We start from the raw sequence: 115343 nt of genomic DNA, 5'->3' as shown, positions 1-115343 counted from the left end.
AAGGAGCAGGATGTACCGCTTGTAATGATTAATGCTTATTACGAAGAGCTGGAGGTTCCTTTCTTCTGCTTGGATGACGTGCAGTCTAGTTATCTCGCAACTCGGGAGCTCATTACGAAGGGTCATTCCCAGATCGGTATCATTGCCAAAATGGACGATCTACAGGGGAAATATAGAATGAAGGGATTTATTAAAGCTTTAGGGGAGGCAAAACTAAGGTTTCAACAGGAGCATGTGCTCTCCTTCGATACTGCCACTAAAGCCGACCTGTCCGCTAACCTGGAAGTGTATCTGAACGACAATCGAGATGATGTGACGGCGATTGTCTGCTACAACGACGAGGTGGGGCTTGAAGTCGTAAATGTTTGCCGAAAGCTAGGCATCTCTATCCCAGATGATTTATCAATTATTGGTCAAGACAATTCCTATATCGCGAAAAATGCCAATATACAGCTGACGACGCTGACGCACCCGCAAGAGCAGATGGGGCGCGATGCCGCAGATTGGGTTATTAAATCGTTACAGGGTAAAAAGGATCTGCCGACCAAAACCTATTACCAGCCTGAACTTATTACAGGAGAAACGATTAAAGAGATTGAAGTAGAATAGTTGAATATCCTGAACGCACGTCGTATAACATGGACTGCCATTGTTAAACACACAAAGTTTAACAGTGGCGGTCCATCATTCTAATATTATAACCTTCTTAGGTTTATAATTTGTGTATTTGAGAAAACAGTAAGCTGGTCCATCATAAACTTAGTGGAATAGGAAAAATTATTTTCAATCCAGTAGTAGATCAAGCCAAGCGTAGCATTGGTTTGATATCGCAGGAACATATCATAATTTACCTCGCCAATTGGAGATTGCATCTCCATCTTAATGTCCTCCGAAAATAAAGCGAAAAATAATTGTTCTAGCCTCGTCTTAAACTCCACATGACCATGATACAACGCATAAAATACCCGTTTTTTACTTTCTATATATTCAAAGATTAACACCGTTGTCGGAGCTTGCTTATTTACATTAATCGTTTCACTCACATGGAATGGCAGCATAATAGCCGACTTCAAGCCTTCCAATACATCGCATAGAATTTCTTCTAGTAGTTCTTCTTTATTAGAATAATACGTATAGAAGGTCGATCGATTTAGTTCGGCATATTGCGCAATCATCGAAACGGTAATTTCCTGATCAGTAAATTGCTCCATTAGTATAATATATGCTTTCTTGAGAGCGGCTTTAGTCTTTTTTATCCTTCTATCTATTTTATAGCTCACGTAATCGGCCCCTCCTCTCATGGTGTACAAATAAAAATAAACATCACTTTTACTTTAAGTGTTGGTTAAACCTCATTTCAAGCCCTGTTGTCCATTTAATTTTTGAATACTATGCTAACCTAAAGGTGTTCATTGTTTAGACACATTATTCTATACACCTTTGAGGAGGTTTTCGAGATGAGACTAGAGAACAAAGTAGCCGTTGTAACTGGCGCTGCATCAGGTATTGGTTATGGTATTGTTGAGAAGTTTGTCAACGAAGGCGCAACGGTAGTCGCTGGGGATATTACAGATAGCATTTTTGAGCTTGAAAAAACCTTTGGTGACAAGGTAAAGGCTGTTAAGGTCGATGTATCCAAAGAAGCAGAAGTAAAAAGCTTAATTGAAACGGCTGTAAATACATTTGGCAAGCTGGATATTCTATGTAATAATGCTGGAATTCTTGGTGCTTATGCCAACATTGAAGAGTATACAGAGGAACAGTGGAATCGTGTCATGGCTATTAACATCAACGGTCCATTCTTCGGTATGAAGCATGCCGTTCCTTATATGAGACAAAATGGTGGCGGTTCCATCGTCAATACGGTATCCATTTCATCTCGTCATGCAACGCCTGGTTCTCCAGCCTATGTAACATCAAAAGGCGCGATGCTCATGCTGACTCGTCAGGCTGGTCACGATTATGCTCGTGAAAACATCCGCGTTAATGGAATCTCTCCGGGTGTAGTCAATACGGGTATTCTAAAAGACGTAGACGATGATATGCTAAAAGTATATTCGGAGGCTATTCCGATGCGTCGTATTGGTGAGCCTTCCGAGCTTGCAAATGTCGTTTGCTTCTTAGCTTCAGACGAGGCATCCTACGTTACAGGTCAAACCTATATTGTCGATGGCGGTAAAGATACGATCTAAGTAGTTACATTAAACGGCTTTAATCCTTGTTCTATTGGGATTAAAGCCGTTTTTATAATGTTATCCAATTCGTCATTCCCTGCAAACCTTAGTTTGTCTTAATTGTTAACACTTCATAGCCTAATTTTTCGACTGTTTCTTTCAGCTGATCAGCGGTTACCTTTGAATCATCAAAGTCGACTTTAGCTTTACTCGCGTTGAATAGACACTTAACATCGTCCACTCCACTCATTTTGCTGAGAGCCCCTTCAATCTTTTTAATACAGGATGGACAAGTTAACGCTTCAAGCTGCATAACTGCTTTTTTCATTTTAATCTCCTCCTTTAGGCTGTATTATTTACCGTACAGCAGCAATTGATCTAAATCATAAATTTTAATGCTATTTTTAGGCAGCAGTTCAATTACATTCTCCTGCTCAAGATGAGCAAGCTTTCGGCTAATCGTTTCTGGTGTCGTCCCTAGGTAGGATGCCAAATCCTTCTTTGAGATAGGCAACTTAATGATTGGGCTGTTCCCACTATTGCTATCTAAACAATTTAATAGAAACGATATAATTCTGGATTCCACACTTTCCGTAAAGACCTGTGCCGTTTGTTTTTCAGATTCCTTCAGCCTCGAAGTCATCTCTGCAATAATCTTTAATGAAATTTGCGGAAACTCTATTAGGTATTCCAACAAATCCGCTTGATTAAATAAGCAAATAGATGTATTTTGCATCGCCTCGGCGTAATTCTCATGTACTTCTCCTGGCCTGAATATCGCCAATTCCCCTGTAAAGTCACCGGGATTCAGTATACGAACAAGCTGCTCCTTGCCTGTATCAGATAGTCTGTAAACTCTTACTTTTCCGGTGTGAATGATATATAGCACATCATCCTTGTCACCAGCACGGAATAGCATCTCGCCCTTTTTAATTTGCTTGGTTTGTGCAGATCCTACGATGCGGTCCATGTCCTGATCCTCTAAGTGATTAAAGATTGGTACTAATCGAATACAATCCCTATAGTTATGTCCAGATTGTCCAGCATCCTTTCCCATACAGGTGAACCCTCCTTCAGGTTGAGCATATGTTCTAACGGTTTACGTACGCAATACGGCTTAATAAATATCTTCTTTGTTGTGTATAGTTGCATTTTTTTGCCTAGTATCGTTCAAAATTTCCGTAAACTCATTATACCTTACTTCCATCCCAGCAATGCAGTTACCGATTGTGGCTAGTTCCTCTCCTACTTTTACTTGCTTTGAAGCTGATTAATCTCATCGCGTTCAATATAACAACAAGAACGCTGCCTTCATGTATGAACATACCGCTAGCCAAATGCACATGCCCGCCAAGAACACCGACCAGAAGGATCACTACAACTGCTAAAGCAATCGCTATATTTTGACGCATGTTACGTATCGCTTTCTTAGATAACACATAGGCATGAGCATATTGTGAAAACTTATCCGCCATGAGCACCACATCAGCAGTCTCCATAGATATATCCGTCCCACCCTCACCCATCGCGATTCCTATATTTGCTGCAGCAATCGCGGGGGCATCATTGACTCCATCACCAGCCATGGCGACAATAGCACCCTCTTCTTTCAGCTTATTTACATAAGCAACCTTATCGCTCGGCAGCAGCTCGGCATAAAACTCATCAATACCCAGCTGATTAGCGACAGCTTTTGCCGTATGACGGTTATCGCCAGTGAGCATTATGATTCGCTTCACGCCATTGGTTCTCATCGTTGCTAATGCCTCATGCGCATCATCTCGGATTTGATCTGCTATCGATATGATGGCTTCAAGCACGCCATTCATCGCTACAAATACCGCGGTGTTTCCTAACAATTCCCGGCTGATTGCATACTGGCCTGCATGCGCATCGATGTCAATTTGCCGCGCATCCATAAGCTTTCTATTCCCCGCTACGATATGATGCTTGTTAACCGTGGCGACTATGCCATGTCCTTTAATGGCTTCACTATCCGTAAGCTGATACGAGCTAAGATCTACACCACGATTCACCGCAGTCTTGACGATCGTCTGACCTAGATGATGCTCCGAGACCGTTTCCGCTTTCGCTACGTATGCTAAAACTTCTATAGCTGACTTAGCACCGAAAGTATGAACATCGGTTACTTCAGGCTTGCCTTTCGTTAGCGTTCCGGTTTTATCAAATACTAATGTATCGACCTTCGCCAACCTCTCCATTACTTCTCCACCCTTAATCAGCACACCGTTTTTGGCACCATTGCCGATACCAGCCACGTTAGATACAGGAGCGCCAATAACAAGTGCCCCGGGGCACGCAATAACTAAAAAGGTGATGGCCAGATGTAGGTCGCTTGTCAGAATATAAACTAGTATCGCTAATAGTGTGACGGCAGGGGTATAATAGTTCGAAAAACGATCTAAGAAGCGTTCCGTCTTCGATTGTGAATCCTGCGCTTCCTCTATAAGCTCAATAATTTTGGCAAATGTCGTGTCATCGCCTACCTTTTCGGCTATCAGTTCGATATAACCCGTATCAAGAATAGTTCCGCTAAATACACGATCACCATCCGATTTGTAGACTGGAACGGATTCACCAGTAACTGCCGCCTCATTAATGGAGGCTCGACCCTTCACTATAACTCCATCGACTGGAATTTTCCCACCTGGCAGAACAACAATCAGATCTCCTACCTTCACATCCTCGACACCGATAAGCTTACGAGAGCCATCGTCATGTAATAATAGAGCTTCTTGCGGTGCCATATCGATGAGCTGCTTTAAGGATGAGCGCGTTTTTTGCAGCGTACGATTCTCTAAATAAGCACCAAACAAAAATAGAAAGGTTACAATCGAGGACTCCACGTATTCGCGAATGAAAAGCGCACCGACTACAGCAATCGTAACAAGCAATTCTATGCTAAAGGTACGCAGTCTGACGGCTTGCCATGCTTTCATTGCAACGGGAGCAACCCCGATGACAGTAGCAGCAATGAGAAATCCATTACTCCAGTCCGTCTGCTGCTGCATGACCATGAGCATGAAGCCCACCGCAATAAGCAACCCTGACAGAAGTGTGAGCTTGTTTGTGTAACGGTTAATGGCCTTCATCATTCTGCTTCCCTCCTCTATTCTGTTCGCCTCTTGGTTGTCTCTATCTTATCGAATGATTAAGAAAATAAAATTGACGCCGGTCAAGAAATAATAAAAACTTACGTTGCTAGCAACAAAAAGAGCGCTACCGCATAGGTAAGCGCCCTATTTATTTCCTTAAACGTTGTATACCTTTGATCTGATCATGATACACCCTTAGCTCTGTACATTGCTCGATCTGCTTCTTTAATCAGCATCTCTAGGTCCGTATGTGAAACCTCTGTCGTGTGGTACCATCCAATACTTGCAGAAACATTAATGACATGATGATTACATATCATTGGTCTTTCCAATGCAGATTGAATTTGCTCTGAAAGCTTTTCTAGCTGAGGATGGTCAATATCTGCACATAAAATTACAAATTCATCTCCACCTAGACGACAAAGTAAATCTGTGTCTCGCAGTACACCGTCTAATCTTGAGACGATGTTCACTAGTAACTGATCTCCAGCCTCATGCCCATAGGTATCATTTATTTCTTTAAAGTCATTCATGTCAATGAATAACGCGGCTATAGAATCGACATGTTCATGCTTTAGCTGATCAAACCTATCCTTAAGCTGTAAACGATTAGCCGCTCCAGTTAGCGCATCATGATACGCTAATTGCTGCAGCTTGGCATTCGCTTCTCTCAATTTACGTATAGCGACGATGATAAAGGTCGCAATGAACACGGCAAACAGAACCAAATAAACAAGATCTTCTCTGCCGACATTCGGAAAAATATGCTCATGAAGATGAAAAAAAGCGTAAAGAGTGAGTATGATCGAAGCAATGCCTGCTAGCACTACGACTCGTATGCTTTGATAGATTGCACTTAGAGGAAGAGCTAACCACATGAATAAATAATTGACTAAATACGGTGAATCGCTAAGTAAATAATAAAAGTAAATATACATACAGCTTATCGTTACATACATTGTAATCTTCGGTTTTATCTTCTTGTAGATCAAAAGTATTAGAACGCTACCAAATACGATAAAAAGAAAAGCGGGAGGAAATACACTCTCCAGTCCTTCAATGAAAATATTAATGATGACTTGTATACTATAAAAGGCGCATATAAGTATGAACAATGCTTTATTTCGATGCATTAATTCCCTATCAATCATTAGATACTCTTCCTCTTTCATTTATAATAGGCCTAAGGTTCGTACTGTATCAGCATACTATATGTAATATTATCCATTTACTATATTATAGCTTATGTTATCTTCCTATACCTTGTAAAATAATCAAATATTCGTTAACATTTCCACAGTCATTCAACGCCTATTATCAACTGCTCACCAAGCCATATGAAATGAAAAAAGCCAGCCTTGATGGCTGACCTTATTTATACCATGAGACATTTGTTGAGCTCAGCTGAAAGCTCTGTTGAATGGCTGGTATGGCTACTGTAATCATCGTTGTATTTAACGGATTAAGGATAATGCCTAATGCTACAGCTAGTATAATAAACTTGTTGTTTTTTTCCACAGTCATTTTGGTGTCTCCTCTAGATGGTGTAATCCTTAATTCTAATACAATGAGATACTAAGTTGACGCTTTTTGAGAATCAAGTACGAACATCGTTGCGTCCTGACCCATGAATAGATTACTTCCCTTATAGAACGTTTCAGATTGAATATCGCTATATCCGATCTTAGTCATCATTTTTGTAAGCTCTGCTTGATCAAAGCCGTTATGAACGAGGTCCGACATGACATTTTCGTTTTTGTTAAAGTCTACGATGATTACATGCCCTCCTTCATTCAGAACATCGAATAGTCTAGCTAGTACGACTTCAACGTCAGGAATATGAAGCAAAACCTGTGCCATGAAAATATAATCTGCTTTTACATTAGCCAGAGCATCTTGCTCAAAGTCAAAGCATAGCGTATCCGCATTCTGGATGTTTAAATCAGCTATTTTTTGTTTCACTTGCTCAATCATGTTTAGTGATGTATCTAGAAAAAGCACGGAATGAAATTCATCTAACAAGTTCATTCCTACAAGACCGGTTCCACATCCGAAATCAATCGCTTTCTTGTCCTTGGCATCCTTGACGTAACCACGAATAGCGTCTGAGGCTAGTTTAGCGATCTGAATTCTTTCTGGAGTGTCATACATTTGCGCAATCATTTCAAATTTATCTGTGTTTGCCACTATGATTTTCATCCTCTCTACTATGTAATCTCGAAGTAAGCTCGAGTTAAAAAAGCAGAGAAGGCATCTTCTCCGCTTCGCGTTCAATATGTCCAGCTGCTTATTCATCAAGCTTAGCTCCCACTTGCTTCACCATCGTCATTGAATTTATCTAACATAGAAATCGTCTCAATTAAATGATTGTTGAAAATTTGTCGCGCGATGTCCAGTAGATCAATAATCATGGGATCTCGTAATGAATAGAGCACACGGTTTCCGTCTTTTTTACTGAATACTATATTTTTACTTCTCAATATGCTTAATTGCTGCGAAACAGCTGAGCCTTCAGAGCCTATCAATGTTTGAAGCTCATTTACATTTTTTTCTCCCTCAGCAAGCAGCTCCAATATTCTTATACGTAAAGGATGAGCAAGTGCTTTGAAGAAATCGGCTTTAAACTTTTGTAACTCTAAATTCATCATCTTCTCCTTTTACTGCTTTTCTATCTTCGTTTAAGCTCAGTTTACTTAGAGCAACGTTTATAGCATCGACCGTATGTGCATAAAATTGACTTTCTCCAATTTCATCATATAATCCTGTTTTTTTCAAGACTTCTCTCGGTTGATCCTGTAAACCTGATACTAGCACCATTCCTCCGCTCGATTTAATCGATTGTACGATATGCGAGAGACTAGTTTCACCGCTCGTGTCCATATAAGGCACCTTACTTAAACGTAAAATTAGTATCTTTGTGTTAGGGTGAACAACCTCTTGTATTGCTTTTTCGAATACCTGTGCAGAACCAAAAAACAGCGGTCCATCGATGTTGCAAATGTTGATCTGCGCATAATCATCCTCTTCTTCACTTAAGCTCTGCGTTGTTACCAGACGATGATTCGTATCTGATGCTTCTGGAATTACTTTAGATACAACATGCAGCTCACTCATTCTTTTAACAAAGATCATCATTGAGAGTAATAGACCAACACCAACAGCGGTCGTCAAATCAACGAATATCGTTAATAAAAATATAATTACAAGGATGATGGCATCCCATGTCTTAGTTTTTAATATTTGAGCAAATTTCTTCATTTCACTCATATTCCACGCGACGACCATAAGAATCGGTGCCATACTAGCTAAAGGGATATTTGATGCATAGGGTGCTAACAATAGCAGAACAACTAACACAACTAAACCTTGAACAATACCAGATACAGGTGATGCTGCCCCACTCTTAACATTCGTTGCCGTACGAGCAACGGCTCCTGTCGCAGGTATGCCTCCGAATAAGGGCGAGACTATATTAGCAATACCTTGACCCATTAATTCACGGTTACTGTTATGCTTTGACCCTGTTAATTCATCTGCTACTACAGCAGACAATAATGACTCTATACTGCCTAGCATAGCTATCACTAATGCAGGGCCAATGAGCAGCTTAATCCGTTCCCACGTGATCTCAGGAAACTGTAGGCTTGGTAATTGATGTGGAATTTCGCCGTAGGATGAGCCTATCGTAGCTAATTGATCAGGAAAGAATATTGCTGCTACGATACTCGATCCGATCAACCCGACAAGCGCTCCCGGAATTTTAGGCAAAAATTTATTCGTTACGATAATAAGAATGAGACCGATAACAGCTATAAGGACACTGTACATATTTATAGTATCCAAATGAATGAAGATATCCTTCATCTTGTCTATAAAATACTCATGATTCTCCAGACCAGTAAGTCCTAAAAAGTTACTGATTTGTCCTGAAAAGATCGTAACGGCAATTCCTGTTGTAAAGCCGATCGTGACGGGCCGCGGAATAAATCTGATCAGCCCTCCTAGTCTAAATAACCCCATAAGAAACAAAATTATGCCTGCTAGAAATCCTGCAATCAACAGATTCTCATACCCATAGCTAATAACGATCCCTAATAAAATTGGAATAAATGCACCCGTAGGTCCTGCAATTTGATATTTCGAACCACCAAAAATGGATACTAAAATACCTGCAATAATGGAAGTATAGATACCATACTCTGGCTTCACACCTGATGCGATTGCAAAAGCCATTCCTAGCGGAATGGCAATAACCCCAACAATACACCCTGAAATCAAATCCCTACGAAGCTTTTCCATCGAGTAATCATTGAATCTCCCCAATTTTAACAATCCAACTCATCTCCATGCATCCGTATATTTGTATATTTGATTTTTTGAATATACAAATATAATAAACCCTTTATCTATAATGTCAAATGAAAATAATGTTAGCTTGTCTCGGTAATAAATAAGGCGTCATCGTTACAAAATATAGACAACCACATAGATTGGAGTGTTGAATATGGGAAGAAATAATAACCAGGGACATAGTAAAAACAAGAGTTCTTTGCCTCAAACACCAAGTAATCAAAAAATTGCTCCAAACGAAGTGCAGGAAGAGTTTGCTCAAGAGATCGCAGATCTTACAAAATCAACTCAGAAGAGATCAAAGAAGAAATAAAGTGAGCGTCATCTAGCTGGAAATATATAAGAGCACGACCTTTGTGGTAGTGCTCTTATACATAGTTAGGTATATTAACTCTCCATTAGTCCCTTAAAACGATCGCGATAGAACCAAACTAAAATTCCTTCCAATACCGTGACCAGTATCGCTAATGCTAGTAAGTCGGAATCTACAAATAGATGAAAGGCTAGTATATTTACGATGATGCTTGCCAAGACGATTAAAGTTAGTGGTACAAAGCGGCGTATGATTAATAAGACTCCAGCTATGATCTCTACTCCTTTTTCCAACGCTAAGAAGTAACCCTCACCTAAAAACTCCATTGCAGCTGGACTAGTTGGAGCAAATGCTTCAAACCCAAATAACACAACGTATCCATTTAAGCCTGCCCCTAGGAAAATAATTCCAAGCAGTAATTCGGCTATGCGAATCCATACATTCATTGATATCCCCCCAAGCTAGCAAAGTGATTAGATCAACGCTCACTTTATTTTACACTAGGTAAATCTAATTATGGGGATATTTGCATATTTTATTGAAAATGAAAATGCCAGCAGGGAATCGTATCACCAGCTGGCATTTTCATTATGATATTAGTAATACATTACAGGCTGCTTAAGTGGCTCCAGAGCCCGCGACTGGTCAACATAGATAAATGCATCATATCGGCTTGGAAGTATGGAGGGTACATAATTTCCACGCTCATAATGTGGATGATAAACCACACCAATTGCCCGGTGTCCAAGCGGCTGGTGAAGTACCTTACTTTCTTCATCAAATATGATCACTTTATCATGATCCCCAGCTTGGTGCAGCAAAGCCTCCCAGCTGCCAGATATCGCTTGTGGAACCTTCATAACTTCAATGTCACCACCCCACTTATCAGCAGCGATGACCGTTCCTTGATACGTCCCAAAGCCTACTGCGTATACCTGCTCCTGACCAAACTTCTCTCGAACCAGTTGTCCAACATTGACCATTCCATCAGCTGCCATATCCGTAGCTCTAGCATCACCGATATGTGTGTTGTGCTCCCATACGATAGCCTTCGCATGCGGACCGTGAAACGCCTTAATTCGAGATAATGCCTCGACCATATGTCGATCGCGGATGTTCCACGAATCAGGGCCGCCGCGTACCATCGATTGATAATAGCGCTCAGCGTTTACCGCAACTAACGCGTTGATCTCATCGTTTAACGATAACTCATCCTGAGGCCCGCTTGCTTTTCTCTTCTCCTGAAGCGTAAGCAACAAATCAACGACTTCCTCCTCACAGCCCTCCGATAGAAAGCTAGCGGAAACTCCGTAGGCCTGTGGTTCACGTCCATGCGGCTCGAAGCATTCGAAGGCTTTCTGTGCTATTGCCAAATCAGGAGAATCGATTTCTGTTAGATGACGTATAATTTCTTCCATCGACTCCCATAGACTATAGACGTCAATGCCGTAAAATCCAATTTGGTCTTTATCTTTCTTATTTTTATTATATTCATGAAGCCACTGGGTTAAATCGACTACCTCTTCATTAGCCCACATCCATGTCGGCCATCTATTAAAATCCTTCAGTGCTTCCCGTGCATTCAAAGGCGCATCTGCTTTATGCTTGATGTATTGGTTCAATGTAAAGCAAGACGGCCAATCTCCTTCAACCGCAATAAAGGAAAATCCCTTCTCCTGTATAAGTCTTTTCGTAATTTCTGCTCTCAGTGTATAAAACTCGGAGGTCCCATGCGAAGCCTCACCCAGCAATACGATCTCGCGATCGCCAATAGCCTGAACGATCTTATCTAAATCATCCATCGTCTTCATTGGAGTAGACGTTCTTTGAATTTCAAGTATGATGTCTTCGTCCTGCATATGTATGCTCCCTCTGAATAGTTGTATGTTGGTTGACAGTATTCTAATGAACCTTTGTATCATTTTGATTACTGCTATTCTTTCCTGAAATGGATCATCTATTCCGATAATGCCACTGACATTCCTATTAAAATCAACCCGTTATAGCTGTAACTGTGATATGATGACGATTGCTGATTTATATCTACAATTACATCGTAAGTGGAGGCATCTATGACAACACACACAAAGCAATCGGTACAAATCATTACAGCAGATCCAAGTGGGATTGGTCTGTTTGGGCTAGCAATCGTCACGCTAGTAGCATCCTCACAAAAGCTTGGGCTGACAACAGGGCTCAGCTTTGTTATCCCTTGGGCGATATTCCTTGGAGCACTAGCACAGATTTTTGCAGCGATTCAAGACGCTAAGCACAATAATACGTTCGGTATGACCGCCTTCGCTGCCTATGGTTTCTTCTGGCTCGGCGTCGCTAGCAGCTGGTTAATGAAGCTCGGTGCTTTTGGGCCGCTACTCTCTGCAGATATCGACGGAAAGCAGCTTGGATTTGCATTTCTAGGTTATCTAATCTTTACTCTATTCATGACAATTGGCGCTATGGAAACACATAAAGTACTATTTATTATATTCGTCCTTATTGATTTTCTATTTATCGGCTTAACGTTGGACGCTTTCGGTATCGCACCTCATGTCTTCCATACCCTTGCCGCATATGCTGAACTGGGCATTGCGTTGATGTCCCTATACGGCTGTGGTGCATCGGTATTAAATGTTCACTTTGGGCGCAAGTTCCTTCCGCTTGGTAAGCCTTTTGGTATTTTCAAATAAATCTCATGACAAAAACACCAGCCCCCTTATTTGCATATAAGGGGGCTGGCGCATTTAATATACTTTTAACATTTGAATATACACGCAGTATTAATACGTGTTGTATACATTTTCGCATTCTTCTGCCGTTGGTTCATAGAAACAATGCTTCTTCCATCGTCCTGCAAACGGCTGACCATACCAAGTTGGCGGGCATGGTCCAGGAGCATCATATGATCCTGGACGGAAATACCACAAAGAGAATTTGGCAGGCCAGCTCCGCTCCCCATTTACGGCCCGCTGCGCTAAACGTCGTTCCCGCTCTCTTGCACCTTGATAGAACATACCATGCTGCAGTGCCTCGAACGCATGTGGCTGGTAGATCATTTGAGGAATGGTGCGAATATCTTTAAAGTCAGAGCAATCTACTCTTATTCGGTTAATGCCCACTGTTCCAACATGGAGCATTCCCTGTTCTCCCTCGGCCTCAGCCTCCGCTCGAAGCAACCTCGCCAACATGCTTATATCTTGACTCCTGGCTTTTACCACTGCCATAGGATCATCACCTCATTACACTTGTTGACACATTATATTGTAGTAAGTGGAGATGTGATACTCTGACAGACAGCTTTATCGTGTAAACAAGCATGATGCTTTCATAAGTGTCTATAGTGGTTTAGTATTCCTTTATGTGAAGTACTCAATCTTTGCTTGAGGAAAGTAATGATTGATGTATCTGCCAAGCGTTTCTTTAATATCCTGCTGCTCTTGGTCTGTATATACATATTTCCCGATGCCGTATCGTCCCCATTTCCACTTTCTCTTCGTTTCATCGAGCTCCAGCTTGGTCATCGGATAGTTCTTTTCAATCACATTCTTCGCAGGCTTCGTAAATCGATGCTGAATTAACTCGAAGGTGAGGTCTTTCTTGCTAGCCTCGGAAAGATTGGCTTCTAGTCTTTCAAACATGTCTTTATAGCCTTCTTTCCAGCCCTCATGTAGATAAATTGGAGCGATAATGAAGCCTAATGGATATCCAGCATCCCCCACCTTCCTAGCCGCCTCCATTCTCTCCAATTGTCTGGACGTTCCCGGTTCAAAATTTTTAATAATATATTCGTCATTCATACTAAAGCGAAATCGGGTTCGACCATTATGCTTAGCATCAAGCAAATGATCCACATGCTCGAATTTAGTGACAAACCGCAATCTGCCGTATTCAGACTCACCAAAAAACTCAATAGCCTTCTTTAGAGAATGCGTTAAGTGGTCAATGCCTACGATATCCGATGTACAGGACGCTTCAAACCTTGTAATCTCCGGAGCTCTTTCCTTCATATATTGATTTGCCGCATCAAAAATATCATCGAGATTAACATAGGTGCGGATATACGGCTTACTGCCCATCGTCGTTTGTAAGTAGCAATAATGACAATGTCCCATACACCCCGTTGCAAATGGAATTGCATACTCTGCAGAGGGCTTCGACGTATCGAACTTTATCGTTTTCCTAACCCCAACGACTAGCGTAGACTTCGCAATTCTATACTTTTGAAAATCATTGTCTCCGGGTAGGTTTCTTATTTGGTTATGAGACGTTGTCTCCCTAATTTCAATGCCCATAGATTCAAATTTATGAATCAATTCTTTGCCTAAAGGATATTCCAGCGCTCTTGGCTCGACATAAACTAACTGAGGAACGAAAGGCTTAACCATATAAACCCTCCACGTCAGTGTATCCAAAAGCCTCCCTATAGGCTTCTTCTGCTTCACTCGCTGTTTGATATACTGCAACCTCTTCGTTTAATGGATAATACGTTTCGTACATAAATAGCGAAAGGCTACCGGGAGAGTTAGGATCCATCACCACCGCCGCCTCTTGAACATTAGCCACACCTTGAACATGAGGGTTCCGTATAATGACATACACGACTTGCCCTGGCTGAAATTGGTTTGACATAATACCAGCACCATCCTTAAGTTTTCGTTAGTATGACGTGAAATGATGCAAAATATGCTAAAAATAAAAAAGAAGGCTACCCCGTCCTGCTCCATCTGAAGCCTTAGGGTAACCTTCTCTATAAGTATAGCTTTGCTTTTAATATGGGTCTGCTTCGTGGCTTTTCTTAACCGCGTCCTTTACAGCTTGATTCGCATCAATTGTACCTTGACCGTATTTCGAAATACCTGATTCACGGCCTGGAACGTTACCTTCTTTTTTCATATGTTCAATCTCTTTCATTTTCTGTGCAATACCTTCCTTCACACGTCGCCCATAATCTTGATCGGCTTGCGTGAAGTGTTCAATCATCGCCTCTTGAATACGTGGGTCGCACACCGCCAGCGCTTCAGATAGGTTTTTAATCAATTCCTCGCGCTCCCACTCTTCAAATTCACGATATGTATTCCCTGCCTGACCGTAGTTGTTCGGACGATCAATCGGTGCACTCATCGTTGCCGCTTGATACATTGGGTGATGTGGAGCACGACCTTCGGTGCTAGCTTCCTTAAAGCCACCGATCATCGACGGTTCATAATTAATATGAGGATTCTCTCCTGACTCTTTCGGGTCACGGACATCCATTTGGCCGCGCTGCTGGTTCGTATGAACGGGCACCTTCGGTGCATTTACAGGCAGCTTCAGATAGTTTGCGCCAACACGATAGCGCTGCGTGTCGGAGTAAGAGAAGGTACGACCCTGCAGCATTTTGTCGTCGGAGAAGTCCATACCATCAACAAGAACTCCTGTACCGAATGCAGCTTGCTCAATTTCCGCATGATAATCTACTGGATTGCGATCAAGCACCATGCGACCTACCGGCAGCCATGGAAACTTATCCTCCGGCCAAAGCTTCGTATCATCAAGCGGGTCAAAATCAAGCTCCGGATGATAGTCATCCTCCATCATTTGCACGAAAAGCTCCCATTCTGGATAATCCCCTCGTTCAATTGCTTCATATAAGTCTTGTGTAGCATGGCCAACATTTTTCGCCTGTATCGCTTCGGCTTCTTCTTGCGTTAAATTGCGAATCCCTTGCCTAGGCTCCCAGTGGTACTTAACGAGAACCGCTTCGCCCTTATCGTTAACCCACTTGTAGGTGTTTACACCAGAACCCTGCATATGACGATAGGTTGCAGGAATCCCCCATGGTGAGAAGAGAATTGTAATCATATGAGTCGCTTCTGGTGAACGAGAAACGAAGTCGAACATCCGCTGTGGATTAGGCACGTTCGAGGCAGGGTCAGCCTTAAAGGCGTGAATCATATCAGGGAATTTCATCGCATCGCGAATGAAGAAAATCTTCAAATTATTCCCTACGAGATCCCAGTTACCATCCTCGGTATACATCTTCACAGCAAAGCCGCGTGGATCCCTTGCTGTTTCTGGTGAATCCTTAGCCCCTGCTACCGTTGAGAACCTTACCATTAGCGGTGTTCGCTTTCCAGCACCAGAAAATACCTTTGCCCTTGTATATTTCTCCACCGGCTCATCTCCGACCTTGCCGTAGGCTTCAAAATATCCAAATGCCCCTGTTCCACGAGCATGAACGACTCGCTCAGGAATTTCCTCCCGATCAAAGTGCGATATTTTTTCGATAAAGTGGTAATTTTCTAATGTCGCTGGACCTCGGTTTCCGACGGTCTTAATGTTCTGATTATCCATTACGGGGTGACCTTGACGCGTCGTTAATGTTTCACGTTGAACATTATCATGTTGAGAATCATTAGTCATTGAGCTGCCTCCTCCAAAATTTTCATCTATATGTTGTCCGAATTTAACAACTTTATACAAATATGGAATGGCATAAGTTTGAAGATTAAAATATCATTTAAATAAATTTAAGTAGATATGGAAACTTTTCTCTGACATTCTTTGTATAGGTAGATGAGGAGGGATGAAGTTGAGCGATAGCATCTTAATACAACGACTTAAGGAAAACGATGACTCCGCAATAGAAGAGCTCATTACTATATACGGTCAATACATTGCTGCAGTTGTTTATAGAGTTGGCGGATTATCACTACATGCTGAGGATGTTGAAGAAGTCGTATCCGATGTTTTTTATGCCGTGTGGAAAAGCAGGCATAAGATTCTACAAACTGAGTCTTTAAAGCCGTACTTGGCACAAATCGCGCGGAATATGACCCGAAATAAATGGAGACATGTGAAACATGATCAGCCGCTCGATGATCAGCTTGCAATGGCAAATAACTTCCCTACAACTGACGATGCGCTGATTCAGAAAGAAAATATCGCAACGATTAAGAAATTGATCGCTACATTGAAGCCACCAGATAACGATATCCTCTATGCGTATTATATCTGGAATTATAAACTTGAGGATATTGCTCTGATGTATAATCTTCCTTTGTCTACGGTGAAATCGAAGATTTATAGAGGCAGGAGAACAATCGTCGAATGTTTTGAAGGAGGAGGTAATAGTTATGGAGAATTCCGGTTACAACACAAGGACTCCTGAGATTAATCTAGACAGGGTAAAGCGTTTAACCATGAGTAAAATTCAACGAGAAAAGAAGCGTCATGTATTTTCGTTCAAGAGCAGGTTCAGTAAAGCTGCCTGCGCGGTTGTAGCTGCCTTTGTCATTACAACAGGCAGTGTGGCATACGCAATGAAAGCAGAAGATATAAAAATTATCATTAGCAAAATTACAGGCATCCAACAAGCAAAAGTTCTTACGGTGGGAAAGATGATTTCGAACAAGGACTATCAGTTGAAAGTCCATGAAATCGTGACCGATTCAAGTTTGGGTTATATTGTTATTTCCGTAGAGGCGTTAAGTGAGTCCAGTAAAGAAAGCTTCGAGAGCTATCGATATAGTAACTATGAAACCCCAACTGTTGGTAGTGCCAAAGGTATCTCGGAATTAGAAGATTATAGAGAACCATACATCAGATATTATAAAATATACCTCTTAGGCAGATCTAAACTCAACCAATACGAACACGATGGCATTCTTCAATTTTCACTTAGAGGAATAGACACCCCCATTGAAGTTTCACTGTCACCTACTATAGATCGTATTGATATGGATATTACGGAAGATACAACGAATGGATATCAGTATCAGTTCAAAAAGCTTTATCTATCAGAGCTTGGACTGTCATTCGAAGCGATAGATACAAAAACGAATGTGATGGAATATGATTATAAAATCGAGTTGCTGTTCAATGACGGAACGAAGGAGTTGTTACTGCAAAAAAAGAACGAGGTATCCGATCACGGAAACCTGCTAGGAGGCTGGTCAGGTAATAGTGGGCCTGATACGAATGGTAACTACTATGCGGATAGGTTTATTCCTTTTTCCAAGACTATTCCGCTAGATACGATAAACAAAGTGATTATTAATGATATCGAATTTGATATCGATAGACCGCAAGAAACGGATCATAACTAAGAGGTTTGATAGACAGGAATAGCTGTAGGTAGCAACGAAAAGGAGTGATTAGATACGTCTGATCGCTCCTCTAATGATTACACTTAACGATGAACAACATTTATTTGTGATAAATACTGACGCGGTGTACCGTAGTAGAGCACTTGACGATACTGAGGATAGTTTGACACGTAATGGATAAAAATCGGTGCATCACGAAGAAGTGGATAACGTGCGTAGAATGGTCGGTCTCCATAGACAATGCCACTTATTGCAGTATCCATTTCTTTCATGAAAATTTTAAACCGTATACCCGCTGCGGAAGAGCTATATTCCCCTCCGTCTACATATGCTGTTCCTGCTAATGTTAAATGACCATTTACATCCTTCTTCCACTCTGCCAGCACTTCATCACGCATTTGAGGATTAACAGCCCGCATATTGTACATATACCCTATATCTAAAAATAGTTGGCCCGTAATATCGGAATGCGTTAGCGTATATTTCCTTCCCTCGACTGGCTGAGTGAAAGTGGCTGGTGCCAGAAGATTCACGGTTAATTTATGTGGGTCGAACTCGGACATGATCATTCCTCCACCATTCTTTATTTATGGATTACCTTGTCATAATTTATGTGGGTAAATACCTTTATGGTTGGATTCATGCCCATGCACTCTATTCTATACCCAATCCTCGAAGTGATCCGTTACGAATTCAATCTCGCTCTCATAATGAGCCAAGTGTCCTTCATCAATCATTTTTTGAAAGGCAAGATTTCCTTCTGCTGCACCTTCTTTCAATGTTTCACACATCGTAGTCAGTCGTTGTATAATCCACTGTCGCAGCTCATGAGGAACGGGTATTCCATACGCTTCAAAAAATAAATGAACTCGACGACGGCGCTCTGTTGCATGTAGATTCTTATGATACTTTACTGTTTTATCCGAAGAATGGTCAGGTGCGAAGCTCGCCAGCGGAACCGATGTGTAAAGGGTATAGGCAATGTCCCACATCCGTGGACCAGGCCCAGCCATGTCAAAGTCAATCAGCGCTACGGGACTCCCTTGTTGAAAGACCACATTATACAACGCAGCGTCATTATGACATATCACCTCATGCTCACGTTCATTGACATAACTAAGCTGCCATTTCCCCTTCGTTAAGAGCGTAGATCCTTCAGTCGCATCATGAAAACGGCGCAACAGACGAGCTAATTCTACAAGTGTGTCATCCGACCACATGTAGAATTCAAGCTCGGGGTAATCGCTCCCTGAGACTTCTCCAGCAATGAATGTTAAAATTTCACGACCAGAGTCGTCGTTGCCGAGAAATCTTGGTGCACCCTCAAAGCCTTGCTGCTCTAGATGCTTAAGCAACCCATGCACAGACGGGCTCCAATAACCAGTAGGTCGAATTACCGTATTTTCCTTTCGGATAATGTGATTAACATTGCCGCCCATTAACACTTCTTCCTCAGTCACTAAGCCTCGCCCCCCTCTCCTATTTGTTTAGCTACTCTTCAATGCTTGCTAGCCTATGATTACATCAATCACTAGAACTCCTATCCAGATTAAAAAAGATGCGCCGCATATAATAATTTCTAGAAAATGAATCTGGAATAGTTTATACTGCCCCTGCTCGGTCTGGCGAATCCCGAGGAAATCACAATGCTGATTGATATATATAAACGCACAGGCAAATATTAATCCTGATAAGATGAAAGCGGCAGATGGTAAACTCATGACATACATAGGATTACCGCTGGTCTCCAAACTCAGCACAAATCCGAACTCCTTAGACATTAGAAACGTCAGCACAATGATAACAAACAAGATCAGCCCCAAGCTGAAAGGATGCTCTCTATAATCAATCAGACGCAGAAAATTCTGTAGCTTATCACTTTTAGGCTGAAATTTCTCTTTTTTAATATCCTCATTTTCATCTTTCATAATATAAACAAACGATATTCCAACCATTCCTAAGAACATGATGGGCTGAAGCAAGCTTGTTGCTAGTCCAAAATCAAAGATAGCTATAATCACGAGAACAACAAAGAGAATAACAACTAGTTTGTTTCCCACTTTCTCTCGTTTCTCCCACAACCTATTAATGAAATGTTGATTGTTTTCCCTTCTTGCTTGGTCAGTCATTATATTATTTTCACTGTGGGCAGCATGCTTTCTATTAAGCTGGATGATCATATAAGCGATAATCGACAAGCATAACCCGATAATCAAAAAGATAAAGGCTTCCCTCGGGTAAGTATCATAGTCATCATATGTATCCACGATCCAAAGACCATCCAAAACAACGAGAAAGATACCAATTATAAATATGTAAGGAGCTGCTTTGTAAATGATTAGTCCTCCACTCCCTTTTCAAGTTTGTATGATCTTGACTTAAGTCAATGCGCGTTAACATTCCCCTAGTTACAATATTATCATGACTGAAGGATGAAGGTTATTCTAGTGTGTTCCAAGGTTATTGTATTAGATCAGCTATTGAGCTGGTTGATTCTCTTCTTAATTCTGCTTAGTGATTCCGGAGTCATGCCAAGATAACTGGCCAGTTGATGCTGGGGTACACGGTCGATGAGAGTTGGACGTTTCAATTGCAGCAATCTGAAGCGTTCTTCGGGCGATGCAGCAATAAATGCAGCGAATTCCTCTTGTATCTTAGCAAAGTCTGCCTCAATCATCTTGCGGGTCATCGACTCCAACTGAGGATGCTTGTTATACATGTCCTTTTCCGTATTCAAGTCGCCAACGACCATCACCGAATCTTCCACGCATATGAATGTGTAGTTAGAAATCTTATCTGGTTTGTGATCAAAAACAGCGATCGCCTGCTCTTCAGTATAGAAATTGGAGGTGACCTCCCGTCCCTCTACATCAATCGAATACTGTCTTACGCATCCTTTCAGGACAAAATAACAAGCTGTCGGTGAATCGCCTTGTTGAAAAAGAACGGTCCCTTTTTTGAATTCTTCTATATAAATCTCATCCACAATGGCTTGCTGTTCATCCTTGTTTAGGGAAGTGAGTTCAGTTAGATATTTGTAGAAAATGTTTTTCAGTGAAATTTTTCTTCAGCTCCTTCTCTACCGTTTTCACCATTATCTTCCTACATGGAGCCTTTTGTAAAGGATCAATACAGTGGATCACAATAGATTATTATTGTTTGTTTACGATGAAAAATTAATAATAGGAGGCTATATTCATGAAAGCTATGGTACAACATTCATATGGTTCACCGGAAGTGATTGTCCTTCAAGAAATCGCAAAGCCATCGCCTGGAAGTAAGGAAATACTCATCCGTCTGCGAGCAGCCGCAGTAGGGCCATCGGACTGTGCTTTTCGTAAGGGAGATCCGTTCATGATTAAATTAATATACGGACTATCCAAACCGAAATTTGCAATTGGAGGTTGTGAATTTGCCGGAGTGGTCGAAGCGATCGGCTCAGAAGTAAAGCATATTGAAGCTGGGGATCGTGTATTGGGTATGAGCGTTAAAAACTTCGGAGCTTATGCTGAATATATCTGTCTTTCTGAAGATAGCCCTCTTGCGGTTATACCAGACAACATCACCTTTGAAGAAGCCGTAGGCATTTGTGACGGAGGGGCCACCGCATTAACGTTTCTAAGAGACAAGGCAAAGCTGCGGAAAGGACAAAAGGTGCTAATTAACGGTGCCTCGGGGGCGGTCGGCATCTACGCCGTGCAATTAGCCAAATACTACGGCGCCGAAGTTACTGGTGTTTGCTCTGCAGGTAACGTAGGTCTGGTCAGAAATGCAGGAGCAGATTTCACTATTGATTATACCCAGGAGGATTTCACGAGGATGGATAAAACCTATGATGTCATTTTTGATGCTGTAGGAAAACGCTCCTTCTCCGCATGCAAACCTGTACTTGCAAGCAAAGGAATATATCTGACGACCGAGCCCAAGCTTTCTATCGTATTGCAGATGCTGTGGACTTCTTTGTTTAAAGGAAAAAAGGCTGTTTTTGCAACAGCCGGTCTAATGCAAAACAAAGCGAATTTGACGTTTCTCATGGAGCTTGCAAGCAATGGAACGCTAAACGCAGTAATCGATCGTCGATATCCATTGGAGCACCTGCCTGACGCCCACCAATATGTTGAGACTGAACGTAAAAAGGGTAATGTCATTATTACAATCTAAGGTAGGACCAAGAAAATCCTACTAGATGAGACCTTTGATACCGTTGATTGACATGCATTTACTTCTGCAAATTAAATTCCTATGATACTCTATTATAATCAGTGCCGAACCTTGCACTAACACTAACATGAGAGAGGGGAAACTAGCATTGGAAAGTAGAAGAGCGTCAGGCATGTCCATGTCCATATGGGCAAAGCTTGGCATGGTTACAGCGATCGTAGCTGCTATGCTTACGTTTGGAGGGGGAGACGCATCGGCTGCTGCAAAATCGGTAGACGGCTATAAAGCAGCTTGGTCAATTTCATCCGGCAAGTCGGATTACGATGCAACAATATCGATTGTCGAGGCTAACGGGGATGGATCTCTCCTCTATGCTAAGCATGAGATGAATCAAAGAGATGTTCTTGAATTCGGAATGGTAGGTCCATCCGGAAAAGTACTGTGGAAGCGAAATGACCTTCATGCCTACACCTATGAGATCACGGACAATGCGATCCTTGCATCGGTTTATACCGATGGTCAGGACCATCGAAGTGAAACGATTATTACGATTGATAAGAAAACAGGAAAAACGAAGAGCAAATTTCTTCTAAACTCAATTGGAGTTGAATATCTAGAGAGGTTTTCCCTAGACAATGAACGATTGTACGTAAGCGACAAGAACAAATTAATAGCGGTCAAGCATGGTGGAAAGAAGGCATGGGAGCTGGTAACCCACCAAGAGCTTTATAAGCAAACGAATATTCCGATTGGCTATCACGAACCTGTCATTATCAATGACGATATGATCTTGACCTGGACGACCTGCAGCATGTCACAAATGTGCTCCTGGCTGGATGAGGAGTCCTATCAACTGACTGCTTTATCACCACAAACTGGAAAAACAATTTGGTCAGTTCCCGAGAGAATAAGCGCCGACTACGTTACAATTGATCGAAAGAATGGGCAAATTGTAATGAATACCTTCGATGATCAGACCGTTGCCTACCGGCTTAGCGACGGTAAAAAGCTATGGAGTTATCAGGTTAAGAAAGACTCAAGCTTTTATTCAGGGCAAGACTTTGGCATTACAGATCCTGATGGAAAGACTTATCTGAATGTCATTTATGAAAACAACGGAGTGTATAGCACGGGACGTTTCATTGCGCTGAATGCAGACGGTTCTGTCGCATGGGAATCAAAATTTAACACGGGTTCGATTGTAAATCTTAGGGGAATTAGCCAGGACGGAAAGGTGTTGTACTTTGAAGGCGGCAATATTCAATCAAAGATATACCGCGTCGACCGACATACTGGTAAGAGATTATCCGAAGGAACATACCATCTGGAATATGCAATCGATAATGGACATGTTTTGCTAGAGCGCTTAAAGGATGGAGCCACTCGTGCAACAGTGCTAACTAGCAACGGTGCAAAGATCGGCAGTGTAAGCTATCAGAACAACGATGAGCTCGTCATCGGACCGGATTACACCGTTTATCATGTTTCTCTACGCAAAATCACCGCATATACGCCGCAGAAGAAGGCGGTCTCTGTAGCTGTAAATGGACAATTCCCTACCATGCCACAAGCAGCTGTCGTGCGTAACGGTTATACGTACGTACCTGTGCGAGGCATTCTAGAGCAAAGCGGCGCGACCGTACGATGGGACGGAGCAGCGCGAAAGGTGACTGTGAAGAAGACAAATCTGACAGTGGAATTGCGGATTGATAGCGCGAAGGCTATCGTAAACGGTAAAACCGTGCAGCTTGAAGCACCTGCAATTATGATCGGTAATTCGACGATGCTTCCGTTGCGCTTCCTTGTAGAGACGCTGGACGGAACCGTCACTTGGGACAACGCTTCAAAAACAGTTTGGATCAATATGGAGTCATAAGATAAACTAAACACCCATTACTAAGAAAAGAAGGTCCATCTTTGAGATAGACCTTCTTTCTGTTTACTCCTTGCGCTCTAGTGTAATCTTGAATACATCACCCGCTTCGCCGCCGAAGACGATTAAGCCGTTCTCTGGCAAAACGGCGGTATGGCTACCGCTAATCGTTGAAACATGTAGTGGCATTCCACTCGCATCGTAGATGACGAAACCACTTGATTCTGGGTAATCAACCGTAATCGTGCGGCCGCCAACTCCTTCATCAATGTGGAACCACCGTGCGTGGCCTGATGTCGGAATCGTTGCAATGGACGTTTTTCCTTTGTAGAGCGGCATAATGGCACGCTCACTAATGTAGGTCCAACCGCCCGCTTGCAAGTACTCAACACCCTCCTCTTCGTAGAAGTCCAGATCAAAGGCATCACGTCCATTCATTACAGGAATTTCTACAATGTTCTCCGCATGGTTATCATCTGTAATCAAGGCTGCGTTCGCATAGCTGCCTGCCTCGTCAAGCTGAATCGTTTTAGATAAAACTTGAAGCGATAAATAGAACAATGAATTAATCTTCTCATTTACGGTATAGTACGTTTTTCCATTACGCTCTTTCCACGCCAGCTTCGTACTATCGTCCAGCTTGTTGTCCTCTAACCTCTGCAGCTCGTAGTAATCAATAGACGCATGACCGATACCTGGAAACTCTATTATGCTCCGAACACGAACGTAGGTGTGTCCGTTGCTCTGCTCGTCAAAGCTGATCATCGTGCGTCCATCCTCTCCCGTAAAGGCTTGATCGCCGGTATACACGTAGCTCTGCTCCGGTATAAAGCCACCGAGCATATCCGGAAGCTTCATTTCACTGTCCTCGATTGCAATGTTGAGCGTGGCATCTACTCTTCCATATAAGCCAGCGTAGGCTTTCAGATGATCAGGCATCTGTTGCTTAACGGGAGTATCGAAGGCTGTGAGCGGTTGTATACTTGAAATCTCACCCACTTCCTTTAGATAAGTCAACAACATATTGGATGCTGCGGCCGTGTTAAACATCGATGATCCACCCGCTGTCAGGAGTGCAATAGAAACGTTTTTCTCGGGCAAAGCAATGTAAGCCGAATGATATAAAGTCGTATCACCGCCTTTGGTCACTGCCTGTATGCCGTATGCATCAAAAGGAGCCAGATCAACTGAATCCCAACCGAGCCCATAGCCAAAGACGTTCGAGCTGCCTTCCACCCAAACCCCATTACGGTATTCTGGCTTCTGCATAGCGAGCGCTGATGCTTTTGACAGGAGATCAGGTCGTTGACCCGTCAATACCTCCGAGAATAGAGTCACTTCTTCGGCTGTCGAGTAAATGCCTCCAGTTCCGAGAACGTTCGCATTTTCAACTGGCAATACTCCTTCGATGCCTGGTAGACGGATTGGGTAGATTTGACTGCGGTCAAACCTATCTAATGGTGTTTTCGTCGAGGTTAGCCCGAGTGGTCTACTAACATATGTTGCTAGAAACTCACTGTAGCTCATTCCACTAACCCGCTCCACCAAAATCTCCAGCAACTGAAATCCGTCGTTGGCATAGACGGAATATTCACCCGGCTCCGACTTCAATCGTTGGCCACGCAAATTTTCGAGCAAGGTATCTCGGTTCTCCGTACTGTTGTCTGCAAACAGCATGCTATTTCTATAATGGCTTCCATAAAGTCCTGCCGAGTGGTTCATAAGCATGCGTGGTGTAATTTGCTTGTACCTTTCATCGGCCATTGTGAAATCTGGAATGTATTCTGTTAGCTTTGCATCTATATCCACCTTGCCAGCGTCCACCAGCATCATCGTTGCAGCAGTCACGTACATTTTACTGACTGACCCAATAGCAAACATGACGCTACTTGCAATGGGTACCTTGCTACCCGTTTCATCAAGTCCAAGTCCTCCCGACAGCACAACTTCCCCATCCTTGCGAATCGCGTATTGTACGCCGCTTGCGCCATAACCATCGATAAGTGTCTCCGCGATGAGTCGTGCTTCTGTCGCAGTCCACTCTAGTGTCGTCGTGCCTTTTTCATTCAATGACGATGCGGGCTGATTGTCCTTTGCTCTCGAGTCCCCTGTTGCGTGGACTCTTGCCATCTCGCCCTGTTCGGCTCTAGCCGCACCCTCGGACATCGGTGCCACAAGCAGCAATGCTGCCACCAACGCAACACCAGTTCGTTTCCAACTTTTCATCGTTCTCTCCCTCTTTCTATAGGTCATTCTGGAATGACTTTATCATAAGGGAAATGGAGCATAGATAATGTCAAATTGACCCGAAACGAAAAAAACAATCCCCGAAATGCATTACGTACGGGAATTGTTAGTGTCGGGAAATGGCAGGACGACCATGTTTTCGAACAGATTCGCTTTAGTTTCAATTGTCATATGCCCGCCATATTTTTCGCAGATTCGCTTAATATTGGTTAGCCCGAAGCCATGAAATTCCGGGTTCGCTTTTTTGCTTTGCAAATCGTTTACCTCTCGCTCCACGTGATTACGAATCCGAATAAAAAGCGCAGACTCGCTGGAACGGATGTTCACAACCATTTGCCGGTCATCTGCTAGTTTTATCTTTTTTGATGCCTCAATGGCATTATCCAGCAAATTGCCTAGCACGACGCATAAGTCATAACGCTCGATAGGAAGCTCACGATCGAAAAGACGAAGCTCAGTACTCATCTTAATACCGTTAGCCTGCCCAATGTTTAAAGCGTTGGTCAATAAGGCGTCGATGGCGAGATTACCCGTATTGATACGGTCATATGCATCTTCAACCTTGTTTAGCGTGACGCGGATATGCTCGCTCGCTTCAGCTGTTTTCCCTTGCTTCATGCATTCATCGATAAATAATAGCTGCTGGTTCGTATCATGAATGATGCTTTTAATCTTCTTAAAGCTGTGCACCGTCTTTTCATAATTGGCTTCTTGATAGTCCATCTGATGCTGGAGCTGTGCATTTTGATGCATAAGCTGAAACCTAGCCATAATCGTATCAAGAATATATACGACCAAAATGTTCAATACAATAAGGCCAATAACAGCTAGATAGTAATGCAGATTCTTTTCGCTGTACATCGTTAGCACATTCACCTGATAGGTACTAATCAGCGGTACGCTAAGGAACAGAATATGATAGCGTAAACTCAATGGATAGTTTCTACGTTTAGCCAACATTCGAATAACCTGTACCACTGCAAACATTAGGATATAGCTTAGCAATAATCTTGTGCCAAACAACAGTTGATCGCCTTCATTGGCGGTGTATGTATACTTAGGTATATCAGTTAGTGATGGATCAAGTACATATACGCTAATGGAGTGGACGAGCGTTAGCAGCACAATATAGAGCACGGAAAACACGACTCTCATTCGCAGCTCTGATTCAAATCCGAGTGACAGACAAAAAATCGCCGCCATCATTAGCAAATTAAAGCCAAGCAAAGGTAGCGGCACATTCAGAAACAGTACATTAGCAATAAGGAATGCCAAGATATACAGCCACTTCGTCGGTTTGCTTTTCTCTTTACCGAAGACGGAGTTAAAATAAAAGTTAACCTGCACGGTCATGACTAACGGAATAGCTACATTTAATAGCACAATAAATGGATCCATGTTCATTCCGCCCTCATCACCATAAATTTTGTACAGACGTCCTTGACTTCCTTGATCTTAGATCGACCAATTGGCAGCTCTAAACCGTTAGTCAAGACCACGTTGCTTCCCGAAAATTTATGTACGTGAAGCAAATTAATTAAAATTGAACGGTGTATCTGAAGAAATTTACTATTCTTTAATGCCGCCGCATAGTGTGAGATCAATCCTCGTCCATGATAGACAGCATGTACCGTCGTGAATTTCAGCTGGCTTTTTACCGTTAAGCTTTTGGCCGCTTCAATAGCAATAATATCGTCGGTCTGCAGTACAATGTCCTCGTAGGCTGATTTAATAATCAATATGTTCTGGTCTCGCTCTTCAAAGTACTGGAACAGCTTCAGCATCTTGCTCTCGAATACTTCCGGTTCCATGGGTTTCATCAAGTATTGGAATGTAATCACATCAAAGCTATCCATCATGTACTCGGCATAGCTCGTCAAAAATACGATCTGTTCGTGGTGCCGCTTCATTTTACGAAGAGTGCGCGCCGTGTCAATGCCGTTTATGCCTTTCATTTCAATGTCTAGGATGAGAATATGAAAAGGAGCTTCCTCCCTCTCGTAATGTGCAATCAATTGCTCGCCGGAAGCAAACTCTGCAACCTCGAACTCGTTTCCACTTTTGACTGATAGTGTGACCAGCATACTTCTGATCTTGTCTCTCTCCTTCTCATCGTCATCGCATATCGCAATTCTGTACATAATCTCCTCCTTCCCCAAACAAAAAAGCTGCCCATCCGAGAGCGTGGGCAACTTCTAATGGACGGTTATTCAACAGTAAAACTTTAATAGGCACATCTTCACCTATTATTGGGGTATTGTCAATATATTTACAGTCATCTATGTTCATTGTTTTTTGAGTTACTTTTTTGTTCTCCTTACCTTAAAGAATTGCTATGATAGACTATAGGTAGATCATGGAACAGTACGCTTGTTAAAGCTAGATACGATTAGAAAGGATAGTGTTACGATGAGTATGGTTGAGTATAAAGGCAAGGTGAAAAATATTCAGGATACACCTTTTGGCTATACGTTATCGGTCATCGGGGGAAAGTGGAAGATGGTCATTATATATCTTTTAGCCGAAAATCAGCCCGTTCGCTTTAATGAACTAAAAAGGCAAATCGGAGCGATTACATATAAGATGCTGAGCTCTCAGCTCAAAGAGCTGGAAAAAGACGAGATGGTTAGACGGGTTGAATACCCTAATATCCCACCAAAGGTTGAGTATTATCTCACAGAAAAGGCTGAATCCTTATTACCTGTATTGGAAGGGCTGTGCGAATGGGGAGTAAAGAACCAAAAGCAGTCTTGATCCGAAACTATACAGAAAAATGGTTCTAATCGCTACCTAGCATGCTGATTAGAACCATGAGTAATGACGATTAATAAATATTCCTTAGCAACTCCATAACTGCCTCTACACACACTATCCTATGCCTCTATAGATGAAACCGTTGAAATTTTACACACGTAAAGCTTCAACGGTTTTTTTGTTGTAGCAAAAGTCTGAATCTGTATATTCATCATCATATTTACAAATGATACTCACAAGATTGTCGGAATTGATGAAAGGTTGATGGAATTGGTAAAGGTATGTGTGATCGGTAGCTGTGCAATGGACTTAGTCGTAACCTCGACGAAACGACCACAGGCTGGAGAAACGGTGCTTGGAGATAAATTTTCAATCGTACCTGGCGGCAAAGGTGCCAATCAAGCCATCGCTGCTGCAAGACTAGGTGCACAAGTAACGATGATCGGTTGCGTCGGAACTGACTTCTATGGCGATACGATTTTAGAGAACTTTAAACAAAATGCTGTAGATATCTCTTATATTGAACGATCCTCTGAAGTTGATAGTGGAACGGCCCATATTATATTAGCCGAAGGTGATAACAGTATTATCGTTGTGAAGGGCGCTAATGACAACGTAACGACTGCACTAATTGATAAATCATTGGAGCCAATAAAAACTGCACATATCGTCTTAATACAACAGGAAATCCCAGAAGAAACGGTCGATTATGTTAGTGATATTTGCGCTAAGTACAAGGTCCCACTATTACTGAATCCTGCACCCGCTCGCAGCATATCCCAAAAAATCATTGAGCAGGCTCAGTATCTTACACCTAATGAGCATGAGTGTGCTATTTTATTTCCTCGAATTAATACAAGCCAAGCATTACAGCTATATCCAAACAAGCTCTTTATAACCGAAGGTAGTAAGGGCGTTCGTTACTTTAATGGAGAGCAAGAAGTGCTTGTACCTACCTATAAAGTTAACGCGGTGGACACAACAGGTGCTGGCGACACATTTAATGCAGCCTTAGCCGTATCCTTAGCTGAAGGTAATCCTATCGACTCTGCGTTGAAGTTTGCTAATCGTGCTGCGTCACTATCTGTAACGAAATTCGGTGCTCAAGGTGGCATGCCTTCACGAGCGGAAGTAGAGGAGAAGCTTTAAAAATGAAGAAGCATGGCATATTGAATAGTCACATTTCCAAGATATTAGCAGACTTAGGACATACGGATAGGATCGTGATTGCAGATATTGGCTTACCTATTCCTGAGCATGTAGAAAAGATTGATTTGGCCCTTCGTTTTGGCCTGCCAAGCTATGAAGAAGTTGTGAAAGTAATACTCGAAGATATGGTCATTGAAAAGGTTATTCTCGCCAAAGAGCTTGCTGATCAAAATCGTCCGGTTTCTCAATTTATGCTTAAGCAATGTAATGACATTGAAGTTGTTGAGGTTAGCCACGAGGAGTTTAAACAATTAACGCATGATGTAAAGGTGATCATTCGAACAGGTGAAGCAACACCGTATGCAAATTGCATCCTACAAGCCGGTGTGAATTTTGGACAATAAGGAGGCTCACACACAATGTACATTAAAATGAATGATATTTATAAGTCATTCGGTGCGAATCGTGTTCTAACTGGCGTTGATTTTGAACTGAAAGATGGGGAAGTTCATGCGTTAATGGGGGAAAACGGAGCCGGTAAGTCTACCTTGATGAATATTTTGATTGGGTTACATAAGCGCGATCAAGGAACCATCATCATCGATGGAAAAGAAACGTACTTTGACAATCCACGAGAAGCGGAAAAGTTTGGAATCGCCTTTATTCATCAGGAATTAAATATATGGCGTGATATGTCTGTACTCGATAACCTGTTTATTGGTAAAGAGCTATCTACGGGAATAGGCTTACTTGATATGAAGGAAATGAGCAAAAAAGCATCCGAGCAGTTTAAGAAGCTTTCAGTCACGATTCCGTTACACCAAGAAGCTGGCTTATGCTCTGTAGGCGAAAAGCAAATGATTGAGATTGCTAAAGCACTTATGACCAATGCCAAGGTAATCGTCATGGACGAGCCTACAGCCGCATTAACAGAGCGTGAAATTCAAAAGCTCTTCGAGGTGATCGCATCCCTTAAAAAGGATGGGGTGTCTATCGTTTATATTTCACATCGCATGGAGGAAATTTTTACGATTTGTGATCGGATTACCGTTATGCGAGATGGAAAAACCGTAGATACAAAGCCGATTTCCGAAACAAACTTTGATGATGTGGTCCGAAAAATGGTCGGGCGTGAATTAACAGATCGATTCCCTTCTCATGAAGCAAAACCAGGCGACATCGTGCTAGAGGTTAAGCAGGCTTCAAAAAAAGGGCAGTTTACTGATGTTAATTTCAAGGTGCGTGCCGGTGAGATTGTTGGCTTCTCTGGCTTAATGGGCTCAGGACGAACGGAAATCATGAGAACCTTGTTTGGGTTAGATTCCTTAGATCAGGGCGAGATATGGGTTAAGGGAAAGAAAACCGTTATTCACAACCCCAATGATGCGATGAAGGCTGGGATTGGCTTCGTTACGGAGGATCGAAAGGATGAAGGCTTAGTGCTCGATTTCTCCGTGAAGGACAATATGGTCCTAACCAACCTCTATAGCTTTGCTCCGAAAGGGCTCATTAATAATAAGAAGGAGCAAGAATTTGTTGAGCTGCTTATTAAACGTCTGCATATAAAAACCCAATCCTCATCTACGATTGTGCGAAATTTATCAGGAGGAAATCAGCAAAAGGTCGTTATAGCCAAATGGATCGGTATCGGACTTAGCGTGCTCATCTTAGATGAACCAACGCGTGGTGTTGACGTTGGTGCAAAGAGAGAGATTTACCAGCTAATGAATGAATTAGCTGAACGAGGAGTCGCGATTATTATGGTTTCCTCTGAATTACCTGAGGTGCTTGGGATGAGTGACCGAATCTATGTTGTTCATGAGGGCAAAATTAGTGGCGAACTCTCGAAAGAAGAGGCAACACAGGAACAGATTATGACGCTAGCTACAGGAGGACAGTAATGAGATGACAACAAAGGATGAAGGTTTACTTAAAGGGTTTGGAATCGGTAACATCACGCAAAAGCTTGGTCCGCTACTGGGGTTAATTATATTAATCGTTATCGTAACCATCTTAAATCCGAGCTTTATTGAGCCACTCAATATCCTAAACCTACTTAGACAAGTATCGATAAACGCATTAATTGCATTTGGGATGACCTTCGTCATATTAACAGGTGGGATTGATCTATCTGTCGGCTCTATTCTTGCCCTATCTAGTGCTGTGATGGCTAATTTTATGGTCTCAGGTTGGGATCCGATTATCGCCATCATATTGGGTTGCTTATTAGGCGGGATTCTAGGTGCAATTAACGGATTATTAATTACGAAAGGACGAATGGCTCCCTTTATCGCAACGTTAGCGACAATGACCATCTTTAGAGGATTAACACTCGTATACACCAACGGGAATCCTATAACAGGGCTCGGAAATCAAGCAGCATTTCAATTTCTAGGACGTGGTTATCTCTTTGGCATTCCGGTACCTGCTATTACGATGCTCATCGTGTTTGCTATATTGTGGATCATTCTTCATAAGACACCATTTGGCCGTAAAACGTACGCTATTGGTGGAAATGAAAAAGCGTCCATTATTTCTGGTATTAAAGTAGACCGAATTAAGATCATGATCTATGCATTAATCGGATTACTATCAGCTTTGGCCGGTGCAATCTTAACATCAAGGCTTAACTCCGCACAGCCGACAGCTGGTACCTCATATGAGCTAGATGCGATTGCAGCAGTCGTATTAGGGGGGACAAGCCTAACGGGAGGACGTGGTCGAATTGTTGGTACACTCATTGGTGCTTTAATTATAGCCATATTAAATAACGGTCTAAATTTACTTGGCGTATCATCTTTTTATCAGATGGTCGTTAAGGGGATTGTTATTGCCATTGCCGTTTTACTAGATCGTAAAAAAGCCTAGACCAATACAAAAAGGAGTAACTTATCATGAGAAAAATAACAACGATTGTATTACTAGTAACATTAATGCTGCTATCAGCTTGTACAACGGATGCACCGGAATGGTCCAAGTCAGATGGTGGAGGGAACGCAACAGGGGAGCAAAATATTAAGCTGGGATTATCAATCTCTACGCTTAATAATCCATTCTTTGTCGCTGTTAAGGATGGGGTTATGGCTGAAGCTAAAAATCAAGGTGTTGAAGTCATCGTCATCGACGCTCAAAACGACTCTGCTAAGCAAAGTAATGATGTTGAGGATTTAATGCAGCAAGGCGTAACAGCTTTACTTATTAATCCCGTTGATTCCGCTGCTATATCCACTGCGGTCCAATCAGCAAATGGGTTAAACATACCTGTCGTTACACTCGATCGCTCTGCAGACAACGGTGAAGTCGCTACGCTTGTCGCTTCAGATAATGTTGCCGGTGGTTCGATGGCCGCTGAATATATTGTAGAAAAAGTTGGAGAAGGTGCGAAGGTAATTGAGCTGGAAGGCTCACCTGGTGCTTCAGCAACTCGGGAAAGAGGAAAAGGGTTCCACGAAATTGCAGACACTCAGCTAGATGTTATTGCTAAACAAACCGCAAACTTCGATCGATCCAACGGATTGACGGTAATGGAAAACTTATTGCAGGGTAATCCTGGTGTTCAAGCCGTTTTTGCACATAATGATGAGATGGCACTCGGCGCTATTGAAGCGATTCAAAGCTCTGGAAAGAACATTCCCATTATAGGCTTTGATGGAAACGATGACGCATTGAAGTCAATTGAAGAAGGTAAGCTAACAGGAACGATTGCTCAACAGCCAGCTTTAATTGGCCAGCTAGCTGTGCAAGCAGCTAAGGATGTTATCGATGGTAAAGAGGTAGAAAAGCTTATTGCTGCGCCTCTTAAATTAGTAACAAAAGAATAAGACTGGCCAGACTTAAGCCGTTGAGATTTTACACGCGTAAAATTTCAACGGCTTTCCTACATAAAGGAGGTTTGACCATCATGCATCCTTCATCTTGCATCTTTCTTCTTTCTTCTTTCTTCTTTCTTCTTTCTTCTTTCTTCTTTCTTCTTCAAAAGTAACAGTAATCAATTTATGAAAGTGATGTGTTTTGCAGCTCTCTCAACAGTCGAGGGATAAAACATAACGGATAAATCAAAAGAAATAAGTTCGGAGTCCACCACATAGGATCGAAATCCAAGCGGATGGACCAGAAGGAAATAGCCATCAAGCCTGAACTGAATGTTAAAACCAGAGAAATAATAGACCACACAACCCAAGAGGATTGCCCCTTTTTTAACAAGTAAAAGCTATAAAACCCTGTCATTGATATGAAGATATCTATTGCAAAAAAAGACCAGTTCCAGGAAACCAGCAGGGGGTTCGAATAGTCCTGATATAAATATTCAGGTGGAATTAATTTCAATGCGGTTATGCCCCAATACAGTATGAACCCAACATCGGTAATTAAGAACAATGCCATTAATGCTTTTTTCCACGTATCCATCATAAGCCTCCAATTTTCACTTTCCTCAATAGCGGTCACTCAGACTCTGCACTCAGACCTTTCAAAAACACTTCGCCCATTGCCCGTACACCTTCAACGAGCGAGTTGTCTGTATGTGTCAAAAAGTCTGGGTCAAACAAAGAAAATGATGCACCTTTCATCATTTGAACAACTGTAGCAATATGTACATTGCGAAATTCACCAGTATCGATGCCTGCGGCTATAATTGCTGCAATCGCTCCCCACTCCTCATGTAGTAATTGCTCGATCTTTTTCCATTCATCGGGGAAAAACCGTTTCAGGTCTGCCATTAGACGTCGGTCATTGAAATGTATCCCCTTCGGAAGGAGGGTCAATGCTAGTTCAAGCTTTTGTGCATTAGTTAAGCTTTTATTTTGATAGATCGCTTGTTGTGACTCCTTGATTTCAGTGACAACCTCATCAACCATTACACTAATCAGCTGCTCCTTCGATTCAAAATATTCATAGAATGTCCGTTTACTCGTTCCAAGCTCTGCAGCTAAATCAGCCATTGTGAATTTAAGTCCTTGTCGGTTGATTAACTCTTGAGCAGTTCGCAATATGCGCTCACGCATAACTTCACCTCATTTCTTCTCAATAAAATTATACTAGTGGTACCAATGTGGTTTTTCTGGTACCAACAGCGAGTGACGAAGACCCCATGTATACCCATTGATATGAGTTAACAAAGGTTACTGGAGTTTCTCCTGTATGAATTTACATTTTTACCCTCCTATCGTGTAGTATATCACTCGCTATAGCTATTTTACAATCAACCTTATCATTGCAAATGTTGTAATTTCAAAAAAATATTTTGACTTTGATAGCAGTACAGGAGATAGAGAATATCTTCATCACATCCTCAATCTCCTGTACATAATACGATTAACATTTCCCAAATCCCTCTTCACAAGTAATATCCAACCGGAGAAGGTCATACAGGTTTTGTTTGGATTCATCTAACTTTTTTTGAGCGGCTTCAATTTCCGCGATTTTTGATTGGATCAGGCTCACATGTTCATTCTTCGTCATCCCGTCTTTAGCAATCATGGATCGGATATCCTGTATCGAGAAACCAACTGCTAAACAATGTTTTACAACACTTAGATGATGAATGATGTCTGACGCATACACCCGATAATTATTTTGATCCCTCAATACATATTCATCGGTAATAATGCCTATTTGCTCATAATACCGGATCGTTGAAATCGGAAGATCAGTACTTTTTGCTACTTCACTTATCCTCACCTCATGCCCCCCTTTTTAGTGCTTGCTATAAAGTACACTTTATAGTTTACCATCTTTAACGTAATGGTGAGCAACATCATTTCCGAATTTAATCTTAAAAGGAGAGAAATAGGCATGAGCAATCTTACAAGCAATAAACAGAAAACAAACGACTTTAACAACATTGTACTGGAACGTCGTTCCGTTAAGGTTTACGACCCCGAAGTTAAGATCAGTCGAGAGGAAATGACAGAAATTTTAGCTAAAGCTACCCGCGCACCTTCTGCCATTAACATGCAGCCTTGGCGTTTCCTTGTGATTGACAGTCCCGAAGGCAAAGAAAAGCTTGCACAACTGGCATCCTTCAATCAGACACAAGTCTTGACTTCTTCTGCTGTTATTGCAGTTTTTTACGACGCCAACAACATTGAATATATGGACGAAATTTTTAGTAAGGCAGTAGATCTCGGCTACATGCCTCAGGAAGTTAAGGAACTTCAGCTGCAGCAAGCAAGACCTTATTATGCAAGCCTGACTCCAGCCGCCTTGCGCGATATAAACATGCTGGATTCCGGTCTTGTGTCTATGCAACTGATGCTTGTAGCTCGTGCCCACGGCTATGACACGAATCCAATGGCGGGATATGACAAGGATCGAATTGCAGAGGTCTTTCAACTGGACAAGGAAAGATTCCAGCCGGTCATGCTGCTTTCGATTGGTAAAGCAAGCAAACAAGGTTATCCCTCCTACCGATTACCAGTAGATACGATTACTACTTGGGCATGATCAACTCATTAGCAACGCGAAGCCCTTATGGCTTCGCAGCTTTTGCTTAATCGTTCAGTAGACGTCCATGATCATTCCATTGACCATACATTTTGTTTTCTCTCGTATATGTTAGGAACTTATTTAGTCTGCTTTCGAACAGCTCTGGTTGATTCTTTACGCTTTGTATGTTGTCGATCCTAACTCTCTTATAGAGATCTGGCAATGCGATGAAATGATCATATACTTGCTTTTCCTCCATGATCCGTTGCTCTATAGCTTTATCTATTTTGAAGGAACTAGGGTCCATATCTGGGAGAACCATTCTCCCTTCGCTTCTCATAAGCCCCAACTTTTCTAGACGACGGACACGCTCTTTATTTAATTCAGTCCATGAGCTTTTCTTACTTCTTGGAGATAGTCTTTGAGCCAGCTCTGTATTAGTAATTTTCTTTTTGATGCCATCAATCCATCCAAAGCACAGAGCTTCTTCGACTGCGTCCAAATATAACACCCTATCAGGGCTAGGCGCCATACTAACCAAAACCCAGCAAGATCTTTCAGTGTGACAATTGTTCTGTAGCCAAGTCCTTAGCTCGTCTCTCGTTTTTACTGGAATGACCTTCACATCTTCCATAAATGAAATAGCTCATCCTTTCTAGAAAAAATGGAAAAAGGGCCTTAATTCAAGGCCACTTTTTCTAATGTATTATGATTTGCTCGAAATGACTTTATCAAGAAACTGATCTGCATCACTGTTAAACTTCCAGGAAACCCCGAACTTATCAACCAGCATCCCAAAGCACGAAGACCAAGGGACATTCGATAACGGCATGATTACATGGCCCCCTACAGACAAGCGATTAAAGTACATCTCCAGTTTCTGTTTATCCTCATTCATTACACTAATCCATACATTATTTCCTTTCATCAACTCACCAGTTACACTCTTCATAGAAGAAAGCACATCCGACATCATGATTTTCCCGCCATCGAATTCGATTGAAGACTCCATGATCATAGCTAGCTCATTTTCTGGCAATGGATAATTAGGATCCTGTGGGATATCTCCAAATTTCACTTTTTTAATTGCATTTGCTTGCAAAGCCTCTCCGTAAAATTCAATCGCTTGTTCTGCGACACCATCAAAATTTAAATAGATTATAGCGGACATGATTAAAACCTCCTTCTTGTTATACATGTAGTATAATTTAGAAAAGGTGACACCTATATGGCACCATTTATTATACTCATAAAAAAGAGGTAGAAATTGATATGAACAAGGTCGAGAGACTCATTTCAATTATTATGATATTGCTAAAAAAAGAGCTTGTTTCTACTAGCGAATTCACACAACTATTCAATGTGTCTAAACGAACGATCCTTCGCGATATGGAAACGTTGAGTTTATCGAACATTCCCATTTACTCTGTTAGCGGGGTGAATGGCGGCTACGGCATAATGAAGGAATATAAGGTTGATAAGCGTCTATTAAGCAACTCCGATTTAGAGAATATATTAACGGCACTCGGCGGATTGGAACAAATTCTTCTTACCGAAGAGGTCGAGCAAACGATAAAAAAAATAGAGGCAATGGTCAGCCCATTGTCTCTACAACGTTCCATACAACTGTCATTTTATGATTGGCAGGGTCGGTCCGAGGTACTTGAAACCTTAAAAATATGTCAAGAATCGATCGTTAAGAAAAGGATCGTTTCGTTCAATTATACCGATAAAAACGGGGCTCCAACGAATAGAATGGTCGAGCCGTATGAGCTTCATTTTAGCGAATCAAGCTGGTACTTAAAAGGCTTCTGTTTACATCGACAGGGATATCGAACCTTCAAATTATCTCGAATTGAACGAATCGCCATGGGTGAAAGAACGTTTCAGCCTAGAGACGATTGGTCAGAACAAGGACATGAAGCAAGTTATCTCCCGCAGCTCGTCGCGGTTACTGCATGGATATCGCCTAGCATCAAGGATCAAATCATCGAAAGATATGGTCGAAAGAGCATTGAGGAGCATAGCTCTGAATTAATAAAAGCGACCATCGATGTCCCTCAAAATGATACGGGCTTTCAATTTTTAGCAGGCTTCGGCACTCAGCTAAAAATTGTAGAGCCTAAAGCCTATGTTGAGGATTTTCGGCGCTATTTGGTACAAATGATGGAGAACTATTCTTGATAAAGGTATTGCTACGCTAATTGATAATCCGCCTGCCCTTGATCTAAGAGGATATCTTTCCAGCTTGCAGCGCCTCATGCAAACGTCTAATATCCTTGACTGGCGGACGGCCAAACATCCGTGAGTATTCGCGACTAAAATGTGACGGACTTTCATAGCCGACCTGGAACGCAGCGTCAGCCACCTCCATTGCTGTCGAATAGAGCATACGGCGAGCTTCCTGCAGCCTAAGCTGCTTCTGATACTGAATCGGGCTCATTGCCGTTACTTCCTTGAAGTAAGAGTACAAGGACGAGGCGCTCATACTGGCCTCCTCGGCTAGTTCATGAATACGCAAGGGCATCGCGTAGTCACGGTTAATCCGCTGAATCACCTTTGCAATTCGTTGGGCATGGCTGCCTATCAAAGCAAATTGTCTGAGCGCAGCCCCCTGCTCGTTTTGCAGAACCCGATAAACAATCTCCCGAATTAAGTATGGGGCTAGCACAGGAATATCTTCTGGAGTATCGAGCAATCGAACAAGCCGTAGTATGGCATCTTGAAGCGTATCGTTCAATCGATCAATATACAATCCACGCCCAAATTCACCCTTAGTCCTCTCGACTGTATTAGTGGCATAGATCAACTCATTCATCTCAACTATTTGATTCATATCGAGCTGCAATTGAAGACTTAAGTACGGCATTTCCGGCGTAGCCTCTACAATCTGTCCCGTAATAGGCAAATGTACGGAGGCTGTCAAATAGCAGCTTGGGTCATACCGATAGCTCTCTTTCCCTAGCATGACAACCTTAGCGCCTTGGGCTATAACGCACAATGAGGGTTCATATACCGAATAGACCGGCTCCGATGCCTCAGAAGAACGAATGAAACGCAAGCCGGGAATTAACGTCTCGTGTGTGCCGTCTTGTTTCGTGAACCGCTCAATCACTTCTGCCAGCTCTCTCTCTCGTTTCACAGACCTTTCATACATTCCTTGCGCCTCCCTATTCATTTAATGAATAAATAAATTTTATTGTCTTTTGGAGGATTAGGCAAGTATTGTGTACTTTCCGGCTACCTCCCTGCCTTCGAACCGGTTCATAATGGAGTTGCAGTTATAAAAGCCATACACCATTCGAACATTGAGGGAGAGAATAACATGAACACTGAATATGCAAATTCACATCCTTATGTCGGCATGTGGGTTACCGCGGACGGCTATATCCGGCATGAGCTGCTGCCAAAGGGGCGGTACGATGAAGCTAGGGGCAACCGCAAGAGTGCTTACCAAGGCAAATATACTATTGAAGGCAATCATATCGAATATGTGGATGATACAGGCTTTACGGCTGACGGGGATTTTATTGATGGGGTGCTGTACCATGCAGGTATGGTGCTTTACTTAGAAAGTAAAGAAGGGGGCGAGCAATAATGTCTACACTTAAAGGTAAAGTTGTTGTCATTACAGGAGCAAGCAGTGGGATCGGAGAAGCGACAGCAAGGCTGCTCGCAGAAAAGGGGGCTCTTGTCGTCATCGGTGCTAGACGCTTAGATCGACTAGAGAAACTGGCATCCGCTATACAAGCAACGGGAGGTTCCGTTGTTTATCAACAGCTCGACGTAACGGAGCTTGAGCAAATGAAGACGATTGTCACTTTAGCACAGAGTCATTTTGGTCGAGTCGATGTCATCATAAATAATGCTGGTGTCATGCCGCTCTCACCGCTAGAAGCATTAAAAATCAATGAATGGAACCGCATGATCGACGTCAATATCCGCGGCGTTCTCCACGGTATTGCTGCAGGACTACCGATTATGAAAGAGCAAGGGTTCGGTCAATTTGTCAATGTCGCTTCAATCGGTGCCTATGAGGTGTCACCGACCGCATCGATTTATTGCGCTACCAAATTCGCCGTCCGAGCGATTACCGAAGGATTACGGCAAGAGGTCGGAAGCCACATTCGTGCAACTCTTGTGTCGCCGGGCGTTACGGAGTCCGAGCTTGCCGATAGCATCACGGATGATGGAGCAAGGCAACTCATGAAGGAATATCGCCGCGTTGCGCTTCCAGCCTCCGCCATCGCTCGTTCTATAGCATATGCCATCGAGCAACCTGATGGAGTTGATGTGAACGAGCTCGTTATTAGACCATCCTCGCAGCTTGCTTAAACCGGCAGCACAATCAGCTCAATCATAAGATAAGGTAAAAGGCTTAAGCATTTATACTTTTATCGTCATTCGATCATGCTTCTCCAGTCATGGTGCAGATTCTGGTAGAAATTTGATAGCGTTATTTGAAGAGTCTTGTCTGATGTGCCTTGAAACTTTGTATTCTTTAAAGCCTCTGTATATGCGTATTGGTAAATGAAGAATCTTGATATTTCAAACCAGCACCTATCGCTCTATCCATACAAATATGAGCTATCCAGATGATGGACACTAAAAGTAGATACTCGTTTTTGAAATATAAGTACCCCAATGCTAAAAGCAGAGGAAAAATAAACGTGTGTCCGAGATTATAAACAATAGCACCTACTTTTTTACCCATCGCATAGCCGAGCATGGTGAGATCAGGAACGAACAAAAGAACAAAAAATAACCAAATCGGAAAGTCCAAACTCATATAAATAAATATTAAAAATGCAAAGGCTATGGCATATTCAACATGAACAATTTTTTTATTTGTCATCATGATTCTCTCCTTATTTGAAAAACCTTAATTTTTTTACACTCCTCCTCCTTTTCAGTGAAATTATATCATTGGAGTAAAGTCCAGGGTCAACCGCTTTATTTTAATGATTTTTAGCACAAAAAAGAGAGATTAATAACGATTCTCTCTTCACCATTTCATGCTATGTTTGCGAAGCCTTATAAAACACGTCACCATGCATATGCTGAATTCTATCCCAATTGACGGGATTAGTTGTGTCTGGAGAGCGGTGCTCCAGAATGGCTTGGTATAGAGCTGTCTTCTCTTCCAAATGTTCAACGTGCCGTTTGGCTTCCTCGAGCTTAGCGAGCGCAGCTTCCTTATGCTCCATCATAAGTGTGTAGCGTTGCGCAATGGTAGAATCCCCCTTGAGACATAAATCGTTGTACATTTTAATGACATCAATCGGCATCCCAGATTGCTTGAGACATTTAATACCATGCAACCAGTTGATCGATTCTTGGTCGAACAATCGAATATTATGTTCATTACGCTGTACGCTGGGCACCAGGCCTTTATCCGTATAAAACCGCACGGCATGCTCAGTGAGCCCTGTGATCTGAGCGGCTTCTTTGACCGTATGCATGTGGCATCCTCCTCGGGAAAAAAAAGTATTGTAGCCTCTTGCCTTCGTGTAACACGAAGGTACTAAGCTTATTGTAATGCAACTAAGCCGTAATCGGAATTGCCTCTTTAGTTCCCAATTTCCGAGATAGCATAGTTGCAACTATCCATATGATCAATAGGAGGAATTTCAATGCAAACTGTAACATTGAACAATGGCGTGAAGATGCCAATACTAGGCTTCGGTGTCTACCAAATTCCCGATGCAAAAGAGTGCGAGAACGCGGTATATGAAGCACTGTCGGTCGGTTACCGACTTATCGATACCGCTGCTGGTTATCTGAACGAAGAAGCGGTCGGACGTGCAATCAAGCGTAGCGGTATACCCCGTGAAGAGCTGTTTATTACGACCAAGATTTGGGTTCAGGATGCTGGCTACGAGAGTACCAAGCTTGCCTTTGCCAAGTCCCTGAAGAAGCTGCAGCTCGACTATCTCGATCTGTACCTCATCCACCAGCCATTCGGCGATTACTACGGCACCTGGCGCGCGATGGAAGAGCTGTACCGTGAAGGAAAAATCAAGGCCATCGGAGTCAGCAACTTTATGCCAGATCGTTTAATGGACCTCATCATGCATAATGAAATCACACCTGTCGTTAACCAAATTGAAACGCACCCGTTCTACCAGCAGACAGAGAGCACTGTTTTTTTGAAAGAGCAAGGCGTGCAACACCAATCCTGGGCGCCGTTCGCTGAAGGACAAGGCAATATGTTTAGCAACGAATTGTTGACCACCATCGCAGAAAAACACAATAAATCTGTCGCTCAAATCGTGCTGCGCTGGCTTGTTCAGCGAGAAATTGTTGTCATTCCAAAATCGGTACGCAAAGAGCGAATCATCGAGAATTTCGATATTTTTGACTTTCACCTAAGTGTGGAAGATATGGAGAGAATTTCGAGCCTCGATACGGGGGAGAGTCTCTTCTTATCGTACCGAGATCCGGAGGTTGCCAAGATGATGAGCAACTGGAGAGTCGAGCTATAAACGTATCCCAAGTGAACAACGTGTCATGCATCGACCGCTTCCCTATATTGAACAGGGAAGCGGTCGATGAGTTTCATTATTGACTCCATGCCCTGAGTGGCCACTCAGCCTAGGAGCTGCTGCATGGATGCATTTGTTAAGCTTTATGAGCGACAGCGCTTATTTCAACTAATTGCTCAGGAAACGCTAGCGCTGACACACCGATGAGACTGCCTGCGGGCCGGTGCTGACCCATATATTCTCTAAATAACGTGATGCAAGGCTCGAAATGCTCCTTCACGTCCGTCAGGTAAATCTCTACATAAGCGAGGTTTGACTTCGTGACCCCGAATCCAGCAAGTACACGATCTAGATTTTCAAGTGTCTGTCTGGTCTGCGCCTCGATATCCCCCGCACCGACAAAATTACTCTGCATATCGTGGGAAAATTGACCTGAAACATAAATCGTGTCATTAATCGAATATCCTTGCGATATGCCACTCCCTTCCTCCCATGCAACACCGTGGTCATACGTTTTTGCTACGCTCATTTTATGTTCTCCTTTCGTTTAACGTATGGTTAGTATAAATGGGTGGCAAATAAAAAAGTAGTACGCACTTTAATGATAGGTACTACCATAAAGGATAGTGACAGCAAAGCATATGGTATGGCTGAATACAAGGGTAAAGTGAAGCGGCTTCAAGACACTCCCTTCGGTAATACACTGCCCGTCATTGCCAGAAAGCGGAAAATAATTATTTATTTAACTCCTAGCTTAAGGAGCTGGAACGGGATGGGATGACCGAACGAAAACAATATCCTCAAATCCCCCCAAAAGTTGAGTACCGACTTACTGATAAAGCAAAAACCCTGCTCATAAAGTTATATTAGCCAATCGCCGTATTTCATCACTTAGCCTTTGGTTGACCGGATACACTTCTTCTATGAAATCTAAAATGCGAAGCGCTGACTCGGGAACATGATCGTATCCCTGTATCATCTCTCCTATGATTTCTGCAAAACGAGGGAATCTCTTCTCTACCCGCCTTTCATTACCGAACGGGTCGGGAAAATAATCCACTTCTTGTTCCAGCAGATGGAGCACTGATAGAATTCTGTCTACCGCGTACCCTTGAACAAACCTCGTCGCGGATAGGCGCTCTCCCCTTGCATAGCGACCGAGCCCCACATATAGATTGGTCAAAGCTTCGTTCAATGAAAAGTCCAAGGAATCCTTTCTTAGACTGGGGATCGGGTTGGACGGTTTGGCTATTCCCGTATTGCCATACGTCGGATCCTTCCATATGACCCGGCTTTCCGTATAGGAGGCGTTCTCTAGCTCCCATTCCTCGAATACAGCATACTCGCAGAAAATACCGTCCTCAAACAGCACTTTGTACCCCACATCGGAATTTTTAAACGAGAAGGCAAGCGGATGTATATCTGCGAGCCAATCCAAACGGTCGATATATCTTTTCTTCTCACCCGGTTTCACAATGATAAAGAAATCCAAATCCGAATATTCATCCAACCGTTCTGTCTCGACCCCCACGGAACCGACGCCTAATAGCAATAGAGCGCCACCCTTGCGTTCGAGTGACTTGCCAATCTCACCTAGCCGCTGTAACAGCAATTCAGTCTTCAACAATTCGAAACCTCCCCTAGTTTTGAAATAAAAAAGGGTCCAACCCACACTTCTCAGCGAGGTTGAACCCAAAGGTTACATTGCCTTTATTATCCTGTTTTGAAATTAACACGTAATCTTGTTGCTGTCAATCTTAAGAATTTGCCCTATTTGTGATAAGGTTCACCATATCTCTCTTAGGGCGAATGTTCATGGATCAATACAACATGGGCTTATTCAGATGACAGCATAATCTTCTCTAGTTCAAGAGGTTCAATATACACTCCATCCTTGTAAGCCCTCATATTACCGCCAGATATCTCATCGATAAGAGCAACCTGCCCGTCCTTAACGCGACCAAATTCTAGCTTAATATCATAAAGCTCAATACCTTTCTTAAAGAGCTCATCCTTCACGATCTGGCAAATTTGCTTCGTCAGGTTCTCAAGTGTAGCATACTCCTCTGCTGACAATATACCAAGCATCTCCAGAGCAGACATACTAATGGGTGGGTCCTGACGCTGATCGTCCTTCAACGTTACTTCCACAAAAGCATCCAATGCTTGTCCTTCCTGTGCATACAAGCCATAACGACGAAGGAAGCTGCCCACCGCGCGATAACGACATATTACCTCAAGTCCTTTTCCGAATACCGTAGCAGGCAACACAGTCATAGTTGCTTCCTTAATATCAGCATCTATGTAGTGAGTCGGAATATTGGCTGCTTTCAATTTCTCGAAGAAGAACTTTGTTAAGCTTAATCCTGCACGCCCAGCACCTTCCATCACTAGGCCTACTGTGTTTGCACCAGGATCGAATACACCATTCTCTCCGGTCACATTATCCTTAAAATTCAGTAAGTAATTCCCATTGTCTAACTCATAGACATCCTTTGTCTTACCTGTATAAATAAGATTCACAATATAGGACCCCTTTTACAAATATATTAGATTCACCGAATACCCCATATTATACCATAATGTATACCAACTCTGAGAAGCCCTTCTGATGTTGTTATCTATTTCTCACCTAACACTTTACCATACTTACCGCCGCCACCATGTACAATGTTTAATTGTCCTAATCTTGCCCTATGAATCAATTCCACTAATTTTTCTGGTACTACTTCTAGAAGCTGTTCCTTTGTTACATGGTGTAAAATGTTCATCTCCGTTCCAAACACTTGTAATAGTCGCTTCATGGTTTTAGGACCTAAACCCGGTATGAAATCAAGCGGTACCTGATGGACATACGGTGGTCTGTTAACAGGAGTTACGTCTTCGTCTGATAATTCTTTAATGCGAGTCGATACACCTTTAATGAAATCTGTGCTTCCACACTCTGAGCATACCTCCATTTCCATATTTACCTGCTCACCACAATGGAAACAAATTGATTCATAATACTTACCAAGCAATGGATTTAAACCATAATTCGCATGAATCAAGCGTCCTTCTTCATGTCGAAGCGCTTTTTGAAGCTCATGAAAGCTTGACTCCTCCATTAAAAACTTTCCGTATTCACGCCCCATCTTACCTAGCGAATGTGCATCGGAGTTTGTTAAGAACGGATATGGATGAAGTTCATGTATACGCTCGACCATTTGAGTATCTGAACTTAGGCCCAGCTCAATTCCATCAATAAGTTGTGCATCAAATACTTCTGTTAAGCTCCGTTGAACGCCTTTCCCATATAAACTTTTAAACGGTGTAAATACATGTGCGGGAATAAACAATCCACCATATTCAAGTACCCTTTGTTGCAGAATTCGACCTTCTACATAAATACGCTGCGTACTCAGTGAAATATTTTTAACATGCTGACTCATCCATTGAGAAAAACCCTTCATTTTCTCTACTGTTGGAAAGTAGGTCAAAACATGAATTGGTCCATGACAGTTTGTGTCATATACTTCAATTTCAGAGCCTAATATTAAGGTCGTATTTTGAAATTGTAGTCCCCCTTCTGCTAGCTCCTAGGTTGACTAACTGTTCAATTTCTAATAATACTTCAGGTACATGACAGTCAATGATCCCTATCATATCAAGCCCTTTTTGGTTATTTGCATATTGAAGAATAGCATGCAGAGTTAAGTTTCTACTTCCCGTTATTTTCACTGGTTTTCCACTTGCCGTTCGTCCAATATGAATGTGTAAATCGACAAAAAACTCCTTCAAGCTCCTGCCCCCTCCCTTAAAATTTTTATGTAATTATACTTTTTACATATTATTAGAGCCTATTGGCACTTATCAGATATACATTATTCCATCCGTAAAGGGATTAACGGCGGAAGAATACGCAAGGAGCTTTCCGCCTGCGGCAGTCTGCTCCCAACGAATTCGAGCTGTTATTGACAGTCTATTTATTTTTTCTTGCGCTTCGCTGGTGGAATACTTTGCGGATTATTGAAGACGTTTTTCGGATCATATTTCGCTTTAACTCTCCTTAGTCTAGCGTAATTCTCTCCGTAATAAACCGGCCCTGAACATTTTATCCCCTGATCCGGAACGTTTATATAGGAACCAACAATATATGGCTGCATCTTCTTCCTAGTATTTCTAGCTAATGCAATGTTCTTCGCTGCGTGTGATGGTTTTACCCATGAGCTGTTCCATTCTACATAGAATTGAGGTTTACGCCAGTAGAATGCAGTGTCTTTGGATGCAAGACACCTTATGGCACCACCCCAGTTAAGGAAATAGAATCCAGCTGGAGTCCCTCCCTCCGCATTTTCCAGAAATTCACGCATCGCTTTAAAGGCTTTATCCGGAAATGGTCGTTTGCCGAAACCGCTAGAGAACTGATTGCTGAACTTTTGGGTAGTCACGGGGTCGGGGGCCAGCATAAATTTGGTAGCTTGCAAGTATGGAAGTTCTCGTATAACTTGTGTGCTAGTGTTTCCGACACTAACGATAGGCTTTAACAGCTTGAGGGCATTCTTCTTGGACCCAAGATAAATCCCAAGCATGCTGACATTTCCACCTTTTTTAGGACCAACAGTTAACTCACTGCCCAGCTTGGTGCTAGTGAAAGGTGCCCAACGCTGCCATGCTTTAACGACCTTCTCGAACTGGTTCCAGGGCCAGGTGATTTGGAATACGGTAGCCCTAACCGGAGCACGTCTCACCTTAAACTTATATTTGGTATATACGCCAAAGTTACCGCCCCCGCCGCCGCGAGAAGCCCATAACAGATCGGAGTTACGTTCTCTGCTTGCACGTAGGATTCTTCCTTTTGCATCTACCATTTCAAGCTCGACTAGATTATCACTAATTAAGCCAATTGTACGTTGGAGCGGCCCGATCCCGCCTCCAGCTGTAATACCGCCAATCCCGACTGAAGGGCTGTCGCCGAATGGGGCCATATATCCTTGTCTAGCGAGCCTGTCAACGATTCTTCCTACACGGTTGCCCGTTCCAACAACGACTGTACCGCACTTTCTATTAAGCTTGATGGTCTTGAGCTCGCTCACATCGATAACAATGCCCCCGTTGACCTGCGAAAGGTTAGGCTCAAGAGCGTGCCGTCCACTTCTGGGGCGAATGGGAACGTTCTTAATACGGGCCCACCTTATTGCATTTGCAACATCTTTCGTTTTCTGGGCGAAAACAAAAACTTTAGGATATCTGTTCGTATGCGGATCCCAATTTTTTCGGGCTTCCTCATAACCTGGCTCTCCTCTAAAGATTACCCGCCCCGTAAGCTTTATTGTCGAATTCACTTAACCAACTCCCTAAATATTGAAATGGCTCAAATCTGATAAGGAACATGCCATATATTCTATGAGAGGAGTCAGAAAGGGTACGGGCATTTGTAAAAGGGTTTAACTTATTAATGATATAATTTTCAGGAAATCAGCAGGCTCTCAGGCATGGAGTTTGCTCGACCTTCGTCCAAATCTATAGTACGGTTCAACATAGTGGATGTAAGCATGAGAGATTTAAGCAATGTACTAATATTATCAAAATATAGTATGATTATAGTAATTTAATAGTTAGGTAAGCGATTGTTACGAATTTAATACTATAGGATGGAGGAAGATACCTATGGAATATCATGTAGCTATACATGGGAATGATCAGGCAAAAGGCACAGCTGATCAACCCTTTCGTACAATATCACGAGCTGCGGCTCTTGCCATAGCCGGTGATACGGTTATTGTTCATGCGGGAGTATACAGGGAATGGGTTAACCCGGCTAACGGAGGAACAGCTGATCATCGCATCATATATCGTTCCGCAGGAGACGGGGAAGTTGTTATTACAGGAGCTGAACGGATTACCGACTGGGTGTCTGAAGGAGACAATGTTTGGAGCACAGAAGTACCCAATTCCATGTTTTCCGTTCGTAATCCCTTTGAAGTAGAGTTAAGCGGAGATTGGCTATTTGACGGGGCGTACTCGGTTCATCTCGGTGATGTTTATTTAGATCACAAATCTCTGTATGAAACCGATCATCTCGACAAGGTTCGCAATCCCGAAGTGTGGTCTGAAGCCAAATACCCCCAGGACTCGCTATTACAATGGTATGCCGAAGTTGGTTCTGTTACAACGAAGATCTGGGCTAATTTTGGAGGAAAAGATCCTCGTAAGGAAAATGTAGAAATCAATGTGCGTCCTTACTGTTTCTGGCCTGAGAAACCAGGGCTTAACTACATAACTGTAAGCGGATTCACCCTTCGTCAAGCATCTCCGCAATGGGCGCCACCTACGGACTACCAGGAAGGCTTAATCGGACCTCACTGGAGCAAGGGCTGGGTTATTGAGAACAATATAATCAGTGAATCCAAATGTGTTGGTATCAGTCTAGGTACCGAAATCGGCACAGGTCATGCTAAGTCCTCCGGGAAGCATAGTAAAGGCGGTACTCAACGCGAGCAGGAGGTTATATTACGGGCGTTACGCTCAGGCTGGCATAAAGATAGCGTGGGCAGTCACATCGTTCGTGGCAATGTCATTCACGATTGTGAGCAGGCAGCTATTGTAGGTCATATGGGGGCAGCCTTCAGCCAAATTTATAAGAACCGTATTTACAATATTCACCACAAACGGCTTAGACACGGTGCCGAAGTCGCTGGAATCAAACTGCATGCAGCACTAGATACACAAATTAATGAAAATATAATCTATAACTGTTACCGTGGACTTTGGCTTGACTGGCAGGCACAGGGTACCCGCATCAGCCGTAATGTATTTTTTGATAACCTTTCTGAGGACCTCTTCGTTGAGGTTTGCCATGGTCCGTATCTAGTTGATCACAATCTGTTCCTCTCTCCTATGAACTTTAGAAATATGGCGCAGGGCGGAGCATTTGCACATAATTTGTTTGCAGGTAAATTTGTCGTTCGTTCGGAGATAACCCGAATTACACCGTATCACTTCCCTCACGAAACGGCAATGGCGGGATACTCCAATATTACCGGAGGCGATGACAGATACTACAACAATATCTTTTTAGGGGATAATGAGGCTTATAAAGCGCCTGTTCCCATAACCTTTTTTGAGCATCTTCCACTCAAACCAAGGGATGAGGTTGGAGAGGACGGAAAGACCGTCATGGATGGCGTTCCGGACAATTCCATTTGCTATCTGCATAATGTGGGGCTGGGCGGATACGACAAACATCCTAACTTTAAAGATAAAAAATGGTGGGAATACACCAAAGAAGAGCTTGTCGAGCTGGGTGATGCCGCGAAGGATTTCTTTATAGGAAATGCTGTTCTTCCGGTAGCTATGGGTGGAAATGTATACCTTAACGATGCGGTACCAAGTAGTCATGAATCCAATGCGAGAATCTATACGCAGAAGGGCATAAACGTTGAGGTTGATTCTGCACAAGGCAGAGTTCAAATTCAAATTAATGAGCCCGAACTACTTGCGGGAGCCTCTTCATTGGTGGTAACGACCGACCTGCTTGGCAAGACTTATCACGCCGATATGAAGTATGAGGAACCAGACAGTACCCCATATCGTTTGGACTCCGACTTTTTCGGAACGAAGAGACCTGATGCGGATGTCACGCCTGGTCCGTTTGAATTGACCGAAAATGGTACTATTACTTTTGAATTTTAATTAATGGTTGAGGATCCAGTCGCTTCGGTGACTGGATCTTTTTTTATGCCGTGCTTATATCAATTCCACCCTTAAAATTACATTTATATATACAATTTACATTTTATGCATTATAATGACCGTAGTCATATTATGACCTTGGTCATCTTGTGGCAGATCAATTTCTAACTTTAGGAGTGATTGTATGCTTAGAGAGGTCCAAAAACAGGATACTAAACAGCTTATTTTCATACAAGCCATTAAGCTATTTAAGGAGAAAGGCTATGATCATGTTACTGTTCAAGAAATAGCGTCAACATGCGGTATTGCAAAAGGAACCTTCTTTAATTATTTTTCAAAAAAAGAAGATGTACTTTTATATCTTGGAGAGTCGCAGCTCCAACTTCTGGAGCAAAATCTAAAAACGTATCAATCAGTCAGCGATCCTAAACAAAAGATTGTCACTTTACTGGGAGAATTATTAAAGCGATACAGTGCTGAGGGTGAACTTATGAAGCTGGTCATCAGTGAAATTGTACGCTCAGCCTTTGTCTCCGCTATGGAGTCCAATAGTATTAAGCGACTCGAGTCTGTATTAGCAGACATTATTAATGAAGCTAAACAGCAAGGCACGCTACATAGCGTGCATGACACAGAGCTTATTTCCTCAGTTGTTATTGGTGCATATTTTCATACAATGATGACGTGGAGTCTACTTCATACTAGCGGTGAACCCATTGATTATCATTTTGAAAGGCATCTGAATGCAGTTTGGCATGGCGTTTGCTTCGTGAAGGAGGAGCACCTGTCGTGATTATTCCGATAATTATTTTTGCCAGCTGTATTTTACTAGTCATTAGCCTATGGCATCTGTACTGGGCATTTGGCGGTAAGCGTGGTCTAGGGGCTGTCCTTCCAGAGCATAATGGAAATCGCACGTTATCTCCTGGCATCATAGCGACATTGCTTGTTGCACTATTAGTAGCATTAGCCGCTCTTCTATTGCTCATGAAAGCTGAACTATTACCACAATTCATGCCAACTATGATGCTTAATGTGGGTATATGGATTTGTGCTGTCGTATTTGCTGTCAGAGTAATCGGAGAGTTCAATTATTTAGGCGTATTCAAGAAAAAGCGACCTACTTTATTTTATAAGATGGACACCTACCTTTATGTGCCTCTATGTCTTTTTCTATCCATCGTATTTCTTATAGCAGCACAAATGGGAGGGTAAATGAATGGCTAAACCTATTATTATCGTAGGTGGCGGAATTGCCGGTCTATGTGCAGCAATTGCCTTACAACAACTCGGCGTCGAAGCTATTGTATATGAACGAAATCGTGAGCCCACCGTTGATGGAGCAGGAATTATCATTGCGCCAAACGCTTTACAGGCTCTAAGCAGATTGGGGATTTCCGAGAAGATAATGGCTAACGGATATGAAAGCAATGGCTTTCATATTTTAACAGACCAAGGTGAGTTCATTACAAAAATGCTCGTTCCAGAAGGGTACCAACACTTATACGCTATTCACCGTAGCGAGCTCCATCGTCATTTATTAGAGGCATTGAAGCCGGGAACGATATACTGGGGCAAGAAATGTGAGCGTGTTGATCAAGATCATTCAGGGGTGACGATCTACTTTGGAGATGGTAGTAAAGTTGAAGGTTCTCTGCTTATCGCTGCCGATGGTATTCATTCCCCCATTCGTAAGCTATTATTTCCTGATACAAAGTACAGATATGCAGGCTATACATGCTGGCGTGGCATTGCTGATTTACCAACATCAGAATTCACTCAACAAAAGCAAGCATTCATTGAAACCTGGGGCAAGAAAGGAAGATTTGGCGTAGTCTATTTGCGGGGTCAGCAGGTGTACTGGTATGCTCTGGTCAATGCTAAAGCTAGCGACTCCGTATTAGCTTCTTATTCGCTTGCAGACTTATACCGCCGATTTGAACATTACCACAGCCCCATTCCATACTTATTAAAGCACACCCAAAGCAACCGAATCATACATCGTGATGTTATAGATATTGAGCCAATGCATCAGTTTTATAGTCATCGTATCGCCTTTATCGGTGATGCTGCACACGCTATTACACCAAATATGGGGCAAGGTGCTTGTCAAGCTATTGAGGATGCAGTGATTCTTGCACATTGTATTGTAGACAAGTCTGATTTCAATGAAGCCTTTAGTAGCTATAACGTAAGACGCAAGAAAAGAATTGCTGCAATATCACAGCAATCTTGGACATTCGGGAAAATTGCTCAGCTAGAGTCTCCTTTTCTTCTTGCTGCACGTAACTCACTTATGAAACGCATCCCATCTAGCTTGATGAAACGACAGGCTGAGCAGCTTTATTCTCTTAGCTGACTTATGTTGGAGTTAATACTATTTAAGATCAAAATAAAACATGCCCTGTCCGTTTGCGAACAGGGCATGTTTTACTTATGGTTGTTCACCTTATATCTGAAGAGCGAATTTCATGTTCAATTTGGTTTAACTTCATAGTGCTTGGCAATGCGATACGCCATTTCCTGTAACTGGTGCCTCAGCTCTTGTGGCTCACGTATATGAATGGCTGTGCCGAACGTAATCAGATACTTAGGAAGATACTTATTCATGGTTTGGACATCAAGCAGAAAGGTTATCTCCCGATCGTTTCTCATCGTCACATAGTGACGCAGATGCCAGTGTCCACCAATCATATTCAATATATCAGGCTCTCCCTCAATGCGGATAACCGTTAGCGGTCCAACCGCCTCTAGTCCCTCTTCAGACTCTTCGCGGAAGTATTGGGATGCTGAGAAAAACTCAGGCTTTTCGAAATAAATTTCAGTCATCTCTAACCGTTCGATTCGGTCTACTCGGAACGTCCGCGTCGCCTTCGACCGTTGGCAATGCGCGATAATATACCAATGATTTCGGTTGTAAACTAGCCCATACGGATTAACTTCTCGTTCGTCGGCCTGCTCCGCATTCGCTTTACGATAGGCGATTCGAACCGTTTGTCCCTTATTAGCAGCTTCCTCCAGATCTCTTAGCAACGGAATGGTGAAAGAGGAGCGTACAGGAGAGATCACATCTAAACCACTCGTTTGACGGTACAAATTATGCCGTTGCTCTTCGTGCAGTCCAACCTCCACTTTCTTTAACGCTATTTTCAGTTCTTCTGTATACGGATAACCAGCACCTTCTGCAAATTTAGATGCATCTACAAGTGCCTTTAACTCAACAGAATCGAAGAACAATGGTGTCTCCTTGAAGCTTTCAAGAATGTGAATGCCTCCATCGTGACCTGATTCTGAGACAATCGGTACGCCGCTGGCACATAATGCATCAATATATCGGTATACCGTTCGCACACTAATCTCCAAATTATCCGCGATTTGTGCGGCAGTAAGCTTCCTTCCGTATCTCAGCATCCAAAGCACAGACAGCATGTTGTCCCATTTAGACATAGAAGCACCTTCTCTCCTCCCGAAAAAATATCATATAAGCATTCCAGTTCTCATATCATTATATACTTATTAATCTGCTTATCAGCTATTTAATAGCATTCATTAATTCGAAGAAGTATTTTGAATCGTAAGTCTTGTAAAGATTGTACCACGCGTCTAAAGTTTCTAATTCAAATACATCCATTACCTTCAATACATGCATGGCAAATTCCAGCGGGGCTATTCCAGTTGCCGTAATTAGATTGCCATCCGTTACTGCTGGTTTATCTTGATAATAGTTCTCTCCATTATATTGAGGACAAATCATTTTCATATATTCTAGATTGTTGCTTGTATGCGCTCTTGAATCTAGCAATCCCATCCTAGCCATTGCTACTGTTGCCCCACAGATGGCCGCAACAACCGTACCGTCTTTTAAAGCTTTGGCAGATTTTTTTAATATCGGTTCGTGAATTTCATCCATCCACGTATTTCCCCCTGGAAGAATGACAACATCATTACTCTCCAACATACACTCATCAACAGACATATCAGGAATTACTTTCAATCCACCCATTGTAGTCACAGGATGTTTATGAGCCCCTACTGTAACCACCTTTATAGGTGCTAAATCCTTTTTAAAGTACCTTCCCGAGTTTAGTTCCGCAATTAAATATCCTACCTCCCAGTCTGACATCGTATCAAATACATAAAGATACACGTTCTTTGTATACATAACCCGCACCCCTTTTATCATTAGTTCATCGCATCGATAGTCCAATTATAAAAAAACTTCACTGACACTTTCCGTCAGTGAAGTTTCAAGTACGGTAAAATAAACGTATATATTTCTGCAGATTATGCGGTGATTATAATTTGTTTTTAGTTTTCCTATTTATGGTAAGTCTCACTGGTACTAGTATAAATGAGCCCTTACCATAAATTTGCTGAAAGAATTAAAGTACGTAAATTTGATAACTAATAAATAAAAGCAGCTCCTATCTCGAATGATAGTTACTGCTTTATCCTTTATATTACAAAACCCTCGCCTTTTAAAACATCTTTAAAAGAATCTTGAACATTTTCTTCAAGAATTAATGTTGATGCTAAATCTAAATTTCCATCTTTAACAATAATGGTAAATACATTTTTTATATATATAGAGTTTAATAGTTCTACAATTCCAATAATATATTGAATTAAATTTGCATCTAGTTTAGCAAGTTGTGTAAAGTTTAGAAGATCACTTTGAGTACTAGTAGTATGATGTATTAATTTCGAATAATCTGTATACAGATTATCTAATATATCCTTATCCTTAACATTGAAACTATCTAGTCGTTCAGACATTTTAGAACGTTCGTGTTTTCTAACTGAAGATTCTGCTAAATGTGAATGATGGATACCGTAAATTATTCTATATAATTTTTCAACTAATAATCTAGCAAGTGCATCTATTAAATACTTATCGTTTAATGGTACTAACAATAGTATTCTACTCAGATATACTCTATATTCCTTTAGTAAATTCAAAAAATTACTCGTTGTATATTCCTCTTTATCAAAAAATGAAATAGTTATATAGACATCATTTAATAATAAAAATAATTGCTCGAGATTTTCCTTATCTCCAGGTTGGAGTCGCTTTATATAACTAGGATAGTTTTCTTCTATAAAATCTAAATATGCTTTAAACATCAGGTTATTTTGCATAATTTATCCCTTATTTCTTGAATATTTATTTATAAACTTAGTAGCCTCGGAAGCATCAACTAATTGCTGATCTTCCATAACCTTTAGTACAAATTCTTTGAAAGCCATTATATTATGCTTAATATCTTCAATTTCGTTTCTATCAACTTCTCTTATGACTTTTGCCACAAGTGCTGTTCTATTTGCATATAAATATTCGCCTATTGGATTTTTAAACTTAAATGACTTTAGCATTTCTTTTATATCTATATTGTATTCAAATATTTCTTTAGATAAAAGTACTGGTATTAAAACGGAATAAAATTCCATTTTTATCTGGTCAATTTCAGAGTTCGGCTCCAACTGTCGAATCTTTCTCCATAGAAGCTTCATTGTTCATCTCCTCAATTCTCTCAATCAATTCATCACAAATTTTAGTCATAGTAACATCTAACGTTTTATCTTGCCTATCAATAATACTTTTCTCAAATGGAGCCGTCGCTAATTTATTTGATTCCCAAAAAATACTATCAAAAATATGTATTTTATTTTCTATTACTATATCTGAGTCCTTCAAACCTTCTATGTACTCAGCTTGTCGAGGTCTTCTAACTAAATTTACTCCCGTCCAAATTACTCCTAAGTTCTTAGGTTGTCGCTCTTTAAAAACACCATTTCTTTGTGCTTTCACTATATCTTTTACTACTTTTTCCAATAGATCCACACCTAAAACTGAATATGCATCAGGAACTGCTGGAACAAAATAATAGTCACTAGCATAGAATGACATTTCTGTATAAACAGAATATGTAGGTGGACAATCTAAAAATATGAAATCATATTCTCCTCGTAAATCTTCTTCTATAATATAATCCATCAACTTATTAGGTGTGCTAGAGTTATTCTGTCTTTGAATAAAAATTGTTTCTAATTCCCCTGGCATTAAATCTAAGTTTTCTTTTAGATTCAGAATAACACGTTTTCTATCTGCACCTACCATATCTTCTTTAAAGATATTATCCACAGAACATTTATAGTCTAATAATTTTTCACCTTTTTCATTTTCAGTGTAAAATTTTGTTTCTTTTGAATACTTCTCTAATAAAGATTGAGTCAAATTAGCTTGTGGATCAACATCTATTAATAAAATTTTAATGGGAACTTTAGTACCATCTTCTGCTTCATTTTCATAATATGTAGACATATAAAGTGCTATTTCTCTACAAAGAGTGGTTTTACCTACACCGCCCTTCATGTTAATTAATGAAATTACTTTTCCTTTCGAGCTCACAATAAAAACCTCCTAAAAAGTAAAAATATACATTATATAATTCTTCATTTCAGTTTAAATACCCTCCCTAGTTTTTGATTATTTCTCAAATTAATCTCTTGCTCAAATTTTTGCATTAGTTTTTAAAATCTATCTTTACTTCTGTATATGAATAGCTCGCTAAAATAAATTTGCTTAAGCTTCATTTTTAATACTTTTCTTTAGAATATGTTGTGCCTTATTCTAATTTAACTGCAAATTATTGATTTTTAGTCAATAAAAATAAACCACCAACTATGAACTGCACCCCAAAAGTTAGACACAATGAATCTAACTTTTGGAGGTGCGTTTTTATGACCAAATTCAGTACAAATAAAAAAATGAAGTGGTTATACGTTATCAAAAGGGATCAGAGTGCTTGAAAAACATCGCAAAATCCACAGGTCTTCACCATTCTGTCTTTTCAAGCTGGATTAAACAATATGAGCATCATGGTGAAGAAGCTTTTAATAAGGATATAAATCCTATCTTACACAGTTTAAACTAAACGTCCTTAATTAGGAGCATGAGGGGCGTTATCAATATCGTCGCATTCGCGACAAGTTAGTGAATCGCGGACACCGTGTAAATCATAAAAAAGTACAAAGCTTGATGGGAGTATTAAGATTAAAGTGCTTAGTGCGCATGAAGAAATATCGTTCCTACAATGGGACGATTGGTAAGATTACACCGAACGTATTAGAACGTAACTTTCACGATGAAAATCCAAATGAGAAGTGGGTTACAGATATTACAGAATTTAAATTATTCGGGAAATACTATATTTAGCTCCCATACTCGATCTATAAAATGGTGAGATTATTACGTATTCGATCGGTTCAAGATCGGTCTATTCCCTTGTTTCTATGATGTTAAAGCAAGCATTTATTTATGCGTCATCGATACACGCCTCATGCATTCTGATCAAGGATGGAACTATCAGATGAAACAGTATCGCCACGCCCTCAAAAAACGTGGTATCAAGCAAAGTGTGTAGCGTAAAGGTAACTGCTACGACAACGCTGTTATTGAGAACTTCTTTGGCATCATGAAATCCGAGTCTATGTAAACATGAGCTTTCAAAATACATCGATTATAACAACTACAAGCGCATTAAGGCAAAACTAAAGGCATGAGTCCGGTACAGTACCTAAACCATGTCCAACAAGTCGCCTATTAAAATAATCTGTCTAACTTTAAGGGATCAATTCAAAATCTCCCTTACTTATGGTAAGGCTCCCCACGATTAATCTTCACCGCACGATACACCTGCTCGATCAGCACTAGACGCATCAACTGATGCGGCAGCGTCATGCGGCCGAAGCTGAGGCGTTGATTCGCCCGCTTCAGCACCGCCTGCGACAGTCCATTACTGCCGCCAATCACAAATACAACATGGCTCTTGCCATACGTCGCGAGCTTGTCCAGCTGCTCGGCCAGCTCCTCGCTCGACCATAACTGGCCATCGATCGCCAGCGCGATCACATGCGCTTCGGGCTTAATATGGGCAAGAATCTTCTCTCCCTCGCGATCGCGCACCTGCTCTTCTTCCGCCTCACTCATCGTCTCTGGCGCCTTTTCATCTGGTACCTCGTTCATCGTCAGCTTTATGTACGGGCCGAGGCGCTTTGCATACTCAGCCATACCCATCACAAGATACTTTTCCTTCAGCTTGCCTACAGCTACAATGCCGATATGCATCTATACCACCAATACTTCCGCAGCGTCCTCGCATAGATCACACTTGCGCGGCGGGTCCCAGTCGGCAAATTCCGTTTCCTTCAGATCAACCATATCCGGTGCATCCTCATATTCATCAACAAAGCGCTCTATCGCATGCTCAATACAGCTTTTACATACACAATACATAATGTCTCTTCCTTTATCCTTAGAGTGTCTTATTTTTTATAGTGTTAGCATATCACAATTCGTTATTCGATACAGCAAAAGCCGCAGGATCAGCGAGTAACTTTTCATTCTCGCTTTCTGCGGCTCCTCATTCACCATCGATATGATCCAGCCTTACTCTTCCGGTATATTCTCGCCCAGCGTAACAGTCGCTTCACGCAGCTCGTTGCCACGATAGTAATGCACGACGATGCTGTCTCCGATGCGCTTATGATTGTACAGATACTTCCGCAGTTCGCGTGTGCTTCCTACCTTCGTATCGTCCAGCTTAACGATGACATCGTTATACTGCAATCCCGCTTCCTTCGCAGGCCCGAGCGCCTCTAGCACAATGATGCCCTCGTACACTTCCTTCGGCAAGCTTAGCGAGCCTTCGCCATCTGAGCCATCCGCATCAAGCTCCTGCCTATTCCAGTACTGCTGCAGATCGAGCATATAAACACCTAGGTATGCCCGTGATACATAGCCCTGCTCGATAAGCTCACCGACAATGGGCATAACATTATTGATCGGAATCGCATAGCCGATGCTTTCCACACCGAAGTTGCTTATCTTCATGCTGTTAATGCCAACGACCCGACCATTCAGATCAACGAGCGGGCCGCCGCTGTTACCTTGGTTAATCGCAGCATCTACACGGATAACCTCCTGCTCCCAGTCCAGCATGCCGTTCTGCCCAAGCGACACCGGCACAGTTTCGCGAATGACGCTCACTACACCGAAGGTAATCGATTCGCCCATACCGAGCGGATTGCCCATCGCCATGACGAACTCCGCTGCTCGCAGACTGGAGGAATCTCCGATCTCTGCTACCTGATCGATACCGGCCGCTTTCATCTTCAATACAGCAAGATCGGTAATCTGATCAAGTCCAACGACCTCAGCCTCGCGCTGCTCGCCTGTCGTCAGCACCGCCTTCACGCGATGTGCTGACGCGACCACATGATAGTTGGTCACAATATAAGCATAATCCTTATCCTTCTGCACAATAACGCCAGAGCCAACACCTGTTTCGCGATATATGCCGCCTTCGTCACTATCCTGCTCCAGCACACCACCATTAAGCCCAAGTGAGAACTTTTGTTCATTAATGATGCTGACGACTGCGGGGCGAATATGGTCGCTTGCTTGCACAGCACGCGCAGAAAGATCTAGATTTGACGATTTAGATGAAGGGTTAAAGCCAAAAATAAGTCCATATAATACGGTCATGACGATAACGGTCGTTACTGATGAAAGTATAACAAGCTGTAGGTGCTTCTGATTTCTTACACCCGAAAACCATTTGTTCCCCCGACTGTGACCGCTTTGAAGATCTCTTTTTGCCTTGCGAGACACCTTCGAGGAATAAAAATCATCATCGAATAAGCTCATGAACTGCGACCCCCTTCATCTTTCTTCTATATTGATATACAAAATTAGGAATGTTTTTGCGAGATTAGACTAAACTAGTAATAGCATTCAATTACTTCATTTGTATTTTACCATAAATTACATATAGGAGGCTTTATTTATATGACAACTTCCCGCACGTATGAGCATGTGCAGCTCGCCGCACAGCTCGCTGATTTAAAACAGGAGCATTACCAGACCCTGCTTACCTTGAATGGATTGCTCGCGATCCTCACAAGTAAAGGCATCGTCAATGATGGTGAGCTGACTCGTATGATGCAGCGAATTGATCGTACACTTGAAGAGCTTATTGCCGACCTAGCTCATCCCAAGGCGTTGGCCGATCAGCGAAAGTAGGACGAAGCGGAAACTCCTCTCGCTTATAAAATATTCCGTTGTTCTCCAATATAGAATTAACGGTTAGCATCGCTAGATCCATTTGATTATGGTCCTGACTCAGATGAGCGAGGTAGACCCGCTTCGTGCGATCCGTCATTAGCTCGATGAGTGCTTCCCCTGCAGCAACATTGGATAGATGTCCAATGTCACTTAAGATGCGCCGCTTAATGTTCCAAGGATAATGACCCATGCGCAGCATCTCCGTATCATGATTCGATTCTAGTATAAGTGCATCACAATCGATAATATGGCCTTTTACTTTTTCACTCATATAGCCTAGATCTGTTGCTACCCCCAGCTTGCGGCCATCCTGCTCGAAGGTGTACCCTACTGGCTCTGCAGCATCGTGTGAGATATGGAATGTTGATACGCGCATCGTACCGAATGATAAGTATTCCCCGCTTTGGAACACCATACGCTTGTCCTGACTGATCGTGCCGACATGCCGCTCTAGTGCATCCCATGTCGGCTCATTCGCGTAGATCGGCAAGTTATATTTGCGTGCGAAGGCGCCTAAGCCTTTAATATGATCTGAATGCTCATGTGTGACGAGCAGCGCGTCGAGCTCATGCCCCGATATCCCCTGCTGCTTCATCAGCTCATCCAGCTTCTTAGCGCTTAGTCCCGCATCGATCATAATCGTCTGATCATTACCTTGTATAATTGTTGCATTCCCCGTAGATCCACTTGCTAAAACTGTAAAACGTAATCCCATTCTTCTAAATTCCCTTCTCCTGGCTGACAGGAGCTGTTATAGCTTGTCCTCCGTATTGTCAGTTAATACCTCTCCACTAATTGCATCCACATAGTATACCTTGCTGTCATCCAGCATCACTCGCCATGCAGGCGTTGCCACCTGCACCTCCGAGTCAAAGATCTGCCCGTAATAGCCGAGCTGAATATCTATAATGACAGCACCTGGCTCCAAATACGTCTCGATTAAGCTCGATACGATCTTAGAAGAAGCCAACACCTGCTGCTTTTCGCCTGTGCGCGTAATTTCTACTCGATCCTGCAGATAGGCCGTTATTTTTAAGTTGCTATTGTACAGCTCAAGCTTCGTATGGAACATTGGCCGTCCGTCAACGACCCGATGCATAACGAATACACCCTCGGTGCTATTGCTGCTATGCAGATCGTATACATATTCACTTAGATCAGGAATAAATGTGCCAAGCGTACGCTCCAGCTGCTTTTCATTAAAGACAACAGCACTATCTACCGCCGGCACGATTAGAGTAGGCTTACGGTTTTCCATACTATCTGATTCTAGCAAATACGTTAAGTCACCCATCATCGGTGTTTCGGACGGTAGATTCGTATTCAGCGTAATCCGCTTCTGCTGCATCAGCTGCAGCTTGTCGGCAGGAAGCTCAGCAGAGTTGGCATTCGCATTAAGCTGAGCCCTGACATTACTCCATAGCTGATAGCCTAGCAATATATTCAACAGCAGAAACGAAATAATCATTACGGTCTTTGCTCTACTCCAGTCCAACTCGCTTCACCTCTCTTTTTCTAATATGGTCCATAGCACCTACTACACGCTTGACCACTAAGGACATGCTCATTCTGTTGCTATTACAACCGCCACTGTTACTACTGTTTTTGTTACTACAGTTACTAATGTTACTACTGCTTGCTACTACTGTTGCTGTTCCTGCTCTTGTTTCTCTTGCTGCTCTTGGTCCTCTGTCTCTTTCTTCATCTCTGTCGTGACCGTATGCTTTGGCTCATATCCTGCTGGCATAGCGTCCATAAGCACTTCCTCACTGCCATCCTCTAATAACACAGCCCACACTGGCAGAAATTCTATCCGTTGCTCCTGCTGTGGAACAACCTTAAGCGCAGGATAGATCGTCACGATCTCATCCGTTCGACCATACGTTTCCAGCTGATTCTGCAGCAGATTACCGCCATAGAGCCAGCGAATTTCCTTACGTTCCTCCTGCTGTGGCAGCTTAATAAGTGAGCGTTCATACTCAACGACTACCCCCTGCTGCACACCTAGATGGACATATCCGTAATGGAATGGACTAATATCAATAACCGGATACTGGTCAATGTATTTACGAAAACGAACATAGCGCTCTTCCACCGTCGGAATGTTCACAAGCTGGTACGTCGTATCCCATCCACCATGCTGATTAACGAAGTCAACAGCCAAGTACACATTCTCATTAAATGCTGCGCTGCTTGATTGTGAAGCGACAGAGTTCGTGTAGCTAATCCATAGTCCGTTCTGCTCCACCTTTAAGCCGCGTTTACCATCGGTATAGATTTGCGAGCCAGATCGATTGACGATGGCCCGTGTCGTACTCGAATCAAAGAATAAGCTGCGCTGCATCTGCTCAGGTGTAAACACCTCATAGCTATATAGATACTCCGTCGCTTGAATGGGTTCATTCGCGACGTACAGCTGACCATGCATATACGTAAAGCGCGGCAAATACTGGCCGAACCCTATATAATCGCCAATATCCTTCACCGTCAAATCAACATGAAGTGCCTGATATACGGTTGATCCGTTCTGATCGAAGAAGTAGGCAAGCACTTCCTCCGATTCTTCCTGTGCAAAGATCAGTACACCGCTCAGCATGACGCTATCCTGAACGCCGCCTTCTGTATCAAGCTTCATTAACTTTTTCAACAGCTCGAAGGAAATTCCTTTCGTAAAGGAAAGCTCGATCCCTTTATGCTCACGCCTGATCTCCTCCCAGTTTAGCCCTGGGTTAACAAGCACCTGAAAGCCCTTGAATTCACGGCTCGCTAGACGCTGCCGCACAATTAGCTCATAAAACTGCGTGTTCGGATAGATCATCGCGTGCTCATCGCTGCCAAGATGAAGAATAAGCTCCTCTGGAAAAACCACCTGCTCGACGTTGCTGCCTTGACCTAGCAGCTCCGTGTTCACATAATCCTGATCAGAGCGTGTCGTTGTGCCAAGCCATGGCATGCGATAGGCAAGAAAATAGGTTTGCACAAGACTAAGCGCCACCAGCAGGATCAAAATGCCTGTTTTTGCTCGCTCGATCATTTAGCTTTGCCCCCTTCCAACAGCAGCGGCAGACTAAATGTAACTGTCGTTCCCACATTCAGCTCTGACTCCAGTGTAATCTTACCACCGTGATGCTTAACGATTTCCCGGGCAATAGACAAGCCAAGTCCCGTACCGCCCAAATTACGTGATCGCGCCTTATCTACGCGATAGAAACGATCAAATATTCGTGATAGATCCTTGCCAGGAATACCAATCCCGGTATCCTGTACGCTAATATCAACATAGGCTTTATCCTTGGAGCGCATCGCTGTAATGATAATGCTGCCACCATCCGTCGTATATTTAACCGCATTGGATACTAAATTATCTAGCACTTGATCGATTTGATCCCGATCAAGCAATACCTGCTTCACGCTGCGATCGACCTTCACTTTAGCAGTAATAGCCTTCTGCCGCAGCTGGAATGAAAAACGATCCGCTACCTCATCCAGCATGTCCTGAATGTTCGTCTTTTGACGACGCAGTGGCGCCTGATTCGAGTCGAGTCGCGACAAATGCAGCAGGTCACTAACTAAGCGAATCATGCGCTCTGTCTCATTGCGTATAACACCGACAAAGCGCTCCGACAGCTCTCGTTCGTCAAGCGCCCCTTCGTTAAGCGCCTCTGCATAGCTTTTTATCGTCGTAAGCGGTGTGCGAAGCTCGTGCGATACGTTGGCAACAAACTGTCTGCGTGAATACTCCAGCTTCTCCTGGTCGGTAACATCCTGCAGCACCGCAATCGAGCCAGTGATGCCGCGGTCACGCCGATGAATAGGTGACAGTGTCACCTTTAGAATCGTTTCCTCTTCATCCATGTCCGCTTCATCATAATACTCCTTGCTCATAATGAAGATTTGCGTGCGACCCTGCTGCAGCTCAGCAAGCTGCTCCTCACTAAGGCCAAGCACTGCTGGAAGCTGTGTATTCTGCAGCGTACCTAGCTCTAGCAGCTCAAGCGCGCGTTTATTCCAGACGATAACCGTATTGCTTTCGTCTGCAGCAAGTACCCCGTCACTCATATTAGATAGAACGGAGATAAGCTTCTCGTTCTCCTCTTCGTTAGCAGACAATGCTTCCTTTAACCGAATCGTCATATCGTTAAATGCCATGCTTAGCCGTCCAATCTCATCGTTGCCGAGTACAGGTGCCTTCATATCGAAGTGTCCCTCTGCAACAAGCTCAGCCTGACGCGTCAAGCCTTGAATCGGATGAGTAATGGTGTGGGCGAGCACAACGCCGAGCACACCCGTTAAGCATAATGCAATAATTGTACCTGAGAAGAAGATCTGATTGACGCGGTCCATCGTGTTATATACTTCAGTCATCGATGCGACGATATGAACGGCTCCGACAACCTTCTCATTATAGGTGACGGGAACAGCAATCATTTTCTTGCGCGTTCCGTCCTCATCAATAAACTCTTCTTCATTGTCAGATATATTTTGCAGCGCACGGCTGACCGCCAGCGATTTATTCTTCTGCCCAATATATGACTGATGAAGCTGCAGAGAGGTGGCCACGATTTTACCGTTGTTATCGAGCACCTGCACCTCTGCTCCGCTTATACTGAACAGATTACGCACGACAAGATTGAGATCCTCATTCGTGCTTTCTGTCGCATCCCCATCACTATCCATCGTCGGCGATAAGCTAGGCGCGGCGAATTTAGCCAAAATATCAGCCTGCTCCTTTAAATTATTCGTGAAGTTGTTAATGAGCGATGTTTTCACCGTGCTAATAAAATAAACCCCGATGAGCTGCATCGCTACTAAAATAAGCAGGACATAGATGATAACAAGCTTAACCTGCACCGTCTGGAAGAACGGCTTCACCTTCCACTTAAGCTTCATCCTAAACTCCCGAATTTCGGATTGCGCATCATATAGCCTAAGCCACGGCGCGTAAGAATATATTCAGGACGACTAGGATCATCCTCAATCTTTTCACGCAGGCGCCTGATTGTAACATCTACCGTGCGCACATCTCCAAAATATTCAAAGCCCCATACGGCCTGCAGTAGATGCTCGCGTGTCATCACCTTGCCGCTATTGCGAGCCATATAATGTACAAGCTCGAACTCTCGGTGCGTCAGCTCAACAGGCTCACCGTCCTTGTAGAGCACATACATATCGGTATCGATAAATAGATTAAACAGCTTGAAGCCCTGCTGCTCCGGCTCATGCTCAATCTGTCCTGCCTCGACGACCTGCTGTTGCTCTTGGCTAGACTTTTTCTGTCTCCGCAGATGTGCCTTCACACGTGCAAGCAGCTCTCTTGTGCTGAATGGCTTCGTAACATAATCATCCGCTCCGAGCTCAAGTCCGAGCACCTTATCGATTTCATTATCCTTCGCAGTTAGCATAATAATCGGCATATTCAGCTTTGTACGGACCTCGCGGCACACGTCCATTCCATCCTTCACAGGCAGCATCAGATCCAGCAGAATAAGATCGGGCTGCTCCGAAAATGCCAGTGAAACAGCTTCCGCTCCGTCAAATGCGCATATCACCTCATAGCCTTCCTTTTCAAGGCTGAATTTCAATATATCTGCAATAGGCTGCTCGTCATCTACTACTAAAACTTTTCCGTACATGTGTCAACACCGCCTTTAATCATCGTACTTCTATTTTACCATAGGCGAGTCGCTTGTACCTTACTCGTTTCATAATAAAAGGCTGAATCAGTTAGGAGCTCTTACTCCTACTAATTCAGCCTTTGTTTTATAGATAACTTAGCGGATTAACCGCCTCGCCGTTTTTCAAAATTTCAAAGTGTAAATGAACGCCGGTCGAACGTCCCGTGTTGCCCATTACACCAATCTTATCGCCTTTTGCAACCTTATCGCCTTTGCTTACATCATACGAGCTTAAATGTCCGTACAATGTTTTATAGCCATTTTTATGGTCGATAATGATCGTTTTGCCGTAGCCGTTCTTATTGCCAACAAACTCAACGACACCAGCATCAGACGCTTTAATTGATTTATTCCCCGTAAAGTCTACACCAGCATGCAGTCGTCCCCAACGCTTGCCGAACTTACTGGAGATTCGGTAATTAGATACCGGATAAGCAAACGAGCCTGATCCAGTTCCTGCGATAATCATCGTGCCCTTCTCAATAATCGTTGGCACTGCTTCCTCAATCACTTCCTGAGCGACAAGCTCCTCGGATAGAATATATCCGTTTTCCTTCGTTACCTCGTATACGAGGCGCTGACTGCCTGGTGAACCGTTTTGAATCGTCTTTTGCTCACCTTCACGCATTTCATCGTTCTCTACGTATTGAATCGGAATTGCAATTTCTTCAATCTCTACAAGCTCCTCTACGGAACGAACAGTAATATCAGGCATACGTACAGTTAAATCTAACTCATCGCCTGCTGTAATTCTATCTCCTTCAATCGAAGGATTGTTTTCATAAATAACCTGCTCTGAGATACCAAATTTTTGTGCAATACAGCCGATGCAATCGCCCTTTTGCACAACGTATTTCGTAGGCTTCGTGCTGCCATCTACTATTTTCTTATATAAATCTTCTTCTTCTAGTATAGCTGTTGGCTCAATCTGATCCAACGTAATATCGACTTTCTCTACAAATCCAACATCTTTAATCGTAAGCGATTCATCCTCTGATGATGCATTAGCTTCTGAAGAAGCCTTATCATCTGCTGCTTCCTCATTCGCATTATAGGAAAGGGACTGAATTTGTCTTGATTCCTGTACGGATGCTGCCTGTGGTGCATATTGACTCTGCAAACGATTCAATATATTCGTAGCTGCAACCTCATCCTTGACATAGCCAAGTGTCTTCCCATCTACAACGATCGCTACCCCTACTGCATGTGAAGCGAAAGATTGCTCTAGCTTGCTTAATGTTTCTTCAGAATCTGCTGCGATCTTAAATCCTACCTCTGATTCGTATGTAAGCTCGCCTGTTTCAAGCTCCATCGAGACGCCAGGATTGTTGTTAGCAAGCTCCAGTTCCTCTTCCTCGATGAATTGCTGAACCTCATCTTTATGATTAACCGTACCTACGTATTCACCGTTTTGATATACATGAAAAATTTCAAAAGTATTCGTTTTAATATATTGTTGATATTGTTGAACACCAATAATAACTGAAGCGGTTACTGCAATAATGGCTCCACCAATGATTGTGGATTTTTTACGCCAAAGTGGTGTTGTACGTATCACTGCATCGGTTGCATCGTTTTGTTGTACATGCTCGTTGTCTGAGTCCTTTGATGAAGAGCTACCTTTTAGCTTATTGACTAAGCTTGAAGCATACGCCTTCAAACGACTCATGTCCCCGAATCCGGCCATGATATTCTCCTTTTCGCACTTTTGCTGTTAGTGTCGGTGTCGGAACAGGAAAAAAGACACATGCTCCTGTCGGATCACCTGCCTTTTACTTTAACACACGGTCATAAATACGGGCAACCTTTGCCAAAACTATGACACATTAATATTTTTTTAGAATTACCATTAATTCTTCATATTCTTCCTTCGATAAATGCTGCGCCATGACCTGCTGAATGTCGGTAAGCTCCCGCTCTGTAAGGCCATCCTCTATGTAGGTCGAGAACATTTGCCACGATTCGGAAGGTAGCTTGAGCATTAACAGCTCGAACAGCCGCTCCTTATCCTCCGTTGCTAACAACTCCTTCGAGGCGTCAATATCCTCAGGTGTAATCGTTGATTGGCCCCCTGTTTCTACAGGTGCAAGCACGTCCAGCGTATCCTGCTCCCAGATATCCTCTTCCTCCTGCTGCCCTGTTGTTCCCTCTGTAAGCTCGTCTAATTGCTCCGTATCTGATTGCTCTATATCTGTTTGTTCATCTGTACCATCTATTTCGCCCGACACTTGCCCCTGCCGAATATCATCGTGATCTACCTTATCTATCTGATCCTGCTGCTGTCTATCATCAGGCGTATTAGCTGCGATCGCCGCGGACTTATTCGTACCCCATATCATACTCCACACATCTGATAGAGCCATCGGCTCCACCTCTATCGGAATCTCATACTGCTTTAGCAGTGCTGAAACGTAACTCGTCACAACATATCCCGTCGTCCATATCGACAATAAGGCTGCAATAACAACAATAGCTACAATTCTTGTCATCCATAATCCAATCTTCCATGCCATTCTCTCACCCCTTCTCTATCATTATGGACAGAAAAAAAGAGACCCATTCTTCCTATAGGGTGAAAACAATAAAATAAGGCTTCGCCGTGCCGCCGATAGCGGTCCACGCGAAGCCTTATAAAGCTAGCTGCTCTAGAGATAGAGCTGCTTATACATAGATAGGTAAAACTTGATTAGTTTGCTCACGGTTGCGGCCAACAGAGAAGATAGCGATCGGGATGCCTGTTAGCTCTTCGATGCGGCGAACATAATTCAGCGCATTCGTCGGAAGCTCCTCTAAACGCTTAACGCCAGAAACATCCTCGCTCCAGCCTGGAAGCTCTTCATAGATCGCTTCACACTCGCCAACCGCCTTCAAGCTTGCTGGATAGTTGTAGATCACTTCACCGCGGTATTTATAACCTGTGCAGATCTTAACCGTCTCAAGCCCTGTCAGTACGTCGATGGAGTTGAGAGATAAGCCTGTAATGCCGCTTACGCGACGTGCGTGACGAACAACGACTGTATCGAACCAGCCTACACGACGCGGACGACCAGTAACCGTACCATACTCACGGCCTTTATCACGAATAAGCTGTCCAATCTCATTGTCCTGCTCCGTAGGGAATGGACCATCACCTACACGAGTCGTATACGCTTTAGCAACACCAATAACCTGCTGAATGCGAGATGGACCAACACCTGAGCCGATGCATACTCCACCTGCAGATGGGTTTGACGATGTAACATACGGGTAAGTACCTTGATCGATGTCCAGCATCACGCCCTGTGCACCCTCAAACAATACATTTTTATTGCTATCGATTGCATCGTTCAGCACAACAGATGTATCGGTTACATACGGACGCAGCACTTCCGCAAAACGTAGGTAATCGTTAATGATTTGGTCTGCATCAACTGGCTCTGCACCGTATACCTGTTGAATAAGCTTGTTTTTCTCTAATACGATTGCACGAACACGTGCTTCAAATTCTTCTGCATCCATTAAGTCTACGATACGAATACCGTTACGAGATGCTTTATCCATATAGCAAGGGCCAATCCCTTTGCGAGTCGTTCCGATCTTTTGATCGCCTTTGCGATCCTCTTCTAGCTCATCAAGCTTAATATGGTATGGCATAATGACATGGGCACGATCACTTATAACGAGATTGTCTGTTGAAAAGCCATTCTCGTGAATATAGTTGATTTCCTCAATTAGAGCCTCTGGATTGACGACCATTCCGTTACCAATTACACATGTTTTGTTATGATTGAATATGCCGGAAGGAATCATCGTTAACTTGTACTTCTTATTCTCGATCAGAATCGTGTGACCAGCGTTGTTACCGCCTTGGTAGCGTGCAACGACATCCGCACCTTCTGCAAGATAGTCAGTTATTTTTCCTTTCCCTTCATCTCCCCATTGTGTTCCAACAACTACTACTGTTGACATAACCATACCTCCATTCGATGTAAACCATCGAAAAATTTATCATTCAATGAAACCATATACCGATTAAGCTTCCACAAAAACAGCATAATTATTTTAGCAATCGACCCATTAAAAGTCAAACAAAAAAGCGAACAATAAAATTGTTCGCTTGGTGATCGTTCGGTTATTTATGAGGCCTGTGATGGATCTTGATGATTTCTATCTAAATTTACGAACTTATTGAAGTTTTTCAGGAACACTAGCTCGACGGTACCAACTGGTCCGTTACGCTGCTTGGCAATAATAATCTCGATGATATTCTTCTTTTCGGATTCCTTATCATAGTAATCGTCACGATACAGGAACGATACAATGTCGGCATCCTGCTCAATCGATCCAGATTCACGAAGGTCGGACATCATTGGACGCTTGTCCTGACGCTGCTCGACACCACGACTAAGCTGGGACAGTGCAATAACAGGTACATCAAGCTCACGAGCAATTTGCTTTAGCGTACGAGAGATCTCAGATACTTCCTGCTGACGGTTTTCTCCTGCTTTACCGCGTCCAGATATGAGCTGCAAGTAATCAATAAGAATCATACCGAGCCCCTTTTCCTTTTTCAAGCGGCGGCACTTCGCACGGATATCAGCTACCATAATCCCCGGCGTATCATCGATAAAAATGTTCGCCTCAGATAGCGAACCAATCGCCATCGTCAGCTTCTCCCAATCGTCTGCCTCCAGATTACCGGTACGCAGCCGTGTCGCATCAACGTTGGCCTCTGCACAGATCATACGCTGAACGAGCTGAGCGGCGGACATCTCCAGCGAGAAGATCGCTACCGTTTCCTTTGCACGCACGCCTACATTCTGTGCGATATTCAAGGCGAAGGCTGTTTTACCTACCGATGGACGTGCAGCAACGATGATGAGGTCACTGCGCTGAAAGCCTGCGGTCATCCGATCCAGATCAACGAACCCAGACGGAATACCCGAGGTCCCGCCTCGATTGGCATATAAAAACTCAACCTTCTCGAAAACCTCCATCAAAGCATCGCGAATCGAGACAAAGCCGCTGCTGGAACGCCGATTGGAGATTTCCAGTATATTTTTCTCTGCATCACTCAGCAAGCTGGTCACATCATCTGCACTTGCATAGCCGTCAGAGACAATGTTCGTTGCTGTACGTATAAGTCTACGCAGCATCGATTTTTCTTCAACGATTTGAGCATAGTATTCTACATTGGCAGCTGTAGGAACGGAATTGGCCAGCTTTGCCAAATAACTTACACCGCCAATTTCCTCCAGTGAACCCTTATCCTGCAAATGAGCAGTAAGTGTAACGAGGTCAATCGGCTGATTATTTTCCCCCAGCTCGATCATTGCTTCAAAGATCAGTTGGTGGGCGGTGCTGTAGAAATCTTCACTTTTAACCCGTTCCATCGCAGTAATTAACGCTTCCGACTGAAGCAATGCTGCACCTATAACTGCCTGCTCTGCTTCCATGTTTTGCGGTGGTACACGGTCGAAAATAGCTTCTGGGTTCATCGCCCTAGCACACTCCTCTCGTTACTTTGCTGCATATTAATTATTCTTCGACAGTTTGCACCTTTAGTGTACCTTTCACTTCTGGATGAAGCTTTACGGGTACCTGTGTTGTTCCTAACGAACGAATCGGCTCATCAAGCTCAATTTTACGCTTATCAATTTTATAGCCTAGCTTAGCAAGTGAATCAGCGATTTGCTTGCTTGTAATCGCACCGAACAAACGCCCGCCTTCGCCGGCTTTTGCTTTTACGATAACGACAAGCTCCTCTAGCTTTTTGCCTAGAGCAATCGCATTTTCCTTCTCTTGCTGCTTGCGCTTATCTTCCGAAGCCTTTTGCATATCAAGAGTTTTTACGTTACCTTCTGAAGCAATTTTGACCAGGTTTTTTGGAAGTAGAAAATTACGAACATAGCCCTCAGACAAGTCTTTAATTTCACCTTTTTTACCTTGGCCCTTTACATCTTGTAAAAAAATTACCTTCATTCAAATAACCCCTCTTCTTCATCAATTTGTTTCAGTATTGCTTTTAGTTTATCAGCTGCTTCATCTACCGTACACTCGAGCTGTGCTGCTGCATTGGTTAAATGTCCACCGCCACCCATACGCTCCATAATGACCTGTACATTAATCTGACCGAACGAGCGTGCACTGATCGCGACGATCCCGTCTGGTCGTTCTGCAATAACGAAGGAGGCATATATATTGGACATGTTAAGCAGTGTATCAGCCGATTGCGCGATAAGCAGCTGCGGCTTAACTTCTCCCTGTGCAACAACCGCAACCGCAATATGGTCGTACAGTATCGTTGCATGCTTAATAATTTCGGATTTCGTAATATAGCCATTCAGATCCTCTTGCAGCATCCGCTGAATCATAGACGAGTCAGCGCCGTTGCGTCTAAGGAACGATGCCGCTTCGAACGTTCTTGCACCAGTCCGCAGCGAAAAGCTTTTTGTATCGACAGTAATACCAGCCAGCAGAGATGTTGCTTCACGCACGTCGAGCGAGATACGATCATGAATGTATTGAAGCAGCTCTGTCACGAGCTCACACGTTGACGATGCATAAGGCTCAAGATACATGAGCGTCGCATGACTTAAAAACTCCTCGCTGCGACGATGGTGGTCAATGACCGCAATGCGCTCCGTCATGCTAAGCAGCTTCGGTTCCGCAACCATCGATGCCTTATGCGTGTCTACAACAACAGCCAGCGTATGGCTGTTCATAAGTGCAATCGCTTGATCAGGCGTAATAAATCGTTGCGCAATTTTCTCGTCCTCGCGAAGCAGCTCCATCATACGGTCGATCGACGGGTTCACACCCTCTAGCACGATATAGCTTTCCTTGCCGAGCATGCGTGCAGCCTTCAGTATACCTACTGCGGCGCCAATTGAATCCGTATCAGGTGTACGATGTCCCATAATGATGACATTGTAGCTTTCCTTAATGAGATCACGCAGTGTGTGTGCGACGACACGTGCACGGACCTTTGTCCGCTTCTCTACTGCATTCGTTTTGCCGCCGTAGAAGGTTTGGCGCGTTCCAAGCTTAACCGTTGCCTGGTCGCCTCCTCGTCCTAGCGCAATATCTAAGCTTCGATTCACCCATTGACCAAGCTCTACAATATGCTCAGCACCCGCAGCAAAGCCAATGCTCAGTGTAATCGGAATCTTCTGATCGCTAGTCATCTCTCGCACATCATCTAATATATCAAAGCGTGTTTGCTCCAATATACGAAGGGTATGCACATCAGTAATGAGCATAAAACGATCAGAGGTAAGCCGCTTGATCAGCACCTCATGCCGCTGAGCCCAGTCCGTAATCAGACCCGTCACCTTGGATAGCAGTGAGCTTCGTTGATGATCATCTAAGCCCTGTGTCACCTCTTCAAGATTGTCGATCATGACAATTCCTAGCGACAAACGCTCTTCATCGTACTTTTTATGCAATGCCCATGATTCTGTAATATCCTCCACATAGACAACCTGTGCTTTTTCCCTGAAGGTTAATCGATACATGTGCTGATGCAGCATAACCTCTGCTACGGTGTCAGGCTCCTTCAATTGAGATAACGCCGGAAATAGTTTGCTAATTGACTCACCGACTAAGTTATCCTCCTTGAATATTTGGCCAATATACGGATTGTGCCACTCAACGAGCTGCTCATCATTATATATGATAATGCCGAATGGCAGCTGTTGAATAATATCGGTACCGCTAGTCTTTAAACGGTAGGACAGCGTCTGAACATACTGCTTGAAGTCCTTGCGAAAGGCACGCTCAGCGATATACATATAGATCGCTGTACCAATAGCAAGCAGCAGTCCTACAAGTCCTGCTATCCATGAAAAATAGCTAAGCAGCGCTGATAGTAATAGCACGATAAGCAGGGCCAATACACTGTGAAGCCCATGCCAGCGTTTAGATAAAAAATTTGGCATAATGATTATCGCTCCTGTGCCTATTGTTGCTTAGAAAACATTTTTCTAAGTGGAAAAGCTACATCCAAAAGACCAATAATGCTTGCTGGTGGTAGCAAAAGTACCGGAAAAGCAATCAGGAATGGTATAACCTTCGCCCAGCCGCGATTGTCGGCAATATAGTAAAAGAAGCCTACAGCTTGTATTGCAAAGATGATGCTTAATGCCGGTACAAGATTCATAATCGCCAGTGTCATAAACGTACCATCTGTAGGGTCAATCGTTAGCTCGAGTAAATAGGCAATAAAGTATACAAAAACTAGAAAGCGTGGCAGCCTCCAATCCTTAGCCTTCGGGTAGGCTGTCACTTGCAGTCCCTCGGCTTGAACCATTCTGCGAGCAATGGTGTGAGAGCATGCGACAACAAGCAGCGCCATTATAAAGAACACTAAAGGTATCATGCTCGTCATAATGGTGACGAAGCTATCTGTCATCTCGGAGCTCCACGCGATAGGCGACATGCCCTGTGCTGCAACATCGTTGAGCATTGTTGTCATGTAATTGCTCATATCCGATATGATCGAAATGTTCAGTACGTTTTCCAACATCAACAAGCCTAGCATAAACATGACGACAACAAGGCCGATCATTTTCGGAACAATAGAGCTCGAAGCTAGACCCTTTTTATAATAGTTAGCTAGAACAATGCTCGGAATGATAGCCATACAACTAAAGCTTAAATAAAGGACCGGATCTAAAATTAGACTTCCGATAACGAGCACGGCCAGCGTATGAACAATGCTCGAATTTCGATTTAGCAGCGTATAAAGTACTGTATATGGAACCAACATAAGCAGTAATGCTGCAATGTTCAACCCCGGAATAACCATTAATAATGGAAGCACTAGAGCAATCAAGCTCCATAGTATCGGCTTCTTTCCCGTTTTCAAAAAATTCACCTCTGAGAAGTCAGTATCACGTGATTTACACTATATTATATTATAACATAAATTATACCCTGTCGGACGATGCTGCATTAGGAATCACTTGGTACATCGTAATTGAATATTGTTATTGCATTATCGATTTTCGATGTTTATCATTCTTCATAGGCAGTTATTATTTGGAATATTATTAGGAAGTGACCATGGATGAAGAAAAAACAATTTCTAGTCGTTGGACTCGGAAGATTCGGTAGCAGCATGACGCGTACCTTAGTGGATAACGGTCATGAAGTGCTTGCTGTGGACAAGGATGCTGAGCTAGTACAGGATATAGCTCCTTATGCTACGCACGCCGTCCAAGCTGATTGTACAGATGAGGTTGTGCTTAAGCAGCTCGGTGTAAGTAATTTTACTCATGCCATCGTAGCTATAGGCGATGATCTGCAGGCAAGTATTTTAACGACGTTGATGCTTAAGGAAATGAATATTCCGATCGTTATTACAAAAGCTCGAGATGAGATGCATGGCAATGTGCTTCGTAAAATAGGCGCAGACAAGATCATTTACCCTGAACGCGATATGGCGGTGCGGCTTGCTAATCAGCTTAGCTCGAACAGCATTATCGACTATATTGAGCTATCCGAGGAATATAATATTGTCGAAATGCTCGCGCCACCTGCCATGATCGGACTTTCACTTCAAAAGCTTAATATTCGCGCCCGCTTCGGCTGCACGATTCTCGCCATCAAAACTGAGCAGCGCATGAACATTGCACCAAGCGCAGATGATAAGATCGAGGCTGGCAACATTCTGCTCGTTATCGGTAGCCAGGAGCAAGTGCTGCAGCTGGAGAATTATTATGAACGTAAGAAATAAATTAAACCAAAAAGCAGGCCTGTTAGCATTCCGATACCAGCTAAACCCTCCACAAATGATTATCGTTATATTTGCACTATTGATCGGGTGCGGTACGCTGCTGCTTATGATGCCCTTTTCCTCTACATCTGGTCATTCCATTGGGTTTATTAATGCACTCTTTACAGCCATATCCGCTGTATGCGTGAATGGCTTAAGTGTGCTTGATTTAAGTGACGACTTCACTGTGGCAGGACAAACGATCGTCATGATTCTTGTTCAGATCGGTGGTCTCGGCTTTATGACCATCAGTGTAATTATTGCGATTATTATGAGAAAGCGCATTGGGTTAAAGGATCGTCTGCTCATTCAGCAAACGACCCAATCTTCAAGCGCTCAAGGGCTTGTCCGGCTCTGTATTTATATTATGATCATCGTATTCGCATTTGAATCCATCGCGACGCTTATTCTTACTGTACATTGGCAGCCGAGCATGGGCTGGGGAGATGCATTTTACTACGGTCTGTTTCACTCGATATCCGCCTTTAATAATGCAGGCTTTGCCTTATGGTCTGAAGGACTAGTTGCTTATGTCGGTGATCCGATTGTCAATTTCGTTGTCATTACCCTGTTTGTTGCAGGTGGTCTGGGGTACATCGTTATTATTGAGCTTATTCAAAAAAGAAGATGGCGCAAATTTTCTTTGCACACGAAAATTGTGCTTTCCTCATCCTTCATTATATCGATCATTGGTTTCGGCATTCTCTTCTTACTCGAATCGATGAATCCTTCAACGTTCGGGTTATTGAATGGTAACGAACGCTTTCAGGCAGCTTGGTTCCAGACCCTTGTGCCCCGCAGCTCGGGCTTTAATACAATTGATATTACGAGCATGCTACCTGCATCTCAGTTTTTACTTATTATCTTTATGTTCATCGGTGCAGCCTCCGGTGGCACGGGCGGCGGTGTAAAAATTAATACAGTCGTCGTGCTGATCCTTGCCACCATAACGACCTTCAGGGGCGGAGGCAAAGTACATGCTTTTGGCAGACGCGTCCCAGATGGCTCGATCCTTCGCGCACTTGCGGTCGTAATGAGCTCCATTATGGTCGTACTGCTTGTAGCTCTGGCGCTTACAATTACCGAGGAGCTGCTAGAGGATCATTTTCTCGAGGTGCTATTCGAAGCTACGTCAGCATTCAGCACCACAGGTCTTTCGATGGGGTTAACGAAGGATTTATCGTTACCCGGCAAAATCATTGTGAGCATCACGATGTTTATCGGCAGGCTCGGTCCATTAACTCTCGCTTATGCACTCGCTACACGCAAGCAGCAATCACGTATCAACTATCCAGAAGACAATATTCTTATCGGATAACAAAAGCATGAGCAAGCAACCACTGTCATGCTACAGTTAGTCTGCTTGCTCTTGTTTATTGCTGCTAATACTGCTAATTCTGCTAACTTTGCTAATTGCTTATACTGTATTGCTCATCTTACCAGCGCTTTTCGTTCAACGCATCACTAGCTTATCTAGTGTCAGACTCTCAGCATATTGCTCATCAACCTCATAGCCTATACCTGGCTGATCCGGTAAGCGTACGCTACCTTGATCCACGGTCACTTCTGGTGTAATGATGTCACGCTGCCAGTACCTCGAGGAAGCAGATATGTCTCCCGGTATTGTAAACCCTGGCAGCGTAGCGAGCGCCATATTATGCGCTCGGCCAATGCCTGTCTCCAGCATCCCGCCACACCATAGCGGTACATGATGATAACGGCATAGCTGATGAATACGCAATGCCTCATTCCAGCCGCCAACACGACCAAGCTTCACATTTACTACCTTGCAACTGCCTAGCTGTATCGCTTTGCGCACATCCTCCGCGTGCAATATACTCTCATCGAGACATATCGGTGTTTGCAAGTTTTGCTGCAGCTGTGCATGATCAATCATGTCGTCGGCTGCAAGCGGCTGCTCGATCATCATCAGATTGTACGGATCAAGCTGCTTCAGCTCTTCCGTCTGTTCGAGCGTGTAGGCTGAGTTTGCATCAGCCATTAGTGGCAACTGCGGATATCGCTCTCGAAGTGCGGCAACTAACGAAAGGTCCTGCCCCGGCTTAATTTTTACTTTTATCCGCTCATAGCCCTGCTCAAGATAGTGATCGATTAGCTCATAATAATGATCGATGGTAGGCTGCAAACCGATAGCTACGCCAACCTTTATCTCATGACGAGTACCACCAATTAGCTGATACAGTGGCTTGTTTTGGCGTTTAGCATAGGCATCCCATACAGCCATCTCAACAGCTGCCTTCGCCATTGCGTTACGCTTAATCCCGCTCCACAGCTGCGTGAGCTCATGAGGATGCTTAATCTCTTGCTGCAGTAAGGGCGGAATAATAAATTGCTGGAGCATATGCCAGGCCCCTTGTACCGTTTCCTCTGTATACCAAGGGGTAGCAAAAGCGACACATTCTCCCCAGCCGACATGACCATCTGAATCAATCGCTTGAACAATAATCGTCTCACGATCTGTATAGGCGCCATATGACGTTACGAACGGTGACACCAGCTCCATCCGGAGGCGATGCAGTATGACCGAATCAATCTTCATTCCATCACATCCTACTCGTTGCTTCTGCAGCCTTGTTTAATTCATCGGCAGCAGCTTGCTCAGCTCTCTACGGAGCAGCTTGTTGGAAGCATTTCTCGGCAGCTCCTCTACCGCATAGATGGCTGTAGGCAGCTTATACTTAGCTAGACGAGCGCGGCAATAGCTTAGCAGCTCTTCTTCATTCAGCATCTTACCTGGCCGCATAACGACAAAGGCAATCGGACATTGCCCCCATACCTCATGCTCCGCTCCAGTAACCCCTGCCTCTAGTACATCGGGATGACCGATTAATACAGACTCGATTTCTGCAGGATATACGTTTTCACCGCCAGAGATCAGCATGTCCTTACGCCGATCCAGCACGAATAAAAAGCCTTCCTCGTCAACATATCCGATATCTCCTGTATATAGCCAGCCTTCATCAAAGCTGTCCGCTGCGGCACCATTCAGATAGCCTCTTGTTACGTTAGGCCCCTTCACGATAATTTCGCCTGCTTCACCAGCCGGCTGAACGCTACCGTTCTGTACAATACGGAGCTCCCCCTGAAACAATGGCTTACCAGCTGAGCCCAGCTTCGTCAGCATATACTCGGGATGAAGCGTTGCGAACTGCGAACAGGTCTCCGTCATTCCGTACGTTTGTACGACTGGAATTTGCTTAGCAACACAGGCTTCAAGCAATGGTAATGGCGCTGGACCTCCACCAAGCAGCATGCAGCGGAAATTTGCTGGATAGCTTTGCTCTCTCAGCTCCTCTAGCATACGAAGCAGCATATTACTAACGACTGACATTACCGTTACGCCTTGATGCATAATTGCCTCATTCGCTGCTTGCGGCGAAAACCTCTCCTGTATCACAATTGGAATGCCGTAAATCACACTGCGCAGCAGTATCGATAAACCGCTGATATGGAATAACGGCACAGCAGCTAGCCATTTGTCTTGCTCTGACAAACCAAGATTGAGCATCGAACCGATAGCAGAGCTGAAGTGGTTTTCATAGCTTTGCAGCACACCCTTCGCATAGCCCGTCGTACCTGATGTATACATAATCGTATAAACTGCCTGCGCCTCAACGTCATGCAGCAGCTGCGTTGGGGCAGCTGCTGCATCAGATTGCAATTCAGTTATCGATAATATGTGAAGCTGCTCGAGCTCCTGCTGAAGCGCCCCTGCTATATCTGCATAGCTTTCACTATATACAAGCAGGCGGCAACGGCTGTCTCGCAGCTGATACAGCAGCTCATGCTCTGTTAAGCGTGTATTAAGCGGCATCAGCTGTGCACCCGTATAGGGTATGCTGTGCACAAGCGTAATAAAAGACAAGCTGCTCTCGCTTAAGCAAGCAACAACATCTCCAGCTTGAATATACTCCAGCAGTTGCGCTGCAGCATTTCTTGCATGCAAGCGCAGCTCAGCGAAGCTGATTGCACCTTCTGCAGCTTCAACAGCTATTCGATCAGGGGTTAGATAAGCTCGTTTTTCTAGCCAGATGGGTATTTGCATAGTAACCCCCCTCTTTCATCATTCCCTCTAGAGGTAATTCATTAAGTCTGGCTTTGGTCACGAAGCAGTACTGAGACTTTATTCGTCATCGAATCTTGAATTCAGCCGAGCTTAATGAACCCTTATTTGAAGAGGTAGTTCAAAAAGTCCCCAGGATCACTCTTGTCATGCTGAACGTTTCATTCGGCAGGCTTCGAAGCTTGAACTCGAGGACTTATTGATCACGTATTATAACCTTATGGGAATCTTGGGAACTGCTTAAAGTCCGGTGTACGCTTTTCCTTAAACGCGTCACGGCCTTCCTTCGCCTCTTCTGTTGTGTAGTAAAGCAGTGTTGCGTCGCCAGCTAGCTGCTGAATTCCCGCAAGACCATCCGTATCTGCGTTAAATGCTGCCTTCAAGAAGCGAAGCGCCGTAGGGCTTTTCGTAAGCATTTCCTGACACCATTTCACCGTTTCAGCTTCCAACTGATCTAGTGGCACTACTGTATTTACAAGACCCATGTCCAGTGCTTCCTGAGCATTGTACTGACGACATAGGTACCAGATTTCTCTTGCTTTCTTATGACCAACAATACGTGCAAGATAGCCTGCACCGTAGCCACCGTCAAAGCTACCTACGGTTGGACCTGTTTGTCCAAAACGAGCGTTATCTGCTGCAATCGTCAAGTCACATACAATATGTAATACATGACCTCCACCAATCGCGTAGCCAGCAACCATAGCTACAACTGGTTTAGGAATTGTGCGAATCAAGCGCTGAAGATCAAGCACATTCAATCGAGGAATTTGGTCCTCACCAACATAGCCACCATGACCACGAACCTTCTGATCGCCGCCTGAGCAGAATGCGAGATCGCCTGCACCTGTCAGAATGATAACACCAATACTGGAGTCATCGCGCGCCCATGCAAAAGCATCGATTAGCTCCGAAACTGTCTTTGGACGAAATGCGTTGCGCACCTCTGGACGATTGATCGTAATTTTTGCCATGCCTTCATATGTTTCATAAATAATATCCTCATACTCGCCTTGCTTAACCCAAGGTACTACTGCCATGCCTACACCATCCCTTTCTTATCTAGAAACCTCTTTATTATTGTATCAAATAAATGCGGCTGTTCCACATGTACATTATGACCTGCACCTGGCACAATTTCCAGCTGTGCTTGTGGCAGCCTGCCTTGCATCTGCTTTGCAATATGACAATACTTTGTATCTAGCTCACCTGCAATGAGCAGCACAGGTGTCATTAACTCATCAAGCTGCTGCCACCACGAGGGCTGCACGCCTGTCCCTATCCCTCGCAGGCTTTGGGCAAGACCGAATGGACGATTGCGCAGTCTTGCCTCATGAAGCTGCTTCTGCTTCACTTCTGGCAGCTGCAGCATGGAGCTAAACAATGGAAGCTTACCCCAATAGTCTGCAAACCATTCAATGCCTTGCTGCTCTATTCGCTTGGCTAACGCCTGATCGCTCTTAGTACGTGCCACCCGCTCCTCTTCGCTTGCAAGTCCAGGCGAGCTGCTCTCCATTATTAGTGAGCGCACCAGTTCCCTTTTTTGCATCGCAAAGGAAAGCGCAATTCTTCCGCCCATCGAATAGCCCAGCACATGAACCTGCACATGCCCGAGCTGCTGCAGCAGCTCAGCCAAATCCTCGACTACTTCAAAGGTAGAGTATCGCTCTACCTGTAGCGGTGCATCAGAGCTGCCGTGACCAAGCATATCTACCATAATTAACTGATATGTTCGAGACAAGCTTGCTGCGAGCGGCTCCCACTGCGCAATTGAGCCAGTAAAGCCATGAATCAGCAGCAGTGGCTCACCGCTTCCGATGCACCGTACGTTATAGCTTACACCACGAATGCTATAGATGGTTCCATTCGTTGTTCCTTGATCTGTTCCTTGAACGTCTGACTTCATGCCATCACCTAGCCCTTCTGCTGCTGAAGCCGCTGCTCCAGCACTGGCCATATGCCGCGATGGTGGGTAACATTGGTAGCACGCGTCGTCGGAATCTCAATAATATGAAGTCCGCCGGCTTGCTGTGCTTCGATAAATGCAGCTCTGAACTGCTCCCAGTTGCCTGCACGTGTAAATGCACCATCATATAGCTTTGCCGCATGCTCGTAGTCCAGCCCAATCGGAGTGCCAAATAGCAGCTCAAAATGCTTATCCATTCCAGCCTGCGGAAGGAAGGAGAATATACCTCCGCCATCATTGTTAATAACGACGATTGTAATGTTCAGCTGATGCAGCTTTGCCCCTAGCAATCCGTTCAGATCATGATAGAATGACAAGTCACCGAGCAGCAGCACCGTTCCTTCCTCAAGCGCACTAATTCCCATCGCCGTCGAGACGAGTCCGTCAATTCCGTTCGCCCCACGATTAGCCATAACTCGAACGCTTCGAGCATCATTACGCCAGAAGCTATCAACATCTCTAATCGGCATCGAGTTGCCGACAAATAGCGTGCTTCCATCCTTTATCAGCTGCTGAAGCTCTGCAACAGCTGTCCCTTCGAACAGCTCTGAATCATATTCCTTCTCCGCTGCTTCACTAAGCACCTGCGCTGTTGTCAGCTGAACCTGCTGCCAGCGCTTCAGCCAGCTGGAATCAGCAGCTCTACGATTAGTGTCATGCTGCGTCAGCCAATCATTAAGCTGCTCACACAACGTTATCGGCTCAGCTAGTACACGATCGGATATAAGCAGCGTTGGGTCGCGCCAGCCCGCTTCGTCAATGACGATGTGACGAGCCTCCGTATGCTTATTCATATATTGTAGGAGCGGCTTCGATACAGGCATCGCTCCAAAGCGCAGCAATACATCTGGTATCAGCTCCTCCTTCACCGCCTCCACGCGCAAGAAGGAATCGTAGCTGTCTATGACAAGCTGCTTGCTGTGAGCGCCATTTCTAAGCTGCGACAAAGGGTCAGCTACTATTGGATAGCCCAGTCGTTCTGCTAGCTCCACAATGAGCGGTGCTAGTGCAGGATCATCGTGCGGTCCGCATATAATAAGGCCACGCTCTGCTTCGATCAACGCAGCAGCTAGCTTATTGAGCTCATGAGCATCAAGCCCAGCTTTCGCAGCATAGATCGATGTGTAGCTTGTCCCGCTTGTCCGCTCACTATTATACAGCTGAGGATGCTCAATATCAGGCAATAATGGCTCTCGTAGCGGAAAATTAAGATGCACAACGCCGCGTGGTGCACTCTGAGATGTCATTACAGCACGTGAAGCCATTACACGCGCATGTCGCAGCATCGCTGGCGACTGCTCTGGGAGAGGCATCTCCATAAACCATTTGACATGACTACCGTACATCCCCAGCTGATCGATCGTTTGTGGTGCTCCTACATCCCTTAGCTCATGCGGACGATCAGCGGTTAGCACGATAAGTGGAACACGTGATAGGTTAGCCTCAGCTATCGCAGGATAATAATTTGCTGCAGCCGTACCGGACGTGCATAGCAGAGCAACAGCCTGTCTGCTGCTCTTAGCAAGTCCTAGCGCAAAAAACGCAGCAGAGCGTTCGTCGATCTGAATCCATACCTTCAGCTCAGGGTGCTCTGCTGCTAATATCGCAATTGGAGTTGAGCGTGATCCAGGGCTTACGACAATATGCTTCAGTCCCGAACGTACCAGCTCATCTACAAACGCGCCTAAATATAAGGTTGTACCCTCGTTGGTCATCTCGCTCCTCCTCATTGCATGTTCTATTCATTCATCATAATCATACGATCCATACTTCTATTATGATGCGATTATTGCTTGCTGCTTGTATGAAGCGCATCCAATGCTTTAAGCATCGGCGTGAATTTAAGTGATGTTTCCTTATACTCGCTCAGCGGCTCAGAATCTCCTACGATCCCGCAGCCTGCAAATAAATAAGCAAGCTCCTCGCGCAGCAATGCTGAACGAATGGCTGCTGCAAACTCACCATCGGAATCAGTATTCATCCAGCCAATCGGAGCGGCATACCAGCCACGATCCATCTGCTCGAGTGTTCGAATAGCTTCAAGCGCCCGCTCTCTCGGCATACCGCCAAGTGCTGGAGTCGGATGAAGCGCTTCTACTGCCTGCAGCAGCGACACGCCTTCCTTTACTTTGCCCTTGATCGGTGTTGCAAGATGCTGGATATCCTTCAGCTTACGAATAATAGGCGCATCCGGCGCATCGACATGGACACAAAGCTGCTGCATTGCTGCTACAATCATATCTACAGCTAAGCGGTGCTCATGTAGATTCTTAAGATCGTGACGCAAAAAGCTCGCGAGCTCCTCGTCCTCTTGTGGCGTTTGCCCACGTGCCACCGATCCAGCTAACGAAAGTGTAAGCAGCTGCTGTCCCTCACGTCTAATAAGACGCTCAGGTGTTGCCCCTACAAAGCAGCTATTCGGTTTATCAATTGCAAATACGTACGTATTCAGCTGCTCCTTAAGCAAGCTTCGTAATACAGCCTCCGTGCGAAATGCTTCATCAGACTGGAGCATGACAGTTCGTGCAAGTACGACCTTATCTAAATTCCCCTCACGTATAGAAGCAGCAGCCTGCTCAACCGCAGTCATCCAATCAGAGGGTGCGATCTCCTCATGAATCATGGAATCATGAGGAGCATCGAGTACCTCACTGTCAACCAGCGGAGGCAACTCGCTAAGCAGCCTTTCCAGCTCAGCATCCTCTGCTCGTTCTTCGTTAGGTGCAATGAGCTGATTGCTTGTCATATAATAACGTCCATCATGTGCGGTAATCATAAATTTAGGCACAGCAAAGCTAGTATGAGCAAAATCACTCCACTTCTCTGACTGTTCGATCTGCGGATCAAAGGAAAACCCGCCAAACAATATAGGACCTGTATATGGAGATGGCTTATCGACAATCGCATCGTCTACTATAGCCTTCCACTTGCTATCTACATATTTAAAACGATTCTGTTTATCATCAGCCTCGATCGTTAATACTGCACCTAATCCTACATAGGTTAGTGCACGACCCGGCTCTGACCAATAAAATCGATTACCACGATACATATGCTCTTGATAAGAAAAAAAGGCTGGCAAATCCGTCTGATTGATTTCAATAACGGAGCTAACCAACACTTGCTTGCCTAGGCGTTCGGCCTTGGCCTTTCCTTCTTTCACTAATGCATTCATGCTCGTGCTTAACATACTATAAGTCACGTTCTTCACCCTTGTCATAACCTTGCCGTTTTATCTGTTTCAAGAATACACCCCTGCCTGAATAACGTCAACTTTCTGCCAAGTTTCATGCGTTGACACAATAGGTTCATTCCCCTAAACTTATAGTGCAAGTTCATAAAGTTCGGTTTTCAGCACATTTTAGGACAACATAATTTATATAGTAAGGATGCGTGAATATGCAAACCCAACTACAAGCTGCTAATAGCAATGTTTGGTGGCGGCTAATGCGGCCACATACACTTACAGCTTCGTTTGTACCCGTCTTCACAGGTACCGCCATGGCATTGTACGATGGCAGCGTACAACTTATACTTTTTATGCTTATGCTTATTGCGTCACTGCTAATACAAGCTGCAACCAATATGTTTAATGAGTACTATGATTACGTCAGAGGCTTGGACAATGAAAATTCTGTAGGAATTGGTGGCACCATCGTCCGAGATGGCGTCGCTCCTAAATTTGTTCGTAATCTCGCCTTTTTATTTTACTTTATATCGTTGCTGATTGGGATATATATTTGTTACTCCAGCTCTTGGTGGATCGCGGTCATTGGACTACTATCTATGGCGGTTGGATACTTTTATACCGCTGGTCCCTTTCCAATAGCGTATACACCGTTTGGCGAGCTGTTTTCCGGCTTATTTATGGGCCCAGTCATTATCATGATTACGTATTTCATTCAAACTGGCGATCTAAACTGGAGTCATCTCTTTGTGTCGATCAGCGTTGGCTTTTTAATCGGTGCACTTAATTTATCCAACAATATTCGTGATATGGATGGAGATAAGGAGCACGGTCGACGCACCATCGCAGTTTTGCTTGGAAGACCTGCGTCAATCCAGCTGCTTGGTGCCATTTTTGCGATCGCCTTTGCCTGGATCATCGTCTTAATATTTATGAAGCATGTCACGCCATGGGCAATGCTTGTATTGATTAGTGTACCACAAGCGATAAGCGCTTATAAGCAATTCATCGGAAAAACAGTAGCCTTTGAAATGATGCCTGCCATGAAGGCAACCGGTAAGCTCAACACAATGTTCGGCGTACTGCTGACGTTTAGCTTCATTATTGGATACATTGTCGAACAATTTCTATGAGAAGGTAGTTGTTACTTATGAACATGATGGACACTACAGGAACGATTATAGAAGCACTACAGATCGAGACAGTATTACTAACACCTGAAAAGGTGATATGCACCATGCCCGTTAATGAGCGTACACGGCAGCCCTTTGGGTTCCTACACGGCGGAGCATCGCTCGTCCTAGCCGAGACAGTAGCTAGCATTGGCGCATGGGCTTCGATCGACCAAGAGCATGAAGTTGCCATGGGCATGGAAATTAACGCCAATCATGTCCGTAGCGTTCGCGAGGGCATCGTAACTGCCGTTGGTGTCCCGCTTCATAAAGGCCGAAAAAGCGCCGTATGGGATATAAAAATTACCGATGAGCAGGATCGACTTCTATGTGTTTCTCGCTGCACGGTAGCTATATCACCAAAGCGTCCGTAGTCGTAAGCAGATGAATATAGGAGTATATAAGAAAAGCACCAGCGCAAGGAGATATGGGGATAGCATCTAGCCCTACTCTCTTGCACTGGTGCTTTTTTATGATCTATTGATTCAGTGTAGTGCCTTGCTGTGCTTTCACTGGCTCATTAGATGAACCTGAGAACAGCATCTTAAGCAATGGCGGTGTCACTAAGGTTGTCACAATGACAACTAGCACCACTGATGTAAAGTATTGCTGCGGCAGTAAGCCTGACGCAAGACCGGAGGACGCAATAATTAAAGCAACCTCACCACGAGAGATCATACCTGCGCCAATGACTAGCGATGATTTCATGGAAAAGCCGGTTATCCGTGCTCCGAAGCCGCACCCAATCAGCTTTGTTATAATCGCAACAATGCTAAGCAATACCATAAACCAAACCTGCTCGCCTAGCCCGTCAAATGTAATGTTTAATCCGATGCTGACAAAAAACACAGGAACGAACAATGTATACGTAATTGGTTCAACTCGGTGCTCTACTTCCTTGCGGAATTTCGTCTGACTAATTGCGATCCCAGCTGCAAAGGAACCAATGATGCCGGCTACTCCTAGCCATTCTGCGAAGTAAGCAAACCCCAGACAAAGCACAATCGCACCATTCATAATCGCCTCTGTTACTTTAAGCTTAGCTGCCAGCTTCATAATAAGCGGAACCAGCCATATACTTGCTACAGCAATGACGGCAAAGAAGATAACTTTCTTCCCTATCAACAACGGAATAGATACACTTTCTCCTCCCGTACCTAAGAAGCTCATCATGATTGCAAGTAAAATAACTACGACGATATCATCAACAACTGCCGCACCTAATATCGTAGTACCCTCACGTGAGCTAAGCTTATCCATCTCCTTCAAAGCTTGTACAGAGATACTAACGCTTGTCGCACATAGCAGCAAGCCCATAAATAATGCTTCCGTCTGTGAAAGCCCTAAAGCGATAGCAACACCGTACCCACCAATTAGCGGCAAAACTATGCCACCGAGTGCAACAGCAACCGCTGATTTCCAGTTAGCCTTTAATTGCTCAAGATCCGTTTCCAGCCCTGCTATAAACATCAGCAGCAGCACTCCGATTTCGGCGAAGTGACCAATGAACTCGTTAGGCTCGACCCAGCCAAGAACGGCAGGTCCAACCAATATTCCTGCTATCAGCTTTCCAAGCACAGAAGGCTGACCAATCATAACAGCTAGATGTCCTGCAACCTTCGTAAATATAACAATAATGACTAGTGCTAATATATATTCCATATGAGTTCTCCTATCCATTCATCTCTATTGTAGCAGGTAGTTTACATCACGAAAAAAGAGTCCGCAAACTACGGACTCTCCAAAAAATAAATAGGAGGAGCCTGTAGTGACAGGCTCCTCCTATTCTTGCATATATAACTACTATTCAGTAGTGTATGGTAGCAAAGCGATTTGACGAGAACGTTTAACCGCAATTGTCAATAGACGTTGATACTTAGCGCTTGTACCAGTTACACGACGAGGTAGAATTTTACCACGCTCGCTGATGAACTTTTTAAGCAAATCAGTATCTTTATAGTCAATGTGCGTAATTTTGTTTACTGTGAAGTAACAAACTTTACGACGTTTGTTGCGTCCGCCTTTACGAGAGAATTTACGCTCGCTGCGCTCTTCTCCGCCTTCTTTTTTGAAGCTCATTTGAACCCATCCTTTCATTAAAAATTCAATTTCGTGTTCATATTAGAACGGCAAGTCATCTTCTGAAATATCAATTGGGCGTCCATCATCCTTAAAAGGATCGACGTTGCTACTGCGTGATGGTTGAGCTGGTCGATTAGAGCTGCCACCTGCATTATAACCATCACCACTACCATAGCTACCCTCTTCACGTTGTTGATTGCCATCACGATTAGATTCCAAGAAGCGAACATTGTCTGCAATTACTTCCGTAACATACACACGCTTGCCCTCATTATTCTCGTAATTTCTTACCTGAATACGGCCTTCAACTGCGGTTAAACGACCTTTGCGCAAGTAATTTGCACATGTTTCTGCCAGTTGGCGCCAAGTGACAACCGGAATAAAATCCGCTTCACGTTCGCCGTTACTACCAGAAAACGGACGATCAACAGCAATCGTAAATTGAGTTACAGCAACACCAGCGGGGGTATAACGAAGCTCAGGATCTCTAGTTAATCTACCGATCAATATTACGCGGTTCAACATCTATATGACCTCCCAATCAAACCTTCACACTTCTTAAGCTACATCTCTTACGATCAACACACGGATAACTTCATCCGCAATCTTCATCACGCGGTCAAGCTCGCTAACAATTTCAGCTGTTGCCGAGAACTGTGTAAGAACAAAATAACCTTCACGAAGTTTGTTGATTTCATACGCAAGACGACGTTTGCCAAGGATATCAGATTTAATAACCTCACCGCCGTTAGAGATGACACTGTTGAATTTTTCAACTAGAGCTTGAACAGCTTCCTGTTCAACATCCGGACGGATGATGTACATCACTTCATATTTGCGCATTACATTTCACCTCCTTTTGGACTAACGGCCCCACGAAGTGGAGCAAGGAGCGAACAATTAAGCTCGCATCTGTATATTATACTAAATCAATTGGGCGATGGCAAGATAAAACGGTGCTGTTGCATTAACTTTCAATTATTTCCCTACATAACTTAGCACTAATCACGCATGTAATGATCTTAGGCACCATATATAAGCAAGTAAATATGAGAATAGTGCACGACCAAGTGACTTTTAGTCAGCATTACTTCTATATAAGTCATTTATTAGATTTTCGAGATGACAGTTGAGTTTACTATTCGCGTTATTATGAAATTCAATCGTAAAGCTTTGTACTGTTCACTCTCTGGACCGCTAAAACGGATAGCTAACCAAATAACTCATTTTTTTTATTTATGATGTATAAAACGAAATACAATGTGGCACTATATTATTGACGGTGAAGAGAGGTGTGGTTCCGTTGTACTTCACTAGCTTAAGTTCAACAGATTCAAAAAAGCTTATTCTTGCAGTTAATTGCGACAAAGAAGTGTGCTCTTTACCTTAAAAAAGTATTGAGCTGAATGAATACGAGTTATTCCTTAGCCTACGCTGAGTTGTTTTCGTAAGTCAGTTCTTTGTCTAGAATGAATTTGCTAACTAATCAACCACCGTCAAAAAGCCTCATCCCTTTGTCATATGACGACGGGATGGGGCTTTTCTACTTTCTTACTGCTTCTTATTTATCCCTTCGCTTTTTAAAGGTTGCTGCTTTTAATCATTTCCCTGGAAATATGTGTTATGCCATTTTAAGCACTTACCACGGTATTCATGGCAACCTGCTCAAAACAAATTTATAACGAAAAAGTTATCCCTCTAAAAATAAGAGCTGCCATCAATAGCTGTGAATAATCAAATTTTAATGTTATTAACAATCTTAACAACTCCACAATGACGGTTTCCACAGTAATAATGTTAATGTTTAATCACACACTGTGAGCTGTGCTCTATGTTAGGACTGCTCTATTTGAAATTTTTAATTGCAAATTTGTTATTGCGACTTACTTTAAAATGTAGGTCTGTGCATGTCATATCGCTTCATAGTTACGATTCAAATTGATGCTCTGCCATCCCTTTCCTTACCTTCCCTCCCCGTAACTTGTAACAATATCGCTGTATATTGATTCGCATTGTTAAGAAAATTGATACATGGCTGCTTATGTTTTATAAAGTGACATAACAGACTCAGAATTTTGTCTATTTTTCAGTGATAACGTCATTAATAGCCGGGAAGCCGCGAAACTCGTTATAACGACAGAGGGAGGGTGTCAACTATGCTGTCATCCTTATCCTGTTTTGTGCTGCATACCATGATTGATAAACATTCATACGCATAGGTGTGACCTATTGGATCAATGATGGCAAAACCTTTAATGAACATATAACGATTCTAGTACGATCTAATGATGAGCTCGCGGAGTTTATCGGGGCAACATATAGCGTGGATTTATTGAACATTGTTGGACAGAAGAACAGCATATAGCTTAGTAATTGTGCATGTGCAACATGCTCCTACTACTATACAAGCCATATATTTAAACAACAAAAAGAGGCTCCTTATTAAGAGCCTCTAAATGTTATTGACGAATGAATGGCGGAGAAGGTGGGATTCGAACCCACGCACGCCTTGCGACGCCTAACTGATTTCGAGTCAGTCCCCTTATAACCACTTGGGTACTTCTCCTTTTGCACGAAATTAATATATCATAAATGACTATCAGTATTCAACTTTATTTCTTAACCAGTGCTTCTCCAATTCTATTCTTCTGTTACCTCTGATTTCCCCACTACTTTACGCATGTTTTTTTCGAATTTTGCGCGCGGCAGTAAGATACTGTGTCCACAACCAACACACTTCATTCGAATATCCATCCCCATGCGGATAACTATCATTTCGTTTGATCCACATGGGTGTAGCTTCTTCATCTGAACAATATCCCCAAGCTCGAATTGCTTACGCTCCATATCGAAATCACCTCGCATTTTTATTCATGTGGATCTTTATCTTCCTATAGCAGAAAGTATCCACAGTTATAGACACTTCATTTAATCAATGGAATAGCTTATCCGTCGTAGACACCTGTTCATAGCTTATCTCTCAACAAGAATAATGTTGAGCTTCGTGTTCCTCGAGTCCCACTTATAAAAGATCCTCTTCCTCTTTACCTAGAACCTACTGCCTTTTGTTGCTGTCTCTTCTAGGCGCTTCTGACCTGCCTCATGAAACGATGCTATATACAAAGAAATCATCCATCTTATGTACTACTATACTAAATAAATCGAAAGCACGGCTATTCTCCTGAGCTCAACCGCATATACATTATTATCTCGCTTACATTATAGTCTTTGCTCATATCCTTCAGCAGTATGTTCAAATATTCCGCGAATATCCACATGCTCACTCGTTAGTATGTCCTTCACTTGCTCAAGTTCAGCCGATGGAAAATGTATAGACAATGCGCAGCCCGCTGTAATTTCCTTCGGTGTAGGACATATATCAATATCAATCTCTGCATATTCTAATAACATCTCTGCTCGCAGCGCCTGCTGCGTCGAATCAAATGCAATAAGCATGTTCATGAAAGCTGCTCCTTTCTCACCTAGAAGTATAAATTAAACAATTCAGTAACATACTGATACTAATATTTTGTTTCAAGAAAGGAAACTTACAAGAAACAATGGAAACGAACTCACCTATTAAATTACCCTATAACTCTCCAATGATTCGTAGTTTGCTGCAGCAAGAGCTTTCGAACCTGTTGGGATTGGCTCTCCCTCATCAACCAATCGTCGTTATATGCATTGGCACAGATCGTTCAACTGGAGATTCGTTGGGGCCGTTAGTAGGATCTTCCCTAGCTAAATACCGCTCGAGCTTTATGCATGTATTCGGAACAATTGCTGAACCTGTGCATGCGCTTAACCTAGCTGACACCTTAGCATCGATTCATAAACAATTCACCCATCCATTTATTATTGGAATTGATGCATGCTTAGGTCAAGCTTCAAGTGTTGGCTGTATTCAAGCAGGGCAAGGTCCCGTTCGTCCTGGAGCAGGAGTGAACAAGGATTTACCTCCTGTAGGAGATATCCATATTACCGGTATCGTAAATGTCGGTGGATTCATGGAGTATTTTGTTTTGCAAAACACACGTCTTCATCTGGTTATGTCAATGTCTGAAATTATATCACAATGTCTTTACTACGCTACATCAAAGCATATACGTTCGATGAATATGAACAGCGAGCAGTCTACTGGCATTCATTAGCCTTTCACGTACGCTACTCGCTGTAGTTGTACTATTTTGCTTCATCGATCACTTTACGCTCCTCTGGTGTTAATGAATAACTGGATTCACCTTTTTGTAATGGTTTTCCGTATAAATACATACCCTCTCTACTGTGTATGCTTGTAAGGACGACTCCATCCTTCTCGTCATTTGTTATAGCAAGTGAAAAGCTCAAGTCGCTGCCTGTATTGGAAAAAGCATTATATCGGTGAATTGCCATTTTGCTTTTTTGTAATGGCACTCGCTTCTCTAATGCTTCGATTCTACTCAACGCCGCAGCTAAGTCCTTTTGCTCCTGCCTTTGTTCTTCCTTTAATGACACGAGAACACCTTCTAAGTTCTCTACCCCTGTTCCATCCATCATTGACCGGTAGGAACGGGTTATTTTTTTCAACTTTCTACTCATTCCGAGCATTATAATAGCCTGTACGACAATGACAATTGCAAGTGCCATGATTATGATTTCAATGTACTCAGTAACCAAAATGTTTCTCTCCTTCAGGCCATGTTAAGCAATTTATTATTAGTATTGTTCTATAATTTCCTTTACAGCCAAAACTAATGCATCCACTTCTTCATCTGTCGTATTGTAGCCTACACTAGCTCTAACCGCTCCCCGCTCACTCGTTCCTGCAGCCATATGCGCTGTCGGTGTACAATGAAAACCTGATCGAACAGCAATTTGATAATGCTGATCTAGAATAAATGACAATTCTGATGGATCAATATGTGGAATATAGAACGAAACAATTCCAGTTCTAGGCTGACCGATGTCTGGCCCTAAGCACACCACACCTTCAACGTCCATAAGACCGCTAAGCAGCCGCTGTGACAGCTTCCACTCATGTTCATAGATCTTATCGATACCGATGCGCGAGATGTACTCTACGCCAGCTGTAAGCCCCGCAATGCCTGCTGTATTTTGTGTCCCTGCTTCATAGCGATCTGGTCGAATAAGTGGCTGGTGGGGCGCCTCAGATTGACTTCCTGTACCGCCCTGCATAAGCGGCTCAAGATCGATATCCGGTGCAATATATAGACCACCTGTCCCCTGTGGTCCAAGCAATCCCTTATGTCCTGGAAAAGCAAGCATATCGATACCAAGCTTCACCACATCAACAGGTATAATACCTACACTTTGCGCTCCATCCACAAGCAGCTTTGCTCCATGCTTATGCACAATTTCACTAATTTCAGCTATCGGCAGAATAGTCCCAAGTAGATTTGAGCTATGATTTACAGCGACAAGTGTCGTATTGGCCTTCATCGCTGCTTTAAGCTGATTAAGATTAAAAAAGCCTTTCTCATCCGCATCTATATAGGTTACTTCTACTCCTTTTTGTTCCAGATCATAAAGCGGTCTACGAACCGAATTATGCTCCACTGAGCTAGCTATCACGTGGTCGCCTGCTTTAACAAAGCCTTTTATCGCCATATTCAACCCCATCGTTGTATTGTGCGTAAACACAATATCATTGGGGTTATTCACATTGAGTAGCTTTGCAAGCTGCATTCTACCCTTGAATAAAATACGACTAGCTCGCACGGCCATCGCATGACTACCTCTCCCAGGATTGGCGCTATCATTTTTCATTGCTGCTGTAACCGCCTCTATCACTTCATCGGGCTTCGGCCAAGACGTTGCAGCATGATCTAAGTAGTAAAATCGTTCAGACAATTTGCTCCCCTCCAAGCTAACAATGGCACATCTAGCTATAATCTTTCTAGCAAAAGATTATTACTTAGATGTGCCATATTGGTTATTCTATCAACACCTCTTGCTTATTGCTGTAGTAACTCTAGTATACGCTCCAAGTCTTGCTTACTGTAGTACTCTAGCTCGATTTTCCCTTTATGCTTTGATTGTTTAATTTTAACCCCTGTCTGAAAACGATCTCGCAAGGTAGATTCGACGCTTTCAATAAAAGGATCTCGTTTCTTTGTTTTTTCGTTTCTTTGTTGTGGTGGTTTTCGGTTTGCGAGCTTATTTATTTCATCCTCTAGCTCTCGAACACTCCATTCACCATCAACACAAAGCTTAGCAAGCTCTAGCTGCAGCTTCTCTTCCTTCACACCTACAATTGCTCGAGCATGCCCCATTGACAATGTTCCACGTGAAACATCTTCCTTAATTGACTCTGGCAGGCTTAGCAGTCGCATGAAGTTAGCAATATGAGAACGAGATTTCCCTACCTTTAGGGACAATTCCTCTTGAGTCAGTTTGAATTTATTAATTAATGCTTCATACGCTAGTGCCGTTTCAATCGCATTAAGGTCTTCGCGTTGCAAGTTTTCAATTAGGGCCATTTCCATGACCTGAGAGTCTGTCAGCTCTCTAACAACTGCAGGTATACGTTCATTGCCACATAGCTGTGACGCACGAAAACGGCGCTCACCTGCTACAATTTCAAAGCCTCTTAATACTCTACGCACAATAATCGGCTGAATAACCCCTTGCTGCTTAATTGATTCAGCTAGCTCTCGTATCGTATCATCATCAAATGTTTTACGCGGCTGATAAGGGTTGGGCCTAATATCGTTCAGCGGTATGCGAACTACCTCTTCTTCATCCGTTTCTACTGGTTGAAACAGCGCATCTAATCCTTTACCTAGAGATTTTTTCATAAGAAATCACTTCCTTAGCTAGTTCAAGATACACTTCTGCCCCTTTTGATTTAGGATCATATGAAATAATCGCCTGTCCATGTGAAGGCGCTTCGCTGAGCCGCACATTTCGTGGGATAACCGTCTGATAGACTTTTTGTTGGAAGTACTTTTTCACTTCTTCTATAACTTGAAGCCCAAGATTGGTTCGTGCATCAAGCATCGTTAACAGTACTCCTTCAATCTGCAATGAAGTATTGAGATGTTTCTGCACTAGTCTTACTGTATTTAACAACTGACTTAATCCTTCAAGCGCATAATATTCACATTGGATTGGAATCAATACAGAATCGGCAGCGGTTAATGAATTAATCGTTAATATACCTAGCGAGGGTGGGCAATCAATCATAACATAATCGTAATGATCTCTAACCAAGGCAACAGCCTTCTTTAGGCGCTGCTCTCTAGAAATGGTTGGGACAAGTTCAATCTCTGCTCCCGCAAGCTGGATCGTTGCTGGAATGATATCAAGACCCGGTATAGCCGTTTCAAGTATCGTTTCCTTCGGATTGACCTCATTCACTAATACATCATAGATGCAATGAGTGACATCCCCCTTATTAATACCAAGGCCGCTTGTTGTATTGCCCTGAGGGTCAATATCGATTAGCAACACTTTTTTACCTAACGATGCTAAGCAAGCAGATAGATTAACAGAAGTCGTTGTTTTCCCTACACCGCCCTTTTGATTCGCAATCGCAATAACTTTAGACATCTTCTCACCTCATGTTTACAACTATTGGAGACATGGCAAGACTACTAGCAAAAATGTAGTAATATGGCCGTTTCATTTTGTTATTTTTTGTTTTTAGGAATCTGGATCACGATTTCATAATGATCATCATGATCTTGCTCCTTTGTCTTGATCGCTAAGCCAGATCCGGATACCATATCTATCGATTGACGAATCGTGTTGAGGGCGAGCCGAACATCTTTAGTGAACGAAATCCTCTTTGCTTTCTTCGGCTTTGACGCTTCTTTAAGAAATGCGATGCGAGCTTCTGTCTGCTTAACATTCCAATCGTTTTTAATAATATCCTCAAGAACTTTCATTTGAAGCTCTTCTGTATCAAGTGTTAGCAACGCACGTGCATGACGTTCTGTAATTTTACGTTCCATAAGTGATTGCTTTACCGCTTCCGGCAAAGCAAGAAGCCTTAGCTTATTGGCAATCGTTGATTGGCTCTTACCAAGTCGCTGAGCTAAGCTTTCTTGTGTTAGCTGATGCAGCTCAATTAAACGCTGATAAGCAACAGCCTCTTCCACTGCAGTTAAGTTTTCGCGCTGCAAATTTTCGATTAACGCAATAGATGCTGTTTGCGCATCATTAAACTCACGAACAATTGCAGGAATCGTCTCTAGTCCAAGCTTTGTTACGGCTCTCCAGCGACGCTCTCCAGCTATAATTTCATATTTATTGTTACGCATTCTCACAACAATAGGCTGAATAACGCCGTGTGTACGAATGGTTTGGCACAGCTCATCTATGCGTTCGTCATCGAATACCGTTCTTGGTTGAAACGGACTTGTTACAATCTCGCTAAGCGGAATCTGCTTAACTTCCTCTTGATTTGACTTCGACTCAGCGAATCCGAACAACTTAGAAATATGATCCTTCATATTGACTATAACCACCTAATCATGTGATGAAAAAACAATTTAACCGTCATTGATCATGTGAAACGCACAAACCTATAGCTTGGCTACATTCCGATAACAATCATATACTATAAATATTCGACCACATTTCCGAGAAATCCTGCTCTTTCACCAATTAATATGACAATAAAAATAGCAACTAACCGTGTTAGTTGCTATTATAACCTTTAACTAAGTGTTATGGATACCTAATATCGTTCCACGTGGAACAATTTATTTAACAAGCGGCTGCTTTAGCGGCAGGCCAGCCTTGCGCGGATACTTTTTTGGAGTTGCAGCAAGCTTCTTTACACATACAATATGACGCTCTGACTGCTCATTTGGAAGCTTTAACTCATACTGCTGGACAACCTTCCCTTTCAGCTCTGAAAGGCTGTAGGCAGCCTCCTGCAGCTCCTCAGCAAGACTTGCGCCTTTCATGCTAGCGAATATACCGCCGGCTGCTGTAAATGGGAGACAAAACTCATTCAACACGGCAAGTCTAGCAACAGCACGTGCGGTCACTAGATCGAAAGCGTCACGATACTTCGGCAGTCTCGCTACATCCTCCGCACGTCCATGTATCGCCTCTACCTGCTCTAGGCCTAACTCGTTAACAAGATGATTCAAGAAGTTAATTCTTTTGTTAAGTGAGTCAACAATGAGCACCTGAAGGTGAGGAAATACAATTTTTAGTGGAATACTTGGAAAACCTGCTCCTGATCCAATATCCGCCAATTTTTTAATATCCTTCATACTCACAAAGAATGAAAGTGAAATAGAATCATAAAAATGCTTTTCGTATACAGCATCCCGATCCGTAATGCCCGTTAGATTCATTTTTTCGTTCCATTCCACAAGCAACTCATAATAGCGTTCAAGCTGAGCCAATTGTCGCTCATCAAGTGTAATTTGATGAGCGGCAAGCTGCTCAGTGAACCATGCAATTGTCTGATCCATTATGATCCTTTCGCAGCCGTTACTCGGTTAAAATGCTCCAAGTAAATGAGCAAGACTGAAATATCAGCTGGGGTTACTCCACCAATTCGGCTCGCTTGACCGATGGAAAGCGGACGAATAAGTTCAAGCTTCTGTCTTGCTTCATTGGCTAGTCCTTTAATATCGTTATAGTCGATTGTATCTGGAATACGCTTACGTTCCATTTTGTTTAATCGCTCTACCTGTTGAAGCTGCTTTTCAATATAGCCTGCATATTTAATTTGAATTTCGACCTGTTCCTTCATTTCAGCTGTAAGTTCATAAGGAGACGGTGAAATTCTTTCAAGCATCTCATACGTAATCTCTGGTCGACGCAGCAGCATAATGATGCTGCCCCCTTGGCTAAGCTCAGCTGAGCCCACTTCCTCTAATAGTTCTTTCGCATCTGAAGGCTTAATTTTTGTGTCATGCAGGCGCTGAACCTCTAGCTCAACAAGCTCTTTCTTTTGCAAGAAAGCTTGGTAGCGCTCCTCTGTAATTAATCCGATCTCGTAACCAAGTGGAGTAAGACGCAGATCAGCATTGTCATGACGCAGTAACAATCTATATTCAGCACGTGAAGTCAACAGTCGATATGGATCATTCGTTCCTTTTGTGACCAAATCATCGATCATAACGCCAATATAACCATCTGAGCGCCCAATAATGATTGGCTCCTTGCCTTGAACCTTGCGTGCCGCATTAATTCCAGCAATGATCCCCTGCCCTGCAGCTTCTTCATAGCCGGATGTACCGTTTATTTGTCCAGCTGTGAATAATCCATCAATTTGCTTTGTTTCAAGTGAAGGCCATAGCTGAGTCGGAATAACCGCATCATACTCAATCGCATAACCATTACGCATCATTTGTGCATTTTCAAGACCCGGCACAGAACGAACCATCTCCAGCTGTACATCCTCTGGCATGCTCGTAGACAAGCCTTGAACATAATACTCGAGTGTATTACGGCCTTCTGGCTCTAAAAAGATCTGATGCTTCGGCTTATCCGCAAAGCGTACAATTTTGTCCTCGATGGATGGACAATAGCGTGGTCCTGTTCCTTCAATTGCACCTGAAAACATCGGTGCACGATGCAAGTTATCGTTAATCACTTTATGAGTCGTTTCAGATGTATACGTTAGCCAGCAAGGAATTTGCTCAATATTAGATTCCTTTGTTTCATAGGAGAAAAACTTCGGATTTTCGTCCCCAGGCTGTATTTCTGTTTTGGAGAAATCAATCGTTTCACCATTGACACGCGGCGGAGTTCCAGTCTTAAAGCGAATTAGCTCTAAGCCATGCTCCTTCAATGATGCTGCAAGCTTCACGGATGGCTGTTGATTGTTAGGGCCACTTTCATACATCAGCTCACCCATAATGATTTTGCCACGCAAATACGTGCCTGTCGTAATAATGACCGCTTTGGCACGGTAGTGAGCACCCGTTTGCGTGACCACTCCTACACAACGACCATCCTCTACGATAAGCTCTTCGACCATCCCTTGTCTTAACGTAAGATTTGGCGTCGTCTCAATCGTTTTTTTCATTTCATGCTGATACAAGAACTTATCCGCCTGTGCACGAAGTGCATGCACTGCAGGACCTTTCCCTGTATTTAGCATACGCATTTGAATAAATGTCTTATCGATATTACGGCCCATCTCACCACCTAGGGCATCGATCTCACGTACTACATGCCCTTTTGCCGGACCACCAATCGATGGGTTACAAGGCATAAATGCAACCATATCTAGATTAATCGTTAGCATTAGCGTTTCGCAGCCCATACGAGCCGTTGCAAGGGCCGCTTCAGCACCTGCATGACCGGCTCCAACTACAATGACATCATATTCCTTAGCTGTATATCCCATTGCTTAACCTCCTGTCGTTACTTAACCTTAGTAAATGTTACTTATGGAAAAATATTCTTTATATTGTAAAATAAAACTTAATACGCAGCTTACTTTCCAAGACAGAACTGCGAGAATATTTGGTCGATCAACGAATCTCCCGCTTCTACACCTAATATTTCTCCAAGCGCTTCCCATGCCAATCTTGCATCAATCTGAATAACATCGATAGGGATACCCATGTAAGTCGCTTCGATCGCATCTTCCATCGATTGCTTAGCTCGCTTTAACAGCGAGATATGACGGACATTACTTACGTAAGTAAGATCATTCGCTTCTAGCTTACCCTCAAAAAACATTTCACTAATTGCTTTTTCGAGTTGATCTAGCCCTTCCTGCTGCAACATAGACATTTTAACAATAGAACCGCCATGAAGGAAAGGGATAACTTCATCTAAATTCAGCTTTGACTCCAGATCCATCTTATTCACAATAACAATAATACTTCTTCCCTGCAATGATGCTAGCAGCTCCTTGTCCTCATCCTGCAACGGTTCATTGTTATTTAAGACAAATAGAACCAAATCCGCCTCTGTAATCGCATCTCGTGACCGCTCAACCCCGATTCGCTCTACAACATCACTTGTTTCACGGATACCTGCTGTATCAAGGAGACGAAGCGGTATGCCATTCAAGGTAACATACTGTTCAATAACGTCACGCGTTGTACCTGGAATATCCGTAACAATGGCACGGTTTTCCTGACTTAATGTATTCATTAGTGACGATTTTCCTACGTTTGGCCGACCAACAATCGCTGTTAATATTCCCTCACGCAATATTTTTCCTTCACTAGCCGTTTTAAGCAGCTGATCAATCTCGACGATTGTTTTTTCACATTGCTCACGGATATAGTTGCTCGTCATCTCTTCGACATCATGCTCAGGATAGTCTATATTTACTTCGATATGCGCAAGCAGCTCAATGACATTTTGACGTAGCGCCTTAATTTTAGTTGATAACACACCTTCTGCTTGCTTTCTCGCGACAGCAAACGCTCGATCAGATTTCGAACGAATAAGGTCAATGACCGCTTCAGCCTGCATCAGATCGATACGCCCATTAAGAAACGCACGCTTCGTAAATTCACCAGGCTCTGCAATACGAATATCCTCCTGCTGCAGAAGCACATCCATTACACGTGATATAGCGATAACTCCTCCATGAGCGTTAATCTCTACAACATCTTCAGCGGTAAATGAGCGAGGTCCTCTCATCAGCGAGACGAGCACTTCCTCTTCCTTCTCTCCCGTTGCAGGATCGACAATATACCCATAATGAATTGTATGTGAAGCTGCGTCACGCAGCGGTTGTTTTGTTTTAAATATGCGATCGACTCCCTCTATTGCTTTTGGGCCACTGACACGGATGATGGCTATTCCACCTTCTCCTACAGCTGTTGCGATCGCAGCAATTGTATCATGCTCAACCATTGTGCATTCACCTCTCTATTGTATGTTCAATATGCTTGACTATCAGTACGCGGCAGTAAGCAGCAGCGCATGACCTCGTAATCAAAGCCGAGCTTATTGAACGTCCTCTTCAATATAAGTTCAATATGCTTGGCTTTCAGTACCGAGAAGATGGCACGTTACTAGAAAACGAGGAGCGCAGCGTAGATAGACCTACGTGAGCACCGGAGTTTTCGGTAGCGTGACATATTCGACGCCAGTAAGCAGCAGCGCATGACTTCGTAATCAAAGTCATGCTTATTGAACCACCTCTTCAATGTATGTTCAATATGCTTGGCTTTCAGTACCGAGAAGATGGCGCGATACTAGAAAACGAGGAGCGCAGCGTAGACAAACCTACGTGAGCACCGAAGTTTTCGGTAGCGTGACATATTCGACGCCGAGTAAGCAGCAGCGCATGACTTCGTAATCAAAGTCATGCTTATTGAACCACCTCTCATAAACGGAAAACAGCAATGACTTCAATAGTCATTGCTGCACTCCTATTTCTACATGTATGCTTCATTCTACTTACTTCAAAGTAATGACAACACGACGATTAGGCTCATCGCCTTGACTAAAGGTACGCACCTTTGGATGACTTTGCAGCTGAGAATGAATAACTTTGCGTTCATGGGGCACCATCGGCTCAAGTACGACTTCCTTCCTTGTCCGAACGACGCGTCCTGCTAACCGCTCAGAAAGATCCTCTAAGGTTTTGCGACGACGTTCTCTAAAATTCTCAGCATCTAAAACAATTCGGATATGATTGTCGGAATAACGATTGGCAACGATAGTAACGAGATATTGTAAAGCGTCCAGCGTCTGGCCGCGACGGCCAATTAGCATTCCGAGATCACCATTACAAGATATAGAAAGCAGCATGTTATCCTTCGTTTCAGTCCAAGTCAATTGGACATCTAGCCCCATCGCATGAGCTACATCACGAATAAAACGCTCTGCTTCCTCCTTAGGATCAGGAATCAATTCAAGCTCAACCTTAGCATCCTTTGAACCGATTAACCCTAAAAATCCTTTAGCAGGCTGCTCTAGCACGACAACCTTTACGCGATCTTCTGTCACCTGTAGCTGTGCCAATCCATTTCGAACCGCATCCTCGATTGTCTTTCCTGATGCAAGAACTTTCGTCATTTCGCAAGAACCTCCTTCTTCTCTTTCCCTTTCCCTTTACGGTTCGGTAATACATATAGGAAGTAATTTTGAACAATCGTATAAATGTTACTGAACACCCAGTAAAGCGGAAGCGCCATTGGGAAGGACAGTGACATTACAAAGATCATAATTGGGAAAATCCCTAGCAATATAGACATACCTGGCATTTGCTGTTGCTGTGTCTGCTGCATCATTTTTGTCTGAATAAATGTAGTAGCAGCTGCAATTAACGGTAGGAAATACCATGGGCTTGTCTCATCCAAGGTCCAACCAAACAATTGGCTGGAGCGAATATTCTCATTCCAGTAAATCGCATTGTACAGCGCAATAAATACAGGCATCTGAATAATAAGCGGTAAACAACCAGCTAACGGGTTAACGTTATGCACCTGATACAGCTTCATCATTTCTTCTTGCATTTTTTGCGGATTGTCTTTGTGCTTTGCGCGCAGCTCAGTAATTTGCGGCTGCAATGCTTGCATTGCCTTCGAGCTACGGTATTGCTTCAATGTTAAAGGTAGGATTAACGTACGAACAACGATCGTAAGTAATAGAATCGCAAGTACGTAGCTGCCTTGGAACCAATTAGCGAACGTATCTAATGTTAACGCGAAGTAGTAAACAACATTACGCTCCCAAAAGTTACCCTCGAGCAAGTTTTCGGTCGTCATGGTATGGTCCACCTGAGGCGCACATCCTGCCAATAAGCTGATCGATAAAATCAGACCAACCACTAAAATCCATTTTCGATTGTTACGGAACAACATGCAATCTCCTCTCTGAGAGCTAATACACAAATCTAACATAGACTATACCATAAATTATTCCACAAATAAACAACAGTTAACCGCTTTCGAGAACCATCCTGTGTCACTTTTATGAGCAATAGAAAAAAGCCTTAGCTTCGTTCTTTAAGAATAGCGGTTCTAGGGCTTTTTCGTTTGCTTTCCTTTAATAAGCCAGCTTTTCGAAGCACATGCCGAACAGAACGCTCCAGCTCCGAATAACTCATCGATACAGCAGGCTTTCTTACGATTAATATAAAGTCTACATGCGGAACAATTTGTACTTCCATATGTCTAACAATTTCTTTAATCACTCGGCGCATTCGGTTACGAACGACCGCATTGCCGACTTTTTTACTTGCGGATATGCCTAGACGGAATGGCTCAGCCGTAGGCTGCTTTGACCAATAAACGACGAATTGACCGTTAGCAAACGATCTTCCCCCTCGATATACACGACTATAATCTTCACGATTTCGTAGACGAAGCTTCCTGCGCACTGATCTCGTCACCATTCCTTCTTATATAGTAGCTAATCCTTCTTATTATAGTAGTTAAATTTTTATAGTGTCTAAATTCTAGCAAAACCATAAAAAAAAGACCACCGAGTGTGGTCTTCTGGACTATGCACTTAGCACTTTTCTTCCTTTTTGACGACGAGCTGCTAAAACTTTACGTCCATTTTTACTGCTCATACGCTTACGGAAACCATGTACTTTAGCACGTTTGCTTACATTCGGCTTAAATGTAGGACCCATTATGCTGCACCTCCTATATGATTCTTATCCAAACGCCTAAATCCAATCACAGGATACAGCGCTAAATAGATAACCAAAAACACGCTTTTAATATTAAACCACGTCAGCACTAAAAAGTCAATCAAGGACCATAGGTAAAAGCTGCACATTTCAGATCCATGAATAGCTTCGTTTCTCATTGTGGATAACTAATAAAACCATTGTTTCGACTCGTGTTGAATAGGATGTGGATAGATTTCATCGCATCATTTCGAGTGTTGTCGAATTTTACACAAAATATAAACAATATCTTGTGTTGTAGATAACGTCTGTACACAACCTATTGAAATTGTGGATAATTTACTCAATTTCATTGAAATACAAGGGATCTTTTGCTATGATAGTAATGTTTTCGTTGTGGATTATTTAGAATTGTACCAAGGTTATTAACAGCCTGTGGATAATATTGTGTACAACATCTTGCATATATGAATAACTTTTTATGAGCATATCTGCTTAATGTGGACAACTTCTTCTAAAAGGATCTAAATTTCGACACCAACGCGAGCCCATCTTCATTATAAGAATATGAAATAAGGAGTGACAGTCTGTGGATAGCCATACTCATGATTTATGGCAGCAAGTATTGTCTATCATACAAACGAAGCTAAGCAAACCGAGTTACGACACCTGGTTTAAAGCGACAAAAGCAACGTTTATTGATGAATCACTACTTGAAATTATTGCGCCAACTACGTTTGCTGCGGAATGGCTAGAAAATAAATACACAAATCTAATCAAAGCGACACTATATGAATATTTAGGCCGAAACATCAATATTAAATATTCCATTGGTGAGTCAAAATCAGCAGAACAAGCCGTGGTTTTTCCACCGAAACAACCTGCCAGTCCTGTTAACGTCGAAGAAGCTCCTTCCAATATGCTCAATCCCAAATATACGTTCGATACTTTCGTAATTGGCACAAACAACCGTTTTGCCCATGCTGCATCGCTTGCAGTAGCAGAAGCCCCTGCCAAAGCGTATAATCCATTATTTTTATATGGGGGCGTTGGCTTAGGAAAAACACATCTTATGCATGCGATCGGACATTATATTATGGAGCATAATCCGAATATGCGCGTGCTCTACATTTCATCTGAAAAGTTTACGAATGAATTTATTAATGCGATTCGTGACAGTCAAGGGGAAAGCTTCCGTACCAAATATCGCAATATCGATGTTCTACTGATTGATGATATTCAATTTATTGCAGGCAAGGAGCAAACTCAGGAGGAATTTTTCCATACCTTTAATGCACTGCATGAGGAACGCAAGCAGATCATTATTTCAAGTGATCGGCCTCCAAAGGAAATTCCTACGCTCGAGGAACGCTTAAGATCCCGCTTCGAATGGGGCTTAATTACGGATATACAGCCTCCAGACCTAGAGACGAGAATCGCGATTCTACGAAAAAAAGCGAAGGCAGAGAATTTGGATATCCCTAATGAAGCAATGAATTACATCGCGAATCAAATTGATACAAATATTCGTGAGCTGGAAGGTGCACTTATTCGCGTAGTCGCTTATTCTTCCCTTATTAACGCTGATATTACATCTCATCTGGCTGCTGAAGCGCTTAAGGATATTATTCCATCTTCACGGCCTCGTATGATTACGATCAACGATATTCAAGCGAAAGTTGGCGAATTCTACGGCTTGAAGCTTGAGGATTTCAAAGCTAGAAAGCGGACAAAGGCTGTAGCTTTCCCAAGACAGATTGCGATGTACTTATCAAGAGAGCTAACCGACTTCTCACTGCCTAAAATCGGTGAAGCATTTGGCGGGCGTGATCATACAACCGTCATCCATGCGCACGAAAAAATAACAAAGCTCGTACAAGAAGATCAAGAGCTGTACAAAATCATTACCAATATTACAGAAAAAATTAAAAATTAATGTGAACAACTAAACAAGCCTATGCACACGCTATGCACATGTGGATAGGCTTGTTTTATCCATACTTAGAGGGGTTATCCACATATTCAGTGCCCCTACTGCTACTACTACTAGTTTTTTAAACAAATATCATCTATTAGAAACGAGGAGATCGCGTTGAAATTAACGATCGCAAAAAATGAGCTCAATCAAGCTATCCAAAACGTTGCAAAAGCAATCGCAGCACGTCCAACGATTCCTATTTTAGGCGGTATAAAAATCGATGTTACACATCAAGCTGTAACGTTAACAGCAAGTGATACTGATATATCTATTCAAAACTTTATTCCTGTAGAACAAAATGGACAAATTATTGCAGATATCGAGAAACCAGGTAGTGTTGTTCTCCCTGCTAAATTTGTAGTCGAAATCGTTAAAAAGCTTCCTTCTGATCAAGTATCTATCGAGGTTAGTCAGCATTTTCAAACATTAATTCGTTCAGGCTCAACAGAAATACAAATGGTTGGTTTAGATCCTGAGGATTTCCCAGTTCTGCCTAGCATTGAACAGGATCATGTCCTTTCAGTACCTGGAGAACTAATTAAATCGATGATTAGACAAACGGTGCTTGCCGCTTCAACAAGTGAACAAACACCAATCTTGACAGGTGTTTTGTGGAATTTACAGCAAGGTGAGCTTAAGTTTGTTGCAACGGATCGCCACCGTCTTGCTAGCCGTACAACGAATGTGGATGTCGCTGAAGATTTCCGTTTCAGCAATATTGTTATTGCAGCTAAAACATTGAACGAGCTGTATAAACTAATTCCTGACCAGCACGCGCCTGTTGATATCGTTGTAGCAGAAAACCAAGTACTGTTTAAACTTGATCAAATCTTATTCTACACTCGCATTTTAGACGGAACGTATCCAGACACATCGAAAATTATTCCGTCCGTATTTGAAACAGAAATAGTGCTTGATACTAAAAATTTAATAGATGCAATGGATCGTGCATATTTGATGTCTCGTGAGGATAAAACGAATATTGTGCGCGTAACGACGATCGACAATGGAACCATTGAAATATCCTCCAGCTCAACAGAGCTTGGTCGTGTTACAGAGCAGATAGAAGTCATTGATTACAAGGGTGAAACGCTGCGTATCGCCTTCAACTCCAAATATATGCTCGATGTATTAAAGGTTATTGATAGTGAAAAGATTGTTATCGGCTTTACCGGTGCAATGAGACCAATCATCATTCGCCCGCTGGATCACGATTATTGCGTTTACGTTATTTTGCCGTATCGTACAACAGGCTAGGAGGTAGCTACCGTGAAGGAAATTGGAATATCCACAGAGTATATCGCGCTTGGGCCGTTCTTAAAGCTGTCGGATTGCATATCCACAGGTGGACAAGCGAAGTTTTTTCTACAAGAAACGCAGGTGTTAATAAATGGCGAGCCAGATCAACGCCGCGGACGAAAGTTATACCCTGGGGATAAAGTTGAAGTAAAAGGGTACGGAACATTTATCATCGTCAGCTCGTCATGATGGCCGCTCGGGAGGCTATGAGGTGCGACTTCAATCAATTAAATTGAGCAACTATCGTAACTATGAATCGCTAGAGCTTGAAACACCGCATATGGTTAACGTATTTTTAGGAGCCAATGCTCAAGGCAAGACGAATTTGCTTGAAGCGATTCTTGTCTTAGCTCTAACCAAGTCTCATCGCACAGCTAAGGATAAAGAGCTAATTGGCTGGCAAGGTGATCATGCTTATATCGGAGGAGTAGTCGATAAGAAATACGGCAGGCTTTCTCTAGAGTTGACGTACGGTCAAAAGGGAAAAAAAGCAAAACTGAATGGTCTGGAGCAGCGAAAGCTAAGCAACTACGTAGGCGGATTAAACGTTGTGATGTTTGCGCCAGAGGATCTTGAAATAGTGAAAGGTACGCCAGGGGTACGAAGACGATTTCTCGATATGGAAATCGGTCAAGTGCAGCCTGGCTATCTGCACTGGCTTCAGCAGTATCACAAGGTACTGCAGCAAAGAAATAATGTGCTGAAGAATGGTATCCACGCAAGTGATGCAGCGATGCTTGAAGTTTGGAACATGCAATTAGCCCAATTCGGTGTTAAAATAATGATGAAAAGGCAACACTTTATAGACAAGCTGCAAACGTATGCTCAGCGAATTCACGCCGGCATAACGAATGACGCCGAACAACTGCGGTTAGCTTACAAACCGTCGCTTGACAGTGAGCATTTGCAAGATGAAGCTATGTTATTCGAGCAATTTATGGTAAAGTTATCACAGGTAAAAGACCAGGAGTTTCGTAGAGGTATAAGTTTAGTTGGACCTCACCGTGATGATATCGCTTTTTTTATTAACGAAAAAGAAGCCCAAGTATTTGGATCACAGGGGCAGCAGCGAACGACAGCGTTATCGATTAAGCTGGCTGAGCTGGAGCTTATACATGAGGAGATTGGCGAATACCCCATTCTACTGCTGGATGACGTGCTGTCAGAGCTCGATCGCAATCGTCAAACGCAGCTGATTGAGACGTTTCAAAGCAAGGTCCAAACGTTCATTACGACGACTGGGCTAGAAAGTGTTGATATGGACCGGCTTCACCATGCAGGCATTTATTATGTGAAGGACGGGAAAGTTAGCATGTCTCCGGATTGAGGTGAAATGATGTATATCCATGTTGGTGGAGAAAAAATAGTGCGAACTTCAGAGATCATTGCGATTTTTGATATTACGATAGAAAGCTCTTCTAAACTATCGAAACAGTTTATGACCGGTGCGATGCAGCGTAAGGAAATTGAGATGATTGGTGAAGAGGAAGCGAAAAGCATCGTCGTTACATCAAAAAAAGTGATTTATTCACCGATTTCGTCGTCGACACTAAAAAAGAGAGCACATCATTTTGCAGCATTATAAACATACGACTATTGCACAATATAGAATGATTATAGAGATTTTAAAGGGATTAGCAGTTGAGAGGAGCAGTGAACGCGCATGTCTTTGGAACAACACACGTATGATGAGAGCCAGATACAGGTACTAGAGGGGCTAGAAGCAGTCCGTAAGCGTCCTGGTATGTATATCGGTTCTACAAGCGCAAAGGGTTTGCATCATCTTGTATGGGAGGTCGTCGATAACAGTATCGATGAAGCATTAGCAGGCCACTGCGATCAAATTGATGTGATTATTCATGAGGATAATCGCATTACTGTTATTGATAATGGACGCGGTATTCCTGTTGGGATGAATACCAAACTTAATAAATCAACGCTTGAAGTCGTACTAACCGTGCTGCATGCAGGAGGAAAATTCGGGGGTGATGGCTACAAGGTTTCTGGTGGTCTCCATGGTGTCGGTGTTTCTGTTGTTAATGCGCTGTCTGAGCATGTTAAAGTTCAAGTTAAGCGTGACGGTCATCTCCATCAACAAGAATATGTACGCGGCGTACCACAGTATGATATTAAAGTTATCGAAGATACTGATGAAACAGGTACGACAGTAACCTTTAAGCCAGATAGTGAAATTTTCACAGAAACGACTGTGTTTGAGTATGAAATTTTGCAGACGCGGATTCGCGAGCTGGCGTTTTTGAATAAAGGAATTAAGCTTACGCTGAAAGATGAGCGTACGGGACAATTTGAGGAATTCCATTATGAAGGTGGTATTAGCGAGTTTGTTAAGTACCTAAGTCGTCATCGTGAAGTTATTCATGAGGAGCCGATTTATGTAGAAGGCAATCGTGACAACATCCAGGTGGAAGTTTCTTTGCAATATAATACGAGTTATTCAGACTATCTCTATTCCTTTGCTAACAACATTCATACGCATGAGGGCGGTACGCATGAATCGGGCTTTAAATCTGCTCTTACCCGTATCGTTAATGAGTATGCACGTCGTATGAGCTTGCTGAAGGAAAGCGATTCGAATTTTACTGGTGATGATGTGAGAGAAGGCTTAACTGCCATTATCTCTGTTAAAATTCCTGAGCCACAGTTCGAAGGACAGACAAAAACAAAGCTCGGCAACAGTGAAGTTCGCGGAATTGTTGAATCATTGTTCTCTGAAAAATTCCAGGAATTTTTGAACGAAAATCCAAGTGTCTCGAAGAAAATTATCGAGAAAGGTCTTCAAGCTGCTAGAGCACGCGAAGCTGCTAAGAAAGCACGCGAGCTTACACGTCGCAAAAGTGTGCTTGAGGTCGGCTCATTACCTGGTAAGCTTGCTGACTGCTCATCGAAGGATGCTTCGATTAGTGAGCTTTATATCGTAGAGGGTGACTCTGCGGGCGGATCTGCAAAGCAAGGACGAGATCGTCATTTTCAGGCGATTTTGCCGCTGCGTGGTAAAATCCTTAACGTAGAGAAAGCACGACTCGATCGAATTTTGAGCAATGCGGAGATCAGAGCGATCATAACAGCACTAGGAACTGGAATTGGCGAAGATTTTGATATTGAAAAGGCTAGATACCATAAAGTCGTTATTATGACAGATGCCGACGTCGATGGTGCACATATTCGTACGCTGCTGCTGACATTCTTCTATCGCTATATGCGTCAAATTATCGAAGCAGGCTTTATCTATATCGCACAGCCGCCGCTCTTTAAGATTGAGCGTAATAAGGTGGTGCGCTATGCACTTACTGAACAGGAACGCGATGAAATTGTGTTAGAGATGGGCGAAGGTAACAAGATCAATATCCAGCGCTACAAAGGTCTTGGAGAGATGGATGCAACGCAGCTATGGGAGACGACGATGGATCCTGAAAGCCGTACGATGCTTCAGGTTTCGATCTCAGATGCAATGGAAGCTGACAAGATCTTCGATACGCTTATGGGCGACAATGTTGAGCCGCGTAGAGATTTTATTCAGAAGTATGCGAAGTATGTAACGAATCTAGATTTCTAGACCCGTGTCCCTATGTTAAAAAAAGATGCTGTGCTAGCAACAAAAGTTGCAAGCACCAGCATCTTTTTTGCATAAACCTGTACATTTACATCAAGACAGTAAAGTTAATGAATGGTATAATATAGTTTGGTACTCTTGTTTATAGATGACCTGGATAGATCTGAACATAGTCGAAAGTACGCGTCATTCAATATTCTTCTCAAGTTTGTCTAGTGGCATAATTGGGGATTATAGGAATAAGAAACAATGGCGTCAGGGAGGTAAAGCATGGCCGAGGAACAAAAAATGTCAATTGTGGATCGTGATATAGGTACGGAAATGCGCGATTCGTTTATGGATTATGCGATGAGTATAATCGTAAGCCGCGCGTTGCCTGATGTAAGAGATGGGCTTAAGCCCGTTCATCGTCGTATTCTATACGCGATGTCAGACTTAGGCATGTCGCCGGATAAACCTTATAAGAAGTCAGCTAGAATCGTAGGAGAAGTTATTGGTAAGTATCACCCGCACGGTGATTCAGCCGTATATGAATCTATGGTTCGTATGGCACAGGACTTCTCAATGCGTTATACACTAGTTGATGGACATGGTAACTTTGGATCTGTTGATGGTGATATGGCAGCGGCCATGCGTTATACAGAAGCAAGATTATCTAAAATGGCAATGGAATTGTTGCGAGACATCAATAAAGAAACGATTGATTTTATAGATAACTATGACGGTGAAGAAAGAGAACCGGTTGTACTTCCTTCACGTTTTCCTAATCTGCTCGTCAATGGGGTAACAGGTATCGCTGTTGGTATGGCAACGAACATTCCTCCCCATAATCTAACTGAAGTAATCGAGGGTGCACAGGCGCTTATTCGCAATCCAGAACTTACTTCACTTGAGCTAATGGATTATATAACTGGTCCTGACTTTCCAACAGCAGGATTTATATTAGGACGAGCAGGCATTAAGCAAGCTTATTTAACGGGTCGCGGCTCAGTGACAATGCGTTCTCGCTGTGAAATCGAAGATGAGAATGGAAAAGCTCGCATTATTGTTACGGAGATACCTTATCAAGTCATTAAAGCTCGTCTGATCGAAAAAATTGCTGAGCTGGTTCGTGAGAAGAAGCTTGAAGGCATTACCGATCTAAGAGATGAATCCGACCGTAACGGTATGCGTATCGTCATCGAATTGCGCAGAGACGTTAATCCTAATGTTGTTCTTAACAACTTGTATAAGCAAACACAGCTGCAGACAAACTTTGGGGTTAATATGCTTGCGCTTGTAAACGGTGAGCCTAAAACATTAAATCTGCATGATATGCTTTATCATTATTTGCAGCATCAGATTGAAGTTATTCGTCGTCGTACAGAGTTCGAGCTAAAAAAAGCAGAAGCGCGTGCACATATTCTAGAAGGCTTGCGCATTGCCTTAGATCATTTGGATGAGGTTATTACCCTCATTCGCTCATCACAAACCGCTGATGAGGCGCGTGAAGGCTTAATCGAGCGTTTTTCACTTACGCATGAGCAAGCACAAGCGATTCTTGATATGCGCTTGCAGCGTCTAACCGGACTAGAGCGCGATAAGATTGAAGCAGAGTACGAGGAGCTTATGCGCAAAATTGCAGAATATCGTGCAATCCTTGCTGATGAGCAGCTAGTGCTTGATATCATCTACGAGGAGCTCGAGGAAATTAAGCAGCGTTTCGGAGATGAGCGCCGTACAGAAATTACTGCGAGTGATGAGGAAATTTTGGACGAGGATTTAATTCCGCGAGAAGAAGTTCTTATTTCTATCACACATTCTGGCTATGTGAAGCGTCTGCCTGTCACAACGTATCGTAGTCAGAAGCGAGGTGGACGCGGTGTCGTGGGGATGGATACGAAAGAGAATGACTTCGTTGAGCATCTGTTCGTAACGAACTCTCACCATTACTTGCTCATATTTACGAATAAAGGCAAGGTCTATAGATTAAAGGCTTATGAAGTGCCTGAATTAGGCCGTACAGCACGCGGGACACCGATTATCAATCTTATTCAGATTGAACAAGGTGAAACGATCAATGCGGTTATTCCTGTAGAGTCCTTCAATGACGAGCAATATCTATTCTTCGCGACGAAGCACGGTATCGTGAAGAAAACACCGCTTAGCGACTATATTAACATTCGCAAGGTTGGTCTAATCGCGATATCCCTTCGTGAGGAAGACGATCTGATCGATGTGAGGCTTACAGATGGTACGCAGGAAATTATTCTTGGTACAAGCCACGGGATGTCGATTCGATTCTCAGAAAAGGATGTACGTTCTATGGGACGTTCCGCAACTGGTGTAAAAGGTATTCAACTGGTAAATGATGATACGCTGATTGGTATGGACGTTGTCGTTGAAGGCAGAGAAGTACTTGTCGTTACGGCAAATGGTTATGGTAAGCGTACGCCAGGAGAAGAATATCGTCCTCAAAACCGCGGTGGTATCGGAATTAAAACAATCCATAGAACCGAGGAACGTGGTCTAGTTGTCGCACTTAAAGTAGTTGATGATAATGAGGATCTGATGATTATGACTGCATCAGGCACATTAATTCGAATGGGTATGGAAGACATTAAGTCGATGAAGCGCGATACGATGGGCGTTAAGCTAATCAATACACGTGAGGACGACTTCGTATCAACTGTTACAAGAGTAGAGAAGAGTGAAGAGGAGTCCGAGGACGCTGCAATAGATGGGCAAGTAGCGGGTGAGATAGAAACGGATGCTTCTGTTGAATCATCCTCTGACGAGCCAACCACTGACGAACCGATTTCTGATGAGGAATAGCACGAAGTAATATGAGAGCTAGAAAGGAAGAGGACCTATGGTATCTGTCAAAGTTGATCAGCTTAAGCTAGGTGATAAATTACTTGAAGATGTCCTCACTCCACTAGGAAGCACATTATTACTAAAGGAAAAGGCAATTACTGAACGTGAACTAGAGATATTAAAAGCCTTTATGATTGAAGAGGTTGAGATCGTAAGTCATCAATCGGAGGAGAGAGCAAGCAAAGAGGATGACTCTTCTACTCCAGCAACGAAACAAGTGGGACAAGCTAGCACTTTTTATAGCGAGTATGAGAAGATGGTAGAGATGCTGCGGCAGCTCTCCCATCTTATTACTGCTAGTCAACCGATACCACTGATGGATTTGCGTAAGCAGCTAAACAATATTTTTGATCGTATTGGCGAATATAATCTCATCACGTTCACGCCAGCCTTTAATAATAATCAAGATTATATGCTTCATAAAAGTGTCGTCACATCTCTTACATCCTATTTATTAGCACAATGGGTAGGGTTACCTCAGAAAGATTGGATGCAGGTAGCGCTAGCCGGGCTTTTAATGGATATAGGTAATGTTAAGATTGATTCGGATATATTGAACAAACCGGGAAAACTAACTGAACAAGAAAAACAAATCATAAAAAAACATACAGTTTATGGTTATCAGATTTTGCGTTCGATTACAGCTCTCAATGAAGGGGTAAAGCTGGCTGCACTTCAGCATCATGAACGAGTGGATGGATCGGGATATCCCAATCAGTTTCTAGGCAGTCAGCTTCATCCATATTCGAAAATTGTCGCGATAGCAGATATATATCATGCTATGACACTTAATAATGTATACCGTAAACCGATTTCTCCATATCTTGTGCTTGAACAAATTCAAAGTGATGCATTTGGAAAGCTAGAACCATCGTATGTGAGAACATTTATAGCTAAAGTTGCGAACTTCAATACGGGAACAAAAGTCAAGCTAAGTGATGGACGTGTTGGAGAAATTGTATTTTTTGAACGCGATCATCCGACACGCCCTTGGGTTTCTGTGCAAAATACAATCGTTAACTTAACGATAGAACGCAGTCTGCATATTATAGAAATTATACAGTAGCTAATAACGCCTTCTTATCTATTTGTTGTGTCATACAACGAGATAAGAAGGTTTTTATATTATTCGACAAAAACTTTTATAAAACACTTGCATAAGTCTAGTGAAATATGTTATATTATTTCTTGTCGCCGCGAGAGATCGCGACAGACACACAAAAACAAAACGTTCGAGTCACACTCGCAAGATGAG

Annotated in this window: 115 protein-coding genes, 1 tRNA gene and 3 pseudogenes (1 of these 119 cut by a window edge); 39 read left to right on the top strand and 80 right to left on the bottom strand. The window is 43.1% G+C overall.

The genetic code is table 11. The annotated features are described in order from the left end of the window. Positions 1-609: the 3' portion of a GntR family transcriptional regulator gene (locus tag NSQ99_RS03005; RefSeq protein ID WP_251667089.1), read on the top strand. It extends 483 nt beyond the left edge of the window; only the last 609 of its 1092 coding nucleotides appear in the window; its start codon lies beyond the left edge, outside the window; the stop codon is at positions 607-609. Positions 610-695: 86 nt separating this feature from the next. Here the strand turns inward: NSQ99_RS03005 and NSQ99_RS03000 are convergent, their stop codons facing one another. Beyond that, positions 696-1280 (bottom strand): TetR/AcrR family transcriptional regulator, encoded by a 585-nt coding sequence (locus NSQ99_RS03000; protein ID WP_251667039.1) that lies wholly within the window; start codon positions 1278-1280, stop codon positions 696-698. A gap of 177 nt (positions 1281-1457) precedes the next feature. Between NSQ99_RS03000 and NSQ99_RS02995 the strand changes: the two genes are divergently transcribed. After that, a complete protein-coding gene (locus NSQ99_RS02995; RefSeq protein WP_251667040.1) occupies positions 1458-2192 on the top strand; it encodes an SDR family NAD(P)-dependent oxidoreductase in 735 nt (244 codons plus the stop codon). An 88-nt stretch (positions 2193-2280) separates the two neighbouring features. Here NSQ99_RS02995 and NSQ99_RS02990 read toward each other — a convergent pair whose 3' ends face one another. From NSQ99_RS02990 to NSQ99_RS02955, 8 genes are all read right to left on the bottom strand, one after another. Further along, positions 2281-2502: a heavy-metal-associated domain-containing protein gene (locus tag NSQ99_RS02990; protein WP_251667041.1), complete on the bottom strand. Its 222-nt coding sequence runs from the start codon at positions 2500-2502 to the stop codon at positions 2281-2283. Between the two features lie 24 nt (positions 2503-2526). Further along, on the bottom strand, positions 2527-3231 hold the full coding sequence (locus NSQ99_RS02985) for a Crp/Fnr family transcriptional regulator (RefSeq protein WP_340834949.1): 705 nt from the start codon (positions 3229-3231) through the stop codon (positions 2527-2529). A 163-nt stretch (positions 3232-3394) separates the two neighbouring features. Continuing rightward, positions 3395-5290, bottom strand: coding sequence for a heavy metal translocating P-type ATPase (locus tag NSQ99_RS02980; protein WP_340834948.1), 1896 nt, complete (start codon positions 5288-5290; stop codon positions 3395-3397). A 182-nt stretch (positions 5291-5472) separates the two neighbouring features. Beyond that, positions 5473-6462: a GGDEF domain-containing protein gene (locus NSQ99_RS02975; protein ID WP_340834945.1), complete on the bottom strand. Its 990-nt coding sequence runs from the start codon at positions 6460-6462 to the stop codon at positions 5473-5475. A 199-nt stretch (positions 6463-6661) separates the two neighbouring features. Next, a complete protein-coding gene (locus NSQ99_RS02970; protein ID WP_340834942.1) occupies positions 6662-6814 on the bottom strand; it encodes a hypothetical protein in 153 nt (50 codons plus the stop codon). 51 nt (positions 6815-6865) lie between these two features. After that, complete coding sequence (locus tag NSQ99_RS02965; RefSeq protein WP_340834939.1) at positions 6866-7477, bottom strand: class I SAM-dependent methyltransferase; 612 nt, start codon at positions 7475-7477, stop codon at positions 6866-6868. 113 nt (positions 7478-7590) lie between these two features. Beyond that, positions 7591-7935: an ArsR/SmtB family transcription factor gene (locus tag NSQ99_RS02960; protein ID WP_251667047.1), complete on the bottom strand. Its 345-nt coding sequence runs from the start codon at positions 7933-7935 to the stop codon at positions 7591-7593. Next, positions 7910-9622: a SulP family inorganic anion transporter gene (locus NSQ99_RS02955; RefSeq protein WP_340834937.1), complete on the bottom strand. Its 1713-nt coding sequence runs from the start codon at positions 9620-9622 to the stop codon at positions 7910-7912. Before NSQ99_RS02955 ends, NSQ99_RS02960 begins: the two co-directional genes overlap by 26 nt. A gap of 172 nt (positions 9623-9794) precedes the next feature. Here NSQ99_RS02955 and NSQ99_RS02950 point away from each other — a divergent pair, with 172 nt between their 5' ends. Further along, positions 9795-9953, top strand: a complete 159-nt coding sequence (locus NSQ99_RS02950) for a YfhD family protein (protein WP_251667048.1) — start codon at positions 9795-9797, stop codon at positions 9951-9953. A 74-nt stretch (positions 9954-10027) separates the two neighbouring features. Here NSQ99_RS02950 and NSQ99_RS02945 read toward each other — a convergent pair whose 3' ends face one another. Together NSQ99_RS02945 and NSQ99_RS02940 are read right to left on the bottom strand one after the other, a co-directional pair. Next, positions 10028-10399 carry a hypothetical protein gene (locus NSQ99_RS02945; protein WP_340834934.1) on the bottom strand — a complete coding sequence of 124 codons (372 nt, stop codon included), beginning with the start codon at positions 10397-10399 and terminating at the stop codon, positions 10028-10030. A gap of 150 nt (positions 10400-10549) precedes the next feature. Beyond that, positions 10550-11812 (bottom strand): erythromycin esterase family protein, encoded by a 1263-nt coding sequence (locus NSQ99_RS02940; RefSeq protein ID WP_340834932.1) that lies wholly within the window; start codon positions 11810-11812, stop codon positions 10550-10552. A gap of 201 nt (positions 11813-12013) precedes the next feature. Between NSQ99_RS02940 and NSQ99_RS02935 the strand changes: the two genes are divergently transcribed. Beyond that, positions 12014-12640: an acetate uptake transporter gene (locus NSQ99_RS02935; protein ID WP_445670471.1), complete on the top strand. Its 627-nt coding sequence runs from the start codon at positions 12014-12016 to the stop codon at positions 12638-12640. Between the two features lie 90 nt (positions 12641-12730). On the opposite strand, the gene NSQ99_RS02930 is transcribed toward NSQ99_RS02935, so the two are convergent. The 4 genes from NSQ99_RS02930 to NSQ99_RS02915 form a co-directional block, all read right to left on the bottom strand. Then, entirely contained in the window at positions 12731-13174 is a 444-nt protein-coding gene (locus NSQ99_RS02930) for a cell wall hydrolase (RefSeq protein ID WP_340834927.1), read from the bottom strand. A 132-nt stretch (positions 13175-13306) separates the two neighbouring features. Beyond that, positions 13307-14335, bottom strand: coding sequence for a spore photoproduct lyase (splB, locus tag NSQ99_RS02925; RefSeq protein ID WP_340834925.1), 1029 nt, complete (start codon positions 14333-14335; stop codon positions 13307-13309). Beyond that, complete coding sequence (locus NSQ99_RS02920; protein ID WP_340834923.1) at positions 14328-14579, bottom strand: transcriptional regulator SplA domain-containing protein; 252 nt, start codon at positions 14577-14579, stop codon at positions 14328-14330. Before NSQ99_RS02920 ends, splB begins: the two co-directional genes overlap by 8 nt. 138 nt (positions 14580-14717) lie before the next feature. Further along, complete coding sequence (locus NSQ99_RS02915; RefSeq protein ID WP_340834922.1) at positions 14718-16352, bottom strand: catalase; 1635 nt, start codon at positions 16350-16352, stop codon at positions 14718-14720. A 169-nt stretch (positions 16353-16521) separates the two neighbouring features. Here NSQ99_RS02915 and NSQ99_RS02910 point away from each other — a divergent pair, with 169 nt between their 5' ends. Together NSQ99_RS02910 and NSQ99_RS02905 are read left to right on the top strand one after the other, a co-directional pair. Next, the gene (locus tag NSQ99_RS02910) at positions 16522-17100 is read left to right on the top strand and encodes an RNA polymerase sigma factor (protein ID WP_340834920.1); all 579 of its coding nucleotides are present in this window, start codon (positions 16522-16524) and stop codon (positions 17098-17100) included. 31 nt (positions 17101-17131) lie between these two features. Then, positions 17132-18037, top strand: coding sequence for a hypothetical protein (locus tag NSQ99_RS02905; protein WP_340834918.1), 906 nt, complete (start codon positions 17132-17134; stop codon positions 18035-18037). Positions 18038-18120: 83 nt separating this feature from the next. On the opposite strand, the gene NSQ99_RS02900 is transcribed toward NSQ99_RS02905, so the two are convergent. The 4 genes from NSQ99_RS02900 to NSQ99_RS02885 all read right to left on the bottom strand — a co-directional run bounded on the left by NSQ99_RS02900 (position 18121) and on the right by NSQ99_RS02885 (position 21092). Further along, complete coding sequence (locus NSQ99_RS02900) at positions 18121-18600, bottom strand: staygreen family protein (RefSeq protein ID WP_340834915.1); 480 nt, start codon at positions 18598-18600, stop codon at positions 18121-18123. A gap of 96 nt (positions 18601-18696) precedes the next feature. After that, positions 18697-19497, bottom strand: coding sequence for an aminoglycoside phosphotransferase family protein (locus NSQ99_RS02895; RefSeq protein ID WP_340834912.1), 801 nt, complete (start codon positions 19495-19497; stop codon positions 18697-18699). 48 nt (positions 19498-19545) lie between these two features. Further along, the gene (locus NSQ99_RS02890; RefSeq protein ID WP_251667060.1) at positions 19546-20304 is read right to left on the bottom strand and encodes a hypothetical protein; all 759 of its coding nucleotides are present in this window, start codon (positions 20302-20304) and stop codon (positions 19546-19548) included. Between the two features lie 206 nt (positions 20305-20510). Beyond that, on the bottom strand, positions 20511-21092 hold the full coding sequence (locus NSQ99_RS02885) for a Crp/Fnr family transcriptional regulator (protein WP_251667091.1): 582 nt from the start codon (positions 21090-21092) through the stop codon (positions 20511-20513). 143 nt (positions 21093-21235) lie between these two features. Between NSQ99_RS02885 and NSQ99_RS02880 the strand changes: the two genes are divergently transcribed. Both NSQ99_RS02880 and NSQ99_RS02875 read left to right on the top strand, forming a co-directional pair. Continuing rightward, positions 21236-22198 carry an NAD(P)-dependent alcohol dehydrogenase gene (locus NSQ99_RS02880; protein ID WP_251667061.1) on the top strand — a complete coding sequence of 321 codons (963 nt, stop codon included), beginning with the start codon at positions 21236-21238 and terminating at the stop codon, positions 22196-22198. 148 nt (positions 22199-22346) lie between these two features. After that, entirely contained in the window at positions 22347-24074 is a 1728-nt protein-coding gene (locus NSQ99_RS02875) for a stalk domain-containing protein (protein ID WP_251667062.1), read from the top strand. Positions 24075-24137: 63 nt separating this feature from the next. On the opposite strand, the gene NSQ99_RS02870 is transcribed toward NSQ99_RS02875, so the two are convergent. The 3 genes from NSQ99_RS02870 to NSQ99_RS02860 all read right to left on the bottom strand — a co-directional run bounded on the left by NSQ99_RS02870 (position 24138) and on the right by NSQ99_RS02860 (position 28459). Continuing rightward, entirely contained in the window at positions 24138-26297 is a 2160-nt protein-coding gene (locus NSQ99_RS02870; protein ID WP_340834909.1) for a serine hydrolase domain-containing protein, read from the bottom strand. A 111-nt stretch (positions 26298-26408) separates the two neighbouring features. Then, complete coding sequence (locus NSQ99_RS02865) at positions 26409-27716, bottom strand: GHKL domain-containing protein (protein WP_340834908.1); 1308 nt, start codon at positions 27714-27716, stop codon at positions 26409-26411. 2 nt (positions 27717-27718) lie between these two features. Further along, on the bottom strand, positions 27719-28459 hold the full coding sequence (locus NSQ99_RS02860; RefSeq protein WP_340834906.1) for a LytR/AlgR family response regulator transcription factor: 741 nt from the start codon (positions 28457-28459) through the stop codon (positions 27719-27721). A gap of 268 nt (positions 28460-28727) precedes the next feature. Between NSQ99_RS02860 and NSQ99_RS02855 the strand changes: the two genes are divergently transcribed. The 6 genes from NSQ99_RS02855 (at position 28728) to rbsB (ending at position 34042) form a co-directional block, all read left to right on the top strand. Further along, positions 28728-29072, top strand: coding sequence for a winged helix-turn-helix transcriptional regulator (locus NSQ99_RS02855; RefSeq protein ID WP_340834903.1), 345 nt, complete (start codon positions 28728-28730; stop codon positions 29070-29072). Positions 29073-29342: 270 nt separating this feature from the next. Continuing rightward, positions 29343-30221: a ribokinase gene (gene rbsK, locus NSQ99_RS02850; RefSeq protein ID WP_340838717.1), complete on the top strand. Its 879-nt coding sequence runs from the start codon at positions 29343-29345 to the stop codon at positions 30219-30221. A 2-nt stretch (positions 30222-30223) separates the two neighbouring features. Beyond that, positions 30224-30625 carry a D-ribose pyranase gene (gene rbsD / locus NSQ99_RS02845; protein ID WP_340834899.1) on the top strand — a complete coding sequence of 134 codons (402 nt, stop codon included), beginning with the start codon at positions 30224-30226 and terminating at the stop codon, positions 30623-30625. Between the two features lie 15 nt (positions 30626-30640). Next, on the top strand, positions 30641-32122 hold the full coding sequence (locus NSQ99_RS02840) for a sugar ABC transporter ATP-binding protein (protein ID WP_340834897.1): 1482 nt from the start codon (positions 30641-30643) through the stop codon (positions 32120-32122). A 4-nt stretch (positions 32123-32126) separates the two neighbouring features. Next, positions 32127-33089 carry a ribose ABC transporter permease RbsC gene (gene rbsC, locus NSQ99_RS02835; RefSeq protein WP_340834894.1) on the top strand — a complete coding sequence of 321 codons (963 nt, stop codon included), beginning with the start codon at positions 32127-32129 and terminating at the stop codon, positions 33087-33089. 26 nt (positions 33090-33115) lie between these two features. Further along, positions 33116-34042, top strand: coding sequence for a ribose ABC transporter substrate-binding protein RbsB (gene rbsB, locus NSQ99_RS02830; protein WP_251667070.1), 927 nt, complete (start codon positions 33116-33118; stop codon positions 34040-34042). Positions 34043-34214: 172 nt separating this feature from the next. Here rbsB and NSQ99_RS02825 read toward each other — a convergent pair whose 3' ends face one another. The 3 genes from NSQ99_RS02825 to NSQ99_RS02815 form a co-directional block, all read right to left on the bottom strand. Continuing rightward, positions 34215-34628 carry a DUF5360 family protein gene (locus NSQ99_RS02825; protein WP_340838716.1) on the bottom strand — a complete coding sequence of 138 codons (414 nt, stop codon included), beginning with the start codon at positions 34626-34628 and terminating at the stop codon, positions 34215-34217. 35 nt (positions 34629-34663) lie between these two features. After that, the gene (locus NSQ99_RS02820; RefSeq protein ID WP_340834890.1) at positions 34664-35224 is read right to left on the bottom strand and encodes a TetR/AcrR family transcriptional regulator; all 561 of its coding nucleotides are present in this window, start codon (positions 35222-35224) and stop codon (positions 34664-34666) included. A gap of 310 nt (positions 35225-35534) precedes the next feature. Further along, a complete protein-coding gene (locus tag NSQ99_RS02815; RefSeq protein WP_340834889.1) occupies positions 35535-35900 on the bottom strand; it encodes a MerR family transcriptional regulator in 366 nt (121 codons plus the stop codon). A 114-nt stretch (positions 35901-36014) separates the two neighbouring features. Here NSQ99_RS02815 and NSQ99_RS02810 point away from each other — a divergent pair, with 114 nt between their 5' ends. Next, entirely contained in the window at positions 36015-36665 is a 651-nt protein-coding gene (locus NSQ99_RS02810; protein WP_340834887.1) for a nitroreductase family protein, read from the top strand. 46 nt (positions 36666-36711) lie between these two features. Here NSQ99_RS02810 and NSQ99_RS02805 read toward each other — a convergent pair whose 3' ends face one another. Together NSQ99_RS02805 and NSQ99_RS02800 are read right to left on the bottom strand one after the other, a co-directional pair. Then, the gene (locus NSQ99_RS02805) at positions 36712-37281 is read right to left on the bottom strand and encodes a YdeI/OmpD-associated family protein (protein ID WP_340834885.1); all 570 of its coding nucleotides are present in this window, start codon (positions 37279-37281) and stop codon (positions 36712-36714) included. A gap of 72 nt (positions 37282-37353) precedes the next feature. Next, positions 37354-37818 (bottom strand): VOC family protein, encoded by a 465-nt coding sequence (locus NSQ99_RS02800; protein ID WP_340834883.1) that lies wholly within the window; start codon positions 37816-37818, stop codon positions 37354-37356. A gap of 101 nt (positions 37819-37919) precedes the next feature. Between NSQ99_RS02800 and NSQ99_RS02795 the strand changes: the two genes are divergently transcribed. Then, positions 37920-38831 (top strand): helix-turn-helix transcriptional regulator, encoded by a 912-nt coding sequence (locus NSQ99_RS02795; protein ID WP_340834881.1) that lies wholly within the window; start codon positions 37920-37922, stop codon positions 38829-38831. Between the two features lie 43 nt (positions 38832-38874). On the opposite strand, the gene NSQ99_RS02790 is transcribed toward NSQ99_RS02795, so the two are convergent. Continuing rightward, the gene (locus NSQ99_RS02790; RefSeq protein ID WP_340834879.1) at positions 38875-39804 is read right to left on the bottom strand and encodes an AraC family transcriptional regulator; all 930 of its coding nucleotides are present in this window, start codon (positions 39802-39804) and stop codon (positions 38875-38877) included. Positions 39805-39972: 168 nt separating this feature from the next. Here NSQ99_RS02790 and NSQ99_RS02785 point away from each other — a divergent pair, with 168 nt between their 5' ends. Beyond that, the gene (locus NSQ99_RS02785) at positions 39973-40245 is read left to right on the top strand and encodes an Atu4866 domain-containing protein (protein WP_340834877.1); all 273 of its coding nucleotides are present in this window, start codon (positions 39973-39975) and stop codon (positions 40243-40245) included. Beyond that, positions 40245-40982 carry an SDR family oxidoreductase gene (locus NSQ99_RS02780; RefSeq protein WP_340834875.1) on the top strand — a complete coding sequence of 246 codons (738 nt, stop codon included), beginning with the start codon at positions 40245-40247 and terminating at the stop codon, positions 40980-40982. Before NSQ99_RS02785 ends, NSQ99_RS02780 begins: the two co-directional genes overlap by 1 nt. A gap of 166 nt (positions 40983-41148) precedes the next feature. Here NSQ99_RS02780 and NSQ99_RS02775 read toward each other — a convergent pair whose 3' ends face one another. Beyond that, the gene (locus NSQ99_RS02775) at positions 41149-41505 is read right to left on the bottom strand and encodes a DUF4260 domain-containing protein (RefSeq protein ID WP_445670470.1); all 357 of its coding nucleotides are present in this window, start codon (positions 41503-41505) and stop codon (positions 41149-41151) included. Between the two features lie 160 nt (positions 41506-41665). Next, positions 41666-42109 (bottom strand): MerR family transcriptional regulator, encoded by a 444-nt coding sequence (locus tag NSQ99_RS02770; RefSeq protein ID WP_340834873.1) that lies wholly within the window; start codon positions 42107-42109, stop codon positions 41666-41668. Positions 42110-42280: 171 nt separating this feature from the next. Between NSQ99_RS02770 and NSQ99_RS02765 the strand changes: the two genes are divergently transcribed. Next, complete coding sequence (locus tag NSQ99_RS02765) at positions 42281-43132, top strand: aldo/keto reductase (RefSeq protein WP_340834869.1); 852 nt, start codon at positions 42281-42283, stop codon at positions 43130-43132. A 136-nt stretch (positions 43133-43268) separates the two neighbouring features. Here NSQ99_RS02765 and NSQ99_RS02760 read toward each other — a convergent pair whose 3' ends face one another. Beyond that, positions 43269-43661 carry a RidA family protein gene (locus NSQ99_RS02760; protein WP_340834867.1) on the bottom strand — a complete coding sequence of 131 codons (393 nt, stop codon included), beginning with the start codon at positions 43659-43661 and terminating at the stop codon, positions 43269-43271. A 72-nt stretch (positions 43662-43733) separates the two neighbouring features. Between NSQ99_RS02760 and NSQ99_RS02755 the strand changes: the two are divergent. After that, positions 43734-44002, top strand: a pseudogene (locus tag NSQ99_RS02755) (winged helix-turn-helix transcriptional regulator). Here NSQ99_RS02755 and NSQ99_RS02750 read toward each other — a convergent pair. From NSQ99_RS02750 to NSQ99_RS02735, 4 genes and pseudogenes are all read right to left on the bottom strand, one after another. Continuing rightward, positions 43986-44759: a hypothetical protein gene (locus NSQ99_RS02750; protein WP_340834865.1), complete on the bottom strand. Its 774-nt coding sequence runs from the start codon at positions 44757-44759 to the stop codon at positions 43986-43988. The pseudogene NSQ99_RS02755 and the gene NSQ99_RS02750 overlap by 17 nt on opposite strands. A gap of 209 nt (positions 44760-44968) precedes the next feature. Continuing rightward, positions 44969-45655 (bottom strand): phosphoribosylaminoimidazolesuccinocarboxamide synthase, encoded by a 687-nt coding sequence (locus tag NSQ99_RS02745; protein ID WP_340834863.1) that lies wholly within the window; start codon positions 45653-45655, stop codon positions 44969-44971. A gap of 98 nt (positions 45656-45753) precedes the next feature. Next, positions 45754-46912, bottom strand: a pseudogene (locus NSQ99_RS02740) (endonuclease Q family protein). Positions 46913-47097: 185 nt separating this feature from the next. Beyond that, positions 47098-48456 carry an FAD-binding oxidoreductase gene (locus tag NSQ99_RS02735; RefSeq protein WP_340834862.1) on the bottom strand — a complete coding sequence of 453 codons (1359 nt, stop codon included), beginning with the start codon at positions 48454-48456 and terminating at the stop codon, positions 47098-47100. A 325-nt stretch (positions 48457-48781) separates the two neighbouring features. On the opposite strand from NSQ99_RS02735, the gene NSQ99_RS02730 reads away from it, so the two are divergent. The 4 genes from NSQ99_RS02730 (at position 48782) to NSQ99_RS02715 (ending at position 53165) form a co-directional block, all read left to right on the top strand. After that, positions 48782-50806 (top strand): right-handed parallel beta-helix repeat-containing protein, encoded by a 2025-nt coding sequence (locus NSQ99_RS02730; RefSeq protein ID WP_340834860.1) that lies wholly within the window; start codon positions 48782-48784, stop codon positions 50804-50806. Positions 50807-50990: 184 nt separating this feature from the next. Further along, the gene (locus tag NSQ99_RS02725; protein ID WP_340834857.1) at positions 50991-51599 is read left to right on the top strand and encodes a TetR/AcrR family transcriptional regulator; all 609 of its coding nucleotides are present in this window, start codon (positions 50991-50993) and stop codon (positions 51597-51599) included. After that, positions 51596-52021 carry a DUF3995 domain-containing protein gene (locus NSQ99_RS02720; RefSeq protein ID WP_340834854.1) on the top strand — a complete coding sequence of 142 codons (426 nt, stop codon included), beginning with the start codon at positions 51596-51598 and terminating at the stop codon, positions 52019-52021. Before NSQ99_RS02725 ends, NSQ99_RS02720 begins: the two co-directional genes overlap by 4 nt. Positions 52022-52025: 4 nt before the next feature. After that, entirely contained in the window at positions 52026-53165 is a 1140-nt protein-coding gene (locus NSQ99_RS02715) for an FAD-dependent monooxygenase (RefSeq protein ID WP_340834851.1), read from the top strand. 116 nt (positions 53166-53281) lie between these two features. Here NSQ99_RS02715 and NSQ99_RS02710 read toward each other — a convergent pair whose 3' ends face one another. From NSQ99_RS02710 to NSQ99_RS02690, 5 genes are all read right to left on the bottom strand, one after another. Beyond that, a complete protein-coding gene (locus NSQ99_RS02710; RefSeq protein WP_340834848.1) occupies positions 53282-54253 on the bottom strand; it encodes a helix-turn-helix transcriptional regulator in 972 nt (323 codons plus the stop codon). Between the two features lie 85 nt (positions 54254-54338). Next, complete coding sequence (locus tag NSQ99_RS02705) at positions 54339-54968, bottom strand: type 1 glutamine amidotransferase family protein (protein ID WP_340834846.1); 630 nt, start codon at positions 54966-54968, stop codon at positions 54339-54341. Between the two features lie 293 nt (positions 54969-55261). Beyond that, on the bottom strand, positions 55262-55930 hold the full coding sequence (locus NSQ99_RS02700) for a hypothetical protein (RefSeq protein ID WP_340834844.1): 669 nt from the start codon (positions 55928-55930) through the stop codon (positions 55262-55264). An 18-nt stretch (positions 55931-55948) separates the two neighbouring features. Beyond that, positions 55949-56287, bottom strand: a complete 339-nt coding sequence (locus tag NSQ99_RS02695; RefSeq protein WP_340834842.1) for a hypothetical protein — start codon at positions 56285-56287, stop codon at positions 55949-55951. Then, positions 56271-57215: a ParA family protein gene (locus tag NSQ99_RS02690; RefSeq protein WP_340834841.1), complete on the bottom strand. Its 945-nt coding sequence runs from the start codon at positions 57213-57215 to the stop codon at positions 56271-56273. Before NSQ99_RS02690 ends, NSQ99_RS02695 begins: the two co-directional genes overlap by 17 nt. 540 nt (positions 57216-57755) lie before the next feature. Between NSQ99_RS02690 and NSQ99_RS02685 the strand changes: the two are divergent. Further along, positions 57756-58413 (top strand): annotated as a pseudogene (locus tag NSQ99_RS02685) (IS3 family transposase); the annotation flags it as partial. 41 nt (positions 58414-58454) lie between these two features. Here the strand turns inward: NSQ99_RS02685 and rlmH are convergent. The 3 genes from rlmH to NSQ99_RS02670 all read right to left on the bottom strand — a co-directional run bounded on the left by rlmH (position 58455) and on the right by NSQ99_RS02670 (position 60515). Continuing rightward, positions 58455-58934, bottom strand: coding sequence for a 23S rRNA (pseudouridine(1915)-N(3))-methyltransferase RlmH (rlmH, locus tag NSQ99_RS02680; protein WP_251670729.1), 480 nt, complete (start codon positions 58932-58934; stop codon positions 58455-58457). Then, positions 58935-59102, bottom strand: coding sequence for a CxxH/CxxC protein (locus NSQ99_RS02675; RefSeq protein ID WP_251670731.1), 168 nt, complete (start codon positions 59100-59102; stop codon positions 58935-58937). A 153-nt stretch (positions 59103-59255) separates the two neighbouring features. Continuing rightward, positions 59256-60515: a S1C family serine protease gene (locus NSQ99_RS02670; protein WP_340834838.1), complete on the bottom strand. Its 1260-nt coding sequence runs from the start codon at positions 60513-60515 to the stop codon at positions 59256-59258. A 141-nt stretch (positions 60516-60656) separates the two neighbouring features. On the opposite strand from NSQ99_RS02670, the gene NSQ99_RS02665 reads away from it, so the two are divergent. Next, positions 60657-60890 (top strand): hypothetical protein, encoded by a 234-nt coding sequence (locus tag NSQ99_RS02665; protein ID WP_251670735.1) that lies wholly within the window; start codon positions 60657-60659, stop codon positions 60888-60890. On the opposite strand, the gene NSQ99_RS02660 is transcribed toward NSQ99_RS02665, so the two are convergent. The 12 genes from NSQ99_RS02660 to NSQ99_RS02605 form a co-directional block, all read right to left on the bottom strand. After that, positions 60841-61647 carry an MBL fold metallo-hydrolase gene (locus NSQ99_RS02660; protein ID WP_340834836.1) on the bottom strand — a complete coding sequence of 269 codons (807 nt, stop codon included), beginning with the start codon at positions 61645-61647 and terminating at the stop codon, positions 60841-60843. The two genes, NSQ99_RS02665 and NSQ99_RS02660, sit on opposite strands and share 50 nt — an antisense overlap. A gap of 36 nt (positions 61648-61683) precedes the next feature. Then, on the bottom strand, positions 61684-62427 hold the full coding sequence (gene yycI / locus NSQ99_RS02655; RefSeq protein WP_251670739.1) for a two-component system regulatory protein YycI: 744 nt from the start codon (positions 62425-62427) through the stop codon (positions 61684-61686). A 147-nt stretch (positions 62428-62574) separates the two neighbouring features. Continuing rightward, positions 62575-63966, bottom strand: a complete 1392-nt coding sequence (locus tag NSQ99_RS02650; RefSeq protein WP_340834835.1) for a YycH family regulatory protein — start codon at positions 63964-63966, stop codon at positions 62575-62577. Then, on the bottom strand, positions 63963-65735 hold the full coding sequence (locus tag NSQ99_RS02645; protein ID WP_445670536.1) for an ATP-binding protein: 1773 nt from the start codon (positions 65733-65735) through the stop codon (positions 63963-63965). The genes NSQ99_RS02650 and NSQ99_RS02645 overlap by 4 nt, the downstream gene beginning before the upstream one ends. Positions 65736-65818: 83 nt before the next feature. Next, positions 65819-66565 carry a response regulator YycF gene (gene yycF / locus NSQ99_RS02640; RefSeq protein WP_251670745.1) on the bottom strand — a complete coding sequence of 249 codons (747 nt, stop codon included), beginning with the start codon at positions 66563-66565 and terminating at the stop codon, positions 65819-65821. A gap of 127 nt (positions 66566-66692) precedes the next feature. Next, positions 66693-68294, bottom strand: coding sequence for a LysM peptidoglycan-binding domain-containing M23 family metallopeptidase (locus NSQ99_RS02635; protein ID WP_340834831.1), 1602 nt, complete (start codon positions 68292-68294; stop codon positions 66693-66695). 139 nt (positions 68295-68433) lie between these two features. After that, the gene (locus NSQ99_RS02630) at positions 68434-69120 is read right to left on the bottom strand and encodes a hypothetical protein (protein WP_251670749.1); all 687 of its coding nucleotides are present in this window, start codon (positions 69118-69120) and stop codon (positions 68434-68436) included. A 148-nt stretch (positions 69121-69268) separates the two neighbouring features. Beyond that, positions 69269-70555: an adenylosuccinate synthase gene (locus NSQ99_RS02625; protein WP_340834830.1), complete on the bottom strand. Its 1287-nt coding sequence runs from the start codon at positions 70553-70555 to the stop codon at positions 69269-69271. 167 nt (positions 70556-70722) lie between these two features. Continuing rightward, positions 70723-72084: a replicative DNA helicase gene (gene dnaB, locus NSQ99_RS02620; protein WP_251670753.1), complete on the bottom strand. Its 1362-nt coding sequence runs from the start codon at positions 72082-72084 to the stop codon at positions 70723-70725. Positions 72085-72124: 40 nt separating this feature from the next. Then, on the bottom strand, positions 72125-72568 hold the full coding sequence (gene rplI / locus NSQ99_RS02615; RefSeq protein ID WP_251670755.1) for a 50S ribosomal protein L9: 444 nt from the start codon (positions 72566-72568) through the stop codon (positions 72125-72127). Then, positions 72565-74526: a DHH family phosphoesterase gene (locus NSQ99_RS02610; protein WP_251670757.1), complete on the bottom strand. Its 1962-nt coding sequence runs from the start codon at positions 74524-74526 to the stop codon at positions 72565-72567. Before NSQ99_RS02610 ends, rplI begins: the two co-directional genes overlap by 4 nt. A gap of 20 nt (positions 74527-74546) precedes the next feature. Then, positions 74547-75455, bottom strand: a complete 909-nt coding sequence (locus tag NSQ99_RS02605; RefSeq protein ID WP_340834827.1) for a DUF2232 domain-containing protein — start codon at positions 75453-75455, stop codon at positions 74547-74549. A 201-nt stretch (positions 75456-75656) separates the two neighbouring features. Here NSQ99_RS02605 and NSQ99_RS02600 point away from each other — a divergent pair, with 201 nt between their 5' ends. Both NSQ99_RS02600 and NSQ99_RS02595 read left to right on the top strand, forming a co-directional pair. Continuing rightward, positions 75657-76325, top strand: a complete 669-nt coding sequence (locus NSQ99_RS02600; protein ID WP_340834825.1) for a potassium channel family protein — start codon at positions 75657-75659, stop codon at positions 76323-76325. Next, positions 76309-77682, top strand: coding sequence for a TrkH family potassium uptake protein (locus NSQ99_RS02595; RefSeq protein WP_340834824.1), 1374 nt, complete (start codon positions 76309-76311; stop codon positions 77680-77682). Before NSQ99_RS02600 ends, NSQ99_RS02595 begins: the two co-directional genes overlap by 17 nt. A gap of 135 nt (positions 77683-77817) precedes the next feature. Here NSQ99_RS02595 and menC read toward each other — a convergent pair whose 3' ends face one another. The 6 genes from menC to NSQ99_RS02565 all read right to left on the bottom strand — a co-directional run bounded on the left by menC (position 77818) and on the right by NSQ99_RS02565 (position 85604). Further along, complete coding sequence (gene menC, locus NSQ99_RS02590) at positions 77818-78924, bottom strand: o-succinylbenzoate synthase (RefSeq protein WP_340834823.1); 1107 nt, start codon at positions 78922-78924, stop codon at positions 77818-77820. Positions 78925-78960: 36 nt separating this feature from the next. Continuing rightward, on the bottom strand, positions 78961-80430 hold the full coding sequence (locus NSQ99_RS02585; RefSeq protein ID WP_340834821.1) for an o-succinylbenzoate--CoA ligase: 1470 nt from the start codon (positions 80428-80430) through the stop codon (positions 78961-78963). A gap of 236 nt (positions 80431-80666) precedes the next feature. Then, positions 80667-81488, bottom strand: coding sequence for a 1,4-dihydroxy-2-naphthoyl-CoA synthase (menB, locus tag NSQ99_RS02580; RefSeq protein WP_340834820.1), 822 nt, complete (start codon positions 81486-81488; stop codon positions 80667-80669). Positions 81489-81490: 2 nt separating this feature from the next. Further along, positions 81491-82405 carry a 2-succinyl-6-hydroxy-2,4-cyclohexadiene-1-carboxylate synthase gene (menH, locus tag NSQ99_RS02575; protein WP_340834819.1) on the bottom strand — a complete coding sequence of 305 codons (915 nt, stop codon included), beginning with the start codon at positions 82403-82405 and terminating at the stop codon, positions 81491-81493. After that, entirely contained in the window at positions 82363-84129 is a 1767-nt protein-coding gene (gene menD / locus NSQ99_RS02570; protein WP_340834817.1) for a 2-succinyl-5-enolpyruvyl-6-hydroxy-3-cyclohexene-1-carboxylic-acid synthase, read from the bottom strand. The genes menH and menD overlap by 43 nt, the downstream gene beginning before the upstream one ends. Positions 84130-84200: 71 nt before the next feature. Next, positions 84201-85604, bottom strand: coding sequence for an isochorismate synthase (locus NSQ99_RS02565; protein ID WP_340834815.1), 1404 nt, complete (start codon positions 85602-85604; stop codon positions 84201-84203). 209 nt (positions 85605-85813) lie between these two features. Between NSQ99_RS02565 and NSQ99_RS02560 the strand changes: the two genes are divergently transcribed. Together NSQ99_RS02560 and NSQ99_RS02555 are read left to right on the top strand one after the other, a co-directional pair. Then, positions 85814-86734 (top strand): 1,4-dihydroxy-2-naphthoate polyprenyltransferase, encoded by a 921-nt coding sequence (locus NSQ99_RS02560; RefSeq protein WP_340834814.1) that lies wholly within the window; start codon positions 85814-85816, stop codon positions 86732-86734. Between the two features lie 26 nt (positions 86735-86760). Next, positions 86761-87147, top strand: a complete 387-nt coding sequence (locus NSQ99_RS02555) for a hotdog fold thioesterase (protein ID WP_445670535.1) — start codon at positions 86761-86763, stop codon at positions 87145-87147. A gap of 103 nt (positions 87148-87250) precedes the next feature. On the opposite strand, the gene NSQ99_RS02550 is transcribed toward NSQ99_RS02555, so the two are convergent. The 7 genes from NSQ99_RS02550 to NSQ99_RS02520 all read right to left on the bottom strand — a co-directional run bounded on the left by NSQ99_RS02550 (position 87251) and on the right by NSQ99_RS02520 (position 92311). Continuing rightward, entirely contained in the window at positions 87251-88435 is a 1185-nt protein-coding gene (locus tag NSQ99_RS02550; protein WP_340834811.1) for a cation:proton antiporter, read from the bottom strand. Positions 88436-88576: 141 nt separating this feature from the next. Next, the gene (rpsR, locus tag NSQ99_RS02545) at positions 88577-88852 is read right to left on the bottom strand and encodes a 30S ribosomal protein S18 (protein WP_251670775.1); all 276 of its coding nucleotides are present in this window, start codon (positions 88850-88852) and stop codon (positions 88577-88579) included. A gap of 42 nt (positions 88853-88894) precedes the next feature. Then, complete coding sequence (gene ssb, locus NSQ99_RS02540) at positions 88895-89380, bottom strand: single-stranded DNA-binding protein (protein WP_251670777.1); 486 nt, start codon at positions 89378-89380, stop codon at positions 88895-88897. 33 nt (positions 89381-89413) lie between these two features. Further along, entirely contained in the window at positions 89414-89698 is a 285-nt protein-coding gene (gene rpsF / locus NSQ99_RS02535) for a 30S ribosomal protein S6 (protein WP_251670778.1), read from the bottom strand. Between the two features lie 1631 nt (positions 89699-91329). After that, positions 91330-91421, bottom strand: a tRNA-Ser gene (locus tag NSQ99_RS02530). A gap of 74 nt (positions 91422-91495) precedes the next feature. Then, positions 91496-91702 carry a DUF951 domain-containing protein gene (locus NSQ99_RS02525; RefSeq protein ID WP_340834808.1) on the bottom strand — a complete coding sequence of 69 codons (207 nt, stop codon included), beginning with the start codon at positions 91700-91702 and terminating at the stop codon, positions 91496-91498. A gap of 372 nt (positions 91703-92074) precedes the next feature. Further along, positions 92075-92311: a DUF3343 domain-containing protein gene (locus tag NSQ99_RS02520; RefSeq protein ID WP_340838714.1), complete on the bottom strand. Its 237-nt coding sequence runs from the start codon at positions 92309-92311 to the stop codon at positions 92075-92077. 104 nt (positions 92312-92415) lie between these two features. Between NSQ99_RS02520 and yyaC the strand changes: the two genes are divergently transcribed. Next, positions 92416-93006, top strand: a complete 591-nt coding sequence (yyaC, locus tag NSQ99_RS02515; protein WP_432806963.1) for a spore protease YyaC — start codon at positions 92416-92418, stop codon at positions 93004-93006. 31 nt (positions 93007-93037) lie between these two features. Here yyaC and NSQ99_RS02510 read toward each other — a convergent pair whose 3' ends face one another. From NSQ99_RS02510 to rpmH, 12 genes are all read right to left on the bottom strand, one after another. Then, a complete protein-coding gene (locus NSQ99_RS02510) occupies positions 93038-93481 on the bottom strand; it encodes a DUF4446 family protein (protein WP_340834806.1) in 444 nt (147 codons plus the stop codon). Between the two features lie 69 nt (positions 93482-93550). Then, positions 93551-94705 (bottom strand): aminotransferase class V-fold PLP-dependent enzyme, encoded by a 1155-nt coding sequence (locus NSQ99_RS02505; RefSeq protein ID WP_340834805.1) that lies wholly within the window; start codon positions 94703-94705, stop codon positions 93551-93553. Positions 94706-94809: 104 nt separating this feature from the next. Further along, positions 94810-95652, bottom strand: coding sequence for a ParB/RepB/Spo0J family partition protein (locus tag NSQ99_RS02500; RefSeq protein ID WP_251670786.1), 843 nt, complete (start codon positions 95650-95652; stop codon positions 94810-94812). Beyond that, positions 95633-96406: a ParA family protein gene (locus NSQ99_RS02495; protein ID WP_340834803.1), complete on the bottom strand. Its 774-nt coding sequence runs from the start codon at positions 96404-96406 to the stop codon at positions 95633-95635. The genes NSQ99_RS02500 and NSQ99_RS02495 overlap by 20 nt, the downstream gene beginning before the upstream one ends. Positions 96407-96486: 80 nt before the next feature. Further along, a complete protein-coding gene (gene noc / locus NSQ99_RS02490) occupies positions 96487-97311 on the bottom strand; it encodes a nucleoid occlusion protein (RefSeq protein WP_340834801.1) in 825 nt (274 codons plus the stop codon). Between the two features lie 252 nt (positions 97312-97563). Further along, on the bottom strand, positions 97564-98289 hold the full coding sequence (rsmG, locus tag NSQ99_RS02485; RefSeq protein WP_340834799.1) for a 16S rRNA (guanine(527)-N(7))-methyltransferase RsmG: 726 nt from the start codon (positions 98287-98289) through the stop codon (positions 97564-97566). Continuing rightward, on the bottom strand, positions 98289-100178 hold the full coding sequence (gene mnmG / locus NSQ99_RS02480; protein WP_340834797.1) for a tRNA uridine-5-carboxymethylaminomethyl(34) synthesis enzyme MnmG: 1890 nt from the start codon (positions 100176-100178) through the stop codon (positions 98289-98291). The genes rsmG and mnmG overlap by 1 nt, the downstream gene beginning before the upstream one ends. An 89-nt stretch (positions 100179-100267) precedes the next feature. Further along, on the bottom strand, positions 100268-101650 hold the full coding sequence (mnmE, locus tag NSQ99_RS02475; protein WP_340834796.1) for a tRNA uridine-5-carboxymethylaminomethyl(34) synthesis GTPase MnmE: 1383 nt from the start codon (positions 101648-101650) through the stop codon (positions 100268-100270). A gap of 549 nt (positions 101651-102199) precedes the next feature. Continuing rightward, a complete protein-coding gene (jag, locus tag NSQ99_RS02470) occupies positions 102200-102820 on the bottom strand; it encodes an RNA-binding cell elongation regulator Jag/EloR (protein WP_251670797.1) in 621 nt (206 codons plus the stop codon). Next, entirely contained in the window at positions 102817-103608 is a 792-nt protein-coding gene (locus NSQ99_RS02465; protein WP_432806964.1) for a YidC/Oxa1 family membrane protein insertase, read from the bottom strand. The genes jag and NSQ99_RS02465 overlap by 4 nt, the downstream gene beginning before the upstream one ends. A gap of 131 nt (positions 103609-103739) precedes the next feature. Further along, positions 103740-104126, bottom strand: a complete 387-nt coding sequence (gene rnpA / locus NSQ99_RS02460; RefSeq protein WP_251670801.1) for a ribonuclease P protein component — start codon at positions 104124-104126, stop codon at positions 103740-103742. A 123-nt stretch (positions 104127-104249) separates the two neighbouring features. Then, positions 104250-104384, bottom strand: coding sequence for a 50S ribosomal protein L34 (rpmH, locus tag NSQ99_RS02455; protein ID WP_251670803.1), 135 nt, complete (start codon positions 104382-104384; stop codon positions 104250-104252). Between the two features lie 589 nt (positions 104385-104973). Between rpmH and dnaA the strand changes: the two genes are divergently transcribed. The 8 genes from dnaA (at position 104974) to NSQ99_RS02415 (ending at position 115154) form a co-directional block, all read left to right on the top strand. After that, positions 104974-106320: a chromosomal replication initiator protein DnaA gene (gene dnaA, locus NSQ99_RS02450; protein ID WP_251670805.1), complete on the top strand. Its 1347-nt coding sequence runs from the start codon at positions 104974-104976 to the stop codon at positions 106318-106320. A 156-nt stretch (positions 106321-106476) separates the two neighbouring features. Beyond that, positions 106477-107619: a DNA polymerase III subunit beta gene (gene dnaN / locus NSQ99_RS02445; RefSeq protein ID WP_251670808.1), complete on the top strand. Its 1143-nt coding sequence runs from the start codon at positions 106477-106479 to the stop codon at positions 107617-107619. A gap of 12 nt (positions 107620-107631) precedes the next feature. Further along, positions 107632-107850: a S4 domain-containing protein YaaA gene (yaaA, locus tag NSQ99_RS02440; RefSeq protein WP_340834789.1), complete on the top strand. Its 219-nt coding sequence runs from the start codon at positions 107632-107634 to the stop codon at positions 107848-107850. 22 nt (positions 107851-107872) lie between these two features. Beyond that, complete coding sequence (gene recF, locus NSQ99_RS02435) at positions 107873-108988, top strand: DNA replication/repair protein RecF (protein WP_340834788.1); 1116 nt, start codon at positions 107873-107875, stop codon at positions 108986-108988. Between the two features lie 9 nt (positions 108989-108997). Beyond that, the gene (remB, locus tag NSQ99_RS02430) at positions 108998-109246 is read left to right on the top strand and encodes an extracellular matrix regulator RemB (RefSeq protein ID WP_251670823.1); all 249 of its coding nucleotides are present in this window, start codon (positions 108998-109000) and stop codon (positions 109244-109246) included. Between the two features lie 78 nt (positions 109247-109324). After that, on the top strand, positions 109325-111235 hold the full coding sequence (gyrB, locus tag NSQ99_RS02425) for a DNA topoisomerase (ATP-hydrolyzing) subunit B (RefSeq protein ID WP_340834787.1): 1911 nt from the start codon (positions 109325-109327) through the stop codon (positions 111233-111235). A 267-nt stretch (positions 111236-111502) separates the two neighbouring features. Continuing rightward, a complete protein-coding gene (gyrA, locus tag NSQ99_RS02420; protein WP_251670816.1) occupies positions 111503-114046 on the top strand; it encodes a DNA gyrase subunit A in 2544 nt (847 codons plus the stop codon). 37 nt (positions 114047-114083) lie between these two features. After that, a complete protein-coding gene (locus tag NSQ99_RS02415; RefSeq protein WP_251670818.1) occupies positions 114084-115154 on the top strand; it encodes an HD-GYP domain-containing protein in 1071 nt (356 codons plus the stop codon). The last annotated feature ends 189 nt before the right edge of the window (positions 115155-115343 follow it).

The sequence above is a fragment of the Paenibacillus sp. FSL W7-1287 genome, assembly GCF_038004245.1.
Taxonomy (GTDB): domain Bacteria; phylum Bacillota; class Bacilli; order Paenibacillales; family Paenibacillaceae; genus Pristimantibacillus; species Pristimantibacillus camelliae.
Note: the sequence above shows the minus strand (reverse complement) of the source record. Positions and strands in the feature narration are given on the sequence as shown.

What these genes read in the sequence shown, in the direction of transcription:
- NSQ99_RS02995 (WP_251667040.1), top strand. Translation starts at nt 1,458, where the DNA reads ATGAGACTAGAGAACAAAGTAGCCGTTGTAACTGGCGCTGCATCAGGT.
- NSQ99_RS02990 (WP_251667041.1), bottom strand. Translation starts at nt 2,502, where the DNA reads ATGAAAAAAGCAGTTATGCAGCTTGAAGCGTTAACTTGTCCATCCTGT.
- NSQ99_RS02985 (WP_340834949.1), bottom strand. Translation starts at nt 3,231, where the DNA reads ATGGGAAAGGATGCTGGACAATCTGGACATAACTATAGGGATTGTATT.
- NSQ99_RS02980 (WP_340834948.1), bottom strand. Translation starts at nt 5,290, where the DNA reads ATGATGAAGGCCATTAACCGTTACACAAACAAGCTCACACTTCTGTCA.
- NSQ99_RS02975 (WP_340834945.1), bottom strand. Translation starts at nt 6,462, where the DNA reads ATGAAAGAGGAAGAGTATCTAATGATTGATAGGGAATTAATGCATCGA.
- NSQ99_RS02970 (WP_340834942.1), bottom strand. Translation starts at nt 6,814, where the DNA reads ATGACTGTGGAAAAAAACAACAAGTTTATTATACTAGCTGTAGCATTA.
- NSQ99_RS02960 (WP_251667047.1), bottom strand. Translation starts at nt 7,935, where the DNA reads ATGAATTTAGAGTTACAAAAGTTTAAAGCCGATTTCTTCAAAGCACTT.
- NSQ99_RS02950 (WP_251667048.1), top strand. Translation starts at nt 9,795, where the DNA reads ATGGGAAGAAATAATAACCAGGGACATAGTAAAAACAAGAGTTCTTTG.
- NSQ99_RS02945 (WP_340834934.1), bottom strand. Translation starts at nt 10,399, where the DNA reads ATGAATGTATGGATTCGCATAGCCGAATTACTGCTTGGAATTATTTTC.
- NSQ99_RS02940 (WP_340834932.1), bottom strand. Translation starts at nt 11,812, where the DNA reads ATGCAGGACGAAGACATCATACTTGAAATTCAAAGAACGTCTACTCCA.
- NSQ99_RS02930 (WP_340834927.1), bottom strand. Translation starts at nt 13,174, where the DNA reads ATGGCAGTGGTAAAAGCCAGGAGTCAAGATATAAGCATGTTGGCGAGG.
- splB (WP_340834925.1), bottom strand. Translation starts at nt 14,335, where the DNA reads ATGGTTAAGCCTTTCGTTCCTCAGTTAGTTTATGTCGAGCCAAGAGCG.
- NSQ99_RS02920 (WP_340834923.1), bottom strand. Translation starts at nt 14,579, where the DNA reads ATGTCAAACCAATTTCAGCCAGGGCAAGTCGTGTATGTCATTATACGG.
- NSQ99_RS02915 (WP_340834922.1), bottom strand. Translation starts at nt 16,352, where the DNA reads ATGACTAATGATTCTCAACATGATAATGTTCAACGTGAAACATTAACG.
- NSQ99_RS02905 (WP_340834918.1), top strand. Translation starts at nt 17,132, where the DNA reads ATGAGTAAAATTCAACGAGAAAAGAAGCGTCATGTATTTTCGTTCAAG.
- NSQ99_RS02900 (WP_340834915.1), bottom strand. Translation starts at nt 18,600, where the DNA reads ATGTCCGAGTTCGACCCACATAAATTAACCGTGAATCTTCTGGCACCA.
- NSQ99_RS02880 (WP_251667061.1), top strand. Translation starts at nt 21,236, where the DNA reads ATGAAAGCTATGGTACAACATTCATATGGTTCACCGGAAGTGATTGTC.
- NSQ99_RS02870 (WP_340834909.1), bottom strand. Translation starts at nt 26,297, where the DNA reads ATGAAAAGTTGGAAACGAACTGGTGTTGCGTTGGTGGCAGCATTGCTG.
- NSQ99_RS02865 (WP_340834908.1), bottom strand. Translation starts at nt 27,716, where the DNA reads ATGGATCCATTTATTGTGCTATTAAATGTAGCTATTCCGTTAGTCATG.
- NSQ99_RS02860 (WP_340834906.1), bottom strand. Translation starts at nt 28,459, where the DNA reads ATGTACAGAATTGCGATATGCGATGACGATGAGAAGGAGAGAGACAAG.
- NSQ99_RS02855 (WP_340834903.1), top strand. Translation starts at nt 28,728, where the DNA reads ATGAGTATGGTTGAGTATAAAGGCAAGGTGAAAAATATTCAGGATACA.
- rbsD (WP_340834899.1), top strand. Translation starts at nt 30,224, where the DNA reads ATGAAGAAGCATGGCATATTGAATAGTCACATTTCCAAGATATTAGCA.
- NSQ99_RS02840 (WP_340834897.1), top strand. Translation starts at nt 30,641, where the DNA reads ATGTACATTAAAATGAATGATATTTATAAGTCATTCGGTGCGAATCGT.
- rbsC (WP_340834894.1), top strand. Translation starts at nt 32,127, where the DNA reads ATGACAACAAAGGATGAAGGTTTACTTAAAGGGTTTGGAATCGGTAAC.
- rbsB (WP_251667070.1), top strand. Translation starts at nt 33,116, where the DNA reads ATGAGAAAAATAACAACGATTGTATTACTAGTAACATTAATGCTGCTA.
- NSQ99_RS02825 (WP_340838716.1), bottom strand. Translation starts at nt 34,628, where the DNA reads ATGGATACGTGGAAAAAAGCATTAATGGCATTGTTCTTAATTACCGAT.
- NSQ99_RS02820 (WP_340834890.1), bottom strand. Translation starts at nt 35,224, where the DNA reads ATGCGTGAGCGCATATTGCGAACTGCTCAAGAGTTAATCAACCGACAA.
- NSQ99_RS02810 (WP_340834887.1), top strand. Translation starts at nt 36,015, where the DNA reads ATGAGCAATCTTACAAGCAATAAACAGAAAACAAACGACTTTAACAAC.
- NSQ99_RS02805 (WP_340834885.1), bottom strand. Translation starts at nt 37,281, where the DNA reads ATGGAAGATGTGAAGGTCATTCCAGTAAAAACGAGAGACGAGCTAAGG.
- NSQ99_RS02800 (WP_340834883.1), bottom strand. Translation starts at nt 37,818, where the DNA reads ATGTCCGCTATAATCTATTTAAATTTTGATGGTGTCGCAGAACAAGCG.
- NSQ99_RS02795 (WP_340834881.1), top strand. Translation starts at nt 37,920, where the DNA reads ATGAACAAGGTCGAGAGACTCATTTCAATTATTATGATATTGCTAAAA.
- NSQ99_RS02790 (WP_340834879.1), bottom strand. Translation starts at nt 39,804, where the DNA reads ATGTATGAAAGGTCTGTGAAACGAGAGAGAGAGCTGGCAGAAGTGATT.
- NSQ99_RS02785 (WP_340834877.1), top strand. Translation starts at nt 39,973, where the DNA reads ATGAACACTGAATATGCAAATTCACATCCTTATGTCGGCATGTGGGTT.
- NSQ99_RS02780 (WP_340834875.1), top strand. Translation starts at nt 40,245, where the DNA reads ATGTCTACACTTAAAGGTAAAGTTGTTGTCATTACAGGAGCAAGCAGT.
- NSQ99_RS02775 (WP_445670470.1), bottom strand. Translation starts at nt 41,505, where the DNA reads ATGATGACAAATAAAAAAATTGTTCATGTTGAATATGCCATAGCCTTT.
- NSQ99_RS02770 (WP_340834873.1), bottom strand. Translation starts at nt 42,109, where the DNA reads ATGCATACGGTCAAAGAAGCCGCTCAGATCACAGGGCTCACTGAGCAT.
- NSQ99_RS02765 (WP_340834869.1), top strand. Translation starts at nt 42,281, where the DNA reads ATGCAAACTGTAACATTGAACAATGGCGTGAAGATGCCAATACTAGGC.
- NSQ99_RS02760 (WP_340834867.1), bottom strand. Translation starts at nt 43,661, where the DNA reads ATGAGCGTAGCAAAAACGTATGACCACGGTGTTGCATGGGAGGAAGGG.
- NSQ99_RS02730 (WP_340834860.1), top strand. Translation starts at nt 48,782, where the DNA reads ATGGAATATCATGTAGCTATACATGGGAATGATCAGGCAAAAGGCACA.
- NSQ99_RS02725 (WP_340834857.1), top strand. Translation starts at nt 50,991, where the DNA reads ATGCTTAGAGAGGTCCAAAAACAGGATACTAAACAGCTTATTTTCATA.
- NSQ99_RS02715 (WP_340834851.1), top strand. Translation starts at nt 52,026, where the DNA reads ATGGCTAAACCTATTATTATCGTAGGTGGCGGAATTGCCGGTCTATGT.
- NSQ99_RS02710 (WP_340834848.1), bottom strand. Translation starts at nt 54,253, where the DNA reads ATGTCTAAATGGGACAACATGCTGTCTGTGCTTTGGATGCTGAGATAC.
- NSQ99_RS02705 (WP_340834846.1), bottom strand. Translation starts at nt 54,968, where the DNA reads ATGTATACAAAGAACGTGTATCTTTATGTATTTGATACGATGTCAGAC.
- NSQ99_RS02700 (WP_340834844.1), bottom strand. Translation starts at nt 55,930, where the DNA reads ATGTTTAAAGCATATTTAGATTTTATAGAAGAAAACTATCCTAGTTAT.
- rlmH (WP_251670729.1), bottom strand. Translation starts at nt 58,934, where the DNA reads ATGCATATCGGCATTGTAGCTGTAGGCAAGCTGAAGGAAAAGTATCTT.
- NSQ99_RS02675 (WP_251670731.1), bottom strand. Translation starts at nt 59,102, where the DNA reads ATGTATTGTGTATGTAAAAGCTGTATTGAGCATGCGATAGAGCGCTTT.
- NSQ99_RS02670 (WP_340834838.1), bottom strand. Translation starts at nt 60,515, where the DNA reads ATGAGCTTATTCGATGATGATTTTTATTCCTCGAAGGTGTCTCGCAAG.
- NSQ99_RS02665 (WP_251670735.1), top strand. Translation starts at nt 60,657, where the DNA reads ATGACAACTTCCCGCACGTATGAGCATGTGCAGCTCGCCGCACAGCTC.
- NSQ99_RS02660 (WP_340834836.1), bottom strand. Translation starts at nt 61,647, where the DNA reads ATGGGATTACGTTTTACAGTTTTAGCAAGTGGATCTACGGGGAATGCA.
- NSQ99_RS02650 (WP_340834835.1), bottom strand. Translation starts at nt 63,966, where the DNA reads ATGATCGAGCGAGCAAAAACAGGCATTTTGATCCTGCTGGTGGCGCTT.
- NSQ99_RS02645 (WP_445670536.1), bottom strand. Translation starts at nt 65,735, where the DNA reads ATGCAGCTCATCGGGGTTTATTTTATTAGCACGGTGAAAACATCGCTC.
- yycF (WP_251670745.1), bottom strand. Translation starts at nt 66,565, where the DNA reads ATGTACGGAAAAGTTTTAGTAGTAGATGACGAGCAGCCTATTGCAGAT.
- NSQ99_RS02635 (WP_340834831.1), bottom strand. Translation starts at nt 68,294, where the DNA reads ATGGCCGGATTCGGGGACATGAGTCGTTTGAAGGCGTATGCTTCAAGC.
- NSQ99_RS02630 (WP_251670749.1), bottom strand. Translation starts at nt 69,120, where the DNA reads ATGGCATGGAAGATTGGATTATGGATGACAAGAATTGTAGCTATTGTT.
- NSQ99_RS02625 (WP_340834830.1), bottom strand. Translation starts at nt 70,555, where the DNA reads ATGTCAACAGTAGTAGTTGTTGGAACACAATGGGGAGATGAAGGGAAA.
- dnaB (WP_251670753.1), bottom strand. Translation starts at nt 72,084, where the DNA reads ATGAACCCAGAAGCTATTTTCGACCGTGTACCACCGCAAAACATGGAA.
- rplI (WP_251670755.1), bottom strand. Translation starts at nt 72,568, where the DNA reads ATGAAGGTAATTTTTTTACAAGATGTAAAGGGCCAAGGTAAAAAAGGT.
- NSQ99_RS02610 (WP_251670757.1), bottom strand. Translation starts at nt 74,526, where the DNA reads ATGCCAAATTTTTTATCTAAACGCTGGCATGGGCTTCACAGTGTATTG.
- NSQ99_RS02600 (WP_340834825.1), top strand. Translation starts at nt 75,657, where the DNA reads ATGAAGAAAAAACAATTTCTAGTCGTTGGACTCGGAAGATTCGGTAGC.
- NSQ99_RS02595 (WP_340834824.1), top strand. Translation starts at nt 76,309, where the DNA reads ATGAACGTAAGAAATAAATTAAACCAAAAAGCAGGCCTGTTAGCATTC.
- menC (WP_340834823.1), bottom strand. Translation starts at nt 78,924, where the DNA reads ATGAAGATTGATTCGGTCATACTGCATCGCCTCCGGATGGAGCTGGTG.
- NSQ99_RS02585 (WP_340834821.1), bottom strand. Translation starts at nt 80,430, where the DNA reads ATGCAAATACCCATCTGGCTAGAAAAACGAGCTTATCTAACCCCTGAT.
- menB (WP_340834820.1), bottom strand. Translation starts at nt 81,488, where the DNA reads ATGGCAGTAGTACCTTGGGTTAAGCAAGGCGAGTATGAGGATATTATT.
- menH (WP_340834819.1), bottom strand. Translation starts at nt 82,405, where the DNA reads ATGGCCAGTGCTGGAGCAGCGGCTTCAGCAGCAGAAGGGCTAGGTGAT.
- menD (WP_340834817.1), bottom strand. Translation starts at nt 84,129, where the DNA reads ATGACCAACGAGGGTACAACCTTATATTTAGGCGCGTTTGTAGATGAG.
- NSQ99_RS02565 (WP_340834815.1), bottom strand. Translation starts at nt 85,604, where the DNA reads ATGTTAAGCACGAGCATGAATGCATTAGTGAAAGAAGGAAAGGCCAAG.
- NSQ99_RS02560 (WP_340834814.1), top strand. Translation starts at nt 85,814, where the DNA reads ATGCAAACCCAACTACAAGCTGCTAATAGCAATGTTTGGTGGCGGCTA.
- NSQ99_RS02555 (WP_445670535.1), top strand. Translation starts at nt 86,761, where the DNA reads ATGGACACTACAGGAACGATTATAGAAGCACTACAGATCGAGACAGTA.
- NSQ99_RS02550 (WP_340834811.1), bottom strand. Translation starts at nt 88,435, where the DNA reads ATGGAATATATATTAGCACTAGTCATTATTGTTATATTTACGAAGGTT.
- rpsR (WP_251670775.1), bottom strand. Translation starts at nt 88,852, where the DNA reads ATGAGCTTCAAAAAAGAAGGCGGAGAAGAGCGCAGCGAGCGTAAATTC.
- ssb (WP_251670777.1), bottom strand. Translation starts at nt 89,380, where the DNA reads ATGTTGAACCGCGTAATATTGATCGGTAGATTAACTAGAGATCCTGAG.
- rpsF (WP_251670778.1), bottom strand. Translation starts at nt 89,698, where the DNA reads ATGCGCAAATATGAAGTGATGTACATCATCCGTCCGGATGTTGAACAG.
- NSQ99_RS02525 (WP_340834808.1), bottom strand. Translation starts at nt 91,702, where the DNA reads ATGGAGCGTAAGCAATTCGAGCTTGGGGATATTGTTCAGATGAAGAAG.
- NSQ99_RS02520 (WP_340838714.1), bottom strand. Translation starts at nt 92,311, where the DNA reads ATGCTTATTGCATTTGATTCGACGCAGCAGGCGCTGCGAGCAGAGATG.
- yyaC (WP_432806963.1), top strand. Translation starts at nt 92,416, where the DNA reads ATGGAAACGAACTCACCTATTAAATTACCCTATAACTCTCCAATGATT.
- NSQ99_RS02510 (WP_340834806.1), bottom strand. Translation starts at nt 93,481, where the DNA reads ATGGCACTTGCAATTGTCATTGTCGTACAGGCTATTATAATGCTCGGA.
- NSQ99_RS02500 (WP_251670786.1), bottom strand. Translation starts at nt 95,652, where the DNA reads ATGAAAAAATCTCTAGGTAAAGGATTAGATGCGCTGTTTCAACCAGTA.
- NSQ99_RS02495 (WP_340834803.1), bottom strand. Translation starts at nt 96,406, where the DNA reads ATGTCTAAAGTTATTGCGATTGCGAATCAAAAGGGCGGTGTAGGGAAA.
- noc (WP_340834801.1), bottom strand. Translation starts at nt 97,311, where the DNA reads ATGAAGGATCATATTTCTAAGTTGTTCGGATTCGCTGAGTCGAAGTCA.
- rsmG (WP_340834799.1), bottom strand. Translation starts at nt 98,289, where the DNA reads ATGGATCAGACAATTGCATGGTTCACTGAGCAGCTTGCCGCTCATCAA.
- mnmG (WP_340834797.1), bottom strand. Translation starts at nt 100,178, where the DNA reads ATGGGATATACAGCTAAGGAATATGATGTCATTGTAGTTGGAGCCGGT.
- mnmE (WP_340834796.1), bottom strand. Translation starts at nt 101,650, where the DNA reads ATGGTTGAGCATGATACAATTGCTGCGATCGCAACAGCTGTAGGAGAA.
- jag (WP_251670797.1), bottom strand. Translation starts at nt 102,820, where the DNA reads ATGACGAAAGTTCTTGCATCAGGAAAGACAATCGAGGATGCGGTTCGA.
- NSQ99_RS02465 (WP_432806964.1), bottom strand. Translation starts at nt 103,608, where the DNA reads ATGTTGTTCCGTAACAATCGAAAATGGATTTTAGTGGTTGGTCTGATT.
- rpmH (WP_251670803.1), bottom strand. Translation starts at nt 104,384, where the DNA reads ATGGGTCCTACATTTAAGCCGAATGTAAGCAAACGTGCTAAAGTACAT.
- remB (WP_251670823.1), top strand. Translation starts at nt 108,998, where the DNA reads ATGTATATCCATGTTGGTGGAGAAAAAATAGTGCGAACTTCAGAGATC.
- gyrB (WP_340834787.1), top strand. Translation starts at nt 109,325, where the DNA reads ATGTCTTTGGAACAACACACGTATGATGAGAGCCAGATACAGGTACTA.
- gyrA (WP_251670816.1), top strand. Translation starts at nt 111,503, where the DNA reads ATGGCCGAGGAACAAAAAATGTCAATTGTGGATCGTGATATAGGTACG.
- NSQ99_RS02415 (WP_251670818.1), top strand. Translation starts at nt 114,084, where the DNA reads ATGGTATCTGTCAAAGTTGATCAGCTTAAGCTAGGTGATAAATTACTT.